The 111504-nt window shown below is 67.1% G+C and carries 106 protein-coding genes, 1 tRNA gene, 2 pseudogenes and 1 riboswitch; of the genes and pseudogenes, 51 read left to right on the top strand and 58 right to left on the bottom strand.

Going from position 1 to position 111504, the window contains the following annotated elements; translation table 11 throughout:
* The first annotated feature begins 23 nt into the window (after positions 1–23).
* Complete coding sequence (locus tag AC5P9N_RS19170; protein WP_232282012.1) at positions 24–482, top strand: hypothetical protein; 459 nt, start codon at positions 24–26, stop codon at positions 480–482.
* Between the two features lie 39 nt (positions 483–521).
* On the opposite strand, the gene AC5P9N_RS19165 is transcribed toward AC5P9N_RS19170, so the two are convergent.
* The gene (locus AC5P9N_RS19165; RefSeq protein WP_005407671.1) at positions 522–1157 is read right to left on the bottom strand and encodes a LysE family translocator; all 636 of its coding nucleotides are present in this window, start codon (positions 1155–1157) and stop codon (positions 522–524) included.
* A gap of 152 nt (positions 1158–1309) precedes the next feature.
* Between AC5P9N_RS19165 and AC5P9N_RS19160 the strand changes: the two genes are divergently transcribed.
* The 3 genes from AC5P9N_RS19160 (at position 1310) to AC5P9N_RS19150 (ending at position 3804) form a co-directional block, all read left to right on the top strand.
* On the top strand, positions 1310–1711 hold the full coding sequence (locus AC5P9N_RS19160) for an acyl-CoA thioesterase (protein WP_005407672.1): 402 nt from the start codon (positions 1310–1312) through the stop codon (positions 1709–1711).
* A gap of 55 nt (positions 1712–1766) precedes the next feature.
* Entirely contained in the window at positions 1767–2582 is an 816-nt protein-coding gene (locus AC5P9N_RS19155; protein WP_005407673.1) for an NAD-dependent protein deacetylase, read from the top strand.
* Positions 2583–2703: 121 nt separating this feature from the next.
* Positions 2704–3804, top strand: coding sequence for an NADH:flavin oxidoreductase/NADH oxidase (locus AC5P9N_RS19150; protein WP_005411935.1), 1101 nt, complete (start codon positions 2704–2706; stop codon positions 3802–3804).
* A gap of 3 nt (positions 3805–3807) precedes the next feature.
* Here the strand turns inward: AC5P9N_RS19150 and AC5P9N_RS19145 are convergent, their stop codons facing one another.
* Positions 3808–4719: a LysR family transcriptional regulator gene (locus tag AC5P9N_RS19145; protein ID WP_012478804.1), complete on the bottom strand. Its 912-nt coding sequence runs from the start codon at positions 4717–4719 to the stop codon at positions 3808–3810.
* A 114-nt stretch (positions 4720–4833) separates the two neighbouring features.
* Here AC5P9N_RS19145 and purU point away from each other — a divergent pair, with 114 nt between their 5' ends.
* Both purU and AC5P9N_RS19135 read left to right on the top strand, forming a co-directional pair.
* Entirely contained in the window at positions 4834–5685 is an 852-nt protein-coding gene (gene purU / locus AC5P9N_RS19140; protein WP_065184114.1) for a formyltetrahydrofolate deformylase, read from the top strand.
* A 252-nt stretch (positions 5686–5937) separates the two neighbouring features.
* Positions 5938–6090 (top strand): annotated as a pseudogene (locus AC5P9N_RS19135) (formyltetrahydrofolate deformylase); the annotation flags it as partial.
* A 288-nt stretch (positions 6091–6378) separates the two neighbouring features.
* On the opposite strand, the gene pncA reads toward AC5P9N_RS19135, so the two are convergent.
* The 4 genes from pncA to AC5P9N_RS19115 form a co-directional block, all read right to left on the bottom strand.
* The gene (pncA, locus tag AC5P9N_RS19130) at positions 6379–7005 is read right to left on the bottom strand and encodes a bifunctional nicotinamidase/pyrazinamidase (protein ID WP_099484578.1); all 627 of its coding nucleotides are present in this window, start codon (positions 7003–7005) and stop codon (positions 6379–6381) included.
* Positions 7006–7060: 55 nt separating this feature from the next.
* Positions 7061–7747 carry an epoxyqueuosine reductase QueH gene (locus tag AC5P9N_RS19125; protein WP_005407678.1) on the bottom strand — a complete coding sequence of 229 codons (687 nt, stop codon included), beginning with the start codon at positions 7745–7747 and terminating at the stop codon, positions 7061–7063.
* Between the two features lie 161 nt (positions 7748–7908).
* Positions 7909–8138: riboswitch (cobalamin riboswitch) on the bottom strand.
* Positions 8139–8221: 83 nt separating this feature from the next.
* On the bottom strand, positions 8222–9631 hold the full coding sequence (locus tag AC5P9N_RS19120; RefSeq protein ID WP_099484577.1) for a nicotinate phosphoribosyltransferase: 1410 nt from the start codon (positions 9629–9631) through the stop codon (positions 8222–8224).
* A 64-nt stretch (positions 9632–9695) separates the two neighbouring features.
* Positions 9696–10745, bottom strand: coding sequence for a bifunctional nicotinamide-nucleotide adenylyltransferase/Nudix hydroxylase (locus AC5P9N_RS19115; protein ID WP_219625294.1), 1050 nt, complete (start codon positions 10743–10745; stop codon positions 9696–9698).
* A 193-nt stretch (positions 10746–10938) separates the two neighbouring features.
* Between AC5P9N_RS19115 and AC5P9N_RS19110 the strand changes: the two genes are divergently transcribed.
* Positions 10939–12831 carry a patatin-like phospholipase family protein gene (locus AC5P9N_RS19110; RefSeq protein ID WP_164212708.1) on the top strand — a complete coding sequence of 631 codons (1893 nt, stop codon included), beginning with the start codon at positions 10939–10941 and terminating at the stop codon, positions 12829–12831.
* On the opposite strand, the gene AC5P9N_RS19105 is transcribed toward AC5P9N_RS19110, so the two are convergent.
* Together AC5P9N_RS19105 and AC5P9N_RS19100 are read right to left on the bottom strand one after the other, a co-directional pair.
* Positions 12825–12959: a hypothetical protein gene (locus AC5P9N_RS19105; protein ID WP_275426950.1), complete on the bottom strand. Its 135-nt coding sequence runs from the start codon at positions 12957–12959 to the stop codon at positions 12825–12827. The two genes, AC5P9N_RS19110 and AC5P9N_RS19105, sit on opposite strands and share 7 nt — an antisense overlap.
* A gap of 221 nt (positions 12960–13180) precedes the next feature.
* A complete protein-coding gene (locus AC5P9N_RS19100; RefSeq protein WP_099484573.1) occupies positions 13181–14548 on the bottom strand; it encodes a helix-turn-helix domain-containing protein in 1368 nt (455 codons plus the stop codon).
* Between the two features lie 115 nt (positions 14549–14663).
* On the opposite strand from AC5P9N_RS19100, the gene AC5P9N_RS19095 reads away from it, so the two are divergent.
* From AC5P9N_RS19095 to mmsB, 5 genes are read left to right on the top strand one after another with little or no spacing between them, the layout of a single operon-like run.
* Positions 14664–16169 carry a CoA-acylating methylmalonate-semialdehyde dehydrogenase gene (locus AC5P9N_RS19095; protein WP_012478809.1) on the top strand — a complete coding sequence of 502 codons (1506 nt, stop codon included), beginning with the start codon at positions 14664–14666 and terminating at the stop codon, positions 16167–16169.
* A 14-nt stretch (positions 16170–16183) separates the two neighbouring features.
* On the top strand, positions 16184–17350 hold the full coding sequence (locus AC5P9N_RS19090; RefSeq protein WP_060380143.1) for an acyl-CoA dehydrogenase family protein: 1167 nt from the start codon (positions 16184–16186) through the stop codon (positions 17348–17350).
* Positions 17347–18144, top strand: a complete 798-nt coding sequence (locus tag AC5P9N_RS19085; protein ID WP_005411946.1) for an enoyl-CoA hydratase — start codon at positions 17347–17349, stop codon at positions 18142–18144. Before AC5P9N_RS19090 ends, AC5P9N_RS19085 begins: the two co-directional genes overlap by 4 nt.
* Positions 18141–19316 carry an enoyl-CoA hydratase/isomerase family protein gene (locus AC5P9N_RS19080; protein WP_099484572.1) on the top strand — a complete coding sequence of 392 codons (1176 nt, stop codon included), beginning with the start codon at positions 18141–18143 and terminating at the stop codon, positions 19314–19316. The genes AC5P9N_RS19085 and AC5P9N_RS19080 overlap by 4 nt, the downstream gene beginning before the upstream one ends.
* Positions 19313–20203: a 3-hydroxyisobutyrate dehydrogenase gene (gene mmsB, locus AC5P9N_RS19075; RefSeq protein ID WP_099484571.1), complete on the top strand. Its 891-nt coding sequence runs from the start codon at positions 19313–19315 to the stop codon at positions 20201–20203. The genes AC5P9N_RS19080 and mmsB overlap by 4 nt, the downstream gene beginning before the upstream one ends.
* A 148-nt stretch (positions 20204–20351) precedes the next feature.
* Here the strand turns inward: mmsB and AC5P9N_RS19070 are convergent, their stop codons facing one another.
* Together AC5P9N_RS19070 and AC5P9N_RS19065 are read right to left on the bottom strand one after the other, a co-directional pair.
* Complete coding sequence (locus AC5P9N_RS19070) at positions 20352–20777, bottom strand: organic hydroperoxide resistance protein (protein ID WP_495223875.1); 426 nt, start codon at positions 20775–20777, stop codon at positions 20352–20354.
* 111 nt (positions 20778–20888) lie between these two features.
* On the bottom strand, positions 20889–21869 hold the full coding sequence (locus tag AC5P9N_RS19065; RefSeq protein WP_005407688.1) for a cation diffusion facilitator family transporter: 981 nt from the start codon (positions 21867–21869) through the stop codon (positions 20889–20891).
* 127 nt (positions 21870–21996) lie between these two features.
* Between AC5P9N_RS19065 and AC5P9N_RS19060 the strand changes: the two genes are divergently transcribed.
* Entirely contained in the window at positions 21997–22152 is a 156-nt protein-coding gene (locus tag AC5P9N_RS19060) for a hypothetical protein (protein ID WP_005407689.1), read from the top strand.
* Between the two features lie 295 nt (positions 22153–22447).
* Here the strand turns inward: AC5P9N_RS19060 and AC5P9N_RS19055 are convergent, their stop codons facing one another.
* Both AC5P9N_RS19055 and AC5P9N_RS19050 read right to left on the bottom strand, forming a co-directional pair.
* Positions 22448–24229, bottom strand: coding sequence for a peptidoglycan-binding domain-containing protein (locus AC5P9N_RS19055; RefSeq protein ID WP_012478814.1), 1782 nt, complete (start codon positions 24227–24229; stop codon positions 22448–22450).
* Positions 24230–24271: 42 nt separating this feature from the next.
* Positions 24272–24691, bottom strand: a complete 420-nt coding sequence (locus AC5P9N_RS19050) for a lysozyme inhibitor LprI family protein (RefSeq protein ID WP_219625293.1) — start codon at positions 24689–24691, stop codon at positions 24272–24274.
* A gap of 217 nt (positions 24692–24908) precedes the next feature.
* On the opposite strand from AC5P9N_RS19050, the gene dusA reads away from it, so the two are divergent.
* The 4 genes from dusA to AC5P9N_RS19030 all read left to right on the top strand — a co-directional run bounded on the left by dusA (position 24909) and on the right by AC5P9N_RS19030 (position 28735).
* Positions 24909–25940 carry a tRNA dihydrouridine(20/20a) synthase DusA gene (gene dusA, locus AC5P9N_RS19045; protein WP_099484569.1) on the top strand — a complete coding sequence of 344 codons (1032 nt, stop codon included), beginning with the start codon at positions 24909–24911 and terminating at the stop codon, positions 25938–25940.
* A gap of 213 nt (positions 25941–26153) precedes the next feature.
* The gene (locus AC5P9N_RS19040) at positions 26154–26528 is read left to right on the top strand and encodes a hypothetical protein (RefSeq protein WP_005407693.1); all 375 of its coding nucleotides are present in this window, start codon (positions 26154–26156) and stop codon (positions 26526–26528) included.
* 73 nt (positions 26529–26601) lie between these two features.
* Positions 26602–27285 (top strand): response regulator transcription factor, encoded by a 684-nt coding sequence (locus AC5P9N_RS19035; RefSeq protein WP_004136763.1) that lies wholly within the window; start codon positions 26602–26604, stop codon positions 27283–27285.
* 25 nt (positions 27286–27310) lie between these two features.
* On the top strand, positions 27311–28735 hold the full coding sequence (locus AC5P9N_RS19030; RefSeq protein WP_032953760.1) for an ATP-binding protein: 1425 nt from the start codon (positions 27311–27313) through the stop codon (positions 28733–28735).
* A gap of 942 nt (positions 28736–29677) precedes the next feature.
* Here the strand turns inward: AC5P9N_RS19030 and AC5P9N_RS19025 are convergent.
* Positions 29678–30469, bottom strand: coding sequence for a M90 family metallopeptidase (locus AC5P9N_RS19025; RefSeq protein WP_165711184.1), 792 nt, complete (start codon positions 30467–30469; stop codon positions 29678–29680).
* Positions 30436–30714: a hypothetical protein gene (locus AC5P9N_RS19020; RefSeq protein WP_005407696.1), complete on the bottom strand. Its 279-nt coding sequence runs from the start codon at positions 30712–30714 to the stop codon at positions 30436–30438. The genes AC5P9N_RS19025 and AC5P9N_RS19020 overlap by 34 nt, the downstream gene beginning before the upstream one ends.
* Before the next feature lie 144 nt (positions 30715–30858).
* Here AC5P9N_RS19020 and birA point away from each other — a divergent pair, with 144 nt between their 5' ends.
* The 5 genes from birA (at position 30859) to AC5P9N_RS18995 (ending at position 34186) form a co-directional block, all read left to right on the top strand.
* Complete coding sequence (birA, locus tag AC5P9N_RS19015) at positions 30859–31827, top strand: bifunctional biotin--[acetyl-CoA-carboxylase] ligase/biotin operon repressor BirA (protein WP_099480825.1); 969 nt, start codon at positions 30859–30861, stop codon at positions 31825–31827.
* Complete coding sequence (locus AC5P9N_RS19010) at positions 31824–32555, top strand: type III pantothenate kinase (RefSeq protein ID WP_005407698.1); 732 nt, start codon at positions 31824–31826, stop codon at positions 32553–32555. Before birA ends, AC5P9N_RS19010 begins: the two co-directional genes overlap by 4 nt.
* A gap of 9 nt (positions 32556–32564) precedes the next feature.
* Positions 32565–33413 carry an SPOR domain-containing protein gene (locus tag AC5P9N_RS19005; protein WP_099484565.1) on the top strand — a complete coding sequence of 283 codons (849 nt, stop codon included), beginning with the start codon at positions 32565–32567 and terminating at the stop codon, positions 33411–33413.
* A 40-nt stretch (positions 33414–33453) separates the two neighbouring features.
* Positions 33454–33529: transfer RNA gene (locus tag AC5P9N_RS19000), tRNA-Thr, on the top strand.
* A gap of 354 nt (positions 33530–33883) precedes the next feature.
* The gene (locus tag AC5P9N_RS18995) at positions 33884–34186 is read left to right on the top strand and encodes an addiction module antidote protein (protein ID WP_099484564.1); all 303 of its coding nucleotides are present in this window, start codon (positions 33884–33886) and stop codon (positions 34184–34186) included.
* Between the two features lie 82 nt (positions 34187–34268).
* On the opposite strand, the gene AC5P9N_RS18990 is transcribed toward AC5P9N_RS18995, so the two are convergent.
* Positions 34269–34970, bottom strand: a complete 702-nt coding sequence (locus AC5P9N_RS18990) for an NYN domain-containing protein (RefSeq protein WP_099484589.1) — start codon at positions 34968–34970, stop codon at positions 34269–34271.
* A 335-nt stretch (positions 34971–35305) separates the two neighbouring features.
* Positions 35306–35707, bottom strand: coding sequence for a hypothetical protein (locus tag AC5P9N_RS18985; RefSeq protein ID WP_099484563.1), 402 nt, complete (start codon positions 35705–35707; stop codon positions 35306–35308).
* Between the two features lie 582 nt (positions 35708–36289).
* On the opposite strand from AC5P9N_RS18985, the gene AC5P9N_RS18980 reads away from it, so the two are divergent.
* Entirely contained in the window at positions 36290–37060 is a 771-nt protein-coding gene (locus tag AC5P9N_RS18980) for a DUF3011 domain-containing protein (protein WP_099484562.1), read from the top strand.
* A 21-nt stretch (positions 37061–37081) separates the two neighbouring features.
* Here the strand turns inward: AC5P9N_RS18980 and AC5P9N_RS18975 are convergent, their stop codons facing one another.
* Positions 37082–37486, bottom strand: coding sequence for a hypothetical protein (locus AC5P9N_RS18975; RefSeq protein WP_229298707.1), 405 nt, complete (start codon positions 37484–37486; stop codon positions 37082–37084).
* Positions 37487–37559: 73 nt separating this feature from the next.
* Between AC5P9N_RS18975 and rocF the strand changes: the two genes are divergently transcribed.
* The 3 genes from rocF (at position 37560) to AC5P9N_RS18960 (ending at position 39206) form a co-directional block, all read left to right on the top strand.
* Positions 37560–38480 (top strand): arginase, encoded by a 921-nt coding sequence (rocF, locus tag AC5P9N_RS18970; RefSeq protein WP_099484561.1) that lies wholly within the window; start codon positions 37560–37562, stop codon positions 38478–38480.
* A 160-nt stretch (positions 38481–38640) separates the two neighbouring features.
* The gene (locus AC5P9N_RS18965) at positions 38641–38778 is read left to right on the top strand and encodes an entericidin A/B family lipoprotein (RefSeq protein WP_005407710.1); all 138 of its coding nucleotides are present in this window, start codon (positions 38641–38643) and stop codon (positions 38776–38778) included.
* Between the two features lie 206 nt (positions 38779–38984).
* On the top strand, positions 38985–39206 hold the full coding sequence (locus AC5P9N_RS18960; protein ID WP_004153772.1) for a CsbD family protein: 222 nt from the start codon (positions 38985–38987) through the stop codon (positions 39204–39206).
* Between the two features lie 73 nt (positions 39207–39279).
* On the opposite strand, the gene AC5P9N_RS18955 is transcribed toward AC5P9N_RS18960, so the two are convergent.
* Positions 39280–40089 (bottom strand): hypothetical protein, encoded by an 810-nt coding sequence (locus AC5P9N_RS18955; RefSeq protein WP_049449498.1) that lies wholly within the window; start codon positions 40087–40089, stop codon positions 39280–39282.
* A 108-nt stretch (positions 40090–40197) separates the two neighbouring features.
* Between AC5P9N_RS18955 and AC5P9N_RS18950 the strand changes: the two genes are divergently transcribed.
* From AC5P9N_RS18950 to AC5P9N_RS18935, 4 genes are all read left to right on the top strand, one after another.
* Positions 40198–41490: a tryptophan--tRNA ligase gene (locus tag AC5P9N_RS18950; RefSeq protein WP_049395252.1), complete on the top strand. Its 1293-nt coding sequence runs from the start codon at positions 40198–40200 to the stop codon at positions 41488–41490.
* A 210-nt stretch (positions 41491–41700) separates the two neighbouring features.
* Positions 41701–41997: a hypothetical protein gene (locus tag AC5P9N_RS18945; RefSeq protein ID WP_099484560.1), complete on the top strand. Its 297-nt coding sequence runs from the start codon at positions 41701–41703 to the stop codon at positions 41995–41997.
* 249 nt (positions 41998–42246) lie between these two features.
* A complete protein-coding gene (locus AC5P9N_RS18940; protein WP_099484559.1) occupies positions 42247–43179 on the top strand; it encodes an MBL fold metallo-hydrolase in 933 nt (310 codons plus the stop codon).
* A 105-nt stretch (positions 43180–43284) separates the two neighbouring features.
* A complete protein-coding gene (locus AC5P9N_RS18935) occupies positions 43285–44937 on the top strand; it encodes a M28 family metallopeptidase (RefSeq protein WP_099484558.1) in 1653 nt (550 codons plus the stop codon).
* 184 nt (positions 44938–45121) lie between these two features.
* On the opposite strand, the gene AC5P9N_RS18930 is transcribed toward AC5P9N_RS18935, so the two are convergent.
* The 6 genes from AC5P9N_RS18930 to AC5P9N_RS18905 all read right to left on the bottom strand — a co-directional run bounded on the left by AC5P9N_RS18930 (position 45122) and on the right by AC5P9N_RS18905 (position 50752).
* Positions 45122–45421 carry a hypothetical protein gene (locus tag AC5P9N_RS18930; RefSeq protein ID WP_005407716.1) on the bottom strand — a complete coding sequence of 100 codons (300 nt, stop codon included), beginning with the start codon at positions 45419–45421 and terminating at the stop codon, positions 45122–45124.
* 67 nt (positions 45422–45488) lie between these two features.
* Positions 45489–46823 (bottom strand): MFS transporter, encoded by a 1335-nt coding sequence (locus AC5P9N_RS18925; protein WP_049395254.1) that lies wholly within the window; start codon positions 46821–46823, stop codon positions 45489–45491.
* 221 nt (positions 46824–47044) lie between these two features.
* Positions 47045–48151, bottom strand: coding sequence for an ABC transporter permease (locus AC5P9N_RS18920; protein WP_225792006.1), 1107 nt, complete (start codon positions 48149–48151; stop codon positions 47045–47047).
* A gap of 11 nt (positions 48152–48162) precedes the next feature.
* Positions 48163–48900 carry an ABC transporter ATP-binding protein gene (locus AC5P9N_RS18915; protein ID WP_099484557.1) on the bottom strand — a complete coding sequence of 246 codons (738 nt, stop codon included), beginning with the start codon at positions 48898–48900 and terminating at the stop codon, positions 48163–48165.
* Positions 48887–49813 (bottom strand): hypothetical protein, encoded by a 927-nt coding sequence (locus AC5P9N_RS18910; RefSeq protein ID WP_005407721.1) that lies wholly within the window; start codon positions 49811–49813, stop codon positions 48887–48889. The genes AC5P9N_RS18915 and AC5P9N_RS18910 overlap by 14 nt, the downstream gene beginning before the upstream one ends.
* 6 nt (positions 49814–49819) lie before the next feature.
* Positions 49820–50752: a HEAT repeat domain-containing protein gene (locus AC5P9N_RS18905; RefSeq protein WP_229297675.1), complete on the bottom strand. Its 933-nt coding sequence runs from the start codon at positions 50750–50752 to the stop codon at positions 49820–49822.
* Positions 50753–51389: 637 nt separating this feature from the next.
* Here AC5P9N_RS18905 and yedA point away from each other — a divergent pair.
* Entirely contained in the window at positions 51390–52295 is a 906-nt protein-coding gene (gene yedA / locus AC5P9N_RS18900; RefSeq protein WP_005407723.1) for a drug/metabolite exporter YedA, read from the top strand.
* Positions 52292–53188 (top strand): EamA family transporter RarD, encoded by an 897-nt coding sequence (gene rarD, locus AC5P9N_RS18895; RefSeq protein WP_033833626.1) that lies wholly within the window; start codon positions 52292–52294, stop codon positions 53186–53188. The genes yedA and rarD overlap by 4 nt, the downstream gene beginning before the upstream one ends.
* Before the next feature lie 207 nt (positions 53189–53395).
* Here rarD and AC5P9N_RS18890 read toward each other — a convergent pair whose 3' ends face one another.
* The 5 genes from AC5P9N_RS18890 to AC5P9N_RS18870 all read right to left on the bottom strand — a co-directional run bounded on the left by AC5P9N_RS18890 (position 53396) and on the right by AC5P9N_RS18870 (position 61199).
* Complete coding sequence (locus tag AC5P9N_RS18890) at positions 53396–56254, bottom strand: TonB-dependent receptor plug domain-containing protein (RefSeq protein WP_099484556.1); 2859 nt, start codon at positions 56252–56254, stop codon at positions 53396–53398.
* A gap of 391 nt (positions 56255–56645) precedes the next feature.
* Entirely contained in the window at positions 56646–57968 is a 1323-nt protein-coding gene (locus AC5P9N_RS18885) for an ABC transporter permease (RefSeq protein ID WP_005407726.1), read from the bottom strand.
* 13 nt (positions 57969–57981) lie between these two features.
* Positions 57982–59139, bottom strand: coding sequence for an ABC transporter permease (locus AC5P9N_RS18880; protein WP_005407727.1), 1158 nt, complete (start codon positions 59137–59139; stop codon positions 57982–57984).
* Between the two features lie 14 nt (positions 59140–59153).
* Positions 59154–59843, bottom strand: a complete 690-nt coding sequence (locus AC5P9N_RS18875) for an ABC transporter ATP-binding protein (protein ID WP_010486958.1) — start codon at positions 59841–59843, stop codon at positions 59154–59156.
* 102 nt (positions 59844–59945) lie between these two features.
* Positions 59946–61199 (bottom strand): efflux RND transporter periplasmic adaptor subunit, encoded by a 1254-nt coding sequence (locus AC5P9N_RS18870; protein WP_099484555.1) that lies wholly within the window; start codon positions 61197–61199, stop codon positions 59946–59948.
* Between the two features lie 202 nt (positions 61200–61401).
* Between AC5P9N_RS18870 and AC5P9N_RS18865 the strand changes: the two genes are divergently transcribed.
* The 4 genes and pseudogenes from AC5P9N_RS18865 (at position 61402) to AC5P9N_RS18850 (ending at position 64895) form a co-directional block, all read left to right on the top strand.
* A complete protein-coding gene (locus AC5P9N_RS18865) occupies positions 61402–62298 on the top strand; it encodes an ABC transporter ATP-binding protein (protein WP_005407730.1) in 897 nt (298 codons plus the stop codon).
* Complete coding sequence (locus tag AC5P9N_RS18860) at positions 62295–63077, top strand: ABC transporter permease (RefSeq protein WP_049433627.1); 783 nt, start codon at positions 62295–62297, stop codon at positions 63075–63077. The genes AC5P9N_RS18865 and AC5P9N_RS18860 overlap by 4 nt, the downstream gene beginning before the upstream one ends.
* A gap of 6 nt (positions 63078–63083) precedes the next feature.
* Positions 63084–64296: pseudogene (locus tag AC5P9N_RS18855) on the top strand (sensor histidine kinase).
* Positions 64293–64895: a response regulator transcription factor gene (locus AC5P9N_RS18850; protein WP_005407733.1), complete on the top strand. Its 603-nt coding sequence runs from the start codon at positions 64293–64295 to the stop codon at positions 64893–64895. The pseudogene AC5P9N_RS18855 and the gene AC5P9N_RS18850 overlap by 4 nt, the downstream one beginning before the upstream one ends.
* A 648-nt stretch (positions 64896–65543) precedes the next feature.
* On the opposite strand, the gene AC5P9N_RS18845 is transcribed toward AC5P9N_RS18850, so the two are convergent.
* From AC5P9N_RS18845 to AC5P9N_RS18800, 10 genes are all read right to left on the bottom strand, one after another.
* Positions 65544–66080, bottom strand: coding sequence for a cytochrome b (locus AC5P9N_RS18845; protein WP_012478898.1), 537 nt, complete (start codon positions 66078–66080; stop codon positions 65544–65546).
* Positions 66077–67180, bottom strand: coding sequence for a catalase family peroxidase (locus AC5P9N_RS18840; protein ID WP_099484554.1), 1104 nt, complete (start codon positions 67178–67180; stop codon positions 66077–66079). Before AC5P9N_RS18840 ends, AC5P9N_RS18845 begins: the two co-directional genes overlap by 4 nt.
* Positions 67181–67316: 136 nt before the next feature.
* Positions 67317–68696, bottom strand: coding sequence for a leucyl aminopeptidase family protein (locus AC5P9N_RS18835; RefSeq protein ID WP_099484553.1), 1380 nt, complete (start codon positions 68694–68696; stop codon positions 67317–67319).
* A gap of 3 nt (positions 68697–68699) precedes the next feature.
* Positions 68700–69419: an HAD family hydrolase gene (locus tag AC5P9N_RS18830; RefSeq protein WP_049441851.1), complete on the bottom strand. Its 720-nt coding sequence runs from the start codon at positions 69417–69419 to the stop codon at positions 68700–68702.
* Positions 69420–69493: 74 nt separating this feature from the next.
* Entirely contained in the window at positions 69494–69811 is a 318-nt protein-coding gene (locus AC5P9N_RS18825; RefSeq protein WP_223846454.1) for a hypothetical protein, read from the bottom strand.
* A 239-nt stretch (positions 69812–70050) separates the two neighbouring features.
* Positions 70051–71160: an AI-2E family transporter gene (locus AC5P9N_RS18820; protein ID WP_005411982.1), complete on the bottom strand. Its 1110-nt coding sequence runs from the start codon at positions 71158–71160 to the stop codon at positions 70051–70053.
* Positions 71161–71227: 67 nt separating this feature from the next.
* Positions 71228–71689 carry a hypothetical protein gene (locus AC5P9N_RS18815; RefSeq protein WP_005411983.1) on the bottom strand — a complete coding sequence of 154 codons (462 nt, stop codon included), beginning with the start codon at positions 71687–71689 and terminating at the stop codon, positions 71228–71230.
* A complete protein-coding gene (locus tag AC5P9N_RS18810) occupies positions 71686–72156 on the bottom strand; it encodes a phage holin family protein (protein WP_005407741.1) in 471 nt (156 codons plus the stop codon). The genes AC5P9N_RS18815 and AC5P9N_RS18810 overlap by 4 nt, the downstream gene beginning before the upstream one ends.
* An 8-nt stretch (positions 72157–72164) precedes the next feature.
* Positions 72165–72530, bottom strand: coding sequence for a hypothetical protein (locus AC5P9N_RS18805; RefSeq protein ID WP_004153835.1), 366 nt, complete (start codon positions 72528–72530; stop codon positions 72165–72167).
* Between the two features lie 101 nt (positions 72531–72631).
* Positions 72632–74065 (bottom strand): Do family serine endopeptidase, encoded by a 1434-nt coding sequence (locus tag AC5P9N_RS18800; RefSeq protein ID WP_012478904.1) that lies wholly within the window; start codon positions 74063–74065, stop codon positions 72632–72634.
* Positions 74066–74556: 491 nt separating this feature from the next.
* On the opposite strand from AC5P9N_RS18800, the gene AC5P9N_RS18795 reads away from it, so the two are divergent.
* Together AC5P9N_RS18795 and AC5P9N_RS18790 are read left to right on the top strand one after the other, a co-directional pair.
* Positions 74557–75450: a histone gene (locus AC5P9N_RS18795; protein WP_495223874.1), complete on the top strand. Its 894-nt coding sequence runs from the start codon at positions 74557–74559 to the stop codon at positions 75448–75450.
* 107 nt (positions 75451–75557) lie between these two features.
* Complete coding sequence (locus AC5P9N_RS18790) at positions 75558–76250, top strand: hypothetical protein (RefSeq protein ID WP_044569416.1); 693 nt, start codon at positions 75558–75560, stop codon at positions 76248–76250.
* A 15-nt stretch (positions 76251–76265) separates the two neighbouring features.
* Here the strand turns inward: AC5P9N_RS18790 and AC5P9N_RS18785 are convergent, their stop codons facing one another.
* Complete coding sequence (locus AC5P9N_RS18785; protein WP_005407745.1) at positions 76266–76625, bottom strand: DUF1428 domain-containing protein; 360 nt, start codon at positions 76623–76625, stop codon at positions 76266–76268.
* Positions 76626–76761: 136 nt separating this feature from the next.
* Positions 76762–79164 carry a S9 family peptidase gene (locus AC5P9N_RS18780; protein WP_099484859.1) on the bottom strand — a complete coding sequence of 801 codons (2403 nt, stop codon included), beginning with the start codon at positions 79162–79164 and terminating at the stop codon, positions 76762–76764.
* A 210-nt stretch (positions 79165–79374) separates the two neighbouring features.
* Here AC5P9N_RS18780 and AC5P9N_RS18775 point away from each other — a divergent pair, with 210 nt between their 5' ends.
* Both AC5P9N_RS18775 and AC5P9N_RS18770 read left to right on the top strand, forming a co-directional pair.
* Positions 79375–79947, top strand: a complete 573-nt coding sequence (locus AC5P9N_RS18775) for an OmpO family porin (RefSeq protein ID WP_005407747.1) — start codon at positions 79375–79377, stop codon at positions 79945–79947.
* A 190-nt stretch (positions 79948–80137) separates the two neighbouring features.
* Positions 80138–80809: a response regulator transcription factor gene (locus AC5P9N_RS18770; protein WP_099484858.1), complete on the top strand. Its 672-nt coding sequence runs from the start codon at positions 80138–80140 to the stop codon at positions 80807–80809.
* Between the two features lie 7 nt (positions 80810–80816).
* Here the strand turns inward: AC5P9N_RS18770 and AC5P9N_RS18765 are convergent, their stop codons facing one another.
* On the bottom strand, positions 80817–81254 hold the full coding sequence (locus AC5P9N_RS18765; RefSeq protein ID WP_219625243.1) for a DUF6165 family protein: 438 nt from the start codon (positions 81252–81254) through the stop codon (positions 80817–80819).
* Between the two features lie 129 nt (positions 81255–81383).
* Between AC5P9N_RS18765 and AC5P9N_RS18760 the strand changes: the two genes are divergently transcribed.
* Positions 81384–82082, top strand: coding sequence for a TorF family putative porin (locus AC5P9N_RS18760; protein WP_033833600.1), 699 nt, complete (start codon positions 81384–81386; stop codon positions 82080–82082).
* Here AC5P9N_RS18760 and AC5P9N_RS18755 read toward each other — a convergent pair.
* A complete protein-coding gene (locus AC5P9N_RS18755; RefSeq protein WP_333482945.1) occupies positions 82079–83227 on the bottom strand; it encodes an MFS transporter in 1149 nt (382 codons plus the stop codon). The genes AC5P9N_RS18760 and AC5P9N_RS18755 overlap by 4 nt on opposite strands.
* A gap of 143 nt (positions 83228–83370) precedes the next feature.
* Here AC5P9N_RS18755 and AC5P9N_RS18750 point away from each other — a divergent pair, with 143 nt between their 5' ends.
* Complete coding sequence (locus AC5P9N_RS18750; protein ID WP_005407753.1) at positions 83371–84258, top strand: LysR family transcriptional regulator; 888 nt, start codon at positions 83371–83373, stop codon at positions 84256–84258.
* On the opposite strand, the gene AC5P9N_RS18745 is transcribed toward AC5P9N_RS18750, so the two are convergent.
* Entirely contained in the window at positions 84227–84694 is a 468-nt protein-coding gene (locus AC5P9N_RS18745) for a YehS family protein (protein ID WP_005411992.1), read from the bottom strand. The genes AC5P9N_RS18750 and AC5P9N_RS18745 overlap by 32 nt on opposite strands.
* 83 nt (positions 84695–84777) lie before the next feature.
* Between AC5P9N_RS18745 and AC5P9N_RS18740 the strand changes: the two genes are divergently transcribed.
* Both AC5P9N_RS18740 and AC5P9N_RS18735 read left to right on the top strand, forming a co-directional pair.
* On the top strand, positions 84778–85266 hold the full coding sequence (locus AC5P9N_RS18740) for a hypothetical protein (RefSeq protein WP_005407755.1): 489 nt from the start codon (positions 84778–84780) through the stop codon (positions 85264–85266).
* A 99-nt stretch (positions 85267–85365) separates the two neighbouring features.
* Positions 85366–86118 carry an SDR family NAD(P)-dependent oxidoreductase gene (locus tag AC5P9N_RS18735; protein ID WP_005411994.1) on the top strand — a complete coding sequence of 251 codons (753 nt, stop codon included), beginning with the start codon at positions 85366–85368 and terminating at the stop codon, positions 86116–86118.
* Positions 86119–86207: 89 nt separating this feature from the next.
* On the opposite strand, the gene AC5P9N_RS18730 is transcribed toward AC5P9N_RS18735, so the two are convergent.
* The 4 genes from AC5P9N_RS18730 to AC5P9N_RS18715 form a co-directional block, all read right to left on the bottom strand.
* A complete protein-coding gene (locus AC5P9N_RS18730) occupies positions 86208–87107 on the bottom strand; it encodes an SPOR domain-containing protein (RefSeq protein WP_088436379.1) in 900 nt (299 codons plus the stop codon).
* A gap of 21 nt (positions 87108–87128) precedes the next feature.
* Positions 87129–88817, bottom strand: coding sequence for an arginine--tRNA ligase (gene argS, locus AC5P9N_RS18725; RefSeq protein ID WP_148239677.1), 1689 nt, complete (start codon positions 88815–88817; stop codon positions 87129–87131).
* A 113-nt stretch (positions 88818–88930) separates the two neighbouring features.
* A complete protein-coding gene (gene radC, locus AC5P9N_RS18720; RefSeq protein WP_005407759.1) occupies positions 88931–89635 on the bottom strand; it encodes a RadC family protein in 705 nt (234 codons plus the stop codon).
* A gap of 69 nt (positions 89636–89704) precedes the next feature.
* Positions 89705–90331, bottom strand: coding sequence for a response regulator (locus tag AC5P9N_RS18715; protein ID WP_033834997.1), 627 nt, complete (start codon positions 90329–90331; stop codon positions 89705–89707).
* 228 nt (positions 90332–90559) lie between these two features.
* Here AC5P9N_RS18715 and coaBC point away from each other — a divergent pair, with 228 nt between their 5' ends.
* The 3 genes from coaBC to AC5P9N_RS18700 are packed head-to-tail and all read left to right on the top strand — an operon-like array spanning position 90560 to position 94647.
* Entirely contained in the window at positions 90560–91822 is a 1263-nt protein-coding gene (gene coaBC, locus AC5P9N_RS18710; RefSeq protein ID WP_005411998.1) for a bifunctional phosphopantothenoylcysteine decarboxylase/phosphopantothenate--cysteine ligase CoaBC, read from the top strand.
* Complete coding sequence (dut, locus tag AC5P9N_RS18705; RefSeq protein WP_005407763.1) at positions 91819–92292, top strand: dUTP diphosphatase; 474 nt, start codon at positions 91819–91821, stop codon at positions 92290–92292. Before coaBC ends, dut begins: the two co-directional genes overlap by 4 nt.
* Positions 92293–92304: 12 nt before the next feature.
* Complete coding sequence (locus AC5P9N_RS18700; RefSeq protein WP_099484856.1) at positions 92305–94647, top strand: phosphomannomutase/phosphoglucomutase; 2343 nt, start codon at positions 92305–92307, stop codon at positions 94645–94647.
* 229 nt (positions 94648–94876) lie between these two features.
* On the opposite strand, the gene AC5P9N_RS18695 is transcribed toward AC5P9N_RS18700, so the two are convergent.
* From AC5P9N_RS18695 to pyrE, 8 genes are all read right to left on the bottom strand, one after another.
* Complete coding sequence (locus AC5P9N_RS18695) at positions 94877–95590, bottom strand: response regulator transcription factor (protein ID WP_005412001.1); 714 nt, start codon at positions 95588–95590, stop codon at positions 94877–94879.
* Positions 95571–98231, bottom strand: coding sequence for an ATP-binding protein (locus tag AC5P9N_RS18690; RefSeq protein WP_012478919.1), 2661 nt, complete (start codon positions 98229–98231; stop codon positions 95571–95573). The genes AC5P9N_RS18695 and AC5P9N_RS18690 overlap by 20 nt, the downstream gene beginning before the upstream one ends.
* A gap of 36 nt (positions 98232–98267) precedes the next feature.
* Positions 98268–98918 (bottom strand): potassium-transporting ATPase subunit KdpC, encoded by a 651-nt coding sequence (kdpC, locus tag AC5P9N_RS18685; protein WP_033835001.1) that lies wholly within the window; start codon positions 98916–98918, stop codon positions 98268–98270.
* Positions 98915–100972, bottom strand: coding sequence for a potassium-transporting ATPase subunit KdpB (gene kdpB, locus AC5P9N_RS18680; protein WP_099484855.1), 2058 nt, complete (start codon positions 100970–100972; stop codon positions 98915–98917). The genes kdpC and kdpB overlap by 4 nt, the downstream gene beginning before the upstream one ends.
* A 10-nt stretch (positions 100973–100982) precedes the next feature.
* Positions 100983–102692, bottom strand: a complete 1710-nt coding sequence (gene kdpA / locus AC5P9N_RS18675; protein ID WP_088430539.1) for a potassium-transporting ATPase subunit KdpA — start codon at positions 102690–102692, stop codon at positions 100983–100985.
* A gap of 12 nt (positions 102693–102704) precedes the next feature.
* On the bottom strand, positions 102705–102797 hold the full coding sequence (locus AC5P9N_RS18670; protein WP_005407770.1) for a potassium-transporting ATPase subunit F: 93 nt from the start codon (positions 102795–102797) through the stop codon (positions 102705–102707).
* Positions 102798–102971: 174 nt separating this feature from the next.
* Positions 102972–103637: a hypothetical protein gene (locus AC5P9N_RS18665; RefSeq protein WP_005407771.1), complete on the bottom strand. Its 666-nt coding sequence runs from the start codon at positions 103635–103637 to the stop codon at positions 102972–102974.
* A gap of 19 nt (positions 103638–103656) precedes the next feature.
* A complete protein-coding gene (gene pyrE, locus AC5P9N_RS18660; protein ID WP_005407772.1) occupies positions 103657–104316 on the bottom strand; it encodes an orotate phosphoribosyltransferase in 660 nt (219 codons plus the stop codon).
* A 162-nt stretch (positions 104317–104478) separates the two neighbouring features.
* Between pyrE and AC5P9N_RS18655 the strand changes: the two genes are divergently transcribed.
* The 3 genes from AC5P9N_RS18655 (at position 104479) to AC5P9N_RS18645 (ending at position 106957) form a co-directional block, all read left to right on the top strand.
* Complete coding sequence (locus tag AC5P9N_RS18655; RefSeq protein ID WP_024956358.1) at positions 104479–105279, top strand: exodeoxyribonuclease III; 801 nt, start codon at positions 104479–104481, stop codon at positions 105277–105279.
* Positions 105276–106649, top strand: coding sequence for an AmpG family muropeptide MFS transporter (locus tag AC5P9N_RS18650; RefSeq protein ID WP_005412009.1), 1374 nt, complete (start codon positions 105276–105278; stop codon positions 106647–106649). The genes AC5P9N_RS18655 and AC5P9N_RS18650 overlap by 4 nt, the downstream gene beginning before the upstream one ends.
* A gap of 77 nt (positions 106650–106726) precedes the next feature.
* Positions 106727–106957: a hypothetical protein gene (locus AC5P9N_RS18645; RefSeq protein ID WP_099484854.1), complete on the top strand. Its 231-nt coding sequence runs from the start codon at positions 106727–106729 to the stop codon at positions 106955–106957.
* A gap of 77 nt (positions 106958–107034) precedes the next feature.
* On the opposite strand, the gene AC5P9N_RS18640 is transcribed toward AC5P9N_RS18645, so the two are convergent.
* On the bottom strand, positions 107035–108162 hold the full coding sequence (locus AC5P9N_RS18640; RefSeq protein ID WP_099484861.1) for an anhydro-N-acetylmuramic acid kinase: 1128 nt from the start codon (positions 108160–108162) through the stop codon (positions 107035–107037).
* A gap of 65 nt (positions 108163–108227) precedes the next feature.
* Positions 108228–109700, bottom strand: coding sequence for a M23 family metallopeptidase (locus AC5P9N_RS18635; protein WP_005407777.1), 1473 nt, complete (start codon positions 109698–109700; stop codon positions 108228–108230).
* A gap of 167 nt (positions 109701–109867) precedes the next feature.
* On the opposite strand from AC5P9N_RS18635, the gene tyrS reads away from it, so the two are divergent.
* Complete coding sequence (gene tyrS / locus AC5P9N_RS18630) at positions 109868–111079, top strand: tyrosine--tRNA ligase (protein WP_099480872.1); 1212 nt, start codon at positions 109868–109870, stop codon at positions 111077–111079.
* Positions 111080–111504 lie beyond the last annotated feature (425 nt).

The following is a 111504-nucleotide window of genomic DNA, read 5'->3' as shown; positions in this document are numbered from 1 at the left end:
GGATGCCACTGCAGGAATGACGCGTGGACAATCCCAGCGCCGGGTTTCCGTGCGCGTGGTCCTGCCATGGTGGCGCAACTGAATGGACCCTGGAGGTCGCAATGGAGACTGCAGTGCCTGGAACAGCAACCCGCAGGACCGTGTTTCGTGGGTGGATGGGAGGACTGTTCGCCGTCCTGGTCGCCTGTCCGCCCCTCGCCCATGGCACGAACTGCGATTCCAAGGTGACCAACGTTTCCATCGATGCCAGCGGCAAGGTGTTCGTGGCGACCACCGTCTCGCCCATCCACGCGGTCTGCAACATCGTCAGCAAAGGCGACTTCAGCATGCCGCCCGAGGTCTGCAAGGCAACCTACGCCATGCTGATGAGTGCGAAGGTCTCCGCCATGCCCATCCGCCTGTACTACACCAGCGTGCCGCAATGTGGCGATATCAAGGCCTGGTCGGCACAACCGAGCTTCTACCACGCTGAACTGTTCTGATTACGGGGCCGGGCGTATCGCCTGGAGGGCACGCCGCGATCAGCGCCGCCCTTCCACCGCCATGCGCACCGCCAGTCCGGCCAGCACCGTGCCCATCAGCCAGCGCTGCACCATCTGCCAGGTGGGGCGTGCGGCCAGGAAGCCGGCGATGCTGCCGGCGGTCAGCGCGATCATGCCGTTCACGCTGACGCTGACCAGGATCTGGGTGGAGCCCAGCACGATCGACTGCATCAGCACGCTGCCTTCGCTGTCCGGGTGCAGGAACTGCGGCAGCAGCGACAGGTACATCACCGCCACTTTCGGGTTCAGCAGATTGGTCAGGAATCCCATCGTGAACAGCTTGCGCGGGCTGTCCTGCGGCAGTTCGCGCACCGCGAACGGCGAACGGCCACCGGGCTTGAGCGCCTGCCAGGCCAGGTACAGCAGGTACAGCGCGCCACCGATGCGCAGCGCGTCGTAGGCGAACGGCACGGTCATCAGCAGGGCGGTGATGCCCAGTGCCGCGCACAGCATGTAGAACACGAAGCCCAGCGCCACCCCGCCCAGCGAGATCAGTCCCGCCATCGGCCCCTGGCAGATCGAGCGCGAGATGACGTAGATCATGTTCGGCCCGGGCGTGAGCACCATGGCCAGCGAAACCAGCGCAAAGGCCAGCAGATCGGAAGTGGCGGGCATGGGGGGTCCTGGCAGTGGGCGTGGCGCAGTGTAACGCCTGCTGCAGGCGCGGCCTGCGCAGGCACCGCTGCCGGGTGACCGTTGCACGTGCATTCCGATGGCCGTCACGCCGGTCGCTTAGAATCCGCAGCACCCCACACCGAAGCTCCCCCATGACCCCGATCCCCGAGACCGTGCCGCCCATCGAAGTGCGCATGGCCGAAATCGTCTTCCCCAACCACACCAACCACCTTGGCACCCTGTTCGGTGGCCAGGCACTGGCGTGGATGGACAAGGCCGCGTTCCTGGCCGCCGCCCGCTACTCGCGCCGTACCGTGGTGACCGCGCGCAGCGACCAGGTCGACTTCAAGCTGCCGATCCGCATCGGCCAGATGGTGGAAACCATCGGCCGCATCGTCGAAGTCGGCCGCAGCTCGATGAAGGTGGAGGTGGAACTGGTCGCCGAAGACCTGCACAGCGGCGAGCGCAAGCTGTGCACCCGCGGCCACTTCGTGATGATCGCGCTGGACGAGGAAGGCCACCCGATCGCGGTGCCGCCGCTGCCGGCGGCCTGACCCGGCCAACCGACCGGCGCTTGCAGGGGCGCCGCAGCGCCCCCATCTGGCAGCCATGACCCCGCCACTGACCGACTTCATCGACCGCGCCCAGCGCCTGTTCGTGCTGACCGGCGCCGGCTGCAGCACCGCCTCGGGCATTCCCGATTACCGCGACAGCGACGGCCAGTGGAAACGCACGCCACCGGTGACCTACCAGGCCTTCATGGGCGAGGCCGCTACCCGCCAGCGCTACTGGGCGCGCAGCCTGCTGGGCTGGCCGCGCTTCGGCCTGGCCCGGCCCAACGGTACCCACCAGGCCCTGGCCGCACTGGAGAGCCGTGGCAAGCTGCAGGTTCTGCTGACCCAGAACGTGGACGGCCTGCACCAGCGCGCCGGCAGCCGTAACGTGATCGACCTGCATGGCCGCCTGGACCTGGTGCGCTGCATGGGCTGCGAGCGCCGCAGTGGCCGCGAGGACTTCCAGCAGCGCCTGCTGGACGCCAACCCCGGCTGGGATGCGCTGGAGGCCGGCGTCGCGCCTGATGGCGACGCCGACCTGGAGACCGATTTCTCCAGCTTCGTGGTACCCGGGTGCCCGCACTGCGGCGGGGTGTTGAAGCCGGACGTGGTGTTTTTCGGCGAAAACGTGCCGCGCGAGCGGGTGGAGGCGGTGCACGAGCACCTGCAGCAGGCCGACGCCGTGCTGGTGGTGGGCTCGTCGCTGATGGTCTATTCCGGCTTCCGCTTCGTGCAGGCGGCGGCCAAAGCAGGACTGCCGGTGGCGGCGTTGAACCGTGGCCGCACCCGTGCAGACGACCTGCTGCAGTTCAAGGATGAACGCGATTGTGCTGAGGCGCTGGCGTCGGTTATCGAACCATCGGCTGGGTAGAGTCGACTGTCAGTCGACTCTACAGGCCACCCGCCGCCGCGAAACAGCGATCCATCCAGATGGTTGATCCCGGAGCCGTGCGGCGGTGCAATACGCATCCCCTACGTCGTCCATCACTGTCTTGAGCCAGCTGTTTTCGCCGATCTCGTTCGGCCCCCTGACCCTGTCCAACCGCATCGTCGTCGCGCCGATGTGCCAGTACTCCGCCGAAGACGGCCGCGCCAGCGACTGGCATGCCATGCACCTGGGCAACCTCGCGCAATCCGGCGCCGGCTTGCTGATCCTGGAAGCCACTGCGGTCGAGCCGCGTGGCCGCATCAGCTGGGCCGACCTGGGCCTTTGGGATGACGGCACCGAGGCCGCGTTGGCACAGGTACTGGCCAGCGTCCGCCGCTGGTCGCCGATGCCGCTGGGCATCCAGCTCGGCCATGCCGGTCGCAAGGCCTCGGTGAACCGCCCTTGGGACGGCGGTGGCCAGTTGCCGGCCGATGATGCACGTGGCTGGGCCACCGTGGCGCCGTCGCCGCTGCCGTTCCATGCCGCCGACCCGGCGCCGCAGGAACTGGACGAGGCCGGCATCGCCGAGGTCATCGCCGCCTTCGCCGCCAGTGCGGTGCGTGCCGAGCGCCTCGGCTTCGAGCTGATCGAGCTGCATGCCGCCCACGGCTACCTGCTGCACCAGTTCCTGTCGCCGCTGAGCAACCGTCGCACTGATGGCTACGGTGGCTCATTGCCGAACCGCCTGCGCCTGCTGGTGGAAGTGTTCGACGCCGTGCGTGCGGCGGTATCGGACAAGGTCGCCGTGGGCGTGCGCATCTCCGCCAGCGACTGGGTCGATGGCGGCTGGGATCTGGTGCAGAGCGAAGCGCTGGCCCAGGTGCTGGACGCGCGCGGCTGCAATTTCCTGCATGTCTCCAGCGGTGGCCTGGACGAACGCCAGAAGATCACCGTCGGTCCGGGCTACCAGGTGCCGTTCGCGGCAGCGATCAAGGCCAAGGTGCGCATGCCGGTCATCGCCGTGGGCATGATCACCGAGCCCGAGCAGGCCGAATCGATCCTGCGCCATCGCCACGCCGATGCCGTGGCCCTGGCGCGCGGCATCCTCTACGACCCGCGCTGGCCGTGGCATGCCGCTGCCGCATTGCGCGACAGCGTGGAACCGGCGCCACAGTACCTGCGCTGCGAGCCGCGCGATGCGCGCGGCGTGTTCAAGACGCGCTGAGGCTCACACCCGCCAGGCCGGCGCGATGCCGGCCTGAAGGTGTTCGAACAGCGCGCGGATCTTGGCGGTGAAATCGCGGCGGTCGCTGACGCAGAAGTAGACCTCCATCGGTTCCGGGCGCCACGCGGTGTCGGCGCCGAACACCGCCTGCAGGCGGCCATCGCGCAGGTACGGCTCGGCCACGAATGCGGCCAGCCGGGTGATGCCGGCACCGGCCGCCGCCAGCGTCGCCAGCGCATCGATGTCATCGCAGACCATGCTCGGTGGCAGCGCGGCGTCCACGCGCTGGCCGTCCTTCAGCAGGCCCCAGCGCAATGGCCGGCCATCGGTGGGGAAGCGGTGCAGCAACCCGCGATGACCGCCCAGATCGGAAGGCTGTTGCGGGACGCCGTGCGCCTTCAGGTAGGCCGGCGAGGCACAGAACACGAACGGAACACGCGCCAGCTGCCGCGCGACCACCCCATCCTCCAGCTGCGCCCCGATGCGGATGCTGGCATCCACCGCTTCCGGCCCATGCTGCACGGCGCGGTCGGTCAGGCGCAGCTCCAGCTGCAGTTGTGGGTAGCGCTGCTGCAGTGAAGGCAACAAGGGGGCAAGCACGTGGCGACCGAAGGCGCTGCTGCTGGCGATGCGCAGCGGCCCGGCCGGTTCGATGTCACCGGCGGTGACCATCGCCTGCGCGCGCGCCAGGTCGGCTTCGATGTGGCGCACCTGCGCCAGGTACAGCGCGCCGGCCTCGCTGAGCGCCAGCTGCCGCGTACTCCGGTTCAGCAACCGTACGCCCAGATGGGCCTCCAGCCGGTTGATGTTCTGGCCGACCGCGGTGGCGCTGATGCCAAGGATGCGGGCCGCGGCGGCAATGCTGCCGGTCTCTGCGGTGCGGGTGAAGCTGCGGATCAGTTGCAACAGGTTCATGACCGACCAGCTTGCCACGGGAAGGTCCAAGTATCGCTTGGTACTGAACCAAGCAGGTCGGTTGCACCCGTGATCATCCGGCCGCTGGGCAGGGCGCTGCCCTACACTGTAGCGATGCGCCCCGATTCCATTCTTACCCTGTCCTGCCCCGACCGCACCGGCATCGTCTACCGCGTGTCCGGCCTGCTGTTCGACCACGGCTGCAACATCCTCGACGCCCAGCAGTTCGGCGATGAGGAGAGTGGCCGCTTCTTCCTGCGCGTGCACTTCGATCGCGATGCCGGCCTGCCGCTGGAGACCGTGCACGCCGCCATGGCCACGCTTGCCGAAGGCTTCGGCATGGACTGGCAGCTGCACGATGGCCGACGCCGCGCCCGGCTGCTGGTGCTGGTCAGCAAACAGGGGCATTGCCTCAACGACCTGCTGTTCCGCGCCCACAGCGGCCAGCTGAAGGTGGACATCGCAGCAGTGGCGTCCAACCACGCCGACTTTGCGCCGCTGGCGGCGTCCTACCAGGTGCCGTTCCATCATCTGCCGGTGAACGCGGAAACGCGCGCGGTGCAGGAGCAGCAGATCATCGACCTGGTCGAGCGCGAGCGCATCGACCTGGTGGTGCTGGCGCGCTACATGCAGATCCTGTCGCCCACGCTGTGCCGCGCGTTGGCCGGCCGTGCGATCAACATTCACCACAGCTTCCTGCCCAGCTTCAAGGGCGCGCAGCCGTACCACCAGGCACACGCGCGTGGGGTCAAGATCATCGGCGCCACCGCGCACTATGTCACCGAGGACCTGGACGAAGGCCCGATCATCGAGCAGGACGTGGCCCGCGTGGACCATGCGATGGCACCGCGTGAACTGGTGCGGCTGGGCAGCGATACCGAATCGCTGGTGCTGGCACGCGCGGTTCGCCGCCATGTGGAGCACCGCATCCTGCTCAATGGGCATCGCACGGTGGTATTCCGGTAATCGCCCATCCCGCGTCCGCCGGGCATGGCCCGGCGCTACCACGGGTGCTATCCGGTAGTGCCGGGCGCTGGCCGGCAACTGCAGAGGTCCCGAGGTTGCCGGCCAGCGGCCGGCACTACCGAATCCTGATTTCATCCAATGAAAAGCCCCCGGTTCGGCCGTCCCGCGATCTATAGGGGGGCGTAGTTAGGGGGCTGGATGAATCGATTGTGTTGTTGTGGGCAGGAGCGCGCAAGCGGCATAAGCGACGTGCAGGACGTGGCCCGCGTGGACCATGCGATGGCACCGCGCGAACTGGTGCGGCTGGGCAGCGATACCGAATCGCTGGTGCTGGCACGCGCGGTTCGCCGCCATGTGGAGCACCGCATCCTGCTCAATGGGCATCGCACGGTGGTGTTCCGGTAATCGCCCATCCCGCGTCCGCCGGGCATGGCCCGGCGCTACCACGGGTGCTATCCGGTAGTGCCGGCCGCTGGCCGGCAACTGCAGAGGTCCCGAGGTTGCCGGCCAGCGGCCGGCACTACCGAATCCTGATTTCATCCAATGAAAAGCCGCCGGTTCGGCCGTCCCGCGATCTGTAGGGGGGGCGTAGTTAGGGGGCTGGATGAATCGATTGTGTTGTTGTGGGCAGGAGCGCGCAGGCGGCATAAGCGACGTGCGCGGTAGCGCCGGGCCATGCCCGGCGGTCACGCCTCAGACGATCGCAATCCCCGCCTTGCCCAGCGCCTCGCGCACCATCACGTCGTTGGCTTCGGTCACCGGCTTGGTCAGCTCCCACAGGAACTTCACCCGGAAGCCGGACTTTACCGCGTCCTGCGCGCTCCACAGCACGCAGTAGTCGCGGGCCAGGCCGCATACGTGCACTTCGCGGATGCGGCGTTCATGCAGCCAGCCGGCCAGGCCGGTGGCCGGGCGCTCGCCATCGGGGCCGTGGTTCTCGCGGAAGGCGCTGTACGAATCCACCTGTTGGCGCGTGCCCTTGCGCAGGATCAGGTCGGCCACGGTCCAGTCCACGCCCGGGTGCAGGGCGGCACCGGCGCTGCCCTGCACGCAGTGGTCCGGCCACAGGGTCTGCGGCTGCGCGTGCAGCAGGATGGTCTCGAACGGGCGTTGGCCGGCGTTCTGGCTGGCGAACGAGGCATGGTCGGCCGGGTGCCAGTCCTGGGTCGCCACCACGGTGCGGTAGCGGCGCTGCACCAGCAGATCGGCGATCGGTGCCACCAGCGCATCGCCCTGGTCGCAGGCCAAGGCGCCACCGGGCATGAAGTCCGGCTGCAGGTCGATCACCAGCAGGGCGACATCGGCGGGCAGGGCGGTCATGGCAGTTCCGGTACAACAGAAGGGGCGACCAGCGTGGCCGCCCCATGCCTGCACGTCAATCGTCCTGCGGCGTCCCAGCGTCCTGCCCGTAGTACAACAGGCCGATCTTGATCCGCTCGCGGCCATTCTCGCGGCGATGGCGGTTGGCATCGCGCAGCGAGTACACGCAGCCGCAGTATTCCTGCTGGTAGAACTGCTCGCGCTTGCTGATCTCGATCATGCGGCTGGCACCGCCGCCCTTGCGCCAGTTGTAGTCCCAGTACTGCAGGCCTTCATAGCGCGAGGCGGCGCGGATGCCGCAGTCGTTGATCTGCGCCATGTTCTTCCAGCGCGAGATGCCCAGCGAAGAACTGATGGTGTCGTAACCGTGCTCGTGCGCGTACAGCGCAGTGCGCTCGAAGCGCATGTCGAAGCACATCGTGCAGCGGATGCCGCGTTCGGGCTCGTTTTCCATGCCGCGTGCACGGCTGAACCAGTTGTCGGTGTCGTAGTCGCAGTCGATGAAGGGAATGCCGTGCTGCTCGGCGAAGCGGATGTTCTCCTGCTTGCGCAGCTCATACTCCTTCACCGGGTGGATGTTGGGGTTGTAGAAGAAGATCGCGTAGTCGATCCCGGAGGCGGTGATCGCCTCCATCACTTCGCCGGAACAGGGCGCGCAGCACGAATGCAGCAGCAGGCGCTTGCCGTCGGCGGGCAGGGTCAGGGTGGGGCGTTGGAGCTCGGTCATCGTCAGGTACCGCATGGACCGCCGGCAACGGCGGTGGCCCATGCATCAGCGCGTGGGTGAACGGGTCTGGCCGGATACCGTGAACAGGACGCGCGCGGCCACACCGCCTGCACGCGCAGGACGACGACGGCCCCGGCAACCTCCCCGCGGAGATTCCAGGTCGAGTCAGGGGACGGTCGTGTCCCCCGGCCGGGGCCGGTATTCGGGCTGATGGACACGGGCCGCAGCCCACCTACTACCCGCCGCTTCCCAGGCGCGAGCCCAGTGCTGTTGGCAGGATTCGTTTCCATTCACCGCTGCGGGGCAGCTCCGGAATGGACGCGCGAGGCGCCTTCACCGGATTCCCGTTTAAACCCCTCCCCGCGCTGCAGCGATGGGAGGGATACCTTCGGCGTGTGCAAGGTGGACCTGTTGGTGGCGCCGGTCAAGAGCGCAGGGGTCAGAGCCCGCTGCGCTGCAATGGGATCCGACCCCGGTCGGGATGCACCTTCAATGCCCCACGGCCGCTCGCGTGCGGATGTCGTCCAGCCGCTGGTCGTGCAGCAGGCGGCCGTTCTCCCACACGGTCACCATTGCGTCCTCGAAGCCGTCCGGCAGGGTGTCGTCGCCGTTGGCCGGCAGTGGCACCGTATGCAGGCTGCCATCGTCCAGGCGGCGCAGCAGGCGCATGCGGCCACGCTTGCTGGCCTTGCCGGCGTCGGTGACCGGATCCTTGTAGACGTCGATCCACTCACCCTCGACCCGTGCCGCCGAGCACTTCAGCGCGAACTTCTGCGTATCGCGGTCCAGCCGCTGCAGCAGTGCACCGCCCATGCCGAAGGCCACGTTGTCGGCAGCGTAGCCGTCGTCGGTGGTGCGCTGCAGGATCGCGCGGATGGTGTCCGGATTGATGCCATCGCCCTGGATCACCCGCACGTGGTTGAGCACGCGATAGCCCTTGCCGTTGAGGCTGTGGCCGAAGGCTTCATCCAGCCGGCGCAGGCTTTCGGCCACCACCTCCACCGGGTCACCCGAGTCGGGACGGATGACCAGGGTGGCGTCCGACGCGATCACGTCATCGCGCAGGGTGGTGCCCCAGTGTTCGCTGATCGCGCGGTAGATGTCATAGCTGTCCGACACCACCGCCACGATCGAACCGGGCTTGCCGAACTGGCGCAGCATGTTGCGATAGGCGTCCACCTCGCGTTCGCGGCCCCAACTGGTGATGGTGCTGTGCTCGGCGGCCGGAATCGAATAGCCGGCCATCGGCGCGTGGTAGTGCGCGCGTGCCAGGCACAGCGCCGACACGGTATCGGTGCCGAGGAAGTTGACCAGGTGCGCGGCACCGCCCAACGCGGCCGATTCCAGGCTCGATACACCGCGCGCGCCGAAGTCGTGCAGCTTGAACGGCAGCTGCCCCTGCGGGTCGTCGCTGGTCTGCTGCAGGAACGCGGCGATGGTCTGCCGTGCGTGCCAGCTGATGGTGGCCACGGTGACCGGATACCACACGCGCAGCAGCAGCGTTTCCAGATACGACGGCACCCAGAACGCAGCCGGATCGGTCGACTCGATGGTCATCAGTGCCTGGTGGGTGGGCACCACGCTGCCCTCGGGAACGGCGCGGATGCGCACCGGCAGGTGGCCGCCAAGCCGGTCGACGATATCGCGCCAGCCGGCCTCGTTGAACGGTTCGCCGTGCGCGGCGAATACCGCAGCAGCGTCGTCGATGTCGGCGTGGGTGACCGGTCGTGCCAGCGCGTCCTTGAGGATCGCCTGCAGGCCGAAGAACACCGTGCGATCGTGCAGGCCGCCACGTGATTCGACGTAGAAGAACGTGGCATCGGTACCCGGCGGATACTGCAGCCAATGGCTGGCCTTGTAGCTGTCGGTGTTGAGGAGAAGATTATCGAGGTAGTGCATGACGGAAGCTCCTTCGCGTCGAGTGACACCAGCGGTCTATCCGCCAGTGGGGAGGCCGGGCCTGTCAGCCGCGGCCGAGGAAATACTCCAGGATGTGCAGGTGGTCTTCGAACAGCTGCGGGCCCATGTCCAGGGCTTCACTCACCGGTATCCAGCGCGCCTTGTCGGCGTCGTCGCCGCCGCGCACCGGCGGCAGGTCACCGGCCGGGAATTCGAAGTGGAAACCGTGGGTGATGGTGCGGCCGCGCTGGCTGCGGTCGGGGTGGTCGAAGACTTGCTGGCCCTTCAGCGACCCCTTCAGCACCGGCAGCGGAATCTTCAGCCGGGTTTCCTCGCGCAGTTCGCGCAGGCAGCTGTCGAGCAGGCTCTGTTCCTGGCCGACGAAGCCGCCGGGCAGCGCCCACAGCCCCTTGCCGGGTTCCGAGCGGCGACGCACCAGCAGCACGTGGCCTGAATGCACCACCACCGCATCGCTGGTGACGAAGGTGGGCGCGTAGGGCGCATCCTTCCAGGCGGCCTTGTACTGTTCGATGAAGCGGTACTCGGCCACCAGCTGGCCATAGGCAGGCGCGCTTTTGCGGAACGCTTCAAGCATGTCGTACACCGGCGCCGGCACATTGCCACGCAGCATCAGCAGCGCGCCGTGGAAGTCGACGTCGCCGGCTTCGAACAGGTAGCGCCGCAGCTCGGTGGCCGACAGGGTGGCGGTGTGCTGCACGTCCACCAGCGGCCACTGCGGGAACTCGCGCAGGTAGTAGCTGGACGCGTCCTTGTCCATGCCGATCAGGCCTACCTTCGCATCGGCGGCGGCGCCGTCGTTGCGCAGGGCTTCAGCCACCTGGCGCTGCACGTTGGCGATCCACTGCGCTTCGTTGTACAGGTGGTCACGCAGCGGGCGGATCAGCAGGCGGTCGGTGTGGCCATCGAGGGCGGCCTGGATCATCACGGCACGTTCGGCCACGGTCCAGGGATTGCGCAGGCTGCGGGGGGTATCGGCAGAGCCGACCAGGAAGATCAGCTTGCGGGCCCGGCTCAGGGCCAGGCGGGCAACGGCGGCGTGGCCGTTGTGGAAGGGCTCGAATCGCCCGATGAAGACGAGATAGTCGAATTCCATGAGAATCCCTCATGTCGTTGTGGCAGCCGCGGGTCTGTCCCTTGGCTTGCTGCAGATGCTACGCCGATGGCGGGGCGGGTCAAGCCTGCAGCCGTGCTTTCTGCTGAACGGCGCATCGCGTGCGCGGACTGCGCCGTTGTTCTCAGGCCCTGAGAAGCCTCTGCGCCATACTGGCACCCACGCGGCGGACGGCATGCTCGGGGGCAAGACAGTGGCGGACAAGTACTGCGATCTGGTCATGAAAGGCGGCATCACCAGCGGCATCGTGTACCCCAATGCGGTACTGGCGCTGGCGCGCGAGTATCGCTTCAAGAGCATCGGCGGCACTTCGGCCGGCGCCATCGCCGCCGCCGTGGCGGCTGCGGCAGCCTGCGGTGATCGTCGCCAGCAGGCCGGCGAGCACCTGCCCGGCGATGCCGGCTATGGCGGGTTGTCGGCGGTGTCGGCGCAGCTGTCGCGGCGCGGCTTCATCTACAGCCTGTTCCAGCCCGCACGCGGCGCACGCGCGGCCTATCGCCTGCTGGTGGTGCTGACCGGCAATGCCAGCCTGCCGCACAAGCTGCTGTGCCTGGCCGTTGCCGTGTTCGAGATCGCACCGCTGGAAGTGCTGGTGTCGCTGGCGCTGCTGCTCGGCCTGGGCTGGTGGGGCGGTGGTTGGAGCGGGGTGGCGGCCACGCTGCTGCCGTCGCTGCTGTGTGCGTACGGTGCGGGTGTGGCCGGTGCCGCGCTTCGTGTGGCACGTGTGGCGCGACGCAATCTGCTGGGCCTGTGCAGCGGCCTCGGCCGCGATGCACGCACGCCGGCACTGACCGAGTGGCTGCACGAATGCCTGCAGCAGTTGTCCGGCAGGCCGCTGGATGCACCGCTCACCTTCGCCGACCTGCACGATGCGCCGCGCTATGCCGGCGAGCCGGACAGCCCGCATGCGATCAGCCTGCAGATGATCACCACCTGCGTGTCGCACAACGAGCCGCGCACGCTGCCGCTGGGCGGCGCGCAGTTCTGGTTCCTGCGCGAGGAATTCGAGCAGCTGTTCCCGGCCAGCGTGGTGCAGTGGCTGGTGACGCAGGCCGGCCCGCCGCTGGAGGTGGAAGGGCGGCAGTACTACCACCTGCCGCCGGGCCCGAAGCTGCCGGTGCTGGTGGCCACGCGCATGAGCCTGAGCTTCCCGCTGCTGATCAGCGCGGTGCCGCTGCATGAACCCTCACGCCGCGAACGACGCTGCGAGCCGACCGCGCCGGCGGCCGACCCCGAGCACAACGTGGCCGACAGCATGGAAGGGCTGACCAGCGCCGGGCAGGCTTGCGGCCCGGTGATCACCGCCTTCCGCATCTGCTGGTTCTCCGATGGTGGCATCAGCACCAATTTCCCGATCCATCTGTTCGATGCCGCGTTGCCGCGCTGGCCTACCTTCGCCATCAATCTGGTCTACCCGCAGCACGCCGAAGAGGTGAACCACGGCAGCAATGGCCGCCAGTCGCTGGAGCACGCGGTGTTCCTGCCCACCGAGAACCGACACGGCTGGCAGCGCACCTACCAGTCGATCGCCACACCGCTGGCGGCCGCCGAGCTGGGCCGCTTCCTGTTCGCGGTGGTGGCGACCATGCAGAACTGGCGCGATCTGCTGCAGGCGCGCGCGCCGGGTTACCGCGACCGCATCGTGCACGTCAGCCTGCAGGGCGACGAAGGCGGCATGAACCTGGACATGCCGCAGGAGGTGCTGACCCGCATCGCCGACAAGGGCAGCCTCGCCGGCGCGCGCTTCTGTTCGTTCTCGTTCGAGAACCACTACTGGATCCGCTGGCGCAACCTGGCCTCGGCCTACCAGCGCTACACGCTGGAAGTGGCACGCACCGATGATCCGGCGCAGCAGGTACTGGCCTACCGCGCGGCCTATTCGATGGTTGCCCGGGGGGAACCGGCACCGCCGTCGTACAAGCTGGGCTCGGAAGACAAGCGGCTGGCCTCGCAGCAGCTGTGGGGGTTGATGGTCGAGCAGGGACGTACCTGGGAAGACCTCGGCCCGGACCTTACTGACGGCGCACCGCGTCCGCTGCCGCAGATGAAGGTCACGCCGATCTACTGAGCCGGCAGTAGATCCACGCCATGCGTGGATGCATTTCGCGCAGGGCGAGAGCGTGCCGACCAACGGTCGGCACCCACCATCAGCATCAGCATCACCATCAGCATCAGCATCAGCATCAGCATCAGCATCAGGTTCCAGCAGCAGGAGGAAACTGTCGAAGGCGGGGTGGTGTCGGATTGCGGGGTGTCCGCGGCATGGATGCCGGGGGTCACTTCAGGGACGGGTTCACGGCGTCCCCGCAATCCGACACCGCCCCGCCATCCCACGGAAAGCCCGCTGTTGCTTTTGAGGTTGCCGGCCAGCGGCCGGCACTACCGCAGGTGCAGGGCGCAGCCCTGCCGAACCAACCCTACCGCCCCGGCAACTGCGCGAACGCGCGCTGCATGCAGTCCTCGCGCGGGCACACCCGGCACCCCGGGCCGATCGATACCGAATTGCCCGGGCTCTGCACATCCAGCCCCAGTGAATACACCAGGCGTTCGGCATGCTGCAGGTCGCAGCCTAGCGCCACCGCGAAGGTCTTGCGCGGTTGGCCATGGCCGACCGGGCCACTGCTGACCTGCCGCGCCAGCCAGAAATGACGGCGCCCATCGGGCATGCGCGCGGTCTGGGTGAGGATGCGCCCGGGCTGGTTGAACGCTTCGTAGACGATCCACAGCGGGCACGACCCTCCCACCTGCGAGAAGTGGAAGTCGGTGGCCGAATGGCGCTTGGAGACGTTGCCGGCGCGATCCACGCGGATGAAGAAGAACGGCAGCCCGGGCGCACTGCGCCGTGCCAGCGTGCTCAGCCGATGGCAGACCGCTTCGAAGCCCACGCCGAACTGATGCGCCAGCAGCTCGATGTCGTAGCTGCTGGCCTCGGCCGCACGCAGGAAACGCATGTACGGCATCACCAACGCACCGGCGAAGTAATTCGACAAGCCAATCCGCGCCTGCGCGATGCGTGCCTCATCGGTAAACCCGGCGCGCGCCACCACCGCATCGATCTGCGGCAGATAGCCGTGAAGGGCCAGCTCGGCCGCCATCTGGAACGCCTGCTGGCCGGGCTCAAGGTAATCGGGTAGCCACAGCCGCCGCGCACCGGCATCGTATTGCCGTTTCTCGCGCCCGGCCTGCAGTGCGGCCACTTCCACCAGCACGCCATGGCGGTCGGCCAGCAGCTGGCGCAGCCGCGGTGACACATGCCCGGGTGACAGCCCCCATTCGGCGAACAGCTGCTCGGCCAGCTCGTCCAGTTCGGGGATGTGGTTGTGCATGCGGTTGAAGAACTCGCGCACTTGGTCACCGGCCGGCAGGGTGCTGCCGGCACCGGGCTCGCCCAGCTGGAACTCCAGCGCGGCGGCATGCTCGCGCAGCGCCAGGTGGCGGCGGTGCAGGTCCAGCAGTGCGCGGCTGACCTGCGGCAGGTTGCCGGCCAGGGCGCGCAGCTCGGTCGCGCTGACTTCGGCCAAGCCGAGGTCGCGCAGGGTCTCGCCCAGCGCTTCCTGCAGGGCAGCGGGCTCATCTTCGTCGAACAGTGAGGAAACATCGCCCAGTACCTCGCCCAGCTTCTTCTGCACGGCCGGGGTGAGTGGGCGTTTGTTGCGCTCGATCTGGTTCAGGTAACTGGCCGACAGGCCCAAGGCGCGGGCCAGGTCCACCTGGCTGTAGCCGCGCTGCTCGCGCAGCCGTAGCAAGCGCAGGCCAAGCTGCCGCTGGATGGCTGAATAATTCACAGAATTAACATGAATCGTCTGGCGTGTTGGCCAGATTAAGCGGATTCAGCCCGGAAATCGAGACGGGTGCTGTGAATAATGCCAAGCATCTTTCGCACCCTGTGGGATTGTCGTCATGACTGTTGCAGCGCCCCGTATCCGCATGCTGATCGATGGCCAGTTCGTTGAATCGGCCACCTCCCACTGGCAGGACGTGATCAATCCGGCCACCCAGGACGTGCTGGCCAAGGTGCCGTTCGCCACCACCGGCGAAGTGGACGCCGCCGTCGCCGCCGCCAAGGAAGCCTTCAAGACCTGGCGCAAGACCCCGATCGGCACCCGCGCGCGCATCTTCCTGAAGTACCAGCAGCTGATCCGCGAGAACATGAGCGAGCTGGCCCACATCCTCACCGCCGAACAGGGCAAGACCCTGCCGGACGCCGAAGGCGATGTGTTCCGCGGCCTGGAAGTGGTCGAGCACGCCGCCGCCATCGGCAACCTGCAGCTGGGCGAGCTGGCCAACAACGTGGCCAATGGCGTGGACACCTACACGATCATGCAGCCGCTGGGCGTGTGCGCCGGCATCACCCCGTTCAACTTCCCGGCGATGATCCCGCTGTGGATGTTCCCGATGGCGATTGCAACGGGCAACACCTTCATCCTCAAGCCGTCCGAGCAGGACCCGATGGTCACCATGCGCCTGGTCGAGCTTGCCCTGGAAGCCGGCATTCCGAAGGGCGTGCTGAACGTCGTCCACGGCGGTGAGGAAGTGGTCAACGCGATCTGCGACCACCCGGACATCAAGGCCGTGTCGTTCGTCGGTTCCACCCGCGTCGGCACCCACGTCTACAACCGCGCCTCGCTGGCCGGCAAGCGCGTGCAGTGCATGATGGGCGCCAAGAACCACGCCGTGGTACTGCCGGACGCCAACAAGGAACAGACCCTCAACGCGATGGTCGGTGCCGCCTTCGGCGCCGCTGGCCAGCGCTGCATGGCCGCCTCCACCCTGGTGCTGGTCGGTGAGGCGCGCAACTGGGTGCAGGACCTGGTCGAAAAGGCCAAGACGTTGAAGGTCAGCGCCGGCACCGTGTCCGGCACCGACGTCGGCCCGGTCATTTCCTGCAGCGCCCGTGAGCGCGTGGAAGGCCTGATCGCCTCGGGCGTGGAGCAGGGCGCCAAGCTGGTACTCGACGGCCGCAAGCCGCAGGTCGATGGCTTCGAGAAGGGCAACTTCGTCGGCCCGACCATCTTTGCCGGTGTCACCACCGACATGCGCATCTACCAGGAAGAAATCTTCGGGCCGGTGCTGGTCATCCTCGAAGCGGAAACGCTGGAAGACGCCATCGCGATGGTCAACAGCAACCCGAACGGCAACGGCACCGCACTGTTCACCCAGTCCGGCGCGGCCGCGCGCAAGTTCCAGGAAGACATCGACGTCGGCCAGGTCGGCATCAACGTGCCGATCCCGGTGCCGGTGCCGCTGTTCTCGTTCACCGGTTCGCGCGCCTCCAAGCTGGGTGACCTGGGCCCGTACGGCAAGCAGGTGGTGCTGTTCTACACCCAGACCAAGACGGTCACCGCGCGCTGGTTCGATGACGAGACGCTGAGCCACGGCGTCAACACCACGATCAGCCTGAAGTAACGGCAGGAGCAGCCATGAGCCACTCGATGACGACGGAACTGGAAGAAGCGCAGCAGGCGTACCGCGAGGCGGCGCGCGACTTCGCACAGGCCGAACTGGCGCCGCACGCCGCGCGATGGGATGCGGAGGGCATCTTTCCGCGCGAGGCGATCGCCAAGGCCGGTGAACTGGGCTTCTGCGGCCTGTACATGGACCCGGAAGTGGGCGGCAGCGGCCTGAGCCGACTGGACGCCGCCGTCGTCATCGAGGAGCTCGCCAACGTCGATCCGTCGACCGCGGCTTACATCAGCATCCACAACATGGCCTCGTGGATGGTGTCCAGGTGGGGCCAGCCGGCCCTGCGCGATGCGTGGGGCACCGATCTGTCCTCGGGCCTCAAGCTGGCCTCGTACTGCCTGACCGAACCGGGTGCGGGTTCCGATGCGGCGTCGCTGAAGACCACCGCCGTGCGCGATGGCGACTTCTATGTGCTGAATGGCTCCAAGGCCTTCATTTCCGGCGCCGGTGCCACCGAGCTGCTGGTGGTGATGGCGCGCACCGGTGGTGCCGGTGCCGGCGGTGTCAGCGCCATTGCGGTGCCGTCGGACCTGCCGGGCATCAGCTTCGGCCGCAAGGAAGAGAAGATGGGCTGGAACAGCCAGCCCACCCGCGGCATCACCTTCGAAAACGTCCGCGTGCCGGTCAGCCACCTTCTGGGAGAGGAAGGCGGCGGCTTCAAGCTGGCGATGAAGGGTCTGGACGGCGGCCGCATCAACATCGCCGCCTGCTCGCTGGGTGCCGCGCAGGGTGCGCTGGATGCCGCACGCCGCTACATGGGCGAGCGCCGCCAGTTCGGCAAGGCGCTGGCCGAGTTCCAGGCGCTGCAGTTCAAGCTGGCCGACATGGTCACCCAGCTGGTCGCCGCCCGGCAGATGGTGCACACCGCCGCGCGCAAGCTCGATGCCGGTGCCAGCGACGCCAACGTGTGGTGCGCGATGGCCAAGCGCTTCGCCACCGATGCCGGTTTCAACGTCTGCAACGAAGCGCTGCAGATCCACGGCGGCTACGGCTACATCCGCGAGTACCCGATCGAGCGCCTGCTGCGTGACTGCCGCGTGCACCAGATCCTGGAAGGCACCAACGAGATCATGCGGGTGATCGTTGCCCGTCACCTGCTCAACACCGAAGAGGAACTGCGATGAAGGATTGGCGTACCCAGGAGCACGTGGGCCTGAAGGTGGAGGTGGATGGCCACACCGCCGTGGTCACCCTGAACAACCCGCCGGCGCACACCTGGACCGTGCACAGCCTGTCGGCGCTGCGCGACCTGGTGGGCGCGCTCAACGCGGACCGCGACATCTACGCGCTGGTGATCACCGGTGACGGCGAGAAGTTCTTCTCCGCCGGTGCCGACCTCAACCAGTTCGCCTCCGGCGACAAGGCCGCTGCACGCGAGGCCGCGCGCCGCTTCGGTGAAGCCTTCGAAGCGCTGTCCGGTTTCCGTGGCGTGTCGATCGCCGCGATCAACGGCTACGCCATGGGCGGTGGCCTGGAATGCGCACTGGCCTGCGACCTGCGCATCATCGAAGACCACGCCCAGGTGGCGCTGCCGGAGGCCACCGTCGGCCTGTTGCCGTGTGCCGGTGGCACCCAGAACCTGCCGCGCCTGGTCGGCGAGGGCTGGGCCAAGCGCATGATCCTGCTGGGCGAGCGCATCAATGCCGAGACCGCACTGCGCATCGGCCTGGCCGAAGAAAAGGTCGGCAAGGGCGAAGCCAAGGCACTGGCCCTGGAATGGGCGAAGAAGGCCGGCAAGCAGAGCCCGACCAGCATCGCCGCCTGCAAGACCCTGGTGCAGTCCACCCGCACCGGCACCCACGCCTCGGCGCTGGTGGCCGAGCGTGAAGCCTTCGTCGACCTGTTCGACACCGCCGACCAGGTCGAGGGCGTGACCGCCTTCCTGGAAAAGCGCACCGCGCAGTGGAAGAACGCATGAGCATCGACACCGCTGCCGACGACGCACCGGTGCTGTTCGAGGAGCGCGTGGCCGGCAACGGCACGCGCATCGGCATCGCCACGCTCAACGCGCCGCGCACGCTCAATGGTTTCTCGCTGCCGATGGCGCACCTGCTGCTGAAGCAGCTGAATGCCTGGGCCGATGACGACGGCATCGCCATGGTGGTGCTGCAGGGTGCCGGTGAGAAGGCGTTCTGCGCCGGCGGCGACCTGCACAGCCTGTACAAGAGCATGGTTGCCTTCCGCGAGGCTGGCCGCAGCGACATCCGCGAGAACGACTACGCCGCTGAGTTCTTCGACGTTGAATACCGCGTCGATCATCTCATCCACACCTACGCCAAGCCGATCCTGTGCTGGGGCCATGGCATCGTGATGGGCGGCGGCATCGGCCTGATGTCCGGCGCCAGCCACCGCGTGGTCAGCGAGCGCTCCAAGCTGGCCTTCCCGGAAATCACCGTTGGCCTTTTCCCGGATGTGGGTGGCAGCTGGCTGCTGCCGCGCGTACCGGGCAAGGGCGGCCTGTTCCTGGCGCTGACCGGCGCGCTGCTCAACCCGGGCGACGCTATCTACGCCGGCCTGGCCGACGTGCACGTGGCAGAAGAACGCCGCAGCGCGGTGTTCGATGCGCTGCTGCAGGTGGCCTGGTCGGGCGATGCCGCACACAACCACGAACGCCTGACCCATCTGCTGCAGTCGCACGCCAGCGACGCCGCCACCGGCCCGTTGCTGGCCAATGCGGCGCAGGTCGAGGCGCTGTGCGAAGGCGATGACCTGCAGGCCATCGTGACGCGCATTGCCGGCCTGCAGACCGACGACGCCTGGTTGCAGGCCGCACAGAAGACTCTCGCCGCCGGTGCACCCGGTTCGGCACGGTTGGCGTACGAACTGCAGCGCCGCAGTGCCGGCCAGGATCTGGCCGCGATCTATCGCCTAGAGTACATCGTCGCGCTGCATTGCGCCGCCCACGGTGATTTCGCCGAAGGCATCCGCGCGCTGCTGATCGACAAGGACCGCAATCCGCAGTGGAACCCGGCCACCCTGGCCGAGGCCACCGGCGCGTGGGCCGACACCTTCTTCGCTTCCCCCTGGGCCGCCGCCGCGCATCCGCTGGCCGACCTGGGCACTCCCCTTGTTGAAAGGAGCCTTGCATGAGCCGCATTGCATTCATCGGGTTGGGCAACATGGGTGGCCCGATGGCCGCCAATCTGGTCAAGAACGGCCACAGCGTGCGCGTGTTCGATCTGGTCCCGGCCGCGGTGCAGGCCGCCGTTGACGCCGGTGCCAGTGCTGCGTCGTCGGCGCGCGACACCCTGACCGATGCCGAGGTGGTGATCTCGATGCTGCCGGCCAGCCGCCACGTCGAAGGCGTGTATCTGGGCGACGACGGCATTCTTGCCGCGATTCCGGCCGGCGCACTGGTCATCGACTGCAGCACGATCGCACCGGCCAGCGCCCGCAAGGTCTCGGAAGCGGCCGCCGCACGTGGCCTGCAGATGATCGACGCACCGGTGTCCGGCGGTACCGCCGGCGCCCAGGCCGGCACCCTGACCTTCATCGTCGGCGGCGAGGAAGACGCGCTGGAACGCGCACGCCCGGTGCTGCAGGCGATGGGCAAGAACACCTTCCACGTCGGCGCCAGCGGCGCTGGCCAGGTCGCCAAGCTGTGCAACAACATGGCGCTGGGCGTGATCATGGCGGTGACCGGTGAAGCCATCGCACTCGGCGTGGCGCACGGCTTGGACCCGAAGGTGCTGTCGCAGATGATGGCGGTCAGCACCGGCCGCAGCTGGGCCACCGAAGTGTGCAACCCCTGGCCGGGCGTGCTGGAAAACGCGCCGGCCTCGCGCGGTTACAGCGGTGGCTTCGGCAGCGATCTGATGCTGAAGGACATGGGCCTGGCAGTGGAAGCGGCGATGAGTGTCGGCGCCTCGATTCCGCTGGGCGAAGTAGCCCGCAACCTGTACTCGATGAACCACCAGGCCGGCCGCGGCAAGCTGGATTTCTCCAGCGTCGTGCAGCTCATCACGAGCGAGAAGTGACCTGGTAGTGCCGGCCGCTGGCCGGCAACCTCATGCCCCCCTGTGGGACAACGAAGGTGGGATGGGCGGATGTTCGGTTTCGACCGGCATCCGCCCATTTTTTTGCTCTTCACGTTGGTAGTGCCGGCCGCTGGCCGGCAGCACCCCATCAGGCAACGATCAGCGTCACGTCGATGTTGCCGCGGGTGGCGTTGGAGTACGGGCACACGATGTGCGCCTTCTGCACCAGCTCTTCCAGCTGCTCGCGCGGCACGCCCGGAGCGCTGATGGTCAGCTCGGCTTCGATGCCGAAGCCGGTCGGGATCTGGCCGATGCCGACCTTGCCGGTGACGGTGGTGTCGGCCGGCAGCGCGACCTTGGCCTGGCCGGCCACGAACTTCAGCACGCCCAGGAAGCAGGCCGAGTAGCCGGCGGCGAACAGCTGTTCCGGGTTGGTGCCCGGGCCACCGGCGCCGCCCAGCTCGCGCGGGGTCGACAGCTGGATGTCCAGCACGTTGTCGGAGGAGACGGAACGGCCTTCACGGCCGCCGGTGGAGGTGGCCTGGGCGGTGTACAGAACCTTTTCGATGGACATCGGGATGCTCCTGGTCGGTGGGTGGGTGTTGCGTTGGAGCCTACTTTGCCCGCTTTCCGCGTACGTTGGGTTGCAGAGCGTACGAAAAACTTGATAGATCGTCCTGTCGGCCTAGATCGTCCACTCGCGATCGGTGGTGAACATGATGGTCAGCCAGCGGTCCGGCGAGGCCTCGCCCAGCGCGTCGCCGATCTCGTCGCGCAGCTGGTCCCATTCCACCAGCGGCCGCGGTGGGTCGTTTTCCGGCACCACGAAGAACAGCTCGATCTGCTCACCTCGCCCCACCTGCGCCACGTAGCTGCGGTGCTCGACGAAGCCATGCTTGGCCACGATCGCGCGTGCCACGGCATCCACGTGCGCCTGCAGCTCCGGCGGGGTGACCAGCAGGATGCCGGCCAGCGCCCGGCGCACGGTGCCGAGCGGGGCGATCATCACCAGCACGCAGACGAAGGCAAGGATGGCCGGGTCGATGTACGGCCCGACCCAGGCCCAGGACGTGCCTTGCACCAGCACGCCGCCGAGGAAGGCCAGCAGGTAGCATGCCGACATGCTGGCCGCGATCACCCAGTTCTTCGCATCCAGTGCGATGAACTCCGAGCCGATGCGGCGGTTGGCGCGCAGGATGAACCAGGCCAGTGCGCCTTCGCCGACGATGGACAGCCCGGCGAAGGCAATGGCCGGGCCCAGTGCGATGTGGCGGCCACCGGACATCAACGCATCCACCGCATTGACCAGGGCATACAGTGCCGCACCGATCATCAGCGTGCCGCTGACCCCCAGCACGATCGGTTCCAGGTGCCAGAAGCCCATGGTGAAGCGCTGGTTGAGCCTCGACTGCAACGCATCGGTCTGGGTGGACAGCGCGATCAGGCGTGCCACCAGCAGCGACAGCCAGGTCATGACCACATCGATCAGGCCGTAGATGCCGTCGAAGATGATCAGCGAGGAATTGGCCAGCAGGCCGAATACCACTGCGGCGGCGGCCAGCAGCAGCGAGGCGGCGATCGACAGGCGCAGCACGCCCTGTTCGGTTGCGGGGTCGAAGAACTGCGGGCGGTGGGTGGCCATGGCCCGATTGTAGAGCGGCGGCATGCTTCGCTGCCTTCCGCTGTCCGGCATCGTCGCAGAACGTCGAGGACATCGCCGAGACGCCCAGCGAGCGTGATCGCGAATGCGTCGCCCAGGGCATGGCCAACCTGGTCATCGATTCCTCGGCCGCATGCTGGATATGCAGCGCTACGATGCCGGTGACACGCAGGTCTACCGCGTGCGTGGGCAGGTGTTCCTTGCCTCGGCCGGCCATCTGGGTGCGGTGTTCGATTACCAGCACGTGACGCCGAGGGTACAGATTGATCTGCGCGACGCCCACCCGTGAGACCTGACCGCCTGAGGCGGCAGTGTTTCAAGAAGCAGACCGCCTATGGATGGCGGGTAGTGATCACTTGGGGAAAGCTCCGGACGGACTTATCTGTCGTCAAAGCGTCGACGCGATCAAACCGGATCGGCTACACCTCGAGGCCGACTCCCTCGAAGCGTGGGCACGCTCCGGGGGACGCAAGACCTCGCATTTGCGACAATCCTCGACGCACCTCAACCAACGCCCTCGTCGGCCTCAAGCCGACGAGGGGTGAGCAAGGCAATGGCACTCACGGGCCGGTTGGCCCGCTCTCTTACGCCATCATGGCCCGCGGGCCGTGCTGCTGGGTCTGCTGGTCGATCTTCTGCTGCTCGCGCTGCTGATCGCTCACCTGCAATGCCCGCTCGCTGTTTTCCTGCACGCTCTGGCGCATCGCGTCTGCCGTCGATACCGGCGCGGTATTGCGGTTCAACGCGCTTTCGTCGTGCAGTGCATTGGCCTGCACCGCGCGCGCCATCGAGCCATCCTGGTTCAGCTCAACGCGATCAACCCGGTACAGGCCGGCACGTGCAGCTTCCACGGTAAGCGCAGCGGCCAGCTTCTCGCTGTGCTCGCCGGAGGGCAGGCCACGCGCTTCCTCGGCGAACTTCACCTGCACCAGGGTCTCGGTGTACAGCCAGTTCTGCGGGCTGCGCGGGTCGGACATCGGGTACACCGTCTCGCGCGCAGGCTCGGCCGCGGCCTGCTGTTCCGGGGTGCTGCCCTGTGCCTGCGCACGCTGCTGCACTTCATTGGCCAGCGCCTGGCGGGTTTCCGCATCGGCAATGCCGGTCGCTGGCAGGCCATGCTGCTGCTGGAAAGCGTTGATCGCATGGCGGCTGCCACCGCCCAGATAGCCATCGCTGCCGATGGCCTGGCCCTTGGCGTCGGTCAGCCCCAGCGCGGCCAGGTTGCCCTGGAGTTCGCGCGCGTCGCGGTCGATCGCGGCCAGCGTGGCTGGCCCGGCCTTGCCGTCCACCGGGTCCAGGTTGTGTGCGCGCTGGAAGTCTTCCACCGCCTTGCGGGTGGTGGCATCGAAGCGCCGGTCCGGATTCAGCGTCTGCTGGCCGCCAGCACTGGCATAGCCCAACGTGACCAGATTGCTCTCCAGCTTCAGCACGTCACGGCCGCTGGACCCTTCCTTCAACGTCTGCGAACCGGCCTGCTGGCGCGGTGCGCCGATCTGGTCCAGCGCCACCTTGATGTCCGCATCATTGTGCTCACCGGCGGGCGAGTAGTCGCGGCTGCTGACCTTGGCATGGGCGCGGTCCATTGCGTCCTTGTTGTTGGCATAGGCATTTTCGTAGCGCACGGCGATGTCGCCGGCCTTGGGCGCGTCGAAGTACTGGTAGGTCTCGCGGATCTGCCCGGCCTTCGCGCGCAGCGCCTCGTAGTCACCGCCTTCTTCCAGCACCTTCTGCAGCTTGGGCAGCTGGCTGGGCAACTGGTTGGCGGTCTTGGCGATCAGGCTGATCGCTTCGAAGCGGTTTTCCTCGGCGATGCCGCTGCCGTGTGCGTCCACCATCGCCATGCCGATCCGGGTGGCGTTGCGCACCTGCGGGTAGTCGATGTTCGCGTGGATCCACTGCTTGCCCTCGGCCGAACCGGCCCAGGCGTTGATGCTGTCGCGCGTGTTGGTATCGATGAACTGGATCGAGCTGCGCCCGCTCAGGCCATTGCCGTGGCTGAGCAGGTCGCGGCGCAGGTCGGCGTGGTCCTGGGTGAAGGGCAGGTTGTGCGCCTTGGCATAGGTGCTGGCCTGATCGATCACGGCGTCGACATAGGTCGTCTCGCCCGCCTTCAGTGCGTGGCCGTCGATGGCGCCCAGCGCCCACTCGCCGCGCTGGCCGAAGTCGACCTGGATCGCGCCCAGGCTGTAACCGCTGTTCTGCGCGACTTTGTTCACCGTGCCCCAGTGCGGTTCGGTCACGCCCTGGGTGATGCCGGCGATGGCCAGATGATAGGAGGCGGGGCCACCTTCGGTACCACGGCCGACGGCGAAATACACGGCGCCGGAGGTGGCATCGAGATCATGGGTATCGATGTTGGTTGGCATGTCTTACATCCTTGTGCAGTCAGAGGGTCTGCCCCTCAAGGGTCAGTCCAGCAGCTGCAGATACTTCTGCAGCTGGTCGGCACGCGCGCTCAGGCGCATCACATCGTTCAGCTCGCCCTGCAGGTTGCCGGGCTGCGAATCGTCGTACAGCGCGGTATCCAGTTCGCCATCGCGGCTGCGCGACTGCAGCCACGCGCGCTGGGCATTCACCAGCTTGGTCTTTTTTGCGCCAGTCAGCTTTGCCTGCAGCTGGCGGTAGGCCTGGTTCAGGCGCTGGTCCTGGCGTGCGCTTTCCGAGGTCAGGCAGGCGGCCTGCTCGATCGCACCCTGTGCCTTGTCACGGCAGGTGGTGAAGGCCGGGCTCAGCCCGGTGGCAGCCGGTGCTGCGGTTGCCGTGCCGATGGCCAGTACGGCGACCGCCAGCGCGGTGGCGAGGGTCCTGCTCAAACGCTTGTGCTGCATCATCTGCTCCACACGTCCAATCCATTGCGAGCGACGGACTATAACGGCGTCAATATTTCGTCGTCGTCAACGAATCGCGACAACTGTGACCGGTTGCCCGTCATTGTGGGGTGGCGCCGCCCGGCTTGCGGACGGCCCTCGGGCCCGGGCGCCCCGCTATCCGGGCGCCAGCCGCCGCCATTCAGCCGGGCGGTGTAAACTATTGATCTCACTGGCAATGCTAGTCTCCACGATCAACACCCCGATGACGTCCGCCACCGCCCGTTACGCTGATTCCCTGCGCCTGTCCGTTGCCCCGATGATGGACTGGACCGACCGCCATTGCCGCGTGTTCCATCGCGTGCTGGCGCCGGGTGCACGCCTGTACACGGAGATGGTGCACGCCAACGCGGTCATCCACGGCGACCGCGAGCGCCTGCTCGGCTTCGACCGCAGCGAACAGCCGCTGGCGCTGCAGCTGGGCGGCAGCGATCCGGCCCTGCTGGCGCAGGCTGCGCGCATTGCCGCCGAGTGGGGATACGACGAGGTCAACCTCAACTGCGGCTGCCCGTCCGACCGCGTGCAGGCCGGGCGTTTCGGCGCCTGCCTGATGCGCGAGCCGGTACTGGTGGCCGAGTGCGTGGCGGCCATGGTCGATGCGGTCGACATCCCGGTAACGGTGAAGTGCCGCCTGGGCGTGGACGAGGACAACGACTACGACGTGTTTGCCAGCTTCGTCGACCGCCAGGTCGCCGCTGGTGCGGCGATGGTGGTGGTGCATGCGCGCAACGCGTGGCTGAAGGGCCTGTCGCCGAAGGAGAACCGCGAGGTTCCGCCGCTGAAGTACGACTGGGCCTACCGCCTGAAGCAGGAGCGCCCGGCACTGCCGGTGGTGATCAACGGTGGCCTGGCCAGCATCGAGGCGGTACAGGCGCAGGCCGCGCACGTCGATGGCGTGATGCTGGGCCGGGCGGCCTATCACGACCCCTATCTGCTGCATCAGCTGGAGGCGCTGCACACCGGCGCCCCGCTACAGGCACGTGGTGACCTGCTGCGCGCGATGCGCCCCTACATCGAGGCGCGGCTGGGCGAAGGCCTGGCGCTGAAGCACATCACCCGCCACCTGCTCGGCCTGTTCCATGGCCAGCCCGGTGGTCGCGCATTTCGCCAGGTGCTGAGCGAGGGCGCACACCGCCCGGGCGCCGGCTGGAGCCTGATCGAACAGGCCTTGGCGGTCACCGAACGCGAAGCTGATCGCGCCGCAGCGTGACGTCGGTCACGGTTCTGACTTGACAAGGGGCGGCGATTCGTCCCGAATGTTCACCTAGATGAACGACGCGAGCGCAGGGCCGGAAAAGTTCAGACCGGATTCACTGCCCCAAACCAAGAATTTGCAAAGGATTTGTAAAGCGCCGGGTCCCGAACCCGGCTCCCGGATTTACGACTTTTGAACGAATCGCCGTGCTCGGCTAGGATCGCATCGATGTCTTCCGCTCCCTTCCATCGCCGCATTGCCCTGGCCACCTGCGTGGTGCTGGCGGCTGCGCCGCTGTCTTCGGCGCTGGCGCAACAGCCGCCGCGTGGCGATCAGGGGCGCGCGGAGATGATGGAGCGGGGCGAGCGCGGTGGCCGTGGCGACGAGCGCTCGCTGTCCGATGCCGTGCGCCGCGTGCAGCGCACCACCGGCGGCCACATCCTCGGCGCCGAGCGCGTGCCGTTCGATGGGCGTGACATCAACCGGGTGAAGTACATGGACGACCGGGGCCGGGTCCGCTACATGGACGACCCCGCACCGTCGCGTTCACAGCCGCGCACGCCGCGGTCGGATATGTCATCACTACGCGGCGATAACCCCTGAACAGGGATAGTTGTCGCTATCAACCCGTACCCCACAGGCCTCCGGGCCACACCCAGGACACTAGGGAGAGTTCATGCGTATCCTTCTGGTCGAAGACGAAGCCCCGCTGCGTGAGACCCTGGCAGCCCGGCTCAAGCGCGAAGGCTTTGCCGTCGATGCTGCGCAGGACGGCGAGGAAGGCCTCTACATGGGGCGCGAAGTTCCGTTCGATGTCGGCATCATCGACCTCGGCCTGCCCAAGATGTCGGGCATGGAGCTGATCAAGGCCCTGCGTGACGAAGGCAAGAAGTTCCCGGTGCTGATCCTGACCGCGCGTTCGAGCTGGCAGGACAAGGTCGAAGGCCTGAAGCAGGGCGCCGACGACTACCTGGTCAAGCCGTTCCACGTCGAAGAGCTGCTGGCCCGCGTCAACGCGCTGCTGCGCCGCGCTGCCGGCTGGAGCAAGCCGACCCTGGAATGCGGCCCGGTCGCCCTGGACCTGGCTGCGCAGACCGTCAGCGTGGCCGGCAGCAATGTCGACCTGACCAGCTACGAATACAAGGTGCTGGAGTACCTGATGATGCACGCCGGTGAACTGGTCTCCAAGGCCGACCTCACCGAGCACATCTACCAGCAGGACTTCGACCGCGACTCGAACGTGCTGGAAGTGTTCATCGGCCGCCTGCGCAAGAAGCTGGACCCGGATGGCGAACTGAAGCCGATCGAGACCGTGCGCGGCCGCGGCTACCGTTTCGCGATTCCGCGCAACGAGGGCTGAGCCGGCTCAGCCTGGCGAGACCATGATGTCCGGCCGTCTGTGGTTCTTCCGACGCTGGCGGCCGCGCTCCCTGCAGGCGCGCCAGATGCTTGCCGCGTCCGTGGGCCTGGTCGCGTTCCTGGCCCTGGCCGGTTACGCACTCGACGCCGCCTTCGCCGATACGGCGAAGGCGAACCTGCGTGAGCGCCTGAAGAACTACGCCACCGCGTACGCGGCCGGCATCGACTTCACCCGCGACCGCTCGTTGTACATCCGCGAGCAGCCGCCGGATTCGCGCTTCGACGTGCCGGGCAGTGGCCTGTACCTGCAGGTGGTGATGCCGCACGGCAAGGGCAATTCGATGTCCGCCGAAGGCCCGATGCTGCCCACCGTCGGCGGCGGCCTGCTGGCGCCACGCCAGGAAGTGTTCGAAGGCCCGCTGCCGATGATCCAGATCGACGGCAGCCAGGGCTCGGTGTACCGCTATGGCCTGGGCTTGGTGTGGGACGCCGACGCCGACCCGGCCACCGAATTCCCGTACACCATCTATGTGATGGAAGACTCGCGCGCGCTGGGCGCGCAGCTGCGCGTGTTCCGCGGCCGTGTCTGGTTCTACCTGGGCGGCATCGGCCTGATCCTGCTGCTGCTGCAGACCGTCATCCTGCAGTGGAGCCTGCGTCCGCTGCGTCGGGTGATCACCGAGCTGACCAAGGTGCAGCGCGGCGAGACCGAGCGCATGAGCGAGCGCCACCCGCGCGAGCTGGAACCGCTGACCGACAGCATCAACGCCTTCATTGAAAGCGAGCGCGAGAACCTCGAGCGCCAGCGCAACACCCTGGCCGACCTGGCACACAGCCTGAAGACGCCCATTGCGGTGCTGCGCACGCAGATGGACAGCGGCGCGGGCGATGGCGCGCTGCGCGAAGAGCTGGACGTGCAGCTGCAGCGCATGAACAACCTGGTTTCGTACCAGCTGGCACGTGCTGCGTCGTCGGGCCACAAGCTGTTCTCCGCGCCGCTTCCGATCGAGTCCAACGCCGAGGAAATCGTACGTGGCCTGGAGAAGGTCTACGCCTCCAAGGGCGTGCTGTGCGAGTTCGACATCGATCCGGCCGCGCGCTTCCACGGCGAACCGGGCGACCTGCAGGAACTGCTCGGCAACCTGCTGGAAAACGCCTTCAAGTGGGCCAACCGCCGCGTGCTGCTGACCGCGCAGCCGCTGCCGGCACCGAACGCGCGCCGCGCAGGCCTGCTGCTGGCGGTGGACGACGATGGCCCGGGCATTGCCCCGGACGACATCGGCAAGGTGCTGCAGCGTGGTGTGCGTGGCGACGAGCGCGTGCAGGGCCACGGCATCGGCCTGTCGATCGTGCAGGACCTGATCAAGGATTACCGCGGCGAACTGGCCGTCGGCCGTTCCAGCGAACTGGGCGGCGCCCGTTTCGAAGTGCGTTTGCCGCCGGGGCCGTAAGCCTCGTTGATCGGTAGTGCCGGCCGCTGGCCGGCACCCTCATGATCTTCGGTGGCATTGCCAGGTTGTCGGCCAGCGGCCGGCACTACCGTGTTTCGATCGTTGGCGGCTCGCCATAAAACCGCCGCAGCCGCGCGTTCCCGTCCGTCGGGCGTCGCCTGACGCAACAACGCGTGCGTAATCCGGTAGTGCCGGCCGCTGGCCGGCACCCTCATGATCTTCGGTGGCATTGCCAGGTCGCCGGCCAGCGGCCGGCACTACCGTGTTTCGATCGTCAGCGGCTCGCCATGGAACCGCCGCGGCTGCGCGTTCCCGTCCGCCGGGCGTCGCCTGACGCAATAACGCGTGCGTAATCCGGTAGTGCCGGCCGCTGGCCGGCACCCTCATGATCTTCGGTGGCATTGCCAGGTTGCCGGCCAGCGGCCGGCACTACCGTGTTTCGACCTTTGGCGGCTCGCCGTAGCACCGCCGCAGCCACGCGTTCCCGTCCGCCGGGCATCGCCTGACGCAACAGCGCGTGCGCAATCCGGTAGTGCCGGCCGCTGGCCGGCAACCTCATGATCTTCGGTGGCATTGCCAGGTTGCCGGCCAGCGGCCGGCACTACCGTGTTTCGATATTCGGCGGCTCGCCGTAGAACCGCTGCAGCTGCGCGTTCCCGTCCGCCGGGCATCGCCTGACGCAACAGCGTGTGGTGTTCCGGTAGTGCCGGCCGCTGGCCGGCACCCTCATGATCTTCGGTGGCATTGCCAGGTTGCCGGCCAGCGGCCGGCACTACCGTGTTTGGATCTTTGGCGGCTCGCCATGGAACCGCCGCAGCCACGCGTTCCCGTCCGCCGGGCATCGCCTGACGCAACAGCGCGTGGTATTCCGGTAGTGCCGGCCGCTGGCCGGCACCTCATGATCTTCGGTGGCATTGCCAGGTTGCCGGCGAGCGGCCGGCACTACCGTGTTTGGATCTTTGGCGGCTCGCCGTAGAACCGCCGCAGCTGCGCGGCGACCTCCGGCAACGCCTGCTGCAGCAGATCCGGTGCCGAGAAGTGATACTCGCTGGCCACCGCGAAGAACTCTTCCGGCGCCTCGGCCGCGTACGGGTCGATCAACGTCTCCTCGCCGGCATCCACCTGCGCGCAGAAGGCGTCGTAGGAACGCTGGAAGGTGGCTGCCCACTCGCGCTGCCACTCGCGCGGCAGTGGCGGCGTGCCGTCCATCGCGCCATCCAGCGCATCCAGCTTGTGCACCATCTCGTGCACCGCCACGCAGTAGCCCTCGTGCGGCGTCGCCAGGTCGGCCTGCACATCGGCCCACGACAGGATCAACGGACCGCTGTCCCACGACTCGCCAATCAGTTCGTCATCCCACTCATGCAGTACGCCGGCCGCATCCATGTGGCTGCGATGTACGCGGAATGCATCGGGGTAGACGATCAGCTGCGACCAGCCTTCCAGACCCACCTCGCCGAACTCCAGCAGCGGCAGGCAGCACAGTGCCGCCAGCAGCACGCCATCGCCGGCCTCCAGCTGCAGCTCGCCGATCGGGGTGATGGTCTTCTCGTGCAGGAAGCGCGTGGCCAGTACGCGCAATCGCGCGCGGCGTTCGTCGTCCAGACCGCGCAGCCAGGCCGCACGGCGGCAGGCCTCATCCCAAAGTGCATCGTCGATCGGCCGCGGTGCAGGCCGCAGCCACTGCAGCAACGACTTGATCAGCGGAACATTCCCGGCAGGTAGCTGTGCCACTTCGGTGCGCGGATGCGCTGCAGCACGTCGTCATCGCTGCCACCGCCGCCCGTGCTGGTGCTGGCTGCCGGGCGGACCGGTGCCGGCTTGGTGGTGGCGGCCGAAGCGGTCGCGGTCGGTGCACGCTGCGAAGCGGCATCGCCGTTGGAGGACACGCAGGCGCCGCGGCTGTCGTCCAGCGCTGCCGTCGCAGACGCCGCGAAGGGCATCGTCAGCAGGATCAGGCAATGGGCATAACGGCGCATTGACGACATCCACGTTAAGGGAAGGTGAGTTCCCGATTCTAGCCCGAACCCGGCGCCCCGTTGGAAGCCCCCGCGGAACCCAGCGTGGCGGGCGCCGCTGGCGGCTTTCCCGCATAATTCCTTCCTGACTTCGTGGAAGCTGCCGTGGACGACCGCCAATTGCTGGCCAAACTCGCTGCCGGTCGCCTCTCCGGCGACGCCCTGGCCCGTGAGCTGGGCCAGACCCGGGCGGCCATTTGGAAGCGTATTCAAGGACTTAGAGCCGCCGGTGTGGACATCGAGGGCCGCGCTGGCGAGGGCTATGGCCTGACCCGCCCGGTCGATCTGCTGGACCCGGACGCGATCCGCGCCTGCCTGCCCGCCGACGTCCAGGCCCTGCTGCACGACCTGCAGGTCGCTTGGACAGTGGACTCGACCAACGCTGAATTGCTGCGTTGCAGCGCGCCCCAGCGCGGGGTGAGCGTCCTGCTGGCCGAGCGCCAGACCGGCGGCCGCGGCCGTCGCGGCCGTACGTGGGCGTCGCCGCTGGCCGCACATATCTACCTGTCGGTGCTGCGGCTGTTCTCCGGTGGCCTCGGCCGCCTGGCCGGGCTGAGCCTGGTGGCCGGCATCGCCGTCGCCGAAGCGCTGCACGACCTGGGCTACACCCAGGCGCAGCTGAAGTGGCCGAACGACCTGATTGTCGATGGCAAGCGCAAGCTGGTCGGCCTGCTCGCAGAAGGCGGTGGCGAATACGCCGGCCCGGCGCGCGCGGTGATCGGCATCGGCATCAACACGCACATGCCGCCGTCCTTCGCCGAGCAGATCACCCAGCCATGGGTGGACCTGGACACGCTGGCCGGCAAGCCGGTGGACCGCAATGTGGTGGTTGCTGCCGTGCTGGCGCGTCTGCTGCCGGCACTGGAAGAATTCGATCGCGAAGGCCTCGCTCCCTTCCTGCCGCGCTACGCCGCGTTCGACATGCTGGCCGGTCGCGAAGTACGGGTGGAACTGGAAGGACAGTGGCAGCATGGCACCGCACTCGGCCTGGCTGATGACGGCGCCTTGCGCGTGCGCATCGATGGCCGCGAGCGCCTGCTGCACGCCGGCGAAGTCAGCGTGAGGGCGGCATGAGCGATTGGTTGTTCGACCTCGGCAACTCGCGCTTCAAGTTCGCGCCGTTGCAGGGTGACCGTGCCGGTGACGTGCAGGCCTGGGCGCATGGCGCCGAAGGCATGGCCGGACAGCCGCCGCACAGCCTGCCCAGCGGCACCACCGCGTTCGTGGCCAGCGTGGCCGCACCGTCGCTGACCAGCGCCATGCTGGACCAGCTGCAGCGTCGCTTCGAGCACGTGCACGTGGTGCGTACCAGCGCCGAATGCGCCGGTGTGCGCATTGCCTATGCCAAGCCCGAAAAATTCGGTGTGGACCGCTTCCTGGCCCTGCTGGCCGCGGCCAAGGCGCAGCGCCCGGTGCTGGTGGTCGGGGTGGGCACCGCACTGACGATCGATCTGCTCGACGCCGACGGCCAGCACCACGGTGGCCGCATTTCCGCATCGCCCACCACCATGCGCGAAGCACTGCATGCCCGCGCGGTGCAGCTGCCGGCTACCGGCGGTGACTACAGCGAATTCGCCAACGACACCGCCGACGCGCTCGCCTCCGGCTGCGACGGCGCGGCGGTGGCGCTGATCGAACGCAGCGCACAGCAGGCGCACACGCTGCTGGGCGTGGCACCGTCGCTGCTGGTGCATGGTGGCGGCGCACCGGCGCTGATGCCGTTGCTGCCCGGCGCCGACTACCACCCCTCGCTGGTGCTGGATGGCCTCGCCCGCTGGGCGGTGCACCAGCCCGCAGGCTAGTATCCGCGCATGCTGACCCGTGCCCTGATCGTCGTACTGGCCATCCTCAATCTTGGCGTCGCCTGCTGGTGGCTGCTGCGCGATGCGCCGCAGAAGCCTGCGCCGCCGCCGCAACCGGCCGGCGTGGCCGAGCTGCGCTGGGTGCCCGGTGGCGTGGATGCCGCTGCGGCCGCCGAAGCCACGGCCGCCGCGCCGACCGCGCCGTTGATGGAGCGCGAACCGGCGGAGAAGACGGCCGTGGCTGTAACGTCGGCGCCCGCCGCGCCGGCCAAGCCGGAGATTGCCAAGCCGCAGGCGGCTGAGGCTACGCCGGTTGCTGCCGCTGCCAAGCCGGTGACATCGCCTGCACCGACCCCGGCGCCGGAAAAGCCCGTAACCCCGCCCGCGGCCGCCGAGCCGCCGCGCTGCGTCGCGCTGGGCCCGTTCGCCGACCGCGCCGCCGCGACCAATGCGCAAGGCAAGGCCGGCACGCTGCTCAGCCAGGTGCGCCTGCGCGAACAGCCCGCTGCCAGCGGCAGCGCCCGCTACCGGGTGATGCTGCCGGCCGCCGCCAACCGCGAAGAAGCCCAGGCCACCGTGAAACGCATCGTCGCCGCTGGCCTGAGCGACTACTACATCATCAGCCAAGGCGAGGAGGCCAACGCCGTGGCGCTGGGCCAGTACCGCAACCGCGAAGGCGCCGAACGGCGCATGGCGGCGGTGCAGGCCGCCGGCTTCCAGCCGCGCCTGGTCGCCAGCGGCGACGCCGGCCAGTGGTGGCTGGAAGGGCAGCTGGCGGCGGGCACGTCGCCGGCCCAGGCCCAACAGCGCAGCGGGGCGGCACAGAGCCGGTCGCTGGAATGCACGCGGTTGCGCTAGAATCCCCTGACCGCGGCGCTGCCGCCGGTGATCCACCCATGCCGCTTTAGCTCAGTTGGTAGAGCAACTGTCTTGTAAACAGTAGGTCATCCGTTCGATTCGGATAAGCGGCACCACCGAAAAGCTGCGGGCGCATCTCCGAAGAGGAGGCGCCTGGGTCTGTCGAGCGTCGCTCCTGACCACGTGTTCTCTCTTTCTTCCCTGTTGAATTCTACAATCCGGCCCGCGGTCGGCCAGCCGCGAGTTCCCTGTGCCCTTTCTGGCGATGGGATCCTCCCCTGCGCGACGCTGGAGGGGTTGCATTTGGGCTACATTGAGTGAGAGAGCTGAGGGCAATGTCGCCGGCTGGATACGACAAGAGTTCACAGCAACGCGATATCGGGATGGCCAAGGCGATCGCGCGTGCCCTCTGAGCATCGAACTGGCTGTGAGCAAACGCCTCAATCCCGAAGTGGTGGAGTTGCGCGGTCATAGCGATCAGGAAGGTGATCGAGTTCGAAGCATTTGATGTGGCGGAGCACCTTCGTACACCGAAGGAAATGGCCGCCTATCTCGATACGTCCATTGCCGAGAGTGGAGGCGACTCTGCATTCATCGCCAAGGCGTTGGGTGACATCGCTCGCGTTCAAGGGATGAGCAAGGTTGCACGAGCAGCGGGTCTGTCCCGGGAGAGCTTGTATCGTGCACTGTCGGGCGGGAGGAGACCTGATTTCGCCACCATTCTCAAGGTGATCCGCCCTCTTGGAATGCGCCTCCACGCCAATACAGCGTGATCATGGATACGGGCGCTACTGGGCCAGCGTCGATCCGGGCTTACGGTGCTGGCTGAAAATGTTTGCCAGAACTTCGAAAGTGTTACCAGTGAGCTGGCTTGGTGATGGGCTTCCTTCCCGTTTGAACTCGTGGAGGCAGCAGAGCACGCCGCAACTCATCATCCAGAAGATGCGCACGGGTCCAGTCCGCTTGATTGTCGAGTGAGCTACTCACTGCTCGCCCTGTAGGGCCGCCGCTGGCCGGCGGGTGCCGAGGCGTCACCACACCCAATCGAACGTGGGGAAAGTCTTCCCTGATGGCTCTAAGCACAGGTTCTACATCACTGTCATTCGAGCAGATGACCAGCTGTGCATAGCGTCCCGACGCTGCATCTCTGTACATTGCCAGTGCGATGTTCACGTCGGTCTGCTTCTCTTCGATTCTCCACACACGGGTACGTTTGCTTCGGTCGTAGGCCGTGCCTGGATCGAAGACAGGGAGGAGCACTCCCTTTCTGTCCATGCTGTGCTTGCCGAGTGTCTTCAGAAATCGACGTGGATGGAGGTGCTCGTGCGCGCGCAGGTAGCTTTCCTGAGCGACTACCGATGCACCGCCGTGGGTAGAAAATCGCCCAAGTGCCATGGCTGTGAAGTAGTGCAGGTGCTCAAGATCGCTGGCAGGATCCTGATCCCTGAGGACAATTTCGAAGAGTCGCAGGAGATCGATCCACTTGAATGAGGTGTTTCGGATGCGACCGTAGTAGAGGTTGTAGCCATCGACGTAAACAGCAGTCGCAATAGACATCATTTGCTTCCTGCAAATGTGAAAAAACCGCCTTTCGGCGGTTTTTTCGTCCCAAGCCGTTGAGTCAACCTAATGACGCAGCAAGGGAGGAGTAGTGGGGCCATCATATGGCGAAAGGAGCATCCCGGCAACTGGCCCTTCATCGCCATTGATGCCTGCAGTTTTTGCATCGATTCGATCAGCGGGCGAAGGGCTTCGAATGATTGGAGCCGACCTCGGCAGTCGGATTCAATGAGGAAAGTTGCGCTTCCTTGTGGCCAGCTCACCAGGCGCCGGAAACATGAAGTGCGACAGGTCGTTCGATGTCTGCTGCTGGAATTGCGAGCTAAGCAGTCTTACCCATGCACCTGCAACGCCACATACTCGGCCAGCCCCCGGCAGGCCAGCATCAGCCCTTCGCGCGTGCCATCGCCGATATCGTCTTTCTCTTCCCCATCCACGCGCACGCGCTCTGCGGCGTGGTACAGCTCCAGCAGCGACACCAGGCCCACGGCGGCGCGATCCCTGCGTGCGGCGGCCACGGCGTCGCCGGGTGTGCTTGCCGGCCCCTGCCACGGCTGTCCATCGGCGGCATCGCCGGCGCGGATACGCTGCAGGCAGTTGGGCAGATTGATGGGCGCGGGGGCCTCGTTCGCGGCGGCGAAGGCTGCTTCCAGTGGCTGCGCCAGTTCGGGCGGCAGGCGCAGGGCGGCCTCGCCCAGCGTGGCCGTCAGGTACGGGTGATGGGTCTTGGGCATGCGGGCATCCTCGGCAGGAACAGAGGTGCCACCCGAAAAGGGTGGCGGGCGACGCGTGGCTTCCAAGACCGGAATCAACGAAACGGCGGGCACGAGGCCCCCACGCACCGCCCGCCGTCGATCGGCGAACGGATTGCCAGCCGGCGCCGCTCTTGGGAGGACGACGCCGGCTGGCAAGCGTATACATCGTTGACTACACGGGCTTGGAAGTCCCGACCACCTTTGCAGGTGGCGAGTCATCATGCGCACGCGAAATCCCCGTCTGCCAGTCGTTTATTCCGATGGCATCGGGTGATCCGAAAGGAAAAATGAATTATCGCGTTTGGCCTGTTTTGAACGCGGCAGCGCCAGAAGCGACATATCGCGCAGCGGTGCTATCAGCGAGAAATATGCCCGCGCCGTCGCTGACGCATGGCCTGCGCTGGCCCACGAAGTAAAGCTGGCTTAACAGCGCCGACAAGGCGCCATGGCCAACATAGCAAACACAAGCGCCAAAATGCGCCACCCGCATTTTGATTCTCCTCACAGACCGCTTCCGACCCTAACCGCATACTGGGAGTACACATCCGTCAGGACTCGCCCATGCGTCGCCACGCCCTGCCGCTCACCGTCGCACTGTTGTCCACCGCCTTCGTGGCCCCGGCCAAGGCTGCTGTGCCGTTCTTCAACGCCAGCTGCCCGGGCGGCATCGATGTTCACGCCGACGATGGCGGACCCGTCTACGTGCAGGGCCGCGAGACCACGCTGAAACGTTTCAACGACCGCTATTTCGAAGCACGCGATGCCAGCAGCGGCATCACCCTGTCGATCAGCCGCAACGATGACGGCGCGCCTCAGGTCAGCTACACCGGCCGAGGCGGCGCCAATGGCATCTGCCAGGTCAGTAGCAGGGGTGCGCCCGCGCCCGCCACAAACAGCGCCCGCCCTGGCGACGCTGCCACCGGGGATGCCGCGCTACCGCGCGAAGTGACTTGTGAATCTACCGGCCAGCAGCAGGTGTCGTGCGATCTGAATACCCGTGGCAATGTGGAGATCGTGCGCCAGCTCAGCCGCACCCGCTGCGAGGAAGGCAAGAACTGGGGCCTGTCGCGGCACTCGGTGTGGGTCAATGGCGGCTGCCGCGCGGTGTTCCGCAATGTGTCTTCGGTGACCACCCCCGCGCCGTCAGGCGATACCGCGTTGGGCGCCTGCAACATGCGCAAGGGCGCGCAGGGCGCCCTGTTCACCCAGATGCCGGTGGGCAGCGATTACCAGGAACTGATCATCGACTACCCCGATGGCCGCTTCCTGTGCATGATGCGCAACAACGGCCAGGTGCAGAGCGTCACCCCGGTGCGCCGCCGCGGACGCTGAGCGCGAGGGGCAGATCCGGCGTCAGCCGCCGGACCTGTACAGCAGCACCCACGCCAGGATCAGGGCGAACATGCCGACGATGGTCAGGCCGAACCACAGCGCGGCCACCTTCACGTTGCCGATCAACGCCGTCAGCATCCGCTGCGGCTCGCTCTTCAGGATCGGATATCCAGCGTGTGCGTTGCGCAGACGCTGCCAACCCAACCCGAGGAACACCAGAGACGAGAATGGCGTCAGCAGCAGCATCGCCTGCATCAGCCAGCCGTTCGGCGACGCATCGATCGAGTTGTTCAAAAAAACCGCAAAAACGACGATCGGCAACGCCACGGTGAAAAAGCGTGGCCAGGCGGTATTGATGAAGGGCGACGTCGCAATCTTCCATGAAAGGTGGTCGGGTCCGCGCGGCATCATGCCATGCAAAGTCACTGCTGCACCGCCGCGAGTGGTGTCACACAGCTCTGGCTAGACTGTGCTTCTTTTTCCCCCGCAGGAGGCACCCATGGCCCATCCCATTTCCGTATCGTTGATTGGCGTTCCCACCGACGTGGGTGCCGGCCATCGCGGTGCACGGCTTGGCCCGGAAGCGCTGCGCGTGGCGGGCCTGCCGGAGGCGCTGGAAGCGCGCGGCGTGGACGTGCGCGACGTGGGCAACCTGGATGGCCCGCGCAACCCGTGGACCGCGCCGGTGGAAGGCTACCGCCATCTGGACGAAGTGGTGGCGTGGAACCACGCACTGATGGAAGCCAGCTATGCCGAGCTTCAGGCCGGGCGCATGCCGATCATGCTCGGCGGCGACCACTGCCTGGGCATCGGTTCGATCACCGCCGTGGCGCGCTGGTGCCGCGAGCAGGGCAAGACCCTGCGCGTGCTGTGGCTGGATGCGCATTCGGACTTCAACACCAGCGATGTCACTCCGTCGGGCAACATCCACGGCATGCCGGTGGCCTGCCTGTGCGGCCTGGGCCCGGATGCACTGACTCAGCTCGGCGGCAGCGCACCGGCGATCACCCCGGCGCAGATGCACCAGATCGGCATCCGTTCGGTGGACCCGGAAGAGAAGCGCCTGATCAAGACCCACAAGGTGGATGTCTATGACATGCGCTACATCGACGAGAACGGCATGAAGCGCGCGGTCGAAGCAGCACTGGCGGGCATCGACGAGAACACCCACCTGCATGTCAGCTTCGATGTGGATTTCCTCGACCCGAGCATCGCACCGGGCGTCGGCACCACCGTGCCGGGCGGGGTGAACTACCGCGAGGCGCAGCTGGTGATGGAGATGATTGCCGACACCGGGCGCATGGGTTCGCTGGACATCGTCGAGCTCAACCCCTTGCTGGACAAGCAGAATGCCACCGCCGAACTGGCCGTGGACCTGGTCGAAAGCCTGTTCGGCAAGTCCACCCTGATGCGCGACTGAGCTCTCCGCCTGAACGGATCGATGATCCGTTCACACGCGCTCCACGCCCCTGCCGCCAGATTGCACATCACGCGGCGGCAGTGGCATTGGCTCCTTCCGCCGAGCGACCGAACCCCATCCGCGAATGAAGCGGTATAGCGGCGAACCCAAGGAGAAGCCCATGAAGCGCGTAGTTGCCCTGATGCTGTTGTCGATGTTCTCGGTGGCCCTGCTGGCCGGTTGCAACACCGTTGCCGGTGCCGGCAAGGACGTGCAGAAGGCTGGCGAAAAGGTTGAGGATGCCGCCAAGGGCCGTTGAGCCTGAAGTGGAAGGAAGGCAAAAAGGCCGGGGGGACCTCCCCGGCCTTTTCTCTTGCGCGTTTCTCTGCAGCGTACGTGTCGAAGCGTAGTGAACCATTCAAGCAGGTGAGCAGTGCTTTCATGGTCGGTTGACCGGCACTCAACAGCCGCTGCGCGAAGCTGTAGCCACGGTAAGAACGCCGTTGCAACCAAGGACTCCCAGCAATGAACAAAGACATCATTTCCGGCAAGTGGTCGCAGCTGAAGGGCAAGGCCCAGGCCAAGTGGGGCGATCTGACCAACGACGACTTCGATGTGGCTGAAGGCAATGCCGAGTATCTGGCCGGCCGCCTGCAGGAACGTTATGGCTGGGCCAAGGATCGCGCTGAGAAGGAAGTCCGTGAGTTCCAGGATGCCGTGAGCAAGGACTACCCGGACTACAAGTAAGCGCTACGGTTTTCCCCCACGGCACAACGCCCGCACCGAGAGGTTGCGGGCGTTGTGCTGTCTGGGCGGCCGATCAACGCGCCGGCGGGTCCGGCACATAGCGGTTGGGGAACGCCTGCGGTTCGCGCGGCAGGCGCGACGGCGGTGTATCGACCAGGATGCCGCGCGCGCGCAGATTGCGGGCGCTGTCATAGCGCAGCTGCAGAACCTGCGCCGGGCTGCGGCTGGCGCGTTCGAAGTCGGTATCGCGTACCGACGACTGCTCGCGTGCGCCGTGGCCGGTGCCCAGCGCAGGGGCCTGTGACTTGCTGGCATAGCCCTCGATGCGGCTGTTGCTGGCGCTGGCATCGGCCGCCGCTTCGGCCGTCGGGGCCGGTGCCGGCAGCGGCAGGCTGCGGCGCAGGATCGGATCCGGACGCCAGCGGCGCGCTTCCTCGAACACCGCCACGCCGACCACGCCGATGTTGTCCGGGCGACCGGTGCGGCTGGCATAGCTGCCGCTGGGGCTGCTGAACACGAACTGCGCCACTTCATCCTGGCTCTTGCGCCAGCCGGTGATGTCGGCGCGCTGGCCGGGGTTGAGCACGTAGCCGGTCTGCGACGGATCGGCATCCTCGCCGGAGATGGCGTTGACGCCGTCCACCGACAGCACCACCAGCACCCGGCGCGGGCTGTCGTTGTACAGGCGCACGGCGTAGCGGTGGCCGCGCTCGCCGGCCACCCAGCGCTGGCCCTCGGCAGGGTAGCTGCGCAATTCGGTGCCGCGGTCGCGGTCGACCAGAGACATGCGCACGGGGCCGCCCTCGTAGGCCGGCGGCGGCACCGGGGCGGGGCGGAAGCCGGCCAGGGGCAGGATCAACAGCAGGGGCAGCAGGCGTTTCATCGGGCGTCTCCAGCGGGGTTGCGTGAATGAACGCGCCGCAGGCCCTGACGGGGTTGGTGGCGTGCAAGGTAAACTGGCCCCGTTCATCGAAGGTTACCCCACGCAGTCATGACCACCCGAGTCCTTACCGGCATCACCCCCTCCGGCACGCCCCACCTGGGCAACTACGTTGGCGCCATCCGTCCGGCCATCGCGGCCAGCCGCGCCCCGGGGATCGAGAGCTTCTTCTTCCTGGCCGACCTGCACAGCCTGATCAAGTCGCAGGACCCGCAGCGCACCCAGCGCGCGACCCTGGAGATCGCGGCCAGCTGGCTGGCCTGTGGCCTGGACCCGGAACACGTGTGGTTCTACCGCCAGAGCGACATCCGCGAGACCACCGAGCTGATGTGGTTCCTGACCGCGATCGCCAGCAAGGGCATCCTCAACCGCGCGCACGCCTACAAGGCGGCGGTGGACAAGAACCGCGAGGAAGGCGTGGACGAGGACGCAGGCGTCAGCGCCGGCCTGTTCATGTACCCGGTGCTGATGGCCGCCGACATCCTGATCTTCAAGGCCAACCAGGTACCGGTGGGCCGTGACCAGATCCAGCACATCGAGATGGCGCGCGACTTCGCCCAGCGCTTCAACCACGTGTATGGCAAGGAGTACTTCCCGCTGCCGGACGTGGTGATCGACGAGCAGGTGGCGACGCTGGCGGGCCTGGATGGCCGCAAGATGAGCAAGAGCTACCACAACACCATTCCGCTGTTCGTGCCGCGCGAGGAGCTGAAGAAGCTGGTGTTCTCGATCCTGACCGACTCGCGCGCACCTGGCGAGCCGAAGGACACCGAGGGCTCGGCGCTGTTCCAGATGTACCAGGCCTTCGCAACCCCGGAACAGACCGCCGAATTCGCCAAGGCGTTCGCCGCCGGCATCAGCTGGGGTGACGCCAAGCAGCAGCTGTTCGAGCGCATCGACAGCGAGCTGTCGCCGCTGCGCGAGCGCTACAACGCGCTGATGGCCGAGCCGGAGAAGATCGAGGCGCTGCTCAAGCGCCGTGGCCAGCAGCTGCGCGAGCAGCTGGCGGCACCGCTGCTGGACGAGCTGCGCCATGCGGTGGGCCTGCGTGACCTGTCCAGCGCAGGCGATATCGCCAGCGAGGACGCCGGCGTGGCCCGCGTGGCACCGCCACTGTTCAAGCAGTACCGCGAGAAGGACGGCCGCTTCTACTTCAAGCTGACCGCCGGTGACGGCACGCTGCTGATCCAGAGCGAAGGCTTCGATTCGCCGCGCGACGCGGGGCAGTTGATTGCCGTGATCAAGCAGGCGGAGCAGGGTGACCAGCTGCAGAGCGAACTGTTCAAGCTGGAAGCCGAAGTGGACGCCGTGCTGGCGGCCCTGGCCATGCTGCGCGAAGCGTAAGGGTAGGGCCGGCCGCTGGCCGGCAACTGCATAGGAAATGCCGGCCAGCGGCCGGCACTACCACGGCAACTGCATAGGAAAACGCCGGCCAGCGACCGGCACTACCACGGCACTGCATAGGAAAACGCCAGCCAGCGGCCGGCCCTACCCGCGAACGAAGGTCATGGCATGATGTCCGCGCGCCTCAGGCGCGATGACATGGAGTCTGCGATGGCCTGGTTGTCGCTGCTGCTGTTCCTGCCCTGGTTCCTGCTGCTGGGCAGCCTGTACTGGCTGTTCCCGCGCCAGCCGCGCACCCCGCGGCGGCGCCTGTTCGATGGCTCCACCCTGCTGCTGGCCTTCGCCCTGAGCATCGTCTCGATGCTGTGGGGGTATCGACTTGGACTGGCACAGCCCGGCGCCGGCCCGATCTGGCCGCAGGTACTGGCGGTGCTGTACGCCTACGGCGCATTCCTGGCGGTGCTGGTGCTGGCCCTGCTGCTGCGGCCGCGGTTCGCATTGCGCTGAACCTGGCCCTTGCGCACCCGATGGACCTGCGGTTGGTTGGCCTGCGCTTGCCCTTGCCTGCGCTTGCCCTTGGTAGAGTCGACTGTGAGTCGACTGCTCTTCTGGAAGCCCGCGCTGCGCGCGACAGTCGACTGACAGTCGACTCTACCCGGCCACAACCCGGCACTACCCGACCAAAGCCGCATCGAACCCGGACCGCCCGCGCGCCTACCATGGGCGTCTGTTCCCGATCCTGCCAGGTGCGTGCCGATGATCGCCGACCCCAGCATCCACACCATCGATACCGGCTTCCAGCGTCCCGACTTCGACGCGGCCTATCTGATCGTTGAAAACGACCGCGCCGCGTTCGTCGACTGTGGCACCGGCCTGTCGGTGCCGGCGATGCTGCAGGCGCTGGCCACCGCGGGTCTGGCCGTTGACGCGGTGGACTGGCTGCTGCTCACGCACGTGCACCTGGACCACGCCGGCGGCGCCGGCCTGCTGATGCAGCAGCTGCCCAACGCAAAGGCAGTGCTGCACCCGCGCGGTGCGCCGCACATGATCGACCCGACCCGGCTGATTGCCGGTGCCACGGCGGTGTACGGTGCCGAGGAAATCGCGCGCAGCTATGGTCGTATCGAGGCCATTCCCGAACATCGTGTGGTGGTGGCCGAGGACGGCCACCGTATCGACCTGGCCGGCCGCGAGCTGGTGCTGCTGCACACCCCGGGCCACGCACTGCACCATTACTGCGTGTGGGATGCGCGCAGCCGCAGCTGGTTCACCGGCGATACCTTCGGCATTTCCTACCGCGAGCTGGACAGCGCGCAGGGGGCCTTCATCTTCCCGACCTCGTCGCCGGTGCAGTTCGACCCGGAAGCGATGAAGGCCTCGATCCAGCGCATGCTGGGCTATGGCCCGCAGGCGATGTACCTGACCCACTACGGCCGCGTGGAGCAGGTGCAGAAACTGGCCAACGACCTGTTCGAACAGATCGATGCGATGGCCACCATCGGCCGCCAGTGCGATGGCCGCCCCGACCGCCACCGCTGCCTGCTGGCCGCGCTGCAGGCGCTGTACCTGGAACGTGCACAGCTGCATGGCTGTGCGCTGGACGATGCGGCGGTGATCGCTGTTCTGGCGATGGACATCGAACTCAACGCGCAGGGCCTGGCCTGCTGGCTGGACCGCATCAGCAGGTAGATCCACGCCATGCGTGGATGACGTGGGCCCAGGTTGCGCCGTGGTGTCACGACCACGTTACACTCTGGTGACTTCCAAGCTAGCCGTGGTACTGCCGTGAATCCGATGCGCGTGTTGCTGCTGTCGTCCTGCCTGTTCGTCGGCGGGCTGGCCCATGCGGCCAACGACCTGCCGGGTGGCGGCATCGATCCGCAGGCACTGTCGCGGCACGTGCGTGTGCTGGCATCGGATGAATTCGAGGGCCGCGCGCCGGCCACCGAGGGCGAAGAGCGCACGGTGCAGTACCTGATCGAGCAGTTCCGCAGCTACGGCCTGCAGCCGGGTGGCGTGGATGGCAGCTGGGTGCAGCCGGTGCCGCTGGTGCGCGCGCAGCTGGACGGCCCGGCCAAGGCCAGCCTGTCGCTGAAGCAGGGCAAGCGCGCGCTGGCCAACGGCGTGGACGTGACCCTGCAGAGCCTGCAGCCGCGCAAGCGCGTGCAGATCAAAGACGCGCCACTGGTGTTCGTCGGCTATGGCATCGACGCACCGGAACGCCACTGGAACGACTACAAGGACGTGGACCTGCACGGCAAGATCGCCGTGGTGCTGATCAACGACGCCGATTTCGAAGCCGATGCGCCGGGCGCGTTCGATGGCAAGGCGGTGACCTACTACGGCCGCTGGACCTACAAGTTCGAGGAAGCCGCGCGCCGTGGTGCCGAGGGTGTGCTGATCGTGCACGAGACCGCGCCGGCCGCCTATGGCTGGGCCACTGTGAAGAGCTCGGGCACCTCGCCGCTGTTCGACATCGAACGCGGCCAGGCCGAGGCGATGGCGCAGCACACGCCGCTGCGTGGCTGGATGCAGCGCGAACTTGCCGAGGCGATCTTCGCCGACGCCGGCCTCGACTTCGATGCCGAGAAGCGCAAGGCGATGCGTGCCGACTTCCGCCCGGTGGCACTGGACAACGCGAAGCTGAGCGTGGATTTCGCACTCAAGCGCGAGCAGGTGGTCACCCGCAACGTGGTGGCCAAGCTGCCCGGTGGTGAACACGCCGACGAGGCCGTGATCTTCTCCGCGCACTGGGATGCGTTCGGTATCGGCCAAGCCGACGCCAAGGGCGACCGCATCCGCCGTGGTGCGATCGACAACGCCACCGGCGTGGCCACGGTGCTGGAGCTGGGCCGCGTGTTCGCCGCCGGCCCGCAGCCGCAGCGCACGCTGTACTTCGTGGCACTGACCGCCGAAGAGAAGGGCCTGCTGGGCGCCAGCTACTACGCCGCGCATCCGCTGGCGCCGCTGGACAAGACCGCTGCAGTGCTGAACATCGAGATGTTCAGCCCGGATGGCCCGACCCGCGACATCGCTTCGTGGGGCAAGGGCCGGGTGTCGCTGGAAGGCGATCTGGAACGCGTGGCCAAGGCCCGCGGTCGCAGCTACAGCCCGGACCCGAACTTGGAGGCCGGCTTCTTCTACCGCGCCGACCACTTCGCCTTTGCCCGCCTGGGCGTGCCGGCGATCACCATCGGCCCGGGCCTGGACAAGCTGGACGGCGGTGTTGAAGCCGGCCGCGCGCTGCGCGAGAAGTATTTCGCCGACTGTTACCACCAGGCCTGCGATGCCTGGACCCCGAGCTGGGATCCGAGCGGCCACGCGGCTGACACTCTGCTGGTCTACGACCTGGGTGCCGAGCTGGCCAACAGCCGCCGCTGGCCGACGTGGGAGAAGGAATCGGAGTTCCGCGGCGCGCGCGACAAGAGCGAAGCGGCCCGCCGCTGAGGCTCGGGACCGGCGGGGTGTCATGTCATTTCGCCGGGGGTAGAGTCGACTGCCAGTCGACTATCGCGCGCAGCGCGGGTTTTCCGGTGCCGACAGAGAGAGCAGTCGACCAACAGTCGACTCTACCGATTGCCGATTGCCGATTGCCGATTGCCGATTGCGGATTGCCGGCCAGCGGCCGGCACTACCTGCGCCGGCGCAGCAGCGTCCATGCGCCCCAGCCGGCGGCAGCGAGCGCTGCCAGATAGCACGCCACCATCGTGCGCAGGCCAACCGGCGACCCTGCATTGATGCCGCGATGCAGGCGCAGTTGCAGCGAGCTGTGGCCGCTGCCCAGGTCCACCGCCAGCTGCAGCGCCAGCGCGGAGCAGAACACCAGCAGGGCGACCCCGAACCCGGTGCGTGGCCACGCGGCCTGTGCGTTGGGGCGGCGCAGCAGCCAGGCCAGTGCCGTGGCTGCGGCCAGCGCCGCCGCGATCCACATCAGTGGCGTGGCGGGAGATGCAGCGGCCACCGGCAGTGCACCGGTGGCCGCGATCACGGCAACGCGCTTACTTGCGGGTGCCGTCGAGCCAGTTCGGGCCCTTGTTGGTGAGGAAGAACACATAGACCACCAACGATACCGCGATCGTTGCGGTCACGTAGATGGCGAACCAGTCGACGTGGCCGGTCTTCAGCGCGCCCTGGTACAGCAGCGGGGCGGTGCCGCCGAACAGCGAGTTGGCCAGCGCGTAACCCAGGCCTACGCCCAGCGCACGCACGTGGGTGGGGAACAGCTCGGCCTTTACCACGGCATTGATCGAGGTGTAGCCGGTGAGGATGACGAAGGCCAGTGCCAGGGTCAGGAACGCCAGCGTGGCGTCGTGCTGGTGCGGCAGCTGGGTGATCAGGTACCAGCTGTACAGCACGCCGCCGACACCGAAGAACACCAGCAGGGTCTTGCGGCCGATGATGTCCGACAGCCAGCCGCCGACCGGCTGCAGCACCATCAGGAACGCCAGCACGCCCAGGTTGATCAGGGTGCCGGTCATCGGGTCGTTGCCCGCGAATGCGCTCTGGATCATTTTCGGGCCGTTCACCGAGTAGGTGTAGAAGGCCACGGTGCCACCGGCGGTGATCAGGAAGCACAGCAGCAGCGGCCGCCACTGGTGCACGAACAGCTCGTACATGGAGCCGGACTTCTGCGCCTTGCCCTCGCGCGCAGCTTCGATCGACGACTCCGACAGCGATTCGTCCATGCCGCGGCGCAGCCAGAACACCACCACCGCGGCGATGCCACCGATGCCGAAGGCGATGCGCCAGCCCCACTCGGAGATCTCCGGCTTGCCCCAGAAGGTCAGCATCAGCAGCAGGGTCAGCTGGGCCAGCACATGGCCGCCGACCAGGGTGACGTAGTGGAAGGAGGACAGGAAGCCGCGACGGCCGGGAATGGCGGCCTCGGACATGTAGGTGGCGCTGGCGCCGTACTCGCCGCCGGTGGCGAAGCCCTGCAGCAGGCGCGCGAACAGCAGGATGACTGCGGCCCAGATGCCGATGCTGGCGGCGGTGGGGGTGATGGCGATCAGGAACGAGCACAGCGCCATCAGCGTGACCGAGACAGTCAGCGCCAACCGACGGCCGTGGCGGTCGGCGAAGCGGCCGAAGAACCAGGCACCGATCGGGCGCATCAGGAACGTGGCGGCGAAGATCGCCCACACGTACATCGTGGAGTTCTTGTCGTCCGGCGAGAAGAACTGCGATTCGAAGTACACGGCGAACACCGAGTACACGTAGACGTCATACCACTCCACCAGGTTGCCGGCGGAGCCTTTGAGGGTATTGGAGATCGACCGGCGCAGCGCGGCGCCGTCGGTGCGGGTGACAGCGGATTGGGACGTGGTGCTCATCCGGGTGGGAATCCTCGATGCGGCGCTTCCGTGCGGGAAAGATCGGTGCCAGCCGCGCGCGGGGCGCTGACGGCCAGCCTCCTAGGTACTGCATCCCACGTCAACGCCCGGTGCCGGAGGGGCGGGGCAGGGCATGGGACCGCACAGGGTGACAGCGCAGGGGGGCAGGGACCATAGCTAATACGTCGTAAGGAGAGCCGTTGCAGCCCTTCTCGGCAGCCTCAATCAGACGATGTATGCGTTGGTTCAACCGGGGAAACGATGGCAGTCCTGAAGTTGCTGCGGGCCCACTTCCGCAAAAGTGCTGCCGTGAAGGCCAGAAGCGACAGGGACAGCGCGATCTCCCAGATCGGCACATTCACGTACAGAAGCCGAACCGGCATTGCAGCCATTGACGTGAAAGGAAAAAGGGACATTACGTGCATGAATGCACCGTCGGGCGTCCGCAGGCCAGCAAATCCAATCATGATCATCGTCAGTGGGAAAGCCGGGAGCGTGTTGCGGAAAGCTGAATGCGGTGATCGAATCGCGGTAGCGCACGCGGCGAAAAACCAGTTCCACAGCATGAGCCCCAGAAGGCAGAACACGAGCAGGCCGAGCATCACCTTCCAACTGCCTTCGGCAAAGGTTGCATCCCCACTCGCCGAACCGGACATCAGCGTCCAACCGATTGCACCGTAGACCCCATACACTGCCACCGTCTTCAATCCATGAAGGATGGACGCGGCAACTTTGCAGTCGAGCCAGAGCCCAGGTGGCGCTGCACTCAGGATCATTTCTGTAGCATGACCAAAGCGCTCTCCCAGCAGGCCCTGAAAAATCATGCCAAGGCAGCCAAGTATGGCGAGTGTCGTCAGTACCACCATTGCGATTGAAACAGCGGTCAAGGATGTGTCCGCGAAGACCGCGGTGCCCCGAGAGTCAATGACGCGTAGCGAGACTGGTGAGTCCACCTTCCGAAGCTGGTCACGGGTTACACCGAGCAGTGATAGAGAATGTTGACGGTGGAGCGTGTCCAGGCTGCGTTGCAGTTCCCCAAGCCAGCCCGGCGGCTGCTCGGTGTGGAGAATATAGTCTCCGGCCACCGAGGACAGAATTGGTGGATCGCCTGATACCCCATCTCCCAGCGCGTCACTGAAGTGGAAGCGCCCCTCGCTCAGGCCCGCTACTGGAGTGCCTCGCGCATCCAAGTGGACGACGGCTGCAGACTCCCGAGCAAGAATGGCGTCTCCACCCAACTTCACCAATGCGATCACTGCGAGCAATAGAAGACCTGCAACTTCGCCACGAATGTCCAGGTGCCTTCTGAATTCGAACAGGCTGATCATGAAGAACGGGCTCACTCGCATGAGCTTTTCTCCGGTCGAAGGTCATGCGGGGAGGACTCGCAATGCAGAGGATGAGAGAGCGCCACGATGCGGGTAGGGTGAAGGTCCTGCGACGTGGCGGGATGAAGCTGTCCATCCCTCAGCATGAGAATCCTTCTGGCGAGGCGCTGAAGCAACTCAATGTGGTGGGCGGAAAGCACAACGGCTGTGCCTTGGCGTGCTGCACGATTGATGAGGTCGGCAACGGCAATCTGGTTTACAGGGTCCAGTCCCGAGAACGGCTCATCAAGGATCAGGACGCCCGGGTCGTGAAGCATGCAGGCGGCGAGCTGCAGCTTCTGCAGGTTGCCCTTGGAGAGGCTGGATACTCGATTTGAGGCGCGCGCCAGCAGCCCTATTTCTTCAAGCCATACATCGCGTGCCTTCACCGCCTGCTTTCCTGACATCCCTCTCAGTCGCGCCCAGAACTCCAGTGTCCTTCCAACGGTGACTTCGGAGAAGAGACTGCGCGATTCGGGCAGATAGCCAATATCCACGTACGGTACGCTGGCGGTGTCGGCTTCGGTTCCAAAAGCTACGGTTCCGGAATCGGCAGGAATGAGATGGCAGAGGATACGGAAGAGCGTCGTCTTGCCAACGCCATTGGCACCGATGATGCCAACGATCTCCCCTGGAGGTACGCAAAGATCGAGGTCCCGCAGCACGACCCTCTCGCCAAACCGCTTGCAGACCTGCTCAGCGAGAAGCATGGCGGGACCTCTCTTCAAAACCGTCAGCCAATTGGCGGGCTCTGGATCGCATGAACAGGCTGTGCCTGGACTGGACCATGGTGGTCAACTGAAGGGCGGCTTCGGGGGTTGGCGAGTTCGCAATCAGGGCTTCCAGTGCAGCCATGCGCACTCGGTCCATCGGGTGGCTCCTGAAAATATCGCGAAGCAGTTGCTGCGAATCCCCATCTTCCGTCGCAGCCGCGATCATGAAAATGGCCGCAGCGCTGGAGCGGTTGATGATCTGCGAAATCGTGCCGGTTCCAGGTTCGAACTCGTACTGGTCCATGGTTACACTTCTCAGTGAGTGCTCCATGATGTTGATGCTTACCGAGAAGCTTTCTGGTGCCATTTGTTGGTGGACATCCTGGAATGCCCTGTACAGCAGCATGCTTCCCTTGTTGAGCTGGGATCGTTCCATGAACCTGAGATCGACACTTTCTCCGGGGATTCCGCAAACAGACGCGTAGTCGTACTCGAAGTAGTCACTTATGTACCCCGGTCCCTGATATCCGATGGTCAGGAAATTGAAGTTGTGGTCGTGCGGAATGCCATAGAAAAACGTGCTGTGCCCGCTTGCAGCAAGGATCTCGTCCTCATGGCCAGGCCAGAAGCATGCGCGGATGAAGTAGCTCTGGCCCGAGACCTGTGGGGCATGGAGCATCAGGACCTGGGGTGTGTAGTCGTTATCGACCTGAATGCTTTTCGAATCCTTGAGTTCCTTGCAGATGATCTCGCTCAGGAATGTCTGGTTGTTGCCCAGCTTCCTCAGCACGGGGGCCACTGAGATCATCGATTCTTGGTCGCGGGGATCGAACGCCGAATCGTGTAAGTAGTCCACGAGTTCCATCAGGCCGATCGAATCCTGGGACGTGTCTTCAATGCGGATTGGCATGGTTGCTCATCCTTGTTCCAGTGAGCGGGTCGCAAGCTTCCTGATCTCTTCGTTCACATCGTTCTCCCTCATTTCCTTCAGTCGCTCGGATGCCGCTGCCGGGTCAACGCGGTAGAGCGACCTCAGCGCGTTCCAGCGAACGAATGTCGTCGGATGGCGCGACATGTCCAGCAAGGCTTCGGTGTTGTCGCTCCCCCGCAGGTAGGACAATGCTGTCGCGATGATCTGGAGCCGGGAGTCGGTTACGCTTGTCGCCGTGCAGCCGACGAGCTTTCCGGACTGCAGGGAGAAGTGCTGAGTGACCTCGGACCTTGATCTGGACGAGAGGCAGACAATCATCGACGTCGGACTGGAGCCATGTAGAAGGTGCATTCCCTGCCTGCCGCCCTCAAGGAACAGATGGTCACCAGAAGCCGACTGCCCTCGACTAGGCGGGCCCAGCCGCGGGTCGGATTCGTCACCGGTGTGGACCGGGTATACCTGATACTCGACGCCGGGCGTATCCGTGAAGAACACCAGTGAGTCCGTGCCGTTGATGGTGATTCCGGTTTCGACACCGGCCTGGAATGCTGCAGCTGCCTGAAGTGGCGAGCTCTGCATGTAGTGCACGTCCACGAACTCGTCCTTGTATATGACCATTCCCGCCAGTGGCGGCTTGACGAAGAATTTCCCCGGCGTCGCATACAGTGGACTGCCCATGTGGCTCCGGCACTCATCGTGGAAGAAGTCGCGCAGGATTACCTGATCGAACTCACGGCATATCGAAAGCATGGATTGACGGTTTGTCGAGGTGTCCCCACTTCCATTGATCAGCGATCCCCATTGGCGAATACGTGCCGCACGTCCAGTGGCCTCGAGCACGCCCAAGAGCGACGATCTCCTTCCGAATATCTCCGTCAGTGCAGACAGTTCTGCAGGATCATCCGCGAGTTCCAACATTCGAGCTGGATCTTTCATATTGTCTCCGGAGGGTGGGTCGGATGATCCGACCCACCCGAGTGGGATATCACTTCGGATGGATGCCCCGGTTGATGAGAATGCCGACAACGATGCCGACAGCTGCGCAGCCTGCTCCGGTTGTCTCAATCAAGATGCACGAACCGTGCATCCCTACCGATCTGGCCTGCGTGGGTAGTGCTTTCGGTTCCACGGGATGCTCCTCAGATGGGCAGGACGGCAATGACGATTGCAACGGCAATCAGGACCGGTTCAATGGGTGAGCACAGCAATGAAGCACCAGCAACTCCCACCGGCATTGCGAGTGGAGGCGGTATGCAGGTCATGGTGGTTCTCCTGTTCAGGTCATTGGCCCAACACCTGCTGGGCAAGTCCGTTTTCAGTGATCGGAGCAATCCTTTCCTTGATCGGCATCTCACTTGTGTTCGGCGGGGTGCGATACGTCAGCTTGGATGACACTGCCACCCGCCTGGCGGCGCAACAGACGTCGGGGTTTGTCTCAACCCTGTCGAGGGAAAACCCGGTGCCTTTGTAGGTGCAAATCAGCGTGCCCGGAACCGGGGTTATTTCCGTCAGCCGAACGCTCTAGAATCCGTTTTCCCCCGCCCGCTGGTGCGTCATGTCGGCTTCCCCTGTTCCCTTTGCGGCTGCCCCCCGGGGTGGCCTTGTCGCGCTGGCATTGCTGCTGGTCTACGTGGTCTGGGGCTCGACCTACCTGGGCATCGCGAAGGCCCTGCACGGCGGCGCGCTGCCGCTGACGATGGTTTCCGGCAGCCGGTTCATCATTGCCGGTGGCCTGATGTTCCTGGCCTTGCGCCTGTTCTGGAAGATGCCGAACCCGACCCTGCGGCAGTGGCGCAACCTGGTAGTGATGGGCGTGACCATGCTGGTGCTGGGCAACGGCATGGTGGTGCTGGCCGAGCGTGAGGTGTCCTCGGGCCTGGCCGCGACAGCGGTGGCCTCGGTGCCGCTGTGGATGGCGCTGTTCTCGGCGCTGCGCGGGCAGCATGCCAGCCGCGGTGAGTGGCTGGGCATCGCCATCGGCTTCCTCGGCGTGGTCTGGCTCAACGCCGGCAGCAGCCTGACGGCCTCGCCGACCGGGCTGGTGCTGCTGCTGATCGCGCCGATCGGCTGGGCCTTCGGTTCGGTGTGGGCGCGCGGCCTGGACCTGCCGGGCCCGTTCATGACCGCCGCCGGGCAGATGATCTGCGGTGGCGTGCTGCTGGTGCTGATCGGCCTGGCGGTCGGCGAGCGCCCGACCACGCTGCCCGATACCGGTGGCCTGCTGGCGATGGCCTACCTGTGCGTGTTCGGTTCCATCGTTGCGTTCACAGCCTACGTCTGGCTGCTGCAGAACGTGCGGCCGGCGCTGGCCGGCAGCTATGCGTACGTCAATCCGGTGATCGCGGTGCTGCTGGGCGCGCTGCTCAACGGCGAGCGCTTCGGCTGGCGCGACCTGCTGGCGATGGCGGTGATTCTCCTGGGTGTGGTGGTGCTGACAATGGCAAGGACGAGAAAGAAGTGAGCATGGACGAGAAAGAACAACGCCGGGGCCTGCTGGTCACCGCATCCACCTTCGTGATCTGGGGCCTGGTGCCGGTCTATTGGCACCTGCTCAACGAGGTACCCTCGTTCCAGATCATCGCCCACCGCATCATCTGGAGCACCGTGATGGTGCTGGGCTGGCTCTTGATCAGCTCGCGCCTGGGCTGGTGGCAGAAGATCGCCGCGCAGCCGCGCGCGCTGCCGATCCTGCTGGTGTCGAGCCTGACCATCGCCTTCAACTGGGGCCTGTACATCTGGGCGGTCAACGCCGGCCATGTGATCGAGACCAGCCTGGGCTACTTCATCAACCCGCTGGTGAACGTGCTGCTGGGCGTGCTGGTGCTGAAGGAGCGGCTGCGGCGCCTGCAGTGGGTGGCGGTGGCGATGGCGGCGGTGGGCGTGGCCTGGCTGACCATCGACGCGGGTACGCCGCCGTGGATCGCGCTGGGCCTGGCCTGTTCGTTCGGCCTGTATGGCCTGCTGCGCAAGCTGGTCTCGGTCGATCCGGTGGCCGGCCTGGGCGTGGAGAGCATGTACCTGTTCCTGCCGGCGCTGGCCTTCGCGATCTGGGCGGAAAACGGCCATGGCGGCGCGTTCTTCCACGGCTGGGGCTGGCGCAATGACCTGCTGCTGGTCTTCGGTGGCGCAGTGACCGCAGTGCCGCTGATCGGTTTCGCCTACGGCGTGAAGCGCATCCCGCTGTCGCTGGTCGGCATCCTGCAGTACATCGCGCCGAGCCTGCAGCTGCTGCTGGGCGTGTTCTTCTTCCACGAAGCGTTCGATACTGCCAAGGCGATCGGCTTCGCCGCGATCTGGGCCGGCCTGATCCTGTTCGTCGGTGACAACATCCGCACGATGCGCGCCAAGCGCTAGCGCCGGCGGGGCTGCGGGGTCGGATCCCTCCGCAACGCGGAGGGCTCTGACCCTGTTCTATCCGTCGCGTGGGATCAGAGCCCTTCGCAGGGCGAGGGGATCCGACCCGCTTCCACCCAAAAAAGAACGGCGCCCCGAAGGGCGCCGTTCTGCTTCCATCCACCGCCAGGAGAGAGAGATGGCGGTGGCGGGAACGCGGTTGCAGGCTTAGAAGCGCTGCTGGTACTTCATGTACATGAAACGACCGATGTCGAAGCCACCGTAGTAGGTGAAGCTGCTGTTCGGCTGGCTGTACATGATCGGACCCTGGTGGTCGAAGACGTTGTTCACGCCCAGCGACACGGTGCCGTCCCACGGCAGGCTGTAACGCACCTGCAGGTCGTGGAAGGTGTTGGAGCCCACCTTGCGGCTCGGCTGCGCATCGGTGTACGGCGAGACGAAGCCGGCCATGTTGCAGTCCGGGCCACCGGCCAGGTCATACGAGCAGGCTTCCTTCATGCCCGAGTAGTAGCGGGCGGTCCAACCGATGCCCAGGTCGCCGTACTGCCAATCCAGGTTGAAGGTCGAACGCACGCGGAAGTTGCCCTGCCAGCCGGTCTTCTGCTCCACCGGCGTGGTGGCGGCGCTGTCGTTGCGCTGCTCCAGGTAGTCGGTGTAGGTGGTGTTCCAGGTGGCGGCAAAGCGGCCGAACGCGGTTTCCGGCAGGCGGTAACGCAGGCTGAAGTCGTAGCCGGCGGTTTCGCGGTAGCCCGCATTGACCAGCGAGCGGTCCAGCGACGTCACCTGACCCAGCGTCTTGGCGCTGGTGGAACGGGTGAAGCGGCCGCACGCCGAATCCACGCCCTGCACGTAGCACTGGTTGAGGATGTCGGTGGCCGACTCACCCACGATCGCGTTGTCGATGCGGATCTTCCACCAGTCCAGGCTGACGTCCAGGCCCGGCACGAACTCGGGGCTGTACACCAGGCCCACGGTCCAGGTCTTGGCGGTTTCCGGCTTCAGGTTCGCATTGGAACCGGAGTCGAAATCGGCGATGCCCTGCTGGCCCGGACGGTTGGCGACGTTGCCTTCCGACGCGGTCTGCTGGCGGAAGTCAGCCGGCACCTTCAGCGCCTGGCAGCGTGCGGCCACGGTCGCGCTGCTGGCAGCAATGCCGAACGAGGTATCGCACGGATCGGTGAACGAATCACGGCTCTTCACCGCACCGCCGTACAGGTCGTCCACGGTCGGCGCACGGAAGCCGGTGCCATAGGTCGCGCGCACCAGCAGGCTGTCGATCGGCTTCCACTTCAGGCCGAACTTGCTGTTGGTGGTCGATCCGAAGGTGTTGTAGTCGGTGTAGCGGCCGGCCAGGTCCAGCGACAGTTCACGCGCGAACGGCATGTCGGCCAGCAGCGGTACCTGCAGTTCCAGGTAGACCTCGTTGAGCGAGTAGTCGCCACGGGTCGGCTGGCCGGTGGTGCCGGCAATCTGGCCCTTCTGCACCATCAGGTCCGGGGTGTAGCTGGCTTCTTCGTTGCGGTGCTCGAAGCCCATCGCGGCCATCACGTCGCCGGCCGGCAGGGTGAACACCGAACCGGAGATGTTGGCGCTGGCGACCTTGGTGGTGCTCTTCATCTTGTCGACGAAGCGGGTGAACAGGTAGTCCTGCACGTCCTGGTTGCTCAGCGAGCCCGGGCCCGCATAGCCCATCGGCGCGGCCGGGTTCCACGGCACGCAGCCGGCGATCACTGCGCCCGGGCTGCCGCAGCGTGCCACGGTGCCATCCATGAAGGATGGGCCGACCGCCAGGTCGACGTGCGGCTGGTACATGCTGCCGGTACCGATGCGCTCGCCTTCATTGCGGTTGTACATGTAGCTGACGTTCCAGTCCCAGTAACGCGAACCGGTTTCGAAGCTGCCTTCCAGGCCGATGCTGGCGCGCTTGGTGTCCAGGTTGTTCTCGGTCGCACGCGGCATTTCTTCGGTGCGGTGCGAGAACAGCGCGTCCTGGCCCCAGTGGTTGAACGCACTGTCCTTGGACAGGGCAGCACGGGAACCGTTGCGCGCCTGTGCGGTGGACACCGAGTAGGGGTAGCCGGCCAGGTGCTTGGTCGACTCGCGCTTGCTGTACAGCGCGTCGGCCACGATGCGCAGGTCATCGGTGATCGAGAAGCCACCGTTGGCGAACACCGAAGTGCGCTCCAGGCCGCTCAGCAGGCTCATGTTGGTCTTGGTGTTAGCACCATCGGCCGGATTGGGCGTGTGGAAGTTGCCCTTCTGGCTCGGGTCGCCGCCCGGGCCCACGGTCAGCGACTTGCCGTCGACGGTGACGCTGCCCCACTGCGTGGTCTGGTTCAGTGCCTTGACGTCGTCGGGATGGCGCGGGCCACCCGGGTAACGGCTGAACTCGCGCTCGCTGCCGAGAATCTCGTCTTCCTTGGTGCGCTCGGCGCCGACGCTGAACCAGCCGCGGTCGAAGGTCTTGCCGAAGGTGGCGCTGTAGGAGCGCTTCTGGCCGTCACCTTCACCATACTGGCCGACGTAGACGCTGGCTTCGCCACCGTCGAAGTTCTTGCGGGTGATGATGTTGACCACACCGGCGATGGCGTCCGAGCCGTACAGCGCGGACGCGCCATCGGTGAGCACTTCCACGCGCTCGACAATCGCCGAGGGAATCGAAGCCAGGTCGGAGTAGCCACCGGCGCTGACGCCCATGCGGCGGCCGTCGATCAGCACCAGGCTGCGCTCCGGGCCGAGGTTGCGCAGGCTGACGTACGTGCCGCCGAAGTCGCGCGAAGAACTCAGCGACGACGAGCGGCTCAGGCTCGGTGCGCCGGCGGCGGTGACGTCCTGCAGGATGTCGGCGACGTTGATGTAACCCTTCTTCTCGATCTCGGCGCGGCTGAGCGCGACGACCGGCTGTGCGGTCTCGACACTGGCCTGGCGGATGCGCGAGCCGGTGATTTCGATGCGATCGAGGTTGGTCGGGGTATCGCCGGCGCTCTGTGCGAAGGCGGGGGTGGTGCAGCTGGCGGCCAGCGCGATGACGATCGCGTTGCGCAGCGGATTGGTTTTCAGGGACATCCGTGAAATCTCGTGTTTCAGGAAAACAAGCGCCCGTTCTATGGACGCGTGGGGTGCTGCAAACCAACGTGGGGGGGCGATTCTAGAATGTTTCCATTCGTAACTGTTTGCCTCTGCGCCGCGGATGTGCGCGAAAATGAATCGCAACCAACAATCCACAGATGGGATGTGCGCGACGTCACGCGCGTTGCGCTTGCGATGGGCAGAGGCATCGATAGCGGCGTATTTCCCGCAATCTGTAGCCGTGCGCGTGCGCCGGCATCCATCCACGCATGGCGTGGATCTACTGGACGTCCTGGCTCACCACCAAGCGTGGATGACGCGCAAAAGAAAAGGGACGGAGCCTTCGCTCCGTCCCCTGCGTGATGCGCAGTCCACCGCTGTGTGATGCTCAGGTTTCGCGCAACGCCGTGGTGATCGGCAAACGGGCCGCGCGCAGCGCCGGGAACAGGCCGCCGACCAGGCCGATGCCCAGCGCCCATTTCAGTCCGGTCCACAGCAGTTCCGGCGACACGTGGAACTTGAACACCACCGCGCTGAAGTTGCTGCCGATGGTGGACACGCTGTAGCCATTGAACAGCAGCCACGCCACCGCACACCCCAGAAGGCCACCCAGCAACGCCAGCAGCATGGTCTCCAGCATCACCGCCGTCACCACCGGCAGGCCGCGGAAGCCGATCGCGCGCATGGTGGCGATCTCGCGCGCACGGGTGGCCACGGCCGCATACATGGTGTTGAGTGCGCCGAACACTGCACCCACCGCCATGATCGTGCCGATCACCTTGCCGAGGATGTCGATCAGCTTGGTCAGCCCGCCGCCCTGCTTGCTGTAGTAGACACGGGTGGTTTCCACGTCCAGTTTCAGGCGCGGGTCGGCGGCGACCGCTGCCTTGAACTGCTCGAAGCCGGCCTTGCCATCGGTACGCACGCTGATCGACTGCCAGGCGCTGCGCTGGTAGGTGGTGGCCAGCGTATCGGCGTCGGTCCACAGCTCCGAATCGTGCGCATCGCCGGTGGCGAACACGCCGACCACGGTCCAGGTCTGGTTGCCCAGGGTCAGCGTCCTGCCCACGTCCATGTCGCGGAACTGGCCCTTGGCACCCTGGCCGACCACGATCTCGCGCAGGCCGGCTGCGAACTTGCGGCCTTCGATGATCTTGACCTTGTCATGCACGGCCCAGGCCTGCGGACCAACGCCGCGGAACTGCGCGTTGACGTCGGTGCCGTCGGACTTCGACACCAGGTTGACCACCTGCGACAGCTCCGGCGACAGCAGCGGCCGGCCTTCGCCATCGCGGCTGATACCGGGCAGGGTGGACAACGTCGGCACCTGCTCGCGGGTGATGACCGAGTTGGTCTCGGCCTGCGAGCCGCCGCGCAGCACGATGGCGGTGGTGTCGTCGCCGGTATTGTTGAGCGTGGCCTGGAAGCCTTCGCCCATCGCCAGCATCGCCACCAGCACGCCGACCACGCCGGCGATGCCGACCACGATCACCGAGGACGCGCCCCAGCGCTGCGGCAGGCTGGCCACGCCGATGCGGGTGGCGGCCAGCGCCAACCGTCCGCCACGGGTCAGCAGCAGCCACAGTGCCACCAGCACGGCCACGGCCAGCACGCCAAACCACGGCAGGCTGATCCACAGCACCAGGCCGATCACCAGCAGCAGCACCGTCAGGCCGTTGCCCAGCCATTTCTTGAGTTTGCTCTTGAACATGTCGGTGTCCTCCTCAGCGGCCGGCCAGTGCGTCGACGATCTTCAGGCGCTTGGCACGCAGCGCCGGCAACAACCCGACGATGATGCCGATCACCACGATCAGGCCCAGCCCCATCAGCCAGGTCGGCGTCGGTACGTGTGGCGGCAGCATGCCCATGCTCTTCGGGCCGATCGCCGGCAGGATCAGTGCGGCCAGGCCCATGCCGATCAGGCCGCCCAGGCCGATCAGCAGCACCGACTCCACCATCACCAGGGTCAGCACGGTGCTGTCCTTGAAGCCCAGCGTCTTCAGCGTGGCCAGCTCCGGCACGCGCTCGCGCACGGCCTGCGCCATGGTGTTGCCGGTCAACAGCAGCAGGGTGAAGAACACCGCGCCCATGATTGAAGTGACGATCATGCCGATGTCGGCGAACTGCTTGACGAAGGCCTGCTGGAACGCCGACTCGGTCTGGGTCTTGGTCTCGTGGTCGGAGTTGGCCGAGATTGCATCAATGGCCTGCGCTACCCGCGAGGAATGATCCGGGTTGTCCAGCGTCACCGTGTACCAGCTCACCTGGTTCTTGATGTAGTCGTTGGATTCATCGAAGTACTTCCAGTTCATCATCAACTGGCGTTCTTCGTTGGCCGCCAGCGCTCGGTCCTTGGAACGGTAGATGCCCTTCAGTTCCAGCGGCCAGTCGTTGCTGCCGCCGCGCGGGAAGATCGTGGCCTGTAACGGGATGGTGTCGCCGATCTTCCAGCCGAACTGCTTGGCCAGCGATTCGCCGACGATGGCGCCGGTGCGGGTCTGCTTCCAGTCCTCCAGCTGGGCCGGATCGATCTGCAGTTCGCGGTAGACATCGAAGTAGTTGGGCGACACTGAGAAGTTCGGGAAAAAGTTCTTTGGATCCTGGTAGATGCCGCCGAACCACATGCCGTAGGCCACGTCGCGCACGCCGGCCACCTGGCGGATCTGGGTTTCCAGGCGGATCGGCAGCGACTGGGTGATCGACAGCCGCGAGGCCACCACCAGGCGGTTGGCGCCTTCCACGCTGCCGCCGGACGAGAACGCCACGCGCACCGAGTCGAGCATGCCGAACAGCAGGAACGCGGCCACCACCGACAGCAGGGTCAACAGGGTGCGCGTGCGGCTGCGGAACAGCTGCGCCCACACCAACGAGAAGTATTTCATCGCCGTGGCCTCCGTCAGTGGGCCAGCGGCGCGTCGGCCAGCTCGCCCTTGTCCAGGTGCACCGTGTGCGTGGCGTACTCGGCGGCCTTCGGGTCATGGGTGACCATGATGATGGTCTTGCCGTGTTCGCGGTTGAGCTGTTGCAGCAGGCCGAGGATCTCCTCGGCGGACTGGCGGTCGAGGTCGCCGGTGGGTTCGTCGCAGATCAGGAAGGTCGGGTCGGAGACGATCGCCCGCGCGATCGCCACGCGCTGCTGCTGGCCGCCGGACAGTTCATTGGGGCGATGGCTGCGGCGGTCGGCCAGGCCGACCAGGGTCAGCGCGATCTCGGCATTGCGGCGGCGCTGCGCGGCATTGAGATGGGTCAGCAGCAGCGGCAGCTCCACGTTCTTCTGCGCGGTCAGCATCGGCATCAGGTTGTAGAACTGGAACACGAAGCCGACGTGGTGGCTGCGCCAGGTCGACAGCTGGCTGCCGCTCATCTGGTCGATGCGCTCGCCTTCGATGCTGATCTCGCCGCCGCTGGGGTTGTCCAGGCCGCCGATCAGGTTGAGCAGGGTGGTCTTGCCCGAGCCGGACGGGCCCATCAGCGCGACGAAGTCGCCGCTGGCGATGTCCAGGTCGATGCCGTGCAGCACCTGCACTTTCTCGGGGCCACGCTGGTAGGTCTTGGTGATGTTGCGCAGTGAAACCAGGGTCGACATGGGTGGTTCTCCACGGAAGGCGGGAAACGGGGAAGCGCACCTGCGGTGGCCGCAGGCGTGCGTCGAGCGGTGTTGCCGGCGGCGCCCATGGGCGCCAGACCGTTACTGCGCTTGTTTCTGTTGCACCTTGGCGCCATCGCGCAGGGTGTCCGGCGGGTTCACCACCACCGACTCACCCGCGCTGACGCCCTTGAGGATCTGGCGGTCCTTGCCCATCGCCTGGCCGGCCTCGACCGTGCGCTGCTGCACGCGGCTCTGGTCGCCCAGTACGAAGGCAACCGAGGCGCCCTCGCGCTGGACCACCGCGCCAGCCGGCACGCGCACGCCCTGCGGTTTGGCGGCCGCCTGCGGCTGCGCCTGCTCCAGGAAGCTGACCCGCACGCCCATCTCCGGCACGATGCGCGGGTCCTTCACCTTCAGCGCCACGCGCACCTTCACCGTGGCCTTGCCGCGGTCGGCAGTGGGGATGATGGCGATGACCTCGCCCGGAATCTTCCACTCCGGATAGGCGTTGAGCGTGGCTTCCACCGGCATCTTCGGTTGCACGCGGCCGATGAAGGCCTCGCCGACCTCGACTTCGATCTCCAGCGAGTCCATGTCGACGATGGTGCCGATGCCGGTACGGGTGAAACCACCGCCCGCCGACAGCGGCGAAACGATTTCGCCCGGCTGCGCGGCCTTGGCGGTGACCACGCCGGAGAACGGCGCGCGCACGATGTTGTTGTCCACGCCCAGATCGGCAATGGCCAGCTGGTCGTTGGCGACCTTGACGTTGCGCTGGGCCGTTTCCAGCTGCGCACGCAGGCTGTCACGCTGGGCCACGGCCTGGTCGTACTGCGAACGTGACACCAGTTGCTGGCCGACCAGCGCCTGCAGGCGGCTGGCTTCGACGGCGGCCTGCTTCTGCTGTGCCTCCAGCCCGGCCACCTGGCTGCGCGCGGCCTGCAACTGCGAGGCATACAGGCTGCGCTGCGCATCGGCATCGATCGGATCCAGGGTGGCCATCACCTGGCCGGCTTCGACCCGCATGCCTTCCTCGATCATCACCTCGCGCACCTTGCCGGTGATCTTGGCCGAGACCGTGGCCATGCGCCGGGCGACCACGTAGCCACTGGCATCGAGCACCGAACTGCTGGCGTTGCCCTGCTGGATGGCCACCGCCGGCGCGGTTTCCACCTCCACGGCCGGCGCGCGGCCGAGCAGGAAGGCCACGGCAGCGGCGATCAGCAGCACGACCACGATGATCGCGATCCACAGCCAACGACGGCCACCGCCATTGCTGCCACCACCGGAGGCGGGCGGCGGCGACTTGCGGTCGATACGGAGTTCCTTCAACAGCTCGGCAGAAGCGTTCATTCGTTCCATCACAGGCGTTCGGGCGGGTGTGGCCGGAAGCGCGGACGGCGGCGGTTCCGGCGGTGGAGCGTGCGGCACAGCATGAAGGCAGGCACAGCGATGACGGCAGTGACAGCTGTCATCCGATGACACTGACGGCGGCAACTGCGAAATGTGACCACGGCGGCACAGGATGGCAACGTCCCCGCTACCGGTACCGCCCATGGATCCGATCGCCCCGTCGCTGGCCCGCCTGCAGCAGGTGCAGGTGCGCTACCGCGACCATACCGCCCTGCAGGGCATCGACCTGCAGGTCCGCGCTGGCCAGGTGCTGGCATTGCTGGGCCGCAACGGTGCCGGCAAGAGTACCGCGATCAGCGTGCTGTTGGGCCTGCGCCGCGCCGATGCCGGCCAGGTCGAGCTGCTCGGTGGCGACCCGCAGCAGCGCAGCAGCCGCCTCGGCCTGGGCGTGATGCTGCAGAGCACCAGCCTGCCGCCGATGCTGCAGGTGGACGAACTGGTGGCGCAGGCCAGCGCCTGCTATCCGGACCCGATGCCGCTGCAGGAGGTGCTGCAGCGCGCAGGCCTGCAGGCACTGGCAGGCCGTCGCTACGGTCAGCTGTCCGGTGGCCAGCAGCGCGCGGTGCAGTTCGCCATCGCGCTGTGCGGCCGCCCGCGCGTGCTGTTCCTGGACGAGCCCACCACCGGCCTGGATATCCAGGCGCGGCAGGCGATGTGGCAGGCGATCCGGCAGCTGGTGGCCGAAGGCTGCGGCGTGCTGCTGACCACCCACTATCTGGAAGAGGCCGAAGCGCTGGCGCAGCAGGTGGTGGTGCTGGAGCAGGGCCGGGTGCTGGCCGACGCACCGTTGAGCGAGCTGCGGCTGGCCGATCGCCCGCGCCGCATCCGCTGCCGCAGCGTGCTGACTGTTGAAGACGTACAGCAATGGCCGGGCGTGCAGCAGGTGCAGCGTGACGGCGAGCATCTGCAGCTGCTGGCGAGCCCGGCCGAGCCGGTGGTGGCGCGCCTGCTGGCCGCCGATGCACAGCTGCGTGAGCTGGAAGTACAGGGCGCGGCACTGGCCGACGCTTTCCTCGACATGACCCGGGAGGCCGCATGAACACGATGACCCGTACCGGCACTACACCCGCGCCGGTATCGGCGTGGCGCCAGGCCTTGCGCCCGTACGGCGCTGAACTGGTGGCCGAGCTGCGCCGCGCCTGGCGTACACCCGCCTTCGCGGTGCCTTCGCTGCTGTTCCCGGTGCTGTTCTACCTGTTGTTCGGCGTGCTGTTGGGCCGCGGCCATGCACCGCTCTACCTGCTGGCCACCTACTGCGTGTTCGGTGCGATGGCCCCGGCCCTGTTCGGCTTCGGCGTGCAGCTGGCGCTGGACCGTGAAGGCGGCCTGTTGACCCTCAAGCGAGCGCTGCCGATGCCGGCGGCGGCACCGTTGCTGGCGCGACTGGCGATGGCCGTGATGTTCGCGTTGCTGGTAGCCGCCCTGTTGATCGGGGTGGCGCGCGCGCTGGGTGGCGTGCAGCTGCAGGCAGTGCAGATGCTGCAGCTGCTGGCGGTGGCGGGCCTGGCAGCGCTGCCGCTGGGGGCGATCGGCCTGCTGATCGGCAGTCATGTCAGTGCCAGCGCGGCGCCGGCGATGGTCAACCTGGTCTACCTGCCGCTGGCCCTGCTGTCGGGCCTGTGGCTGCCGTTGTCGGCGCTGCCCAAGGTGTTCTCGATGATGGCACCGCTGTGGCCAACCTGGCATCTGGCGCAGCTGGCGTTGCCGGTGGTCGGGCTGCCGTCGGTGGGCAGCATGGCTGGCCACCTGCTGGTGCTGCTGGCGGTCACGGTGGTGGCGCTGCTGTTGGCACGGCGTCGCCTGCGCCGGATCGGCTGAACTGGCATGATCGGCAGCGATCATTCCCGCCTGGATTCTTCCGTGTCGTCGAGCTGGCTTGCGTCCCTGCTGCGCCCCGCGCCGGACTCGGCGGTGGCCGACCTGCTGCGGCGTGGCAAGTCGCCCTGGAGCGGTGCGATCCACCTGCTGTGGTCGGTCTGGATCTTCCTCACCCCGGTGCTTGGCAATGGCTTCACGGTGCGCTGGCTGCTGCTGACCGTGGCCAGCTATCCGCTGTTCCTGCTGCTCTATGCGAAGGTGATGCTGGCGCCACGGCACCACGCATGGCGCTATGCGCTGGGCATGATCCTGATGGCCCTGGTGCTGCTGCCGTGGTATCCGTCGGGACTGAGCTACTTCGTGTTCGGTTGCGTGATGATCCGCATGAGCAGCCGTGGCGGCTGGTGGGTGTACCTGTTGCAGCTCACCGGCCTGAACCTGTTGTTCTGCGGCGCTGCGCTCTACGTCGGCTATCCGTGGCAAGCCATGGTGTGGATGCCGGCCGTGTCGTTCATCGTCGGCCTGGTGGTGAACGTGGAGGCCTTGAGCCATCAACGGGACGTTGCCCTGCAGCTGTCCCAGGACGAGGTGCGGCGGCTGGCCACTACCGCCGAGCGCGAGCGCATCGGCCGCGATCTGCATGACCTGCTGGGCCACACGCTGTCGCTGATCACGCTGAAGCTGGAACTGGCGCGCAAGCTGTACGACCGTGATGGCGCGCGCGCGGCAGGAGATCGGCGAAGCCGAAGCGATCGCCCGCGAGGCGCTGGCCCAGGTGCGCAGTGCGGTGACCGGCATCCGCGCCAGCGACCTGGCCGGCGAGCTGGCCTCGGCGCGCCTGCTGCTGGAATGCCAGCAGGTACACCTGCAGTACACACCGCCGCCGCCGATGCCGGTCGACGTGGAACGTGGGCTGGCGCTGGTGCTGCGCGAGGCTGCGACCAACATCGTGCGCCACGCACAGGCGACCCGGGTGCAGGTGGATTTCATGCTTGAGGAACGACAGTTGGTGATGCAGATACGCGATGACGGCCGCGGTGGCGTACAGGCCGAGGGCAACGGATTGTGTGGCATGCGCGAACGGGCGATGGCGCTGGGCGGCCAGTTGTCACTGCAGTCGTCGCGCGGAGAAGGCACGGTAGTGACCGTGCGCGTGCCACTGGTGGCCGCGACCACGCCGCTGTCGCCAGCGTCATTGGCACGGGATGGTGCCGCATGATCCGCATCCTGCTGGCCGAAGACCAGGCGATGGTGCGCGGTGCATTGTCGGCGCTGCTGGGCCTGGAGCCGGACATCGAGGTGCTGGGCAGCGCTGCCGACGGCGAGGCGGCGTGGCGCATGCTGCAGCAGCTGCAGCCGGACATTCTGGTCACTGACATCGAAATGCCTGGCCTGTCCGGGCTGGAACTGGCCCAGCGCATCGCCCGCCACGAGTTGCCGATCAAGGTCGTGATCGTGACCACCTTCGCCCGTGCCGGCTTCCTGCGCCGCGCGCTGGAAGCGGGCGTGCTGGGCTACCTGCTGAAGGACGCACCGGCCGAGAACCTGGCCGATGCCCTGCGCAAGGTGAAACAGGGCATCCGCGCGATCGACCCACAGCTGGCACTGGATGCGTGGTCGCAGGCCGACCCGCTGACCGACCGCGAACGCCGCGTGCTGCGGCTGGCGGGCGAGGGCCGCACCGCCAGCGAGATTGCCGAGCAGCTGGGGTTGTCGCATGGCACGGTGCGCAATTACCTGTCCGAGTGCATCGGCAAGCTGGGCGTGGCCAACCGGATCGAGGCGTACCGGCTGGCGCGGCAGAAGGGATGGTTGTAGGGGCGTGCGCCGACGCACTGGTAGCGCCGGGCGCTGCCCGGCGGATTGTTTCCGCGACCGCGGAGGGGGTGTCACTTTCTTTGCTCGTGCACCACGCTGCAGGAGCAGCGTGGAACGGCGTAGCCGGCCCGTAGGGTGGCGCACATGGATGTGCGCCATCAAGAAAGTAACCAAAGAAACGCTCCGCCGGCCGCGAGCCGGCGTGCATCGCACGCCGGTGCCCTGCGCTCCTCGGTCCGTCGAGGGACGGTGCGGGAACTCGCTGCGCTCAGACACCCGCACCTCTTCGCCCTCGCCGGACCTGCGGTGCTCGGCTCGCTCAAGGCGGATTTGAAGGGCAAGATCAACAACAAGAGCATTCACGCGCGGCGTGGATCTACGGGGTGCAGCTTTTGCCTTTGACGTCGGGTCCGCCTTTTAGCGAGCCGAGCATCGCAGGGGAATCAGGGGCGTAGAGGCGCCGATGTCTGAGCGCAGCGAGTTCGGCGCCGTCCCCTGATTCACCGAGAAGCGCAGGGCACCGGTGCGCAGCACCGGCTCGCGATCTGGCGGCGTGTTTCTTTGGTTACTTTCTTTGCACGAGCAAAGAAAGTGACACCCACCCGCGGTCGCGGAAATGACATCACCGGGAACACCTGGCGAACCCCATCAATCCTTCCCGCGCGCCATCGCCTGGAACACGCCATCGCGCCGCACCCACAAATGGAACAGCGCCGCCCCCACATGCATCAGCACCGTGGCGAACAACACATACGCCAACAAGCTGTGCGCATTACGCAGCGCGGCATACAACGCCGGGGTGTGCGGCACGATCGGCGGCAGGTGCAGGCCGCCCCACAGCACGATCGGGTAACCGCCGGCCGACAGCATCGCCCAGCCGATCAACGGCATCGCCAGCATCAGCGCATACAGCATCCAGTGCGAGGCCTTGGCCGCCATCACCTGCCACACCGGCAGGTCGGCCGGCAGTGGCGGCGGGCGGTGGCGCAGGCGGTTATACAGGCGCAGCAGCACCAGCAGCAGGATCGCGATGCCCAGTGGTCGGTGCAGGTCGATCAGCAGTGGCCGCAGGTGCAGCGAGGCGACCATGGTCACGCCGATGAACAGCATGGCGATGATCATCAGCGCCATGGTCCAGTGCAGCACCCGCGCCAGCAGGTTGAAGTGGCCGTTATGGGTGTTCATCGCGCGGCCTCCTTCGGTTGCTCGACGTTGCCGCTGGCGCGCTCGCGCTCGCGGCGGTTGAAGGACTGCGAATACACCGCCGAGCGGGCCGCCAGGATCGGATCGTCACTGCCGCGCACGCCGCTGGGCAGAATCAGCGGATCGAAGTTGATCTGACCGCACGCGCCTTTTTCCTGCGACTGCATGCGGTCCAGGCTGAGTACGCCGGCCACCACCTGATCACGCGACTCTGGCCACGGCACCGATGGATCATCGATGGCATCGCCGGGCGCGGCGGTAGTGACGACCAGGTTCCAGCGCACCGGGCCGCTGGCCAGGCGCTGCTGCAGTTCCTGGCTGAGGAAATCGACACTGGCCTGCTTGCGCGTTTCCGCATCCATCTCCACCACTGGCGCCTGCGGCTGCCAGCGCCAGCGCACCGCACGCTTCTGGCCCTGCGCGTTGGTGAACCAGAAGCTGTTGACGCTGTTGAAGGTGGTGTCGGCCCAGCTGCTGGTCCACGGCGCCGTCTTGGCCCACTGCTGGAACGCCTGTGCGCTGGGGTATTTCGCCAGCACCGCGGCCATCTTCTGCGGGTCGGGCTTGCCGGTGGCCGGGTCGGGAATGGAGGCGCGCGTCTGCTCGTAGAACGCCTCGGCATCGGGCACCGCGAAGAACGGGAAGCTGTTCATTGCCATCCGCCATTCCTGGCCGTCATCGCTGACCAGCTGCACCGCCAGGCTGCGTACGCGCGCGGTGTTGTCGGCGCCGTAGGGATCACCGCCGCCGATCGACAGGCGGCCCATCACCGGCACGCGGCGCTGCGAGAACACCCGTGCACTGGACAGGGTAGGGGCCTGTGCACTGGGTTCGAACCAGCCGCTCACGCAGATGCCCTTGCTGTGCGCCCGGCGGAACCCGGGATGTGCCGGGCCGGTGGCTTCGATGGTGTCGGTGAAGCGCTGCGCGGTCAGGCGGCCGCCAATCCAGCCGGCCAGCCAGGCGAAGGCCAGCGCGACCGCACCCAGGATGAGTGCGATCAGTGCGATCCAGAGCAGGGGTGAATGCTTGCGTGGCGCGCCAGGCGTCTGGCCAGCGCGGGTGTAGCGGAAGAGCGACATGGTCGGAGTCCTGCCTTCACGGAGCGTGTGGGTGGTCGACCCACACATCCTCGCAGAACCCGGCCGGGGCCGAAATTCAATTTTTCGTCAGATTTTCCGGGGACGGGGTGCCGACCAACGGTCGGCACCCACCCGATCAGCTGTAGCGCTGCTTCAGCATCGCCCACGCCGAGCGCAGCGCCAGCGCTTCGCCACCGGCCGGACGGCCCGGGCGCTCGCCGTCGTTCCAGGCATACACGTCCAGATGCGCCCAGCGCTGGCCGTCTTCCAGGAAGCGTTCCAGGTACAGCGCGGCGGTAACCGAGCCGGCCATGCGCGAACCGGCGTTGGCCAGGTCGGCGATGCCGCTGCTCAGGTAGCGCAGGTAGGGGCGCCACAGCGGCATGCGCCAGACCGGGTCGCGGGTCGCGTCACCGGCCTGCAGCCACTGCTGGGCCACCGTGTCGTCGTTGCTGAACAGCGCCGGCAGGTCCGGGCCCAGGGCGATGCGCGCGGCACCGGTGAGGGTGGCGAAGTCCAGCACCAGGTCCGGTTTCTGCTCACCTTTCTGCTCACCGGCGAAGGTCAATGCGTCGCACAGGATCACGCGGCCCTCGGCGTCGGTGTTGTCGATCTCCACGCTCAGGCCCTTGCGGGTGGCGATGACCTCGCCCGGACGGAACGCATCGGGGCCGATCGCGTTTTCCACTGCCGGCACCAGCAGGGTCAGGCGCACCGGCAGCCCGCGCGCCATCACCAGGCCGGCCAGGGCCAGTGCGTGCGCGGCGCCGCCCATGTCCTTCTTCATGTTGCGCATGCCGTCGGCCGGCTTGATGTCCAGCCCGCCGGTATCGAAGCACACGCCCTTGCCGACCAGCACCAGTGCCGGGTCGGTTTCCCTGCCCCAGCGCAGCACGACCAGGCGCGGCGCACGGTGCGAAGCGCGGCCCACGGCGTGGATGGCCGGGAAATTCTGCTTCAGCAGTTCGTCGCCGGTAATCGCCTCGACCTGCGCACCATGTGCATGGGCCAGCGCGCGCGCGGCGTCTTCCAGCTGCTGCGGGCCCATGTCTTCGGTCGGGGTGTTGACCCAGTCGCGCACGCGCAGGCTGGCGGCGATCAGGTCGGCCACTTCGCCGGTCGGCGAGGCCACCAGCTGCGCCGGTGCGCGGTTGCGCTTGCGATAGCGGTCAAAGCGGTAGCTGCCCAGGCCCCAGCCCAGCTGCAGCAGCGCCAGTTCGGCGGCCGGCAGTTCATTGGCCAGCTGCCAGACGCTGCCTTCCGGCAGCGCGTGCGGCGCATGCGCATAGCTGTAGGCATCGGCACGATCACCCACGCCCATCACGGCACCGGCCAGGCCATCGGCGCCCGGCAGCAGTGCCACGCTGTGGGCGCCGGCGTTGAAGCCCTGCGATGCCAGCCACGCCTGCGTGGCAGCCGGCTGGCTGTCCTTCCAGGCGGCGAACTGCTCGCGGTCCAGCACGTACAACGGCAGCGCCGCAGCGGTGTCGGCGGTGAAACCAGTGATCTCGCTCATGCGTCAGGTACTCCGGGGTGCGGCGGCGTCGAGGTTGGCATCCAACCAGTCGGCCAGGCCGGTAAGGGTGTCGAACTGCAGGTCCGGCTGCAGCTGCGGATGGGTCCAGGTGGCTGCGTCGCGGTTGATCCAGCAGCCGCGCAGGCCGGCGGCAATCGCCCCGGCCACGTCCATGTCGGCATGATCGCCGACGTGCAGCACCTGTGCCGGTGCCACACCCAGGCGGGTGCACGCGGCATGGAAGATGCTGGCTTCGGGCTTGGCCGCGCCGTGTTCGCGCGAACCCAGCTGGAAGGCGAAATGATGGGCCAGGCCGATCCGCTCCAGGTCGGCGTTGCCGTTGCTCAGCGCCGCCACCGGTACCCGTGCGGCAATGCGCGCCAGCGCGTCGATCGCATCGGGATAGCACTCCACCTGGTTGCGCGCGGCGTAGAACACTTCATACGCAGGCTCCAGCAGATCGAGGCTTGCACCGCTGGTGTGCAGTGCTTCGTGCAGGGTCAGCCGGCGCAGCGCACTCAGGTCGTGGTGGAGGTGCGGATGGGCGTGGTACAGCCGCTCGCGCAGTTCGCGCATCGCCTCCACCGGATACATCGCGGCGGTAGCGGGGCTGTGTTCGCACATCCAGGCGTGCAGGACCTGTTCGATGCGGGCGCCGATCGGAGCGAACGGCCACAGCGTGTCGTCAAGGTCGAGGGTGATGGCTTGGACGGGGAAATTCACCCCGCCATTCTACCCCTGCCCGCGCGGGCTTTCATGCGACGCGGCGGGCGGGTGGGCACTGTGGCTGGGCCGGGTCAGCGCAGGTTGTACGAGCAGGCGATGGTGGTCTGGCCGTCGAACTGCTGCACGTCCAGGTTGTGCCGCCCAACTTCCTTCGTGTAGGTGCCTGCTACCGGGTCGGACATCTTCGCCAGTGCCGCGACCTGTTCCACACTGGCCGAGCTGAAGTACGCGGTGAAACTGTCGATGCCATCCTCGCCGCTGTCGCCGTCATAGGACTGCAGCCGGTTCACGGGCTGGCCCAGCACCATCAAGGGCGTGGTCAGCCGGAACTCGCCGCTGGATTCGCCGTCCTGCACCCTTGCCGGGGCCGGTGTCAGCATCCGGGCCATGGCGTCGAACTGTATGGGCGTGAGGTGCCGCTTGCAGGTAACCGCCTCAGCAAGCTGGGTGCGCGCCTGATCGGCAGTCGGCGGTGTCGCGGCGAACGCGGGAGCGGCAATGCAGGCCAAGGCAAGGCAACGCGTGGCGAGAGAGTTCATCCGAGCGGATCCATCCGGGTAGGGCGCCATAGTCTGCCACTTCGTCCCTGTTTCTGGTTCCCACCTGCGTCCATCCGTTGTTGATGCCGTCACTCCAGCAGGCGTGCCCAGCCCTGCATGCCATCCAGGCGTGCCAGCACCAGCTTGATGCACACCAGCAGCGGCACCGCCAGCAGCAGCCCGATCATGCCCCAGGCCCAGCCGAACACCATCAGCGCCAGGATCAGCACCAGCGGCGACAGCTTCATCCGACGGCCCAGCACGATCGGGGTCACCATCTGCCCTTCCAGGGTGTGCAGGCCCAGGTAGGCGGCCGCTGGCAGCAGGGCCTGCAGCGGGTCGCGGAACTCGACGAAGCCCATCAACAGCATCAGCGCCACGCCGATCAACGGACCCACATACGGCGCAAAATTCAGCAGCGCGGCCACCGTGCCCCACAGCAGCGCTTCCTGCAGGCCGATACCGAGCAGCATCAGCACGCCGGCGAACACCAGCCCGACCAGAGTGTTGATGACGCTGATGGTCAGCACGTAACGCGAGACCTCGCGTTCGATCGAACGCAGGATGTCCGTAGTGAAGCGCTGCTGCTGGCGGTTGGGGAACAGGGCGATCGCCGCGCGCTGCAGGCTCTGCCCGTAGATCATGAAGAACAGCGTCAGCAGCACGACGGCCAACACCGAGGCAGCCAGCCGCGGCGCACGGGTCAGCATGCGGTACGGGTCGTCCAGCTGGGTACGGATCACCTGCACCTTGTGGTTGCTGTCACCACCGGCCACACGGGCGAAGTTTTCCGCCGCCTGGTTGGCCTGCTGCACCGGCTTGGTCAGGTCCTGCACCTGGCGGGCGACCTTGCGCAGCTGCTGTGGGGCTTCCTGCGCCCATTCCATCGCCGGGCCGATCAGCTGCACGGCGAGCGAACCGGTCACGCCCAGGCCGGCGCCGAGGATCAACAGTGCGCCCAGCGCGCGCGGAATCCACAGCTTCTGCAGCAGGCGCAGGATCGGGTTGCCGACCAGGGCGAAGAACATCGCCAGCAGCACCGGCAGGATGATGTCCTGCGCGGCCCACAGCGTGTAGCCCACCGCCAGGGTCGCCAGCACCACCAGCGACATCGGCCCGCGCGGGCGCGACGGTGGTGGCAGCGCGGCCTCTGGCTCGTCGGGGCCGGCCGGTGGCGGGGACAGGAGGGACTCGCTCATCGACGCATCAACCGGAAAGGGGAGCGCATTATCCGCCGGCCGCGATCGGCGCGGCGGATTCCATGGATCAACGTTCGGACAGCTCGGTGGCCGCTTCGGCCGGACGCGGTCCGCGCAGGTCCGGTTCTGGCTCCGGCACGGAGCGTGGCGCCGGTGCCGGCCGTGCTCCGGCAGCGGAGGCCGCTGCCTGTGCCTGCTCGCTGGCATCGTCGGCTTCTTCGGCCGCATCGTCGGCGGTGGCCGCGGCCTGCGCCGCCATCGCCGTGGCGAACGCCGCCTGCGCACTGGCGAACAGGTTCGAGACCGAACCGACCATCTGCAGCCAGCGGGCACCGTTGACCTTGCCCGGCACCTCCAGCTTGCCGGCGATGAAGCCACCGGCCAGGCCGACCACCACGATGCGCAACGGCGACCAGCCCTGTCGCCATACCTGGCCGAGGGTGGACCAGTGGTCCTGTGTCTCGCCCAGACGCACGGTCACCACTTGTTCGCAGCGCTTTACCCGCCGCTGCAGCGCGCCGAACTTCATGGCTTGCCCTCGGGCAGCTGCACGCCGGCATCAGGGTCGTCTTCGCTGGGTTCGTCAAACAGGCCCAGGCGTGACAGCTGACGCCGGGTGGCGTGCATGCCGGTGTGGTGGAAGAAGTAGGACACCCGCCAGATCGCATAGCCGGTGACGGCCAGGCTCAGCAGCGAGGTGATCAGCAGGGCCTGCAGCCAACTCAGGCCCCAGCTCTGCAGCAGCGCGATGAGGGTGGCGGCCATCAGCAGCCACGCCGATGCACCAAACACGATCGCCACGCCGGCCCAGGCCAGCGCACGACCAAATGCGCTGCGCGCCAGCGCGAAGTCGGCCGAGGCCAGCCGGCGCAGTGAACGCAGCGTGTGCTTGGCCGAATCGGCAGCGGCACGACCGGCCGCGCCGACCTGGCGGATGCTCTCATCCAGCGGCGGGGTGGCCGCCGGATCAGGCGCTTGCGTGTTGTCTTCGCTCACGCTGCGGCTTACTTGTCGCTGCTGCCGCGGGCCAGCTTGGCGATGATCCAGCCGGCTGCGAAGGCGACGCCGAACGAGGCCAGCGGACGTTCGCGGATCAGTTCGGCGGCGCTGTCGATCAGGTCCTTGCCCTTGTCCATCAGCGCATCGACCTGTTCCTTGGCGGCGGCACCGCCGAACTCGGCGGCGGCCAGGCCGGACAGTGCACTGTCGGACAATTCAGCCTTGACGTTGGCCTTGCCGATGCGAAGCTCGTCGGTCGCTGCACCGGTTGCACCCTTGATCGCACCGCCGGCGGCCGTAGCGGCCTGCTTCAGGTGGGAACCGGCTTCACCCAGGTGTTCCTTCAGGTTCTCGGTATTGGTGGGGCTCATCGAATCACTCCTGTTGCGATGGGGGATCGGGAGTCGGCGGTGCCGACCTGGACTGACAGCAATAACATTGCCGGGGTATAGGGGGTGTTACGGCAGGGCGATCAGCGCATCACGAGCTGGCCCTGCTGCTGGCCATTGTTGCGCAGCACGCGCAGCACCAGCGTCGGCGGGCGCTGCTGGAAGTTGGCGCGCCAGCTGGCCAGGTCGGCGAATTCACCGACGGTGGCATCGGTGATGATGTCGCCCTGCTGCAGGCCGTTGCTGGCGGCGCGGCTGCCGCGCTTGACCTCGCTGACCAGCACGCCGCTGGCGCCAGACTGGCGCAGCGACTCGGGCAGGTCGACGAAGGTGGCCCCGCCCAGGCGCGGGTCCAGGCTGTCGCCGGTGACCGCGCGTGCCTGTTCCTTCAGCGTCGCCTTGATCTGCAGCGGCTTGCCTTCGCGGCGTACGTCCAGCGTCATCGGGCTGCCGACCGCCGCCAGGCCTTCCACGTTGTGCAGGGCTTCGGCGCTGTCCACGCGCTGGCCATTGGCCGACACCACCACGTCGCCCGGCTTCAGGCCGGCGGCGGCGGCCGCCGAACCGGCCAGCACGCGGGTGATCAGCGCACCGCGGGTTTCGCCCAGGCCCAGGCCCTGCGCGATCTGCGCGGTCAGGTTCTGGCTTTCCACGCCCAGCGTGCCGCGCACCACCACGCCGTGCTTGACCAGCTGGTCGACCACGCTGCGCGCCAGGTTCGAGGGAATCGCCAGGCCCAGGCCGATGTTGCCGGCCATGCTGCCCTGCGGGTTGAAGCTGGCAGTGTTGATGCCGACCAGCTGGCCCTGCAGGTCGACCAGCGCGCCACCCGAGTTGCCCGGGTTGATCGACGCGTCGGTCTGGATGAAGTTCTGGTAGCCCAGCCCGCGGATGCCGCTGCGGCCCACCGCCGAGACGATGCCCGAAGTGACCGTCTGGCTGAAGCCGAACGGATTGCCGATGGCCACCACGAAGTCGCCCACCCGCAGCTGGTCGCTGTTGCCGAGCTTGATGTCGGTCAGGTTCTGCGCCGGAATGCGGATCAGCGCGATGTCGGTATCGCGGTCCGAGCCGAGGAATTCGGCCTTGACCGTGCGCCCGTCGGCCAGTGTCACCTGTACGTCATCGGCGTTGTCGATGACATGGTGGTTGGTCAGCACCAGGCCCTCCCTGGCGTCGATGATCACGCCCGAGCCCAGCGATTCGTTGATGCGTTCCTGCGGGATGTCCGGGAACAGGCGGCGGAAGAACGGGTCGTTGAAGAAGGGATTGCGTACGCGCACCACCTGCTTGGTGTTGACGCTGACCACGGCCGGCATCGCCTTCTCCAGCATCGGTGCCAGTGACGGAACCTGCTGCCCGGCCACTGCGGCTGGCAGTGCCGCCATGGTCGGCACCACCGCTGGAAGCGGTGCGGCATCGGCACGGTTGTCCAGGTGGGCGTTGATGCCGGTGGCAACGAAGCCACCGAAGGCGGCGGCGATTGCGAGCGTGAGCAGGGTAGGTAGCGGTCGCATGGGAGTCGGTTCGCTGGCGGGAATGGGGGCGGTTCGGCTCTACGGTAAAACAAGCTGAATGAGTGTGTCGCGATCTGGATAAATGCGCCATGAAAACCGCGCGTCGGGAGCGCGGATCGCGACGACCAGCGCTGGGCCGGTGACGACAGCGGCGGCGGCGCCCGGCAGTGTGCGGACGTCAGCCGCAGGTCGCGCGGATACAGGACGATACTTGCGCAGTTCTGCGCATCCCGGTGCCGCGACGCGCCATATTGCATGCCTTCCGCGGCATCCGGGCGGGTGCACACAACCAATGCCTGTCACGACGCGGATCATGCGGCGCAGCACTGAAAAAAAGGGGTTTCCTGTAAACACGGTGTGCCTGCAGGGATGGTCGACTACACCATCGCCGTCGCAGCAGATGCGATTGGTGGCGCATGCCCCGTTCCACGATCGTCAATGTCGGTATAGCATCGCCCCGTTTTGATACTTAAGGCCCCCAGGAGGGCAACATGAGCAACGGTAATGGTGTGTCGGTCGTGACCGACGCTGTCGAGAACGTCAAAGAAACCGCCACCAACGTTGGCGAGACCATCGCCCACGCTGCCGAAGACGCAGTGAAGTCGGTCAAGAAGACCGTCAAGCGCGCCACCAAGGCTGCCGGTACCCGCGTTGCCAAGGCCAAGAAGGCCGTGGCCAAGGTCGAGAAGACCGTTGCCAAGAAGGCCGAAAAGGCTGCCAAGTCGGTCGGCAAGACTGTTGCCAACGCCAAGAAGAAGCTGGAAGCGGCCAAGAAGAACGCCAAGGCCGAAGCCGCTGCCCTGAAGAAGGAAGTGGCCAAGAAGAAGGCCGCTGCAGGCAAGGCTGTGACCAAGAAGGCCGCCGCTGCCAAGAAGACCACCAAGGCCGCCACCAAGGCTGCCGGCAAGAAGGTCGCCACCGTGAAGAAGGCTGCCACCAAGAAGGCCGCCGTCGCCAAGAAGACCGTTGCCAAGAAGACCGCGGCCGCCAAGAAGGTGGTCGGCAAGAAGGTCGCCACCGCCAAGAAGGCTGTGGCCAAGAAGACCGTCGCCGCCAAGAAGGTCGCTGGCAAGAAGGCCGTGGCTGCGAAGAAGGTTGCCGGCAAGAAGGCCGCCGTCGCCAAGAAGACCGTTGCCAAGAAGACCGCGGCCGCCAAGAAGGTTGTCGGCAAGAAGGCTGCTGTGGCCAAGAAGGCCGTCGGCAAGAAGACCGCTGCTGCCAGGAAGGTTGTCGGCAAGAAGACCGCCGTTGCCAAGAAGGCAGCTGGCAAGAAGGTTGCCGCCACCCGCAAGACGGTTGCCAAGAAGGCTGCCCCGCTGAAGAAGGTCGCCGCCAAGAAGGCTCCGGCCAAGAAAGCCGTGCGCAAGGCCGCCAAGCGCAAGTAATCGCGCCGTGACCGAAGGCCCTGCCACCCACCGGGTGGTGGGGCCTTTCGCGTTTCCGGGGCACTGTCCGGGGCAAGATGCAGGTTCTTCCCGCCGGAGCCCCGGGCATGCGCGGTATCGACTTCAGTTCCTGGCAGGGCGTGCTGTCCACCTTGGCCGGCCTGGTCCTGATCACCCTGCTGGGCGTGGGCATCCGCCTGCTGGTGATGCAGACCCTGCAACAGCGCCGCGAGCGCGAGAACCGGCAGATCAACGAACGGCTGCGTACGCTGATGGCGGCCTACAAGACCCTGGGCGGTTCGTTCACCGGCGAACTGGGCGTGGATCCCAGCCATCGCCGCGACCTGCGCCAGCGCGAAGATGCCGAAGGCATCGCCGAACCCCGCTCGGATCGCGCGCGCCGCATCCGCGATGCCGTTGAAGCGGCGCTGTCGGACATCCTGCTGCTGGGCACCGACGAACAGGTGCGGTTGGCTGCACGCGCTGCCAACGATCTTGCACAGGGGCGACCGGTGCATACCCACGAACTGGTGGTCTCGCTGCGCGACTTCGTGCGCGAAGCGCTGGACCTGGCGCCGATTCCGGCCGACCTGCAGATACCGCCGCAGGGGCCGACCCGGCCGGGCAGTGCCAGTGGCAAGGGCCGCAACGACGGCGACGCCAAGGGCGGTCGTGCGGGTGGAGGCGGCGGTGGCGGCGGTGGCGGAATGGGGGCCGGCATGGGCGGTGTGGGCCTCGGCGCCGGCGCCGCACTGGGCGCCGGCCATGCCTCCGCCAGCGATGGAACGGACGCGCGCTGAGCACGTCCGCCCGGTTCAGCGGGTCAGTTCGTAGATCGGCACGAAGCCACCGTAGATCATCCGCGCGCCGTCGAACGGCATCGGATTCGTCGCCGGATCAAACCTTGGGTCTTCCATCATCTTCTTCATGCCCGCGTCGCGGGTCGGCTTGTCCGGCCATTCGATCCAGGAAAACACCACCGTCTCGTCCGGCGTGGCTTTCACCGCGCCGAAAAAGTCGGTGGTCTTGCCGTGCGGTACGTCGTCACCCCAGCACTCGACCACGCGCAGCGCGCCGTACTCGATGAAAACGGGATCCCCTGTGCGTGCATGGGCGAGGAACTTCTCTTTGTTGGCGGTGGGTACCGCCAGGACGAAACCATCGATGTAGCTCATTGCCTGCCTCCGGATGGACCGTGCCGCGTGCACGGCCTTCAAGTACACGACGAACCAGAGCGTCGGGGATCGACATCCTCTGGGCGCCCGTTCAGCCCGTTCAGCCCGTTCAGCCCGTTCAGCCCGTTCAGCCCGTTCAGCCCGGGCCACCGGGCAGCGGTGCCAGCACCGTATCCGGTGGCTGCTGGCCGGCCAGGTGGCGCACGAAGTAGTCCCACATGCGGTGCGTGTAGGTTGCGTCGTTGCGGAACAGCTCGTGGTCCTGCCGGGCCAGGTACAGCAGGTCGTAGCTGCGCTGGGCCTTGTTCAGGGCGGCGGCCAGCTGCAGGGTCAGCGCCGGCGGTGCGTTTTCGTCCAGCTCGCCATAGACCAGCATCAGATGCCCGCGCAGGTTGCCGGCCAGCGCTGCGTTGTCGAGCCCGGCAAAGGGCGCCGGCACGCCATCGGTCATGGCCGTGGCTGGCAGCACGCCACCGAACAGCCGGTCCATGCCGTGCAGGGCGCCGCCGTACATGCCCTGGAAATTGTGACTGCCGGCCGAGGCCACGCCCACCTTGTAGAACGCCGGGTAGCGCAGCAATGCCCGCGCCGCGCTGTAACCGCCGAACGAATGCCCGTAGATGCCGACCCGCCGCAGGTCGATGCCCGGGTAGCGTTCGCCCAGCTGGCGCAGCGCGGCCACATGATCATCCAGCTGCACATCGGCGCCGTGCAGGAAGCTGCTGTCATGGAAGGCCTTGTCGCGGCCGCCGGTGCCGCGCGCATCGATGCTGGCCACCACGAAGCCAAGCTCGGCCAGGCTGGCGCGTGACACCGGATTCAGCGCGGACACCGCTTCGGCGTAGGTCACCGGGGCATTGCTGATGAAGGCGCCGCCGTACATCGCATCGATCACCGGGAAGCTGCCGTCATCGCGATAGTCGCGGGGCAGGTAGACGGTGGCGAAGATTGGCGTGCGCCCGTCGGCGGCCAGCAGACGTTCGCGCCGCGGTGGGCGCCACCCCGCAGCAAGCACTGCCCGGTTGTCCGCCGCTTCCAGCAACAGCAGCTCGCGACCGTCATCGCTGGCCCGCAGCACGGTGCGTGGTGGCTGGTCGAGACGGGAAACGGTATCCACCAGATAGCCACCACTGGGCGACAGCGCCTGAGGTGCGCGCCCGCCGAACAGCGCGCCGGTACCGGCATCGGCCATGTGGTCGTAGCCATCGGCGGCCAGGCGCTGGATCGGCCCTCCCTGCAGCGATACCCGGTACAGGCCTCGCACGTAAGGATCGCCCGCGTCGACGCCACCGGCGCTGAAGTACGCCCAGCCACCGGCAGCGTCCACACCCAGCAGGTCGCGCACCGCCCAGTGGCCGCGGGTGAGCTGGCGCAGCACTTTGCCGTCGGACAGGCGCACCCGGTACAGATGGCCCCAACCATCGCGCTGCGAGAACCACACGGCGGTGTCCTGCCCGGGCAGGATGGCCGCCGCTGGCCGGTTGTAGGAATACACGTTGAGCTGCAGGCGAGTGTCGCTGGCTTCTTCCAGAACCGTGCGCAATGCACCGCTGCTGGCATCGATCTCCAGCAGGCGCAGCCTGCGCGGTGTGCCGAAGTGCGCGATCACGGCATACAACCGATCGCCGTCCCAACCCAGGATGCCGGCCTCACTGAGCGTGTTCCAGCCCTCGGGCAGCGCGATGTCATGCTGCCTGCCGCTGCGGGTATCCACCACAAACAGGGTGTCGCGCACCTGCTGTGCATCGCCCAGCACCCCCAGCTTCACGGTATGCACGCGCGGCCGCGCGCTGTGGGTCGGGCTGCTTTCCAGATAGGGGTAGTCCTGCAGCGCGCGTTCGTCGTAGCGGATGCCGGCCACGTAGCGCCCGTCCGCAGACCAGCCAACCGCGAACGGCCGCATCGGCATCCGGCCCTGACGGCGTGGAATACCGCGCAGGGCGAAGTCCGGCAGCACGCCATAGCCATTACCGGCTTCTCCGCCGTGGGTCAGTGCCCGTGGCGCCGTGCCAGGCGACTGCAGCCACAGGTTGTTGTCGCGCACCTGCAGCCACGCATCGCCTACGGGCGAAGGCAGTGCATCGGCCGGCGGCCGCGCATCCGGCGAACGTGCGCATTGCCAGCGCGGCCATTGGCAATCGACGGGCACTTCTCCGCTGAACCGCAGGCGCAGGCCATCGTCCGCCTGCTGCACGCTGGCCAGGCGCAGGCGCCGCCCGCTGGCACCGAGCGGCGCAACCGCAGCGTCCAGCGCAGTGGGTTCGAACAGGGTCTGGCGTGTCGCCTGGACCGGATCGACCAGTACCGCCTGGCGCCGGCCCTGAGTGTCTTCGCGCTCATACCAGAATCGTCCATCGGCCAACCAGTGGGGCAGGACCGAAGCATTGCGCAGCGCGCCGCGCAGATGACTGTCATGCACGCGTTCGGCGCGCTGGTAGTCGGTCGCCTGCAGCGCACGTGCAGTGTGTGGCGACGAGAGGGCAATGCAAGCAAAGACAGCGGCGCGGACACACGTCCGCAGCGGATCGGAAACGAGCAAGGCAACCTCCTGTTGCAATCGTCGAAGGATTACAGATGCACGCGCGCCGCGCGCGTATGCCAGACGGAGCCTGAATCAAGCCCAAAAATTCAGCAATGCGAAGACCACGGTTTTCAGGGAGCGTTGTGGCGAATAACGGAGAATTTACATTCCCGATGCGATGGCGCCCTGGCGCTGCTGCACACCATAAGAAAGTAAAGGTGTACCCCCATGAAGAATTCGCTGATTGCTCTGGCCCTGGCCGCTGCCCTGCCGTTCACCGCTTCGGCTGCTGAGAACCTGTCGTACAACTACGCTGAGGCCGACTACGCCAAGACCGACGTCGATGGCATCAAGGCTGACGGCTGGGGCGTCAAGGGTTCCTACGGCTTCCTGCCGAACTTCCACGCGTTCGGTGAATACAGCCGTCAGGAAGTCGACCACACCAACATCAAGGTTGACCAGTGGAAGGTCGGTGCCGGCTACAACGTCGAAATCGCTCCGTCGACCGACTTCGTTGCCCGCGTTGCCTACCAGAAGTTCGATCGCAAGCACGGCCTGGACTTCAACGGCTACAGCGCTGAAGCCGGTATCCGCACCGCCTTCGGTGCCCACGCCGAGGTCTACGGCATGGTCGGCTACGAAGACTACGCCAAGAAGCACGGCGTCGATATCGACGGCCAGTGGTACGGTCGCCTGGGTGGTCAGGTCAAGCTGAACCAGAACTGGGGCCTGAACGGCGAGCTGAAGATGAACCGCCACGGCGACAAGGAATACACCGTCGGCCCGCGCTTCAGCTGGTAATTGCTTCCTCGGCGCGCCTGCGCGCTGAAGATGCCTCGACAGGCCCGGCCCATGCCGGGCCTGTTGCGTTTCCGGCTGGGCAAACGCTACCTGACCGTGTTGAGGTGGACGGGCGGCATTGCAACGAATTGGATTCCGCAGGCGTCGGCTGCGCCCTAGGGTGAGTGGCCTGTCCTGCAGGAATGCAACGATGCCCGCGTTTCCCTCGCCCCGCGATTCTCCCTGCCGCTTGTTGCTGCTGGATCCGCATCCACTGTTGCGGCATGGCGTGCAGGAACTGCTGGCCCGGCAGACGGGCCTGCAGGTCGATGGAAGCTACGGCCACAGCGGTGATCTGCTGCAGCGCCTGCAGCAGCAGGCAGCTGCGATCGATCTGCTGCTGGTTGACGCCTTGCCGATCGGTGACAGCGGGGAAGGCCTGGAACTGCTGCGGCACGTATCACGACATTGGCCGGCAGTGCCGATCCTGGTGCTGTCCGCACACTGCAACGCGGGTGTTGTGTCCTTGGCCCTGCAGGCCGGTGCGCGCGGATTCCTGTCCAAGGCCTGCGCGCCGCAGATGCTGCTGCGCGCGGTGAGCGTGGTTGCCCGCGGCGGGCGCTTCGTGCCGCCGGAGCTGCGTGCACAGTTGAACCAGTCCCGCCGGCAGCGCCAGCAGTCCATGCGTTCACCACGGTTGAGTACGCGCGAGCGCGCTGTCCTGCAGTGGGTGCTGCGTGGCTGCAGCACCGGCGAGATGGCACGCCGCAGCGGGCGTGCGGCCAGCACCATCAGCACGCAGAAGCGAGCGGCTTACCGCAAGCTGGGCATCCGCAACGATGGCGAGCTGTTCCGCTTCCGCCATCTGATCGACGCTGATTGAGGCGGGGTTACTCGCCCTGGTACTGCTTTTCTTCGACCAGGGCCGAACCGGCCACGCGGTTGATCTCGTTCTTCACCTGCACGCGCTCGCCATTGGTGCCATAGACACCGCGTGCCAGCTGGATGAAGGCATCGTCGAACACCTGGGCCGCTTCCTTGTCGCGCAGCTGGTCCTGGATGTCCCACATGCGCTCGTTGATCATCTTCAGCTGCTGCTTCAGCGCGGCCAGTGCCGGTTGTGCGTGCAGCAGCTGCTGCAGCAACGGCAGCAGGCCGTCCAGCTCGGTGCGGACGTTGGCCAGCTTGGCGGCATCGTCGATGCGCTCGGCCTTGATCTCGAGAATGGTGATCTTGTCGATCAGCTCGCCGATCGATACCGGAGTCAGGATGGCGTCCACGCGGTTGGTTCCTGGAAACAGGGCGCCATGATACCGCGCTGCTGGCATTGGCCGCAGTCCACGGGATTTACGCCGAATTTGCGCCACGGGCCCGGCAGCACCCTCGATCCGTTACGGCCCCCGCCTCGACACTGCGTTCCCGGCGGCGTGACCGCCTTCGACGAGGAACACAGTGCAGTGAACAGCAAGGGGATGATGGCGGCGCTGGTGGCCGCCCTGGCAGGGCTGCTCGGGATCGGCAGCGCGCAGGCACAGGTGCAGGTCAGTGGCAGTGCGGCGTTGACCAGTGACTACGTATGGCGTGGCAGCTCGCAGAGCGATGGCGACCCGGCGGTGCAGGCTGGCGCGAAGGTCTCGATCCCATCGGGCTGGTATGCCAGCGCGTGGGGGTCCAACGTTTCGTTCAAGCCGGACAATGGCGCGCGCAGCGAGTTCGACCTGGTGGCGGGCTGGTCCGGCGCACTGGCACCGGACTGGAGCCTGGATGCCAACCTGACCCGTTACGTGTACCCGGGCACCGGCCGCGCGCTGGACTGGACCGAGCTCAACACCACGGTGACCTGGAAGCAGCGCGCCTGGCTGCAGGTCGCCCATTCCAACGATGCGTTGGCCGGTGGCCATCGCGGTACCTATGCCCAGCTGGGTGTGCGTGTGCCGTTGCACGAACGCCTCCGCCTGGAAGCAGCGGTGGGCCAGTACTGGCTGGCCACCGCCCAGGGCCCGGACTACCTGCATGGGCAGCTCAGTGCCATCGCCTCGCTGACCCCGGCATGGGAACTGCGCGCCACCGTGCATGACACGGACAGCGCAGCCAAGCGCCTGTTCCCCGGCAACGCCGGTGGGCGATGGGAGCTGGCGCTGCAGGGCAGCTTCTAGTCGGCCAGCGACGCCTGGCGCGCGCGCAGCGCGCCGGGCAGCCACAGCAGCAGGGCCAGCGCAGCCACGGCAGCGCCGGCCACGCATACGCCGGTCCAGCCGAAGCGCTGGTAGACCTGCGCAGACAGCAGCGAACCCAGCGAACCGCCGATGAAATAGCCGGTCATGTAGCCGGCATTGAGGCGGTTGCGTGCCGCCGGTTGCAGTGCGTAGATCAGGTTCTGGTTACTGACGTGCAACAGCTGTGCGGCCAGGTCCAGCACCACCACGCCCACCAGCAATGCCAGCAGCGAGTGTGCGGACAGCCCCAGCGGCAGCCACGACAGCAGCAACAGCAGCAGTGCAATGGCGGTGGCGCGCCCGGTCTGGCCACGGTCGGACATGCGGCCAGCCAGGCCGGCCGCCAGCGTACCGGCCGCACCGACCAGCCCGAACAGCCCGATGGTGGCGTCGCTGTAGGCATACGGCGGCTGTGCCAGCAGGAACGCGAGCGGGGTCCAGAAGATCGCGAACATGGCGAAGCTGCAGGCGCCCAGCAGCGTACGCTGGCGCAGCACCGGTTCCTGCACGAACAGCACGCCGATCGAGCGCAGCAATGCGAAATAGCCCAAGCCGGCGCTGTGGTGGAACCGCGGCAGGCCGCGCTGCAATGCCAGTGCGGTCAGCACCAGGGTGGCAGCGGCGATCGCATACACCAGGCGCCAGTCGCCCAGGCTGGAAAGCAGGCCGGCCACGGTGCGCGCCAGCAGGATGCCCAGCAGCAGGCCACTCATCAGCGCGCCGACCACGCGACCGCGATGTTCCGGCGCCGCCAGCGTAGCGGCGAACGGCACCAGCACCTGTGCCACCACCGAGAACAGGCCGGTGATAGCGGTGCCGACCAGCAACCAGGTCAGCGACGGTGCACAGGCGCTGATCACCAGCCCGCCGGCCGACAGCAGGCTCATCACCACGATCAGGCGGCGGCGTTCGAACAGGTCTCCCAGCGGCACCAGCAGGATCAAGCCGGCGGCATAGCTCAGCTGCGCGGCGGTAACGACCATGCCGACCTGGCCGAACGGTACGCCGAAGGCGTCGGCGATGGTGTGCAGCAGTGGCTGCGCATAGTAGTTGCTGGCCACGGCCACGCCGGTAGCCACGGACATCAGCAGCACCTGCCAGCGGTGCAGAGGGGGGAGGGACGGGCTCACGCGGTGTTCCAGGAAGCGGGGGGCACAGTGTCCACCTGCTGCGGCCATGATGGAAATGAATCATCATCATCCATGCCATCTGGAAACGAGATAGTTGGATGAATCTCAAACAGCTCGAGTTTGCCGTTGCCTTGGCCGAGGAGGGCAATTTCACCCGTGCCGCCGAACGCTGCCATGTGGTGCAGTCCGCGTTGAGCCACCAGATTGCCTACCTGGAGCAGGAACTGGGCACGCCGCTGTTCGAGCGCCTGCCGCGGCAGGTGAGGGCGACGGCAGCGGGTGAGGCGCTGCTGGTGCACGCACGCCAGGTGCTGGTCAGCCTGCGCCACCTGCGCGCCGACGTGGCCGCAGTCAGTGGCGAGGTGCGCGGGCTGCTGGCGATCGGGCAGATCTCCTCGCTGACCGATATCGATGTGGTGGCGATGCTGGCCGCGTTCCAGCAGGCGCACCCGCAGGTGGAATTCCAGTTGCGGGTGGACAAGAGCGAGGACCTGATCGCGCAGGTGCAGTCGCGTGACCTGGATGTTGCACTGGTGGGGTTGGCGCCCTCGGCCGGCCTGGACGGGGTCTGCCACCAGATGCTGCAGGAAGAAGACCTGGTGGCGGTGCTGGCGCCGTCGCACCGCTTGGCCCGGCGCAAGCGGCTGCCATTGACCGAATTGCAGGACGAGGCGCTGGTCGACTTCCCGCGCGGCACCGGTGCGCGGCGGCAGACCGACGATGCTTTCGTCGCCGCTGGCCTGCCGCACACAGTGCGTTTCGAGGTCAACCTGATGGAACTGGTCGAGCGCTTCGTCCGCCATGGTCTGGCGGTTGGCATCGTGCCGGCGCTGATTGCCGAAGGCTTCCAGGGCGTGGTGCGGATTCCGCTGCAGCCAACCCCGACCCGCCGCGTGCACCTGGTCTGGCAGCGGCTGCCGACACCGGCGGCGCGGGCGTTCGTCGAGGCCGTGCTCAGCCGCGCAGGCGCAGGCTCAGGCCCTTGAGGAAGTTGCGCAGCATCTGGTCCAGGCAACGCCGGTAGTTGGTGTGCCCGGGCTGGCGGAACAGCGCACCGACTTCCGACTTGGAGACGTTGAAACCGGCGCTGGCGAAGATTTCCATCAGATCGACGTCGCGCAGCTGGAACGCCACGCGCAGCTTCTTCAGCACCAGGTTGTTGTCGATGCGGGTTTCCACCGCGCGCTGCGGCTGGCTCTCGTCGCGACCGCGCAGGTGCACGATCAGGCCATCGAGGAAGTGCGCCAGCGCGCTGTCGCTCATCGCTTCGAAGCCGGCTTCGTCCTCGCGGCGCAGCCAGGCCTTCACCTGTTCGGGATCCACGGCGAAGGCCGGGTCGGCCATCTGGCACAGGGTCACCACGTGGTGGTCGCCCAGGTCCAGGGAATAGCGCACGCTGCGCAGGACATCGTTGTTGATCATGGCCCATTGTACCGGCCCCTGGCGTGTCACCGGACTGTCATCGAACTGCAGCATCGTGGGCACTCGTTCGCTGAGACCCTTGCATGCGCCGGTATCTGTTTTCCGCACTGCTGCTCGCCAGCAGCTTCGCTGCCTTCGCCCAGGACCGCTTCGTACCCGTCGAGCGGCGCCTGAGTGCATCTCAACTGGCCGAGGTCGGGCTCAGTCCAGCGCAGTTGCAGGCGCTGAACCGGGTACTGCGCGAGGCAGAGCGCGCGGCCACCGGGCCGACGGCAGCGGTGGCCCCCGCCGCTGCGCCGCTGCCTGCCAATGTGCCGGCACCGGCAGCAATGCATCTGGGCCTGGAAGAAGGACCGGTCAATGCACGCGTGGTCGGAGAGGTCGCAGGCTGGCAGCCCGGCACGCTGTTCACCCTTGATAACGGCCAGCAATGGCAGGTGATGAAGGGGCAGATGAAGCTGCGCAAGGTGCTGCAGTCGCCGCAGATCGCCGTTGTTCCAGGAATTGCCGGGCGCTGGTTCCTGCAGGTCGACGAAGACCTGCCCAAGGCCCGGGTATTCCGCGTGCGCTGAGCCGCGCACGCCTCGGGCGTGGTCAGCCGGCATCGACAACGCAAGGGCGGGCCGACGGTGCCAGAATGGGCGTCCGGTTTTTCCCCCTGGAGTTGCCTGATGACCCGCACTGTCCTGATTACCGGCGCCACGTCCGGCTTCGGCGCCGCCGCCGTCCACCGCTTCGCCCAGGCCGGCTGGAAAGTGATCGCCACGGGCCGCCGCGGCGAACGCCTGCAGCCGCTGGTCGATCGCTACGGCAAGGACGTGGTGCATGCCGCCGCCTTCGACATCCGCGATCCGGTTGCGATGGAAGCGGCGCTGCTGGCACTGCCGCCGGCCTTTGGCGAGATCGATCTGCTGGTCAACAACGCCGGCCTGGCGCAGGGCACCGCGCCGGCACAGAGCGCCAAGTTGTCGGACTGGACCACGATGATCGACACCAACATCACCGCGCTGGTGACCCTGACCCACCGCCTGCTGCCGCAGCTGGTGGAGCGCAAGGGCGCGATCATCAATATTTCGTCGGTGGCCGGCGTCTACCCGTACCCGGGTGGCAACGCCTACGGTGGCACCAAGGCTTTCGTCAGCCAGTTCTCGCTGGGCCTGCGTTCGGACCTGCACGGCACCGGCGTGCGCGTGACCACGATCGAGCCAGGCATGGCTGAAACCGAGTTCACCGTGGTGCGCACCCACGGCGACCAGGCGGCGTCGGACAAGCTCTACAACGGCGCCAACCCGATGACCGCCGAAGACATCGCCGAACAGATCTTCTGGGTGGCCAGCCTGCCGCCGCACCTGAACATCAATCGCCTGGAACTGATGCCGGTCAGCCAGTCCTTCGCCGGTTTCCAGGTCGCCCGCGAAGGCTGACCGCCGTTTGTAGAGTCGAGCATGGCTCGACTCTGCAGAAACAAGAAAAAGCCGGGCAATGCCCGGCTTTTTCATTCACAGCGGCAGGCTTACTGGGCCTTGATCGCCATCGCCTGCAGGCCGGTGCCATCCAGCTTCTGCTTGGCTTCGGACAGTTCACCGGCACTGCCATACGGCCCCATGCGCACGCGGTACACGGTCTTGCCGTTGATCTGTGCTGACTCCACGCGTGCCGCAAGTCCCATCATCGCCAGCTTGGCCTTGGTTGCTTCGGCATCGCCGGAGGCGCCGAAGGCGCCTGCCTGCAGGATATAGCGGGCGTTGTCGGCGGCCGCGGGTGCGGCAGTGGCCGGGGTACCCGCCGTTGCCGTTGCGGTTTCCGCGCGCGCTGCCGGCGTGGCGGCGGCGGTGCTGGTCGAGGCCGTGCTGGCCGGCGGCGTTGCCGCAGCCGGACGTTCACTCAGCGGTGCCGGCAGCGGACGGCTGGTGGCGGTCACCTGCGCGGTGCTGGACACGCTGGCGGTGGCCGCCGGTGCCGGTGCGGTCGTGGTCGCCGGCGGAACCGGCTTGCCTTCCAGTGCCGCCTGCGCGCGCTGTGCTTCGGCCTTGGCCCGGCGCTGGTCTTCGGCACGCGCGCTGGCGGCCAGTTCGGCGTCGGACATCTCGACTTCCTTGCCCGGCAGCAGGGTGTAGAAGTCGTACTGGGTGGCGGCCGGCTTTTCCGGTTCGGCCTGCTTCGGCGCAGCCGGCTGCGCGGCCGGCTGGGTACCGACATCGCTGTCGGCATCGGCGACCGGGGCCGGCTGCGCGTTCGGGTTCGGCTGCGGACCGGCGCGCAGGAAGCCATCGCCCTCGCCCTTGAACAGGTTCGGCGCCGCCAGGAACACCACGGCCGCGATCGCTACACCGGCCACCAGCCACACCCATCCGGGGGTGCCCTGGCTGCCGCTGTTGCGTCGTGCCTGGCTTTTGCCGCGTCGTGCTGCCATGTGTACTGCGTCTCCTGATGCTTACATTTTTTCCGGGGCGCTGACGCCCAGGAGTTCGAGGCCATTGGCCAGTACCTGGCGCGCCGCACAGGCCAGGGTCAGTTTGGCGTTGCGATCGGCGGCATCTTCCACCAGCACCGGCGTCCCGTGATACCACGTGTGGAACGCGTGCGCCAATTCACGCAGGTACTGCGCCACCAGATGCGGTTCCAGCGCCACGCCGGCCGCTTCCACCACTTCCGGATAGCGCGAGATCTCGTTCATCAGCAGCAGCGAGGCGTCGTCGGCCAGGCGGCCGAGGTTGGCCAGGCCGTTGCCCTGCTCGTACACCAGGCCCTTCTCCTGTGCCTGGCGCAGCAGGCTGCAGACGCGGGCATGCGCGTACTGCACGTAGAACACCGGGTTGTCGTTGCTCTGCTGGCGGGCCAGGTCGATGTCGAAGGTCAGCTGCGAATCGGGCTTGCGCGCGATCAGGAACCAGCGGGTGGCATCGCGGCCGGCTTCCTCGATCAGGTCGCGCAGGGTGAAGTAGCTGCCGGCACGCTTGGACAGCTTCACTTCCTCGCCGCCACGCATGACGGTGACCATCTGGTGCAGCACGTATTCCGGCCAGCCCTGCGGGATGCCCACTTCCATCGCCTGCAGGCCGGCGCGCACGCGGGCCAGCGAGCCGTGGTGGTCGGCGCCCAGCTCGGTGATCGCGCGCTCGTAGCCGCGCTGCCACTTGGACAGGTGGTAGGCCACGTCGGGCACGAAGTAGGTGAAGGTGCCGTCGGACTTGCGCATCACGCGGTCCTTGTCGTCACCGAAGTCGGTGCTGCGCAGCCACAGCGCGCCACCTTCTTCATAGGTATGACCCGACGCCTGCAGCTTGGCCACCGCTTCAGCTACCTTGCCGTCGGCGTACAGCGAGCTTTCCAGGAAATAGATGTCGAAGTCGACGCCGAACGCGGCCAGGTCCAGGTTCTGCTCGTTGCGCAGGTAGGCCACGGCGAAGCGGCGGATCGCCTGCATGTCGTCCGGGTCCTTGGCGCCGACCACGGTGCTGCCTTCCAGGTCGACGCTGGCGCCGGCCATGTAGGCGCGTGCGACGTCGGCGATGTACTCGCCGCGGTAGCCACCTTCCGGCCAGCCGTCCTGGTCCGGCGCGATGCCCTTGATCCGTGCCTGGGTGGACAGCGCCAGGTTCTCGATCTGCACGCCGGCGTCGTTGTAGTAGAACTCACGCTTGGCGTTCCAGCCGTTGGCATCGAGCACGCGCGCCACGCAGTCGCCGATCGCCGCCGCGCGGCCATGGCCGACATGCAGCGGGCCGGTCGGGTTGGCCGACACGTACTCCACGCCCACCGTGCGGCCATTGCCGGACAGGTTGCGGCCGTAGTCGTGGGCTTCCTTGATGACCGACGCGGCTTCGCGCTGGTACGCGGCCGGGGCCAGGTGGAAGTTGATGAAGCCGGGGCCGGCGATCTCGACCTTGCTCACGTCCTCGCTGCGCGGCAGCGCCTCGACCAGCGCCTGCGCCAGTGCGCGCGGATTGCAGCGTGCGGCCTTGGCCAGCAGCATCGCGGCGTTGGTGGCGAAGTCGCCGTGGTCGCGGGTCTTCGGGCGCTCGACCACGAAGTCCGGCGGCAGGGAGTCGGCGGGCAGGGTGCCATTGGCGCGCAAGGCTTCGATGCCTTGGCTGATCAGGGCGCGGAGGAGATTTTTCACGAGGCCTGCTGTGAGAATGAGCGGCGGAATCGCCCATTTTAGCGCAGATACCCGCGCCCACGCTGACCAGAACATGCCTGTGGGGGCGGCCGATGGCGCCTGAAGGGCCGCGCTCAGCCGAACAGCCGCGGCTGGGGCGGGGATAGCAGACCCCGTTCAGCAAATGAAACGGGACGGCCCTCGCCCACCACGAAGTGGTCCAGGAGGCGCACGTCCACCATCGCCAGCGCCTGCTGCAGTTCGTCGGTGATGCGGGTATCGGCGCTGGAGGGTTCCGGATCGCCCGAAGGGTGGTTGTGGCTGAGGATCACCGCCGCCGCGTTGTGCAGCAGGGCGCGCCGCACCACTTCGCGGGGGTAGACCGGTGCGGCGTTGATGGTGCCGTGGAACAGCTCTTCACAGGCGATCAGGCGGTGGCGGTTGTCCAGGAACAGGGCCATGAAGACCTCGCGGGCCTGGCCACGCAGCCGGTGCTGCAGGTAGCGGCCGACCGCCGCCGGATTGTTGCCAACCGCCTCGCCGTGCTCCAGCTCGGCCGCCAGGTAGCGATGGGCCAGTTCCAGCCCGGCAGCAAGCGTGCAACTGCGTGCCGGGCCAAGCCCGGGCAGGCGGGCGAGCTCGGCTGCGGGGCGGTCGAGCAGTACCCGCAACGGGCCGTGCGCCTGCAGCAGGTCGCGCGCGGTCTGCACGGCATCGCGGCCACCGAACCCGGAGCCGAGAAACAGGGCCAGCAGTTCGGCGTCGGAAAGTGCCGTGGGCCCGCGCGCGATCAGCTTCTCGCGGGGGCGTTCCTGTTCGGGCCAGTCATGGATGGGCATGGCCCATCATCGCCAGACCTTGCGGTGGCTCCCATCGGGGCATGCCGCGGACTGGGGTCGGAGGTTGCCTCAGCCGCGCCGGGTCTGCAGGTAGTCGAACAGTTCCTGGTTGTTCTGCAGGCCCAGCTTGCGCTTGGCTTCGGCCTTCTGCCGGCTGATGGTCTTCGGGCTGCGCCCGCAGCGCTCGGCGACTTCGTTCACGCTGAGGCCGGCTGCCAGCAGCTCCAGCACTTCCTGTTCGCGTGCCGACAACGGCGCCGGCTGACGTGGAAACAGCAGGTCGCGCGCCTGCAGGTGGTGGCGCAGCTGCTGGGAGACGAATACCTGCCCGGCCAGCGCGGCGTTCAGCGCGTGGGGCAGTTCGGCGAAATCGGCGCACTTGTCGACCAGGCCACTGATACCCTCCCGCAGCAGGCTGTCCAGCAGGCCGGGATGGCGGGCGCCGGTCAGCACCACCACCGGCAGGCCAGGGCGGCGCATGCGCAGCGCGTCGATCAGCTCCGGACCGTCCGGACCGGCACCCGGCATCGACAGGTCGGTCAGCACCGCATCGCAGTCGTGGTGATCCACCAGCTCCAGCAGCTGGGCGCCGTCGCGCGCACTGCCGACGATGTCCATCAGGTAGGTCTGCAGCACGATACGGATGCCATGCAGGACCACGGGATGGTCGTCGGCGATGATGATGCGCGGATGCACGCGGCTCCTCGAAGGTCGAACAGGCCACGGCGGGCGGCAGCCAATGCCTGATTCTGCAAAAGCGCAGACCCGTAGAGGTATAGGAAAGGTCCGAAACTGATACCGGGTGAATCCCGGGTCAACGGAGACGGACTCCATCTGCTGATAGCCGCCCGCTATGTGCGCCCTGCACCGGGACATTACCGACCATCGGGTAAGCTAGCGCCCTCGTTTGCACAGGAATTCCAGGTGGCTGACTCCCCCAACGCTTCCCCCGCGCCGGCCCGCGCGCTGGAAGGTCAGAAACTGCTGTTGTGCGTCGGAGGCGGGATCGCGGCCTACAAGGCCCTGGAACTGGTGCGGCGCCTGCGCGACGCCGGTGCCCAGGTGCAGGTGGCGATGACCGCCGGAGCACAGCAGTTCGTCACTCCGCTCAGTTTCCAGGCCCTGTCCGGGCAGCCCACCCGCACCACGCTGTGGGACAGCGCCGCCGAACAGGCCATGGGCCACATCGAGCTGGCCCGCTGGGCCGACCGCATCGTGGTCGCCCCGGGTACCGCCGATCTGCTGGCCCGGCTGGCCCAGGGCCACGCCGATGATCTGGTCAGCACCCTGTGCCTGGCCAGTACCGCGCCGCTGACGATCTGCCCGGCGATGAACCACCGCATGTGGCTGCATCCGGCCACCCAGGCCAACATCGCCCTGCTGCGCCAGCGCGGCGCGCAGGTGATCGGCCCGGTCGACGGTCCGCTGGCCGAAGGCGAATCCGGTCCCGGCCGTCTGGCCGAACCGGGGGACATCGTTGCCGCGCTGGCTGCCAATGGCAGTGCTGCAGCGGCGGTTGTTGCACCGGAAACCCGCGCGCTGCAGGGTCTTCGCCTGCTGATCAGCGCCGGCCCGACCTATGAAGACATCGATCCGGTGCGCTACGTCGGCAACCGCAGCAGCGGCAAGATGGGCTTTGCCCTGGCCGCGGCCGCCGCGACGATGGGCGCCCAGGTGGTGCTGGTCAGCGGTCCGGTACAGCTGCCGACGCCAGCCGGCGTGCAGCGCGTGGACGTGCGCTCGGCCGCGCAGATGCGCGATGCCGTGCTGAAGTCGTTGCCGGCCGACATCTATATCGGTGCCGCCGCGGTGTCCGACTACACGCCACGCCAGGTCGCGCCGCAGAAGCTGAAGAAGACCGCCGACAGCCAGTCGCTGGTGATCGAGCTGGTGCGCACGCCGGACATCCTCGCCGAAGTCGCTGCACAGACGCAGTCGCTGAAGCTGGTGGTCGGCTTCGCCGCCGAGACCCACGACGTGGAGAAATATGCGCGTGGCAAGCTGGTCGACAAGCGCCTGGACCTGGTGATCGCCAACCAGGTCGGCATCAGCGGTGGTGGATTCGAGAGTGACAACAACGCCGCCACGGCCTTCTGGCAGGACGGTGAACAGGTATTTCCGGCCACCTCCAAGCGCGAGCTGGCCGAACAACTGCTGGCGCTGATCGCGCGGAGACTCCAGGCATGACCCAGGCTTCCACTTCCCAACCGCTGCAGGTCAAGCTGCTTGATCCGCGTTTCGGCGACAGCTGGCCGCTGCCCGCCTACGCCACCGAAGCCAGCGCCGGCATGGACCTGCGCGCGGCGCTGGATACCGCGCTGACCCTGCAGCCGGGCGACACCGCGCTGGTGCCCAGCGGCCTGGCCATCCATATCGCTGATCCGCACCTGTGCGCGGTGATCCTGCCGCGTTCCGGGCTGGGCCATCGCCACGGCATCGTGCTCGGCAACGGCACCGGCCTGATCGACGCCGATTACCAGGGCCCGTTGCTGATCAGCGTCTGGAACCGTGGCCGCGAGGCCTTCACCATCGAGCCGGGCGATCGCATCGCGCAGCTGGTGGTCGTGCCGATTGCCCGCGTCAGCCTGCAGGTGGTGGATACTTTCACCGACAGCGTGCGGGGAACGGGTGGATTCGGCCATACCGGGGTGCGTTGACGGGGGACATTGATGAGCGGCATCGGGGAAGGGCAGCGGGAACGGTCGTTGGGACGCAGTGCGCCACTACTGGGGGTGCTGCTGGTCCTGCTGGCCGGCTGGTTCGGATGGAGCGCGGTGCAGCAATGGCGGCAGGAGTCCAATGGCCAGGCGCTGGAAGAAGCGCGTGACCAGGCCGTGCAGGGCTTGCAGGAGGCCGCAGCCGGCCAGCTGAAGCAGCTGCAGCAGCAGTTGAAGAACGAACGCGTGCAGCAGGCACTGCAGGCCGGTGACGCCGCGGCAGCGGCGCTGGCCGTGCGCGAGAGCTGGACCGGCGTGGAGCAGGCTGACGTGCTGACCGCCGATCTGGCCACGGCCTATGCCGACCCGGCCACCTTCGGCTACGCACGCCTGGCCCTGCTGGAACAAGCGCTGGCCGAGGGCAAGCCTGGCCTGCGCGTGGTGCGCGATGCAGGTGGCAATCGCCTGGGTCTGGCGGCTCCGGTGCAGCTGGGCAGCCTTGGCCCGGCAGTGCTCTACGTGCGCCAGCCATTGCTGCGGCTGACCTCGCCGCTGGACCAGGTGAGCGCCCCGTCCACCGGCTTCCTCGGCCTGCGCCAAGGCACGCATGACCTCGTTGCCCAGGGCGACGCCGGCCTGGCCGAGAGCGCCGAAGCGCTGGCGCGCCCGGTTCCGGGCACGCCGTTGCGGCTGGTGGCCGCCGTACCGAATGTCGAAGCGGGTCCACTGGGCCTGGGTTCGCTGGCCAGTGCCATCGTCGCGCTGCTGCTGGCGTTCATCGCTGTGCTGCTGGTGGTGGGTCGCGGCCGGCTGCCGAAGTCGCTGCCGTTGCCGCGCCGTGCGGCCGTGGCGGAAGCGGATCACGGCCCGACCCTGAGCGAGAGCCTGCAGATGGCGCCGCCACCGGTGGCCGCCGCCAGCGCCGCGGACACTGCGCCGCCGCCGCCACCGGTCCCTGCCGGGGAACTGGCCGCCGGCATCTTCCGCGCCTACGACATCCGTGGCGTGGTCGGCAGCGAACTGACGCCGAAGACCGCCGCGCTGATCGGCCAGGCCATCGGTACCGTGGCGCTGGAACAGGGCCTGCGCGAGGTGGTGATCGGCCGTGATGGCCGCCTGTCCGGCCCGGAACTGGCTGCGGGATTGGCCGAAGGCCTGCGTCGCACCGGTTGCGCGGTGATCGACATCGGCCTGGCACCGACCCCGGTCGTCTATTACGCCGCCTTCCACCTGCGCACCGGCACCTGCGTGGCGGTCACCGGCAGTCATAACCCGCCCGAGTACAACGGCTTCAAGGTGGTCATCGGCGGCGAGACGCTGTCAGGCGATGCCATCACCGATCTCCACCAGCGCATCGTCGAGGGGCGCCTGGCGCAGGCGGCCGAGCCGGGCGATTACCAGCAGCGCGATGTCAGTGCCGACTACATCCAGCGCATCGCCGACGACGTGCAGCTGGACCGCCCGTTGAAGGTCGTGGCCGATGCCGGCAACGGCGTCGCCGGTGCGCTTGCACCACAGCTGCTGGAAGCCATCGGCGCCGAAGTCATCCCGCTGTACTGCGATGTCGACGGTACCTTCCCCAACCATCATCCCGACCCGAGCGAGCCGGCCAACCTGGAAGACCTGGTGCAGACGGTCAAGCGCTTCGGCGCCGACCTCGGCGTCGCCTTCGATGGCGACGGAGACCGGTTGGGCGTGGTCACCGGCGAAGGCAGGATCATCTATGCCGACCGCCTGCTGATGCTGTTCGCCGCCGACGTGCTGATGCGCAACCCCGGCGCGATGGTGATCTACGACGTGAAGTGCACCGGCAAGCTGTCCGATCACGTGCTGCGCAATGGTGGCAGCCCGTTGATGTGGAAGACCGGGCACTCGCTGATGAAGGCGAAGATGCGCGAGACCGATGCCGAGCTGGCCGGCGAGATGAGCGGCCACTTCTTCTTCAAGGAGCGCTGGTTCGGTTTCGACGATGGCCTGTATGCCGCCGCGCGACTGCTGGAGATCCTGGCGCAGCGCGAGGAAACCCCGGACGAGGTGCTGGCCGAGCTGCCGGAGATGGTGGCCACGCCGGAACTGAAGGTGCCGGTGGCCGAAGGCACGCCGCATGCGCTGGTGGCGATGCTGGTGGCGGCGGCACAGTCGCCGGACAACCCGTATGTGGGCGGCCGCCTGTCGACCATCGACGGCCTGCGCGTGGACTTCCCCGATGGCTGGGGCCTGGTGCGTGCTTCCAATACCACGCCGGTGCTGGTGCTGCGCTTCGAGGGCAACGACGAGGCGGCACTGGAACGCATCCAGGCGTTGTTCCGCAGCCAGCTGCAGCCGGTGCTGGGCGACACCCCGCTGGGGTTCTGAGGTGGGGCCGGGCTGCGCCCGGCACCCGCCGAATCAACGTCAACGTCAACGTCAAAGGCCGGCTATCCGGGGGATGGCGGGGCGGTGTCGGAGTGCGGGGACGCAGCAAGTACGTCCCTGTAAGCTTGGCAGCCGCATCCATGCGGCTGACACCCCGCACTCCGACACCGCCCCACCCCTGACAATGTCCTGGAGCTGTTGGTAGGTGTCGACCTTGGTCGACACACCCTCACCCCTTGAACCGCAATCCCACGCCCGGCTCGGTGAACAGGTAGCGCGAATCCAGCGCTGAATCGCCCAGCTTGTGCCGTAGCTTGCCGACCAGGATGCGCAGGTAGTGGGTGTCGTGCTGGTGGGTCGGGCCCCAGATTTCCTGGAGGATCTGCGGCTGGGTCACCACCCGCCCGGCATTGCGCAGCAGCAGCGACAGCAGCGCGTACTCCTTGCGGGTCAGCGCCACCGGCTCGCCATCCAGCGCCACTTCGCGGCGTACGAGATCCACATGCAGATGGCCATCGTCGAACACCGGTGGCGTGCCGTCGCTGGGCACGCTGCGCGTGCGCAGCAGCGCCCGCACCCGCGCCATCAGCTCCTGGGTGCCGAACGGCTTGGTCACGTAGTCATTGGCGCCGGTATCCAGTGCGCGCACCTTTTCGGCTTCACCCGCACGCACGGTCAGCATGATCACCGGCACCTGGCTCCACTGCCGCAGTTGCTCCAGCACCTCATGGCCTTCCATGTCCGGCAGGCCGATGTCCAGGATCACCAGGTCCATGTCCTCGCTGGCCGCCAGCTGCAGGCCTTCCTGGCCGGTGGCCGCCTGCCGCACCTGGTAGCCCTGCGCGCGCAGGCTGATGTCCAGGAACCGGCGGATCTGGGTTTCATCATCGATCACCAGCACGCGCGGGGCCGGCGCGCTGGCGTCAATCGGAGTCGGGCTCATCGTGGGAGGCTGGCTTGAGCAGGGGCAGGGTGATGCGGATCAGGGTACCGCGACCGTCGCGTCCGGGCAGCGCCTGCACGCTGCCGCCATGCGCACCGACCATGCCCTGGCAGATGGTCAGGCCCAGGCCGGTGCCGTGGCGGCCACGGTCGCCGCGCTCGACGCTGTAGAACATGTCGAAGATGCGCGCGCGCTCGTCATCGGGAATGCCGGGGCCGGCATCGATCACATCGATGCGCAGCTGTCCGTCCAGTTCGCGCGCCTGCACCTGCACGGCGGCATCGGGTGGCGAGAACTTGGCCGCGTTTTCCATCACGTTGAACACCGCCTGTTCAACCAGCGCCGGGTGTACCCAGATCGGCGCGAGCGTGGCCGGAATATCCAGCTCCAGCCGCACCTTGGGCTGGTAGCGCTGCAGGCGCCGCGCCGCCGAGCCGATCAGCTCGTCCACGCCGATCCAGTCGCGGTTGATCTTCAACCCTTCGTGGCCGAGCCGGGTCATGTCCAGCAGGTTCTGGATGTAGCGGTCCAGCCGCTCGCCTTCGACCAGGATGGTGTCCAGCAGGGCACGGCGATCAGCCGTATCCATCGCCGCACCGTAGCTGGCCAGGCTGTCGGCCGAACCGATCATCGCCGCCAGCGGCGAGCGCAGGTCGTGTGACACCGAAGAGAGCAGGGCCGAGCGCAGCCGCTCGGTCTCGTTGCTGACGTGGGCCTGCTCCAGTTCGGCCACCAGCCGCGTGCGCAGCGCGGCCTGGGCGATGTCGTCGACCATCGCCTCGGCCAGCTGCCGCTGCTCGGGCAGCAGGCGCGCCTGTGCGCCGGGCAGGTAAAGGCCCGCCACGCCGATGGCGCGGTCTTCGCCATCCAGCAGCGGCAGGAACCACCATTGCGCACCGGCCAGGGTGTCGGTGAAGCGCCCGCTCGGCTGGCCGTGGCGCAGTGCCCAATCGGCGGCGGCCAGGTCGGTATCGCCCGGCTGGCTGCGGCCACCGGTTGCGGTATCGGCGCCGATCCGTAGCCACGCTGGAACGTCCATGGCCTGTTCCAGTGCATGCCGACCCGCCTGCGCCACCTCGCCGTTGCCGGCCGCGCTGGCCAGCTGCCGTCCCAGCTGCTGGCGCGCACGCGCATGTCGATTCGCCGCACGCAGCGCGATCACCTGCATGCGCAGGCGCGAGGCCAGGCGTCCGGCCACCAGCGCGGCGGCCAGGAACAGGAACACGGTGATCACGCCCTGGCGCGCGCCGATGGCGAAGGTGAAGCGCGGCGCGATGAACAGGAAGTTGTAGGCGAGGAAGCACAGGATCGCCGCCATCACCGCCACGCTGGCGCGCGTGCGTGCGGCCACCAGCACCACCGCCACGATGAACACCATCGACAGGTCGGCCATGCCGACCCAGCGTTCGGCCAGCCATGCCACCGCACAGGCCAGCGCGGTGGCGATCAGCGCCTGCACCGGTTCGTAGCTGATGCCGCGCATCGGCGGCAGCAGGCCCTCGCGGCGCGAACGCGCACGTGCCTGCGGGGTGCTGATGATGGTGATCTCGTAATGCGCGCCGCGCTGGATCAGCTGCTGGGTCAGGGTGCGGTTGAACATCCGCGCCAGTGGACGTTCGCGGGTCCGGCCGAGCACCAGGGTCGACACGCCGTTGTGCGCGGCATGGTCGAGCAGGGCATCGGCGATGCTCGATCCATGCAGCAGTTCGGCGTCGCCGCCGAGGCGCCGTGCCAATGCGAAGGCCGCATCGATCTCGCGCCGGGTCGCCTCGTCCTGGCGTCGGCCCTGCACGGTCACCACCGTCCACGGCGCATCGCGGCGTTCGGCGATGCGCCGCGCCACCCGCACCAGGTATTCGCTCTGACCGCCGCCATCAATGGCCACCAGCACGCCACGACGCAGTGGCAGGTTGCTCTCGCCGCGCGCGGCGCGCGCTTCACGCAGGCTGCTGTCGACGCGGTCGGCGGCCTCCTGCATGGCCAGCTCGCGCAGTGCGGTGAGGTTGGCCGGCGAGAAGAACGCCTGCAGCGCCTGCGCGGCCTGTTCGGGCACATAGACCTTGCCCTGCTGCAGGCGCGCGATCAGCTCGCGCGGCGGCAGGTCGACCAGCACGATGTCGTGCAGGCGGTCGAGCACCCCATCCGGCACGGTCTCGCTCACGCGTACGCCGGTGATGCGCATCACCACGTCATTGAGGCTTTCCAGATGCTGGATGTTGACCGTGGTCCAGACGTCGATGCCGGCGTCCAGCAGCTCCATCACATCCTGCCAGCGCCGCTCGTGGCGGCTGCCGGGTGCATTGCGATGGGCCAGTTCGTCCACCAGCACCAACGCCGGATGCCGTGCGAGCACGGCATCCAGGTCCATCTCCTGCAGGGCATGGCCGTGGTAGGCCACGTCCTTCAGCGGCAGCTGTGGCAGCCCCTCCAGCAGCGCCTGGGTATCGGCACGGCCATGGGTTTCCACCAGCCCGACCACCAGGTCGACGCCGCGGCGCAGCTGTTCCTGCGCGCGGGTCAGCATGGCGTAGGTCTTGCCCACGCCCGGCGCCGCGCCGAGGAACACGGTCAGCTTGCCGCCGGCTTCGCGTTGCAGGCCTTCGACCAGGGCATCGGCCTGGCGGGTACGCGCATCAGTCATGGGTGCCATTGTGCGCGCAGCCGGTGCAGGCCGGCATCACGGCACCTTGGCCGCGTGGTCCAGCGCGAAGTTCAGCGTCACCACGTTCACCCGCGGCTGGCCGAACAGGCCCCACTGGCGACCTTCGGTATGCGCCTGCACCAGTGCCTGCACGCGTTCCACCGGCAGGCCACGGGCACGCGCCACGCGAGCTACCTGCAACTGCGCTGCAGCCGGTGACAGCTGCGGATCCAGGCCGCCGGCGGACTGGGTGACCAGGTCCGCAGGAACCTGCGCCGGGGCAACGCCTTCGCGTGCGGCCACCGCCGCGGTGCTGGCGGCGACGCGCTCGGCCAGCGCCGGGTTGCTGCGCGCCATGTTGGAACCGGCTGCCGCCATCGGGTCGTAGTTGGCCGCCGATGGCCGTGCCTGGAAGTAGCCATCACCGGTGAACGGCTGGGACAGCCACGCCGAGCCGCGCACCTGACCGCTGCCATCGCGCAGCAGGCTGCCCTCGGCCTGGGTCGGGTAGGCCAGGCCGGCGAAGCCGGTGGCGATGCCGGCGTAGACCGCACCGGCCAGCAGCAGGGTGGCCAGGCCCAGGCCGATCGCCGGGCGCCAGCTGGCGCCGTCCTGCAGGCTGGCCACCCGGGCCTCGGCCTTCGGTTCGCGGGACAGGGAAGTGGAGGTGGAAGCAGAACGGTTCATGCGCCGAATACCAGGACAAGAAGGAGGTCGATCGCCTTGATCGCTGCGAACGGCAGCAGCACGCCACCGAGGCCGTACACCAGCATGTTCCGGCGCAGCAGCGCCGTTGCGGTGGCCGGGCGGAAGCGCACGCCACGCAGGGCGAGCGGGATCAGGGCGGGAATCACCAGGGCGTTGAAGATCAGCGCCGCCAGCACCGCGTTGCGCGGGCTCGACAGCTGCATCACGTTCAAGGCGGCCATGGTCGGAACGGCCGCGGCGAACAGCGCCGGCAGGATCGCGAAGTACTTGGAGATGTCGTTTGCCAGCGAGAAGGTGGTCAGCGCGCCGCGGGTGATCAGTTGCTGCTTGCCTACTTCCACCACTGCCAGCAGCTTGGCCGGGTCCGAATCGAGGTCGACCATGTTGCCGGCCTCTTTCGCCGCCTGCGTACCGGAGTTCATCGCCAGGCCGATGTCGGCCTGGGCCAGTGCCGGGGCGTCGTTGGTACCGTCACCGACCATCGCCACCAGGCGGCCACCGGCCTGCTCCTGGCGGATGCGCGCCAGCTTGTCTTCCGGTCGCGCCTCGGCGATGTAGTCGTCGACACCGGCTTCGGCAGCGATCGCGGCGGCGGTCAGCGGATTGTCGCCGGTGATCATCACCGTGCGGATGCCCATCGCCCGCAACTGCGCGAACTTCTCGCGCATGCCGTGCTTGACCACGTCCGACAGCTCGATCACGCCCAGCACGTGGCGGCCCTCGGCCACCACCAGGGGGGTGGCACCGTTGCGTGCGACCTGCTCGACACGCCCGGCCAGTTCAGCCGGCACACTGCCACCCAGTGCCTGCACGTGGGCACGGATCGCATCGGCGGCACCCTTGCGGATCTGCCGCCCATGTTCAAGATCCACGCCGGACATGCGGGTCTGCGCACTGAACGCCAGGTACTCGGCGTGGTCCGGTTCAGCGGTGGCGCAGCCCTGTTCGCGCGCCAGGCGCACGATCGACTTGCCTTCCGGGGTCGGGTCGGCCAGCGAGGACAACAGCGCCGCTTCACGCAGCTGGCTGGCATCGATACCGGCCAACGGATGGAAGTGGCTGGCCTGGCGATCGCCGTAGGTGATGGTGCCGGTCTTGTCCAGCAGCAGCACGTCCACGTCTCCCGCGACTTCCACCGCCTTGCCCGACTTGGCCAGCACGTTGGCGGCCAACGCGCGGTTCATGCCGGCGATGCCGATGGCCGGCAGCAGGCCGCCGATGGTGGTCGGGATCAGGCAGACCAGAAGCGCGATCAGCAGCAGCGGGTCAACCTGCACGCCTACCGCTGCGCCAATGGCCGGCAGCGTCGCCACCACCACCAGGAAGGTCAGCGTCATCGCCGCCAGCAGCAGGGTCAGTGCGATCTCGTTCGGCGTCTTCTGCCGGTTGGCGCCTTCCACCAGCGCGATCATCCGGTCCAGGAAGCTGTGGCCCGGCTCGGCGGTCACCCGCACGATGATCTGGTCGGACAGCACCTTGGTTCCGCCGATCACACCGGAACGGTCGGTACCGGCCTCGCGCAGCACCGGTGCCGATTCGCCGGTCACCGCTGCTTCGTTGATGGTGGCCAGGCCCTGCACGATCTCGCCATCTGCCGGTACCAGCTCACCGGCACTGACGATCACATGGTCGCCCGGGCGCAGCTCGGCGGCTGGCAGCTGGATTTCCGCGGCATCCGGCTGCGGTGCGGCCAGGCGGCGCGCCACCAGGTCCTGGCGGGCGCGGCGCAGCGATGCGGCCTGGCCACGGCCACGTGCTTCGGCCACGGCTTCGGCGAAATTGCCGAACAGCACGGTCACCAGCAGGATCGCGGTCACCGCCAGGCCAAAGCCCAGCGGCGCATTGCCGGTCAGGGTGACGATCGCGGCCACGATCGTGCCGGCCATCACCACCGCCATCACCGGGCTGCGCACCAGATGCATCGGCGACAGCTTGCGCACTGCCTCGAACAGTGCACGGCGCAGGCCTGCGCCATCCAGCAGGGCAGGGCGCGGTGCGAGGGAACTACGGGTTGAACTTGCATGGGTACTCATTGCGGTGTCCTCAGTGCAGTCCCAGGCTCAGGTGGTCGGCGATCGGGCCGAGTACCAGCGCCGGCATGAACTGCAGCACGGTCAGGATGACGATCACCGAGACCAGGGTCAGGGCGAAGGTCGGCGTTTCGATCTGCAGGCTGCCGGCAGACTCCGGCGCCTGGCGCTTGGCAGCCAGCTGTGCAGCCACCACCAGCGGGATGATCAGCAGCGGGAAGCGACCCAGCAGCAGTACCAGCGAGCAGCTCAGGTTCCACCACAGCGTGGCGTCACCCAGCCCCTCGAAGCCCGAACCGTTGTTGGCATAGGCCGAGACGTACTCATAGAACACCTGGCTGATGCCATGGAAGCCGGGATTGGAGGTGCCCGCCAGGCCGGGTACGGCCAGGGTGATCGCGGTGAACACCAGCAGGGTGATCGGCTGCAGCAGCACCAGCAGGGCCAGCAGGCGCACCTGTGGCGTCTCCAGCTTGCGGCCGAACAGTTCCGGCGTGCGCCCGGTCATCAACCCGGCCAGGAACACACCCAGCAGCAGGTACACGATGAACTGCTGCAGGCCACAACCGATGCCGCCCCAGATCGCGCTGACCAGCATGTTGACCATCGCGATGCCGCCACTCAGCGGCGCCAGCGAATCGTGCATGCCGTTGACCGAGCCGTTGGAGACCTGGGTGGTCACCGCCGCCCACAGCGCAGTGCCATCGGCGCCGAAGCGCACTTCCTTGCCTTCCATCAGCAGCGGGGTGGCGGCGCTCGCGCTATGCCCTTCGCTCCACATCATCGCGCCAGTGGACAGCAGCGACATGCCCAGCATGCAGCTGAACACCAGGGCGCCGAAGCGGCGCCGGCCGGTGAACGCGCCGATCATGAAGATCACCGCCATAGGCACCAGCAGGATGCCGACGATCTCCAGCGCGTTCGACAGCGGGGTCGGGTTCTCCAGCGGGAAGCTGCTGTTCGGGCCATACCAGCCGCCGCCGTTGGCGCCCAGCTGCTTGGCCGCGACCATCGCCGCCACCGGTCCCAACGGCAGTTTCTGTTCGGCCATGCCAGCGCTGGCATCGATCGGCGTGGCCTGTGGCCCACCGGCCATCGTCGACGGCACGCCCTGGCTGGTCAGCACCAGCGTCCACACCAGGCACAGCGGCAGCAGGAAGCGCACGCACAGGCGCACCACGTCCACGTAGTAGTTGCCCACCGCCACCTGGCGGTCATCGCCGGCCCCGGTGGTCGCCGCAGCCTGCGGCGCACGCGAGAACAACGCGCGCAGCGTCGCCACCGCCAGCGCCAGGCCCATCATCGGCGTCACCACCTGCAGGCCGGTGATGCCGGTCATCTGCGAGAGGTAGGACAGCTGCGCCTGGCCCGAATAGTGCTGCTGGTTGGTGTTGGTCAGGAACGAGATCATCGTGTGCAGCGCGGTGTCCCAGCGCATGTTCGGGATCTGGTCCGGGTTCAACGGCAACCAGGCCTGGGTCATGAACACCGCCTGGGTCAGCACCGCGACCACCACGTTGCTCAGCACGAAGGCCAGCACGTAGCCGCGCCAGGACATCGACCGCGACGGATCGACCCCGAACACCCTGTACAGCGGCTTCTCGATCCAGTGGAACAGCACGTCGACCTTCATCGGCGTGCCACGCATCACGCGGGCCAGGTACAGGCCCAGCGGCCACGCCAGCAGCAGGCTGGCGGCAATAATCACAAGCATCTCAGTCATGGCCGGCTCCGCTCAGAACGACTCGGGCCGCAGCACGACATAAAGAAGATAGGCGGCGGCGACCAGCACCAGCACGCCACACAACAACGACAGCCAGGGGGACATTGCAATAGCGTCCTGGTGGAACCCCTCCACCTCAGGCCGCCATCGTCGTCCTACCCCCCATAAACGCACTACGCGCCGGACCGGGCCGACGCGTAAAGAGTGCATAAATTCCGTGGGCCAACCCGTAACCAGGCCCGGGGTAGCGCCGGGCCATGCCCGGCGGAGGCAGCGCCGTCAGCCCGCCGGAGCGTCCGCCGGCACCAGCCCCTTCAGCTCGCGATAGCGCTGCAGGGTGCTGTCGATCTCGGCCTTCAACGCCTGCTGCTGCTGCACCAGCCCGGCCTGCAGGCGCTGCTGCGCCTGCAGCTGCGCATGCCGCTTGCGGATCGCCTCGGCCTGCTTGTCGGCCACCTTGGCGCCGGCCAGCTCGCGGTCTCCCGCCGCCGACAGCAGCGCCACCAGCGACTCACGCAGGCTGGTGACGTTGTACTCAGCTGTCTTCAGGTTGTTGTCCAGCACTTCCTGGCGCTCGGCAAACACCCGGCGCAGGTCGGCCTCGCTGCCGTAGGTGGACAACATGGCCTGCTCGGTGCGCTGGCGGGTCTGCTCGGCCATCAGGTCCAGCTGTTGCTGCTGCGCAGCGGTGCTGGCTGCGGCACGCTCCTCGTCGGTCAACGCGCGCTGGACCTGCGCATTGCGCAGGCCCGTGCTCGCATTGAATTCCTCGCGGGCATGGTTGACCGCGTCGGCCGGCAGCGAATCACTGCAGATCCGCTCCTTGCCCTCGTTCCAGCAGTACAGCTTCTTTTCCGCCTTGCCGCTGTCGCGCGACTGCGCCGGTACGGTGAACGGCACGACCAGCAGAAGGCCGGCGAAGAGGACAGCAGGAACTCGGGACATGACCTTTCCCCTGGGTCGGTCAGCGGATCGAACGAACGCCGTACTGGGCCCGATAGGCTTCCAGCGGCTGCCGGTAACCCACAAGTTCCGGGTTGCCGGAGGCGAAATCAAGCAGATCGGCCAGCGATGCCACGGCGATCACCGGGATACCGGCTTCTTCGGCCACCGACTGCGCGGCAGAACGGCGGTCGGTCTCCGAAGCGATCTCCTGGCGGTCCAGCGCCACCACGATGCCGGCCGGGGTGCCACCGGCGGCGCGGATGATGCCCAGCGCTTCGCGGATCGCGGTACCCGCGGTGATCACGTCGTCGACGATCAGCACGCGCTTGCCCTGCATGTCGGCGCCGATCAGCTGGCCACCCTCGCCATGGTCCTTGGCTTCCTTGCGGTTGAACGACAGCGGCAGGTCGCGGCCGCGCTGGGCCAGCTCGCAGGCCATCGCGGTGGCCAGCGGGATGCCCTTGTAGGCCGGGCCGAACACCACGTCGTACTTGATCCCGCTGGCATCGATGGCATCGGCATAGCACGCGCCGAGCTGGGACAGCAGCGAGCCGGAGTCGAAGCGCCCGGCGTTGAAGAAATAGGGGCTCAGCCGGCCGGACTTGAGGGTGAACTGGCCGAAGCGAAGGGCGTCGGCGGTCAGGGCCAACTGCAGGAAACGGTGGCGGTGGTCGCTCATCAAAACTCGATTCATCTTCATTTGGAGCACAAATCCTAATCCAGCTGGGCGTTTCGCGCTCGTCCGGCCCCGTGTGAAGGCGCTGGCGGGCCCACCCGGCGGACTGCGCAGCCCTGCAGTCAACCGGTATGCTTGCCCGGTTTCCCGCCGTAGGTCTTCCGCATGCGCATCATCAGTTTCAACGCCAATGGCATCCGTTCCGCCGCGACCAAGGGCTTCCTCGACTGGTTCCGTGCCCAGGATGCCGATGTCCTGTGCATCCAGGAAACCAAGGCCCAGGAGGACCAGCTGAGCGACCCGATGTTCCGCCCGGACGGCCACCACTGCTTCTACCGCGACGCCATTACCAAGAAGGGCTACAGCGGCGTGGCGATCTACAGCAAGCGCGAGCCGGACCAGGTCATCACGTCGCTGGGCTGGGCCCCGTTCGACGACGAAGGCCGCTACATCGAGGCACGCTACGGCAACCTCAGCGTGGTCTCCTTCTATATCCCGTCCGGCAGCTCGGGCGACCTGCGCCAGGGCTTCAAGTTCGAAGTGATGGAATGGCTGCGGCCGATCCTGGAGGAGTGGGCGCGCAGCGGCCGCGACTACGTGCTGTGCGGCGACTGGAACATCGTGCGTTCGGCGCTGGACATCAAGAACTGGAAGTCCAACCAGAAGAATTCCGGCTGCCTGCCGGAGGAACGCGACTGGCTCAACGCCCTCTGCGCCGACCACGGCCAGGCCACCGATGTCGCCGCCGGTCGCGGCTGGGCCGATGCCTACCGCCTGCTCAACCCCACCGGAGAGGACTACACCTGGTGGAGCAACCGTGGCGCCGCCCGTGCCAACAATGTCGGTTGGCGTATCGACTACCAGTTCATCACCCCGGGCCTGCGTGACCGCCTGCGAAGCTGCTCGATCTACCGCGACGAGCGCTTCTCCGACCACGCCCCGTTCACCGTGGACTACGACCTGTGACCGAGGCTGCCAAGCCGCGCCGACCGTGGCAGCAGGTGTTGTCCAACCTGAGCCAGCGCAAGGTGCTGGCGATGCTGCTGCTCGGCTTCAGTTCCGGCCTGCCGATCTATCTGGTGGGCAACACGCTCGGCTTCTGGATGCGCAAGGAAGGCATCGAGCTGAGTACGATCGGCTTCCTGTCATGGGTCGGGCTGGCCTACACCATGAAGTTCCTGTGGGCACCGATCGTCGACAAGACCGACGTGCCTCTGTTCGGCCGCTTTGGCCGCCGCCGTGGCTGGATGCTGCTGTCGCAGCTGGTCGTGGTGGTGGGCCTGGTCGGCATGGCGCTGGTCCAGCCCAAGGGGGGCCAGATCCAGTTCCTGGGTATCGCCTGGCAGCACATCGTCGTGTTCGGCGTGATGGCCGTGATCGTAGCGTTTGCTTCGGCCACCCAGGACATCGTCATCGATGCCTGGCGCATTGAAAGTGCTGACAACAGCGAGCAGCTTGGACTGCTGACCTCATCCTCGGCACTGGGCTACCGCACTGCGTTGCTGGTCACCGATGCGCTGATCCTGATCATCGCGGCCCGTGTCGGCTGGCAGGTTTCCTACGAGATCATGGCCGTGCTGATGGCGCTTGGCGTGGTGGCCGTGGTCATGGCCCGCGAACCCGCGCGGGAAGTGGCTGCCGTGCAGGCGCAGGCGACCTCGCTGTGGACACCGCGCGGATTGTTCGACGCCGTAGCGGGACCGTTCATCGCCTTCGTCCGCGAGCATCGCAGCGGCGCGATCCTGATCCTGGTGGCCATCAGCGTCTATCGCATGGCCGACTTCGTCATGGGACCGATGGCCAACCCGTTCTACGTCGATCTCGGCCTGGACGAGGACACCGTGGGCGCGGTGCGTGGCTCGGTCGGGCTGGTCGCGACCTTCGTCGGTATTGCCGCAGCGGGCCTGGTCTCGGTCCGCTGGGGGGTGCTGGCGGCGCTGATGGTAGGCGCCGTGCTGGGGCCGGCCTCCAACCTGGCGTTTGCCTGGCTGGCCTATTCCGGCCCGGACACAACCCATTTCGCCGTGGCCATGGCAATCGACAACTTCGCCAGCGGCTTCGCCGGTACGGCGCTGATCGCCTACATGTCGAGCCTGACCAGCATTGGATACACCGCAACCCAGTACGCACTGCTGAGCTCGTTCTACGCGATGCCCGGCAAGGCGCTCAAGGGGCTCTCGGGGTGGTCGGTACAGACGCTCGCACAGGGCCGGACGCTGCTGGAAGGCTACGCGCTGTTCTTCGTCGGTACCGCGCTGGTGGCGATCCCGGTAGTGATCCTCTGCGCCCTGCTGATCCTGCAGCAGCGCCGTCGCCAGGCCGCCGGCTCGACCTGATTGCCTGCCCGCCCGGTCTGCGGGATCATCGCCCCGACGCGCCGAGGGGGCGGTGCCTTGCGAACGGGGAAGTGAGCATGGCCGACGTTGTGCTGCGGGACCTGGACCCGCTGCTGCTGGAACGTATCAAACGCGTCGCGGTCGCCCGCGGCTGGACCCACGAACAGACCTGTGCCGCCTTGCTGGACCAGGGCCTGTTCAGCAGTGAACTGGAAGTCCGCTCCGGCTTCGGCGATCCGGAAGTGGATGCCCTGTCCGATGCCATTGCCGCCCTGCAGGCCTTGCCCGCAGGGCAGGGCTTCGATTAGCGGCCGCGCCGCAATGCTGTAGAGACGAGCCCACGTCCGGCTGCCCGGTAGATCCACGCCACGCGGATGGCGCCACCTCACGCCAGGTGGATCGCACCCAGGATCCGCGGGCCCTTAGCTCCGGTCACGCTTGGCAGGTTGCCGGCCAGCCCGTCCATCGTCCGCTGCGCCAGCCATGCAAAGCCCATTGCCTCCACGTACTCCGGGTCCAGCCCGTGCACGGCGCTGGATTCCACCTGCACGTCCGGCAGCCGCGCCGCCAGGCGCTTCATCAGCTGCCGGTTGCGTACCCCGCCGCCACAGACCAGCAGGCGGCGGGTCTGCGGCTGTTGCGCCAGCAGCGCATCGGCCACCGTTGCCACGGTCAGCTCCAGCAGGGTCGCCTGCACGTCGGCCGCCGCGTACTGGCCCTCGGCCATGTGCGCCTCGGCCCAGGCCAGGTGGAACTGCTCACGGCCGGTGCTCTTCGGCGGCGGCAGCGCGAACCACGGGTCCGAGCGCCAGCCCGCCAGCAGGCCCTCGTCCACCGCGCCGCTGGCGGCGTACGCGCCGTCGGCATCATAAGTGCGGCCGGTGTGCCGCTGGCACCAGGCATCCATCAGCGCATTGGCCGGGCCGGTATCGAAGCCACGTACCGCACCTTCGCGCGGAATCAGGGTCAGGTTGGCGATACCGCCCAGATTGAGCACGGCGCGGTCTTCGTCGGCCGTGCCCAGCATGGCCAGGTGGAAGGCCGGCATCAGTGGCGCACCATGGCCCCCGGCCGCCACGTCGCGGCGGCGGAAGTCGCAGACCGTGGTGATCCCGGTCAACTCGGCGATGCGGTTGCCGTCGCCCAGCTGCACGGTGAAGGCGGGGTCGGTCAGCGGCCGGTGACGCACGGTCTGCCCATGCGAGCCGATCGCACGCACCTGGCTGCGGTCCACGCCAGCCTCGGCCAGCAGCTGGTTGGCGGCCCCGGCGAAGCTGATCGCGATCCGGGCGTCCAGCTCGCCCAGCTCGTCCAGCGAATCCAGTGGACCACCTTCGCCCAGCGCCACCAGCCGTGCACGCAGCACCGGCTCCCAGCGGGCGGTCAGGCCGTGCACGAAGCGGCAGCCTCCGCCGGCAGGAAACTGCACCAGCGCGGCATCGATGCCGTCGGCACTGGTGCCCGACATCAGGCCAAGGTACAGGGGGGCGTCAGTGTCGGCAGTCGTGTTCATGGCGGGCATAAAAAAAGGACGCGGCAAGCTTGTGCTGCCGCGTCCTTCTTCGTCAACGCAGGGGCTCAGCCGCGCTTGCGGCCGGTGCTGCTCTTGTCCTTGGCGCTGGCCACCTCGGGGGCGGCCTCGTCGCGGCTGGTCGGTGCCGGGCTGGCATCGGCGTAGATCAGCTTCTCCATGCCCTGGATGCGGGCCATCGCCGGCGCGGTCTGCGCGCGGAAGGCGACCAGCTCGGCGCCCTTCAGCGGCTCCGGCGGCGGCATGGTCACGGTCAGCGGGTTGCGGTGCTCGCCGTTGACGCGGAATTCGTAGTGCAGGTGCGGGCCGGTGGCCAGGCCGGTCGAGCCGACATAACCGATCACCGTGCCCTGGGCCACCCGCTGGCCGGTCTTGATGTTCGCAAAGCGCGACATGTGCCCATACAGGGTGGTGTGGCCACGGCCGTGGTCGAGGATCACCACGTTGCCGTAACCGCGCTGCACGCCGGCGAACTGCACGCGGGCATCGCCGGCGGCCATGATCGGGGTGCCGGTGCGCGCGGCGTAGTCCACGCCCTTGTGCATGCGCATCTTGCCCAGCACGGGGTGCTTGCGCGCACCGAAGGTCGAGCTCAGCCGCGCGAACGGGATCGGCATGCGGATGAAGCTCTTCTTCAGCGAACGGCCGTTGATGTCGTAGTACTCGGACTTGCCGTTGCGGTCGAAGCGGAAGCCGGAATAGGTCTTGCCACCGGTGGTGAAAGTCGCCGCCAGAATCTTGCTGGTGTCCACCTTCTCGCCTTCGCGCCAGGTTTCATCCATCACCACGCTGAAGCGGTCGCCCGGCTGCAGGTCCTTCGAGAAGTCGATGTCGTACTTGAAGATGTCGTCGGTCATCGTCGCGATCGCCGACGGCGACAGCCCGGCGCGGCGGGCCGCGGCATACAGCGAGCTGGTGATCTCGCCACTGGTGACCACCGTGCGCGTGGAGGTCTCGCGCTTGGTCACCTTCTCCTTGATGTCGTCACCGGCCAGGCTCAGCTCCACCCGGTTGTCGGCATCGCGGTCGAAGCGGATGCTGCGCAGGTCGCCGGACAGGGGCATGTCGAAGGCGATCTCGGCGCCCGGGCGAAGCTTGGTCAGCGCCTCGCGCGCCCCCGGGTGATCCAGTACCCGGTGCAGGGTGGTCGCCGGGATACCGGCCTTGTCGAACAGATCGCTCAGGGTCTGGCCGCGTTCCACGCGCAGCACCTGCCAGCTGTCACCGGGCACCTGCTGCTGGCGGGCCATGGCCAGCGGCGGCAACGGCAGTGCCAGGCTGGTATGGCTGTCGGCAAAGGGGGCGTCGATGGTGTGCGAGAAGCCCGGCACGATCGTCGCCACCAGGGCGCCGATGGTCGCGAACAGGCTGGCATGCATCCAGTGGCGCCGGGTCCAGCGCTCGTTGAAGGCGGCGGGAAGATGTTGCCTGAGCTTCCGATGCAGGGCGTTGTCGTGCAGGACGTGGAGGCGTTCCTGGAAGCGCTGCTTGCGTGCGCGCCCTTGTTCGGAATTGTGCATCGGCGGTTTTTTCCTGGTGGCCCGGGAGCGGGGGCCTGATCGCCGGTTACCATAGACACCTGAGAAAACCGCGTCAAACCCTTGTGCCCATTGGCTTTTGTGAAGCCAATCGGGTTAACTTTGCTTTAACACCCCACACAAGAATCGGCGTTGCCGGGAGTAGTCACGTGTCCTCGATTGAAGAAGCCCTTGCCCAGATCGGCCGTGGTGCCGACGAGATCCTCAAGCTCGAGGATCTGCGTGCGCGCCTGCAGGAGGGCCGCCCGCTGCGGATCAAGGCCGGCTTCGACCCCACCGCGCCCGACCTGCACCTGGGCCACACGGTGCTGCTGAACAAGATGCGCCAGTTCCAGGACCTCGGCCACCAGGTCATTTTCCTGATCGGCGACTTCACCGGCATGATCGGCGATCCGTCCGGCAAGAGCCTCACCCGCAAGCCGCTCAGCCGCGAGGACGTGCTGGCCAACGCGCGTACCTATGAGGAGCAGGTGTTCAAGGTGCTGGACCGCAGCCGTACCGAAGTCCGCTTCAACTCGGAGTGGTTCGGCAAGATGGGCGCGGCCGACATGATCCGCCTGGCCGGCCAGCACACCGTGGCACGCATGCTCGAGCGCGACGACTTCGCCAAGCGCTACGCCGCCCAGCAGTCCATCGCCATCCATGAGTTCCTGTACCCGCTGGTGCAGGGCTACGACTCCGTGGCCCTGGAGGCCGACGTGGAGCTGGGCGGTACCGACCAGAAGTTCAACCTGCTGATGGGCCGTGGCCTGCAGGAGCACCACGGCCAGAAGCCGCAGGTGGTGCTGACCATGCCGCTGCTGGAGGGCCTGGACGGCGTCAACAAGATGTCCAAGTCGCTGGGCAACTACATTGGCATCAGCGAACCGGCCATCGACATCGTCACCAAGACCATGAAGGTGGACGACACCCTGATGTGGCGCTGGATCGAGCTGCTGTCCTTCGACATCAGCCAGGCCGAAGCCGTGCAGCTGCGCGAGCAGGTGGCCACTGGCGGCCTGAACCCGCGCGTGGTCAAGCTGCGCCTGGCGCGTGAACTGGCGACCCGTTTCCACGATGCAGCAGCGGCCGAGCAGGCCATTGCAGGCTGGGAGGCGGCGGTGACCGGGCAGGGCGACATCACCCAGCTGCCGCTGCAGGACGTGGCGATCCCAGCCGAAGGCCTGCGTATCGCTGCACTGCTGACCGCGGCCGGCCTGACCCCGAGCAACTCCGAAGCCAATCGCAAGCTCAAGGAGCGCGCGGTCAAGGTGGACGGTGAGGTGGTCGAAGACGGCCAGCAGGTGCTGCAGCCGGGCTTCGAAGGCCTGCTGCAGGTCGGCAAGCGTACCTTCGCCCGCGTACGCCTGGTCGCTGCCTGAGACAAAGGAAGGGCCGGCGCAGCCGGCCCTTCCTTATGCTCTTGTAGAGCCAAGCCCACGCTTGGCTGCTCTTCGGGCGGTCCTCCCGCAGCGCGACGGATGAACGGATGCAACATCCGGTGAAAAAAATCGCCACACCCCCTTCACAAACGATGGGAATAGGGACATACTTCTCCTCCCCCGTCGCAGGGGTCGCCACCAAGGGACTTCAGCGGCAACAGGGCGCCCAGCACCGCCGAACGAGATGATCGAACGAAGGTGTTGACGGACTGAAAAAGTCTGGCATAATGGGCGGCTCGCTACGAAGGAAACTTCGCAGCACACGGGAACGGCGCTGAGGCCACTTCCCTCGATCTTTGAAAGTATGCGCAGGTATCTTGTGAAGGCGCCTGCAGGAAGGATGATTGTCCATCTTGCAGACGTTT

The sequence above is a fragment of the Stenotrophomonas sp. YJH_SMC_6 genome (assembly GCF_059371335.1).
The sequence above is the reverse complement of the archived record's forward strand: the minus strand, read 5'-3'. Positions and strand labels throughout refer to the sequence as shown.

Excerpts from the sequence above, each read along its gene's own strand:
- AC5P9N_RS19165 (WP_005407671.1), bottom strand. The coding sequence starts at position 1,157 with ATGCCCGCCACTTCCGATCTGCTGGCCTTTGCGCTGGTTTCGCTGGCC.
- AC5P9N_RS19160 (WP_005407672.1), top strand. The coding sequence starts at position 1,310 with ATGACCCCGATCCCCGAGACCGTGCCGCCCATCGAAGTGCGCATGGCC.
- AC5P9N_RS19155 (WP_005407673.1), top strand. The coding sequence starts at position 1,767 with ATGACCCCGCCACTGACCGACTTCATCGACCGCGCCCAGCGCCTGTTC.
- AC5P9N_RS19145 (WP_012478804.1), bottom strand. The coding sequence starts at position 4,719 with ATGAACCTGTTGCAACTGATCCGCAGCTTCACCCGCACCGCAGAGACC.
- purU (WP_065184114.1), top strand. The coding sequence starts at position 4,834 with ATGCGCCCCGATTCCATTCTTACCCTGTCCTGCCCCGACCGCACCGGC.
- pncA (WP_099484578.1), bottom strand. The coding sequence starts at position 7,005 with ATGACCGCCCTGCCCGCCGATGTCGCCCTGCTGGTGATCGACCTGCAG.
- AC5P9N_RS19125 (WP_005407678.1), bottom strand. The coding sequence starts at position 7,747 with ATGCGGTACCTGACGATGACCGAGCTCCAACGCCCCACCCTGACCCTG.
- AC5P9N_RS19120 (WP_099484577.1), bottom strand. The coding sequence starts at position 9,631 with ATGCACTACCTCGATAATCTTCTCCTCAACACCGACAGCTACAAGGCC.
- AC5P9N_RS19115 (WP_219625294.1), bottom strand. The coding sequence starts at position 10,745 with ATGGAATTCGACTATCTCGTCTTCATCGGGCGATTCGAGCCCTTCCAC.
- AC5P9N_RS19110 (WP_164212708.1), top strand. The coding sequence starts at position 10,939 with ATGCTCGGGGGCAAGACAGTGGCGGACAAGTACTGCGATCTGGTCATG.
- AC5P9N_RS19105 (WP_275426950.1), bottom strand. The coding sequence starts at position 12,959 with ATGCTGATGCTGATGCTGATGCTGATGCTGATGGTGATGCTGATGCTG.
- AC5P9N_RS19095 (WP_012478809.1), top strand. The coding sequence starts at position 14,664 with ATGACTGTTGCAGCGCCCCGTATCCGCATGCTGATCGATGGCCAGTTC.
- AC5P9N_RS19090 (WP_060380143.1), top strand. The coding sequence starts at position 16,184 with ATGAGCCACTCGATGACGACGGAACTGGAAGAAGCGCAGCAGGCGTAC.
- AC5P9N_RS19085 (WP_005411946.1), top strand. The coding sequence starts at position 17,347 with ATGAAGGATTGGCGTACCCAGGAGCACGTGGGCCTGAAGGTGGAGGTG.
- AC5P9N_RS19080 (WP_099484572.1), top strand. The coding sequence starts at position 18,141 with ATGAGCATCGACACCGCTGCCGACGACGCACCGGTGCTGTTCGAGGAG.
- mmsB (WP_099484571.1), top strand. The coding sequence starts at position 19,313 with ATGAGCCGCATTGCATTCATCGGGTTGGGCAACATGGGTGGCCCGATG.
- AC5P9N_RS19070 (WP_495223875.1), bottom strand. The coding sequence starts at position 20,777 with ATGTCCATCGAAAAGGTTCTGTACACCGCCCAGGCCACCTCCACCGGC.
- AC5P9N_RS19065 (WP_005407688.1), bottom strand. The coding sequence starts at position 21,869 with ATGCCGCCGCTCTACAATCGGGCCATGGCCACCCACCGCCCGCAGTTC.
- AC5P9N_RS19060 (WP_005407689.1), top strand. The coding sequence starts at position 21,997 with ATGCTGGATATGCAGCGCTACGATGCCGGTGACACGCAGGTCTACCGC.
- AC5P9N_RS19055 (WP_012478814.1), bottom strand. The coding sequence starts at position 24,229 with ATGCCAACCAACATCGATACCCATGATCTCGATGCCACCTCCGGCGCC.
- AC5P9N_RS19050 (WP_219625293.1), bottom strand. The coding sequence starts at position 24,691 with ATGCAGCACAAGCGTTTGAGCAGGACCCTCGCCACCGCGCTGGCGGTC.
- dusA (WP_099484569.1), top strand. The coding sequence starts at position 24,909 with ATGCTAGTCTCCACGATCAACACCCCGATGACGTCCGCCACCGCCCGT.
- AC5P9N_RS19040 (WP_005407693.1), top strand. The coding sequence starts at position 26,154 with ATGTCTTCCGCTCCCTTCCATCGCCGCATTGCCCTGGCCACCTGCGTG.
- AC5P9N_RS19035 (WP_004136763.1), top strand. The coding sequence starts at position 26,602 with ATGCGTATCCTTCTGGTCGAAGACGAAGCCCCGCTGCGTGAGACCCTG.
- AC5P9N_RS19030 (WP_032953760.1), top strand. The coding sequence starts at position 27,311 with ATGTCCGGCCGTCTGTGGTTCTTCCGACGCTGGCGGCCGCGCTCCCTG.
- AC5P9N_RS19020 (WP_005407696.1), bottom strand. The coding sequence starts at position 30,714 with ATGCGCCGTTATGCCCATTGCCTGATCCTGCTGACGATGCCCTTCGCG.
- AC5P9N_RS19010 (WP_005407698.1), top strand. The coding sequence starts at position 31,824 with ATGAGCGATTGGTTGTTCGACCTCGGCAACTCGCGCTTCAAGTTCGCG.
- AC5P9N_RS19005 (WP_099484565.1), top strand. The coding sequence starts at position 32,565 with ATGCTGACCCGTGCCCTGATCGTCGTACTGGCCATCCTCAATCTTGGC.
- AC5P9N_RS18990 (WP_099484589.1), bottom strand. The coding sequence starts at position 34,970 with ATGTCTATTGCGACTGCTGTTTACGTCGATGGCTACAACCTCTACTAC.
- AC5P9N_RS18985 (WP_099484563.1), bottom strand. The coding sequence starts at position 35,707 with ATGCCCAAGACCCATCACCCGTACCTGACGGCCACGCTGGGCGAGGCC.
- AC5P9N_RS18980 (WP_099484562.1), top strand. The coding sequence starts at position 36,290 with ATGCGTCGCCACGCCCTGCCGCTCACCGTCGCACTGTTGTCCACCGCC.
- rocF (WP_099484561.1), top strand. The coding sequence starts at position 37,560 with ATGGCCCATCCCATTTCCGTATCGTTGATTGGCGTTCCCACCGACGTG.
- AC5P9N_RS18965 (WP_005407710.1), top strand. The coding sequence starts at position 38,641 with ATGAAGCGCGTAGTTGCCCTGATGCTGTTGTCGATGTTCTCGGTGGCC.
- AC5P9N_RS18960 (WP_004153772.1), top strand. The coding sequence starts at position 38,985 with ATGAACAAAGACATCATTTCCGGCAAGTGGTCGCAGCTGAAGGGCAAG.
- AC5P9N_RS18955 (WP_049449498.1), bottom strand. The coding sequence starts at position 40,089 with ATGAAACGCCTGCTGCCCCTGCTGTTGATCCTGCCCCTGGCCGGCTTC.
- AC5P9N_RS18950 (WP_049395252.1), top strand. The coding sequence starts at position 40,198 with ATGACCACCCGAGTCCTTACCGGCATCACCCCCTCCGGCACGCCCCAC.
- AC5P9N_RS18945 (WP_099484560.1), top strand. The coding sequence starts at position 41,701 with ATGGCCTGGTTGTCGCTGCTGCTGTTCCTGCCCTGGTTCCTGCTGCTG.
- AC5P9N_RS18940 (WP_099484559.1), top strand. The coding sequence starts at position 42,247 with ATGATCGCCGACCCCAGCATCCACACCATCGATACCGGCTTCCAGCGT.
- AC5P9N_RS18935 (WP_099484558.1), top strand. The coding sequence starts at position 43,285 with ATGCGCGTGTTGCTGCTGTCGTCCTGCCTGTTCGTCGGCGGGCTGGCC.
- AC5P9N_RS18930 (WP_005407716.1), bottom strand. The coding sequence starts at position 45,421 with ATGTGGATCGCGGCGGCGCTGGCCGCAGCCACGGCACTGGCCTGGCTG.
- AC5P9N_RS18925 (WP_049395254.1), bottom strand. The coding sequence starts at position 46,823 with ATGAGCACCACGTCCCAATCCGCTGTCACCCGCACCGACGGCGCCGCG.
- AC5P9N_RS18920 (WP_225792006.1), bottom strand. The coding sequence starts at position 48,151 with ATGATCAGCCTGTTCGAATTCAGAAGGCACCTGGACATTCGTGGCGAA.
- AC5P9N_RS18915 (WP_099484557.1), bottom strand. The coding sequence starts at position 48,900 with ATGCTTCTCGCTGAGCAGGTCTGCAAGCGGTTTGGCGAGAGGGTCGTG.
- AC5P9N_RS18910 (WP_005407721.1), bottom strand. The coding sequence starts at position 49,813 with ATGCCAATCCGCATTGAAGACACGTCCCAGGATTCGATCGGCCTGATG.
- AC5P9N_RS18905 (WP_229297675.1), bottom strand. The coding sequence starts at position 50,752 with ATGTTGGAACTCGCGGATGATCCTGCAGAACTGTCTGCACTGACGGAG.
- yedA (WP_005407723.1), top strand. The coding sequence starts at position 51,390 with ATGTCGGCTTCCCCTGTTCCCTTTGCGGCTGCCCCCCGGGGTGGCCTT.
- AC5P9N_RS18890 (WP_099484556.1), bottom strand. The coding sequence starts at position 56,254 with ATGTCCCTGAAAACCAATCCGCTGCGCAACGCGATCGTCATCGCGCTG.
- AC5P9N_RS18885 (WP_005407726.1), bottom strand. The coding sequence starts at position 57,968 with ATGTTCAAGAGCAAACTCAAGAAATGGCTGGGCAACGGCCTGACGGTG.
- AC5P9N_RS18880 (WP_005407727.1), bottom strand. The coding sequence starts at position 59,139 with ATGAAATACTTCTCGTTGGTGTGGGCGCAGCTGTTCCGCAGCCGCACG.
- AC5P9N_RS18875 (WP_010486958.1), bottom strand. The coding sequence starts at position 59,843 with ATGTCGACCCTGGTTTCACTGCGCAACATCACCAAGACCTACCAGCGT.
- AC5P9N_RS18870 (WP_099484555.1), bottom strand. The coding sequence starts at position 61,199 with ATGAACGCTTCTGCCGAGCTGTTGAAGGAACTCCGTATCGACCGCAAG.
- AC5P9N_RS18865 (WP_005407730.1), top strand. The coding sequence starts at position 61,402 with ATGGATCCGATCGCCCCGTCGCTGGCCCGCCTGCAGCAGGTGCAGGTG.
- AC5P9N_RS18860 (WP_049433627.1), top strand. The coding sequence starts at position 62,295 with ATGAACACGATGACCCGTACCGGCACTACACCCGCGCCGGTATCGGCG.
- AC5P9N_RS18850 (WP_005407733.1), top strand. The coding sequence starts at position 64,293 with ATGATCCGCATCCTGCTGGCCGAAGACCAGGCGATGGTGCGCGGTGCA.
- AC5P9N_RS18845 (WP_012478898.1), bottom strand. The coding sequence starts at position 66,080 with ATGAACACCCATAACGGCCACTTCAACCTGCTGGCGCGGGTGCTGCAC.
- AC5P9N_RS18840 (WP_099484554.1), bottom strand. The coding sequence starts at position 67,180 with ATGTCGCTCTTCCGCTACACCCGCGCTGGCCAGACGCCTGGCGCGCCA.
- AC5P9N_RS18835 (WP_099484553.1), bottom strand. The coding sequence starts at position 68,696 with ATGAGCGAGATCACTGGTTTCACCGCCGACACCGCTGCGGCGCTGCCG.
- AC5P9N_RS18825 (WP_223846454.1), bottom strand. The coding sequence starts at position 69,811 with ATGGCCCGGATGCTGACACCGGCCCCGGCAAGGGTGCAGGACGGCGAA.
- AC5P9N_RS18820 (WP_005411982.1), bottom strand. The coding sequence starts at position 71,160 with ATGAGCGAGTCCCTCCTGTCCCCGCCACCGGCCGGCCCCGACGAGCCA.
- AC5P9N_RS18815 (WP_005411983.1), bottom strand. The coding sequence starts at position 71,689 with ATGAAGTTCGGCGCGCTGCAGCGGCGGGTAAAGCGCTGCGAACAAGTG.
- AC5P9N_RS18805 (WP_004153835.1), bottom strand. The coding sequence starts at position 72,530 with ATGAGCCCCACCAATACCGAGAACCTGAAGGAACACCTGGGTGAAGCC.
- AC5P9N_RS18800 (WP_012478904.1), bottom strand. The coding sequence starts at position 74,065 with ATGCGACCGCTACCTACCCTGCTCACGCTCGCAATCGCCGCCGCCTTC.
- AC5P9N_RS18795 (WP_495223874.1), top strand. The coding sequence starts at position 74,557 with ATGAGCAACGGTAATGGTGTGTCGGTCGTGACCGACGCTGTCGAGAAC.
- AC5P9N_RS18790 (WP_044569416.1), top strand. The coding sequence starts at position 75,558 with ATGCGCGGTATCGACTTCAGTTCCTGGCAGGGCGTGCTGTCCACCTTG.
- AC5P9N_RS18785 (WP_005407745.1), bottom strand. The coding sequence starts at position 76,625 with ATGAGCTACATCGATGGTTTCGTCCTGGCGGTACCCACCGCCAACAAA.
- AC5P9N_RS18775 (WP_005407747.1), top strand. The coding sequence starts at position 79,375 with ATGAAGAATTCGCTGATTGCTCTGGCCCTGGCCGCTGCCCTGCCGTTC.
- AC5P9N_RS18770 (WP_099484858.1), top strand. The coding sequence starts at position 80,138 with ATGCCCGCGTTTCCCTCGCCCCGCGATTCTCCCTGCCGCTTGTTGCTG.
- AC5P9N_RS18765 (WP_219625243.1), bottom strand. The coding sequence starts at position 81,254 with ATGCCAGCAGCGCGGTATCATGGCGCCCTGTTTCCAGGAACCAACCGC.
- AC5P9N_RS18755 (WP_333482945.1), bottom strand. The coding sequence starts at position 83,227 with ATGTCCGTGGCTACCGGCGTGGCCGTGGCCAGCAACTACTATGCGCAG.
- AC5P9N_RS18750 (WP_005407753.1), top strand. The coding sequence starts at position 83,371 with ATGAATCTCAAACAGCTCGAGTTTGCCGTTGCCTTGGCCGAGGAGGGC.
- AC5P9N_RS18745 (WP_005411992.1), bottom strand. The coding sequence starts at position 84,694 with ATGATCAACAACGATGTCCTGCGCAGCGTGCGCTATTCCCTGGACCTG.
- AC5P9N_RS18740 (WP_005407755.1), top strand. The coding sequence starts at position 84,778 with ATGCGCCGGTATCTGTTTTCCGCACTGCTGCTCGCCAGCAGCTTCGCT.
- AC5P9N_RS18735 (WP_005411994.1), top strand. The coding sequence starts at position 85,366 with ATGACCCGCACTGTCCTGATTACCGGCGCCACGTCCGGCTTCGGCGCC.
- AC5P9N_RS18730 (WP_088436379.1), bottom strand. The coding sequence starts at position 87,107 with ATGGCAGCACGACGCGGCAAAAGCCAGGCACGACGCAACAGCGGCAGC.
- radC (WP_005407759.1), bottom strand. The coding sequence starts at position 89,635 with ATGCCCATCCATGACTGGCCCGAACAGGAACGCCCCCGCGAGAAGCTG.
- dut (WP_005407763.1), top strand. The coding sequence starts at position 91,819 with ATGACCCAGGCTTCCACTTCCCAACCGCTGCAGGTCAAGCTGCTTGAT.
- AC5P9N_RS18700 (WP_099484856.1), top strand. The coding sequence starts at position 92,305 with ATGAGCGGCATCGGGGAAGGGCAGCGGGAACGGTCGTTGGGACGCAGT.
- AC5P9N_RS18695 (WP_005412001.1), bottom strand. The coding sequence starts at position 95,590 with ATGAGCCCGACTCCGATTGACGCCAGCGCGCCGGCCCCGCGCGTGCTG.
- AC5P9N_RS18690 (WP_012478919.1), bottom strand. The coding sequence starts at position 98,231 with ATGACTGATGCGCGTACCCGCCAGGCCGATGCCCTGGTCGAAGGCCTG.
- kdpC (WP_033835001.1), bottom strand. The coding sequence starts at position 98,918 with ATGAACCGTTCTGCTTCCACCTCCACTTCCCTGTCCCGCGAACCGAAG.
- kdpB (WP_099484855.1), bottom strand. The coding sequence starts at position 100,972 with ATGAGTACCCATGCAAGTTCAACCCGTAGTTCCCTCGCACCGCGCCCT.
- kdpA (WP_088430539.1), bottom strand. The coding sequence starts at position 102,692 with ATGACTGAGATGCTTGTGATTATTGCCGCCAGCCTGCTGCTGGCGTGG.
- AC5P9N_RS18670 (WP_005407770.1), bottom strand. The coding sequence starts at position 102,797 with ATGTCCCCCTGGCTGTCGTTGTTGTGTGGCGTGCTGGTGCTGGTCGCC.
- AC5P9N_RS18665 (WP_005407771.1), bottom strand. The coding sequence starts at position 103,637 with ATGTCCCGAGTTCCTGCTGTCCTCTTCGCCGGCCTTCTGCTGGTCGTG.
- pyrE (WP_005407772.1), bottom strand. The coding sequence starts at position 104,316 with ATGAGCGACCACCGCCACCGTTTCCTGCAGTTGGCCCTGACCGCCGAC.
- AC5P9N_RS18655 (WP_024956358.1), top strand. The coding sequence starts at position 104,479 with ATGCGCATCATCAGTTTCAACGCCAATGGCATCCGTTCCGCCGCGACC.
- AC5P9N_RS18645 (WP_099484854.1), top strand. The coding sequence starts at position 106,727 with ATGGCCGACGTTGTGCTGCGGGACCTGGACCCGCTGCTGCTGGAACGT.
- AC5P9N_RS18640 (WP_099484861.1), bottom strand. The coding sequence starts at position 108,162 with ATGAACACGACTGCCGACACTGACGCCCCCCTGTACCTTGGCCTGATG.
- AC5P9N_RS18635 (WP_005407777.1), bottom strand. The coding sequence starts at position 109,700 with ATGCACAATTCCGAACAAGGGCGCGCACGCAAGCAGCGCTTCCAGGAA.